Origin of the sequence: Gordonia aquimaris (assembly GCF_026262595.1) — a bacterium.
Taxonomy (GTDB): Bacteria; Actinomycetota; Actinomycetes; order Mycobacteriales; family Mycobacteriaceae; genus Gordonia; species Gordonia tangerina.
Genome location: NZ_JAPKFM010000002.1, coordinates 230,687 through 342,691, shown reverse-complemented (window position 1 = coordinate 342,691; position 112,005 = coordinate 230,687). Strand labels below are relative to the sequence as shown.

Genomic DNA, 112,005 nt, shown 5'->3' with positions numbered 1-112,005 from the left:
CACCATCGAGTTGGGGGTGTCGATCACCGACGCCGCTATCGACGCCGAGGACCGCACGCACCTGTTTTGCGAACTGCTGGCGCCTGGCAACGTCTGCCCGGCCTGCGGGCAGTCGGGCCGGCTGCGTGATCACGTCGACCGTGAGGTCGCTGATCTGCCGATTGTCGGTCATCCCACCCGCTTGCACCTGCGGGTACCGCGGTATGTGTGCAGCAACCTCGCGTGCGCGACCTCGATCTTCCGTGCGAATATCACCAGCATCGTCGCACCGCGTACCCAAGTCACTCGACGCACCACCACCTGGATCATGCGCCGGATGATTCTGGACAAGATGAGCGTCACGGCCGTGGCTGCCTCGGTCGGCCTGGGCTGGAACACCGTCAACACCCTGGCCCTGGACGCAGCCCGCAAGCTGGCGGCCGCACCCGACCGGCTGGCCGGTGTTCGGGTCTTGGGTGTGGATGAGCACAAATGGAAACACGTTCGCGGTGAGGGTGATTCGAGTTTCGTGACCGTGCTGGTCGATCTCCCCCGATCGTCGATGGCACCGGGCCGGCACGGTTGCTCGATGTGGTCGCCGGCCGCTCGAAAGCCGCACTCAAGGACTGGCTCGATGCTCGCGACCAGTCGTTTCGCGATCGTATTCGGGTGGTCACCATGGACGGGTTCGTCGGCTACCACACCGCCACCGCTGAAGCCCTCGACAAGGCCCGCACCGTGATGGACCCGTTCCATGTGGTGCACTTGGCGGCGCAGAAGCTAACGTTGTGTCGTCAACGCGTGCACCAAGATACCTGCGGGCACCGCGGCCGCAGCGGGGATCCGTTGTTCGGTATCCGCCGTACTCTGCTGACGCGGATCGGGTTGCTCAGTGACAAACAAGCAACCAAGCTGCAGACCGGGCTGGATGCCCGGGATGAGCATGTGGCCGTTTCGGTCACCCACGCGGTGTATCAAGACCTCATCGGCGCCTACGAGCACCCGGACAAGCGTGCGGGCAAGATCGCGATGTACAAGCTGCTCAAACGCATCCGCACCGGCCTGCCCGCCGGACTGTGCGAGCTCGCCCAACTCGGCCGATCGTTGTGGGCGCGGCACCGCGAGATCCTGGCCTACTTCGACACCGGCGCCTCCAATGGACCGGTTGAAGCGATCAACGGCCGACTCGAGCATCTACGCGGCATCACCCTCGGATTCCGCAACCTCGGCCACTACATCTTGCGGTCCCTGATCCATTCCGGACAGCTCGCCGAACGCCTGGATGCACTCTGAATCAGGAAGAGCCGGTTTGAGAAGTAGGGTTCCTGAGCGTGAAAACACCGTCCTCGGCATCGGGTACGACGAAAAGGCGCTTGACTAGAGAATCAGCGTGCTCGTGACCGCAAGGACAATTGACCACCTGGAGCGGGCCCGGGTTCAGCCAGCCGGCCCCTGGCCGTGGGATGCGATCTGACATGTTGAGCGTTCCGCGGATCGATCACGGAGGGGTTGCGAAGCTCCGCATTGGCCGCAGGAGCGAATCGATAATCATCAACTATCGGGCCGACCCCTTCTCCCGATCGGGACCGGACGAAAGCCTCCCGGGCGCCCCGCCGGACCGACCCCGACTGGTCCGGCGGGCTCTCTCTTGAGCTCGCGTGGGTCGGCTCGGATAGCGTGGCGCGGCTACGTTGCTACCGGCCTCTCCGTGATCAGGTCAGGAGTGGTCAGGCTCTGCGGGCGAAGGCGTCGCCAGCAGAAGATCCTGGCGCCGTTCGATCTTCGACACCGCGGCCTGCTCGGCGATCACCGGGTTGACCGTCTCGCGTAGTGGCGCATGACCGAGGCGGCACCTGCCGAATCCCGACTCGGCGAAGGCGGCACCATCCGGCAATTCAGTTCCAGCTCGCCAGGCGGCCCGACTGGGCCCTGTACATCTTGGCGAGTTCGTCCACAACGTCGCTCGGCAGTTCTTGTCCTCCGAAGCCTTGAGCTGACACCGCGACGACGACGCCCCGTGTGTAGCCGCCAAGACCACACAAGATGTTCTTTCCGTGCGACTTCTTGCAGAAGCCTGAGGCGCGTGGGGGCGCATTTTCCAGTTCACGAACAAGTTGCTGATATGAGGGTTCGATGCTCACACAGTTGACATAGTAGGCATTCAGATCCATCCTCTTGCGAACTGACCCGATCTGTATTCTATATTGATAGTCAGGGTTGTCGCTATCCACTTTCACGCCAGCTTCGTAAGTTAACCTCAGGTCGCATTCGGAATTCGAGGGTTCCTCAGCCTGCGTTACCTGTTCGAACGTGTACTCGCCCGCGGGCAGCGGCGGAAGCGCAGAATGCGCGACAACCATATCGTCTGCTATGTAGTCGAGATCTGGCAACTCGTCGTGGTCCACAGGTCGGCCCTCTCCAACCACCGCGACCGGGCCCGCGCCGCTGCAGCCCAGGATCAGCATCGCGGCTATTACCGGTAGCACTAAGGCGAAGTTCTTCACGCCGATAACTCAATTGTGATTCGAGTCCATGCATTGCCCTCGTTGTGGAGTGAGCAACGCTTTTTCGGATATGACCCAAATAAGGATGCAACTCCAGACATCCCCAGCACGTGACCTTGCCTGATTTGCCGTATGCAACTCGACGTGCCCGGCCCGCGCCTCACGACGATCCGAAACCCCCGAACAATGATCCAAGACCGGATAGACCAAAGGTACCCGCCGCAGGGGCATTCTCGGTGAGGTGAGGTGTACCCGAGGACGCGCCGAGCACTGTGACAACCTGCTTGCCATTGGCGAAACTGCTACATGCCCACCACGTCGAGTAGTTGCCGGCCGGAACCCCGGCCACCGTGAAGATCTCGGTCGTCTTCGGCGGAATCCTCTTGCGAGGCGTCGTGTATTTGACGCGGCCGCTCAGGAAGGCCTCGCAACTTCGCACACTGTCCGTCAGATTCGTGATGCGATAGACGATTGTGTTGTTGACCGAAGAACTGATGGTCCCAGACGAGTACGGTGCGGCAGCCGCCGGAGATGCCGCCACGGCCACAGCCGCGCTGACTGAGCACATACCGATTCCGAAGCGAGTCAATGTTCGCATTGCATACCACCTTAAGCGATTTGTGTTGCAGCCCAAGTATTTCAAATACATCATCTCGAGTCCATGTTGCCGTCCGAAGTTCGTCCTAATCGATGACAGCGGCGCGCGGCGCCGTCTGCTCACGCCGGATGAAACCCGTAACTGGATTGGTTATGGTAACGCGAATCCTCTGCGTGGCAACACTACTGACTCGGTTCCGGGTTGTTGCCACACACTGTGCTCCGTCCTTTTCCGTTCCAGGGCCTTGTGTCGTACGCCCCCCGATAACAACTGCACCCCAACGCTTTTATCCGCACAGAGATGTTCGGGGCGAACCCACGCCTACGGGGTCCCCTGCTTGGCCAGACGGCGTGGCTGCCAGTCGATAGCTACCCCCCATACTTGGTCGACGCATCGGGGCCGGCAGTGGCGCTCACCAGCTTGGCGAAACAGTGATCAGGATCGAAACCCTCTGTTCGGCAACAATTGTTGGCGGCGTCCGGGCCCGGGAGGGTGACCGCAACAACAGTCACCCACCACCGGCGGTAGCTGAACACATTCCACTCGACGCTGTACAGAAGCCGCACTTCTTCGAGGTCCGGGTTGCCGGACAGTCGGCGGTCGCGTTGTTGGGACGAACGAGTTGGTGCCGGTTACCGCCGAGCCAGATGTAGGTGTAGTTGTTCGCGGCCAGTGATGTCATCGGCGCAATCAGTTGTGCCTTGACGTACTGGTTCTCGGTTAGGAACGAACCGCTGTGCTAGATGATGCTCCGCGACCGGGACGTGGCTTGGGACAACGTCTGCATCTGCGTGCGGTTGGAGATCAGTTGCGCCTTGCGGGTATCCCCGGAATATGGCGTCCACGGTGTGCTAATCGGGTTCTCGTTGGCACGGTTGAAGTCGTCGGTGTACAGCGCGCCGGTCCACGAGTTGTCCAAGATCAAATTGGTGCCCCGATACAGTTTACCGATCTCCTGGGTACCGTGAAACTTCCTGCCGACCTGCTGTGTGCCCAGTGCCATCTGTCATCCGTCCCAGGATTCTAAGAGATTGGCCTGCCTGTTGTAGAGGGTCACGACATCTTCAGCCGCGCGAGCACGACACACAATGACAACCATCACACGAGCGATCATTTCACTTCTCCTTCGTCAACTCGAACGACCCGGCCCCGTTGCAATCACACTCCACGGTGCCCTTCAGAAGTCCAGCGTCCATGTACATCTCGAATGTCGCGGTTGGGACATCATCACCGCTTTGACAAGCAAATCGCATGGTGACACGCACCGAATCGTCGTAAGTGAGGATTGCTCCGGGTATCGAACGGGATATGCAATCGTTGTCGCCCCAGTCGAACTGGGCCACCATGCTCACAGAATCGTCGTCCCGCACCACGAAGTCGGTCATGGTCAGTCTGACATTCAGGTCCGAAGAATCTGAATCATCATGCTTCAGCACGCCCCTCCACGTACCGTCCTCGATCTTTGACGAGGGCGACGGCTCGTCCAGGTCATCAAACAGGTCGTCAACCGCGTTCTTCGCTGGGTAATACACGACCAGCCACCACACGAAGCTGATGGTGAGCACGGCAGCGATGACGGCACCGACAGTCGCAAGAACAACCAGGACGATCTTGTTGGAGTCAGGCGGTGGCTTCGCTGGTTTCCTGTTCCAGTTCGAGAAGTCAACCCGATCCGTATGTTCAGGCGGAAGGGCAGACTGGTTCGGGTCTTCGGGCAGATTCGGGTCCTGTTCCACGATTGATCACCTCATAGATAGATGTTGTACTCGGTGGCGGTGTCTTTGGTCCCGATGGCGTCGCACTGCGCTCGCGTCCCGTACCACTGCACGGTGCTCACCGGGGTGCGGTCGCATTCGGTGGATTCACACTGCCCACACCAGCGCCGCCTGTTGGCATCGACATACGCTTTCACCGATAGCTGAGTCGGGATCAGAGACGCGGAATTCGGATACTGATGGCACCTCACGGTTTATCTACGCCATGACAATCCGTGGGCGGGCTCACCACGACGTGCTCCCCCCTTCTTGGCCAGACGGCGTGGCTGTCCTCGATAGTTACCCCCAATACTTGGTCGACGCATCGGGGCTGGCCGTGGTGCTCACCAGCTTGGCGAAACAGTGATCAGGATCGAAACCCTCTGTTCTGCACCAATTGTTGGCGGCGTCCGGGCCCGGGAAGGTGACCGCAGCGACGGTCACCCACCACCCGCGGTAGCTGAACACATTCCACTCGTCGCTGTACAGAAGCCGCGCATCCTTGAACCTCAGACGTAGCGCCAGGAACTCCTCGAGAATGGCCCGGCTGTCCCATGTGCGTCCGTCGGCGAACAGTCCTGGTCGTTTGGAACTGAGTTGAGCAACCCAGCGGTTGTTCAGATTCGCGAGGATGAAGGCGCGATCGGAATCGGCTTGCAGACGCAACGCGTCGATACTCGTCGCCGACGGGTCTGCACCGTCCGGCAACGACGGACCGGTGGCAGCCACCGGTGGCGCGTCCCCTCCCACATCCCGCACCGACAAGCGAGGCGCGACACCGGATGTCACACCTGGGTCGCATTCGACGAGGAAGCGGGTTGCACTGGCACTACCGTTCGGCGGCAGCGTGTCCGGGAGGCGAAAGAACGTACCCGCCGGATAGGTCAGCACGATCGTCGTCGCCGACCCAGCTCCCTGGGGTGGCGGCACCACCACCGGAACCGGCGCGAGGTCGAACGTTCCGGAGGCAACGAGGTGCCCACCATCGGTGATGCTGATCCGGGTGTGCGGCCCGTAGAGGACATCGCCGCCCGGGCATTGCGCGGTGACAGTCATCTCGACGTCCAGTCCGTTCGGCGAAGTCCGAAACGATTGTGGCGTGAAGATCGGCGGTGTTCCGCACGGGGTTACGTACTGATCGCCGCCGACGGCCCCGCCCGAGCCTGCCGATTCCGACCGCGCCGTACCCGGCACGACCGCCGTTCCTCCTGTTGCCGCGAATCCGGTGATGGTGGTTGTGGTTACCGTCACCAGGTGATCGCCGGCGGCAAAGGTGAGCACCGGCCCATGCTCGCTGTCACCGACGCTCGATGCGTTACCGATCGCGGCCGGCGAGCGCACCCACACCGGCGCGCCGGTGGCCAGATCCACGGCGGCCAGCCCGCCATCTGGTGTTGTTGCAATGATGCGTTCGCCATCGGTGACCGCAAAGCCCGACGACCGGTAGCTGTCCGAGATCGGTGATCGCCAGAGTTCTGCACCGCTGGCGGCAGACAAGGCGACGAGGTCGCCGGCCTGCAGATCGACGACGATCAGTTCCCTGTTATCGCCGAGCACCGCTGCGCCGAACCGCTCGCCGGAGGCACTGTCGGTTGTCCACAGTGACCGCCCATCGGTCAGATCGACATAGTCCGTGTCGACCAGGACACGGTTCTGCTGCTCGGGCACGGCCACATGTGGGACCACCACGGAGCCACCGGGCGTGTCATGGACCGTTCCGTCCGGGCGAACCACCGTCACCGTGCGGTTGGTCACCACCTCGTTCGACACCTGACCGGTCACCAGACCGAGTGCGCCATCGAGCAGCCGAGCGACGGTCCAGGATGCGGGCCTGTTGAGTAGTACTCGCCCGTCGTCGGCGGAGATAACGACCCCGTACACCGACGCGCTCGCGACGAGGTCGGCGGTCGCGGTGAACGTGGAGGCGTCGCCGCTGCCCGGAAATTGCTCAGGCAACACCACCGATCGCTGCCACTCCAAGCCCTCGGGGGTCACCTTGTAGAACGTGGTGCTGCGGTCTGTGGACGAGTAGGAGTGCAGGAAGGCCGCCGAACCGTTGTAGGCGATCTCATAGGAGGACTGCGAGATCGGCAGCGAGACAGTTGCTGTCAGAGTCCCGGTGCGGGTGTCGATAAAGTAGACGTCCGAATCACCGCGGCACGCGATGCTGTGCTCGACGATCGTGTCCGAACAGCCGCGCACGGTGCGATCGAGTCGCCACGTCGTGCCGGTCGAGGCGTCGACTCCGAGGACCCGGTGCGAGGGACCGAGCGTGGTGAAGGGACCGCCCACAATGGTTACGATCGTCTGGCCGTCGGTGACCGCTCCGAGGGCGCCGTACTGGCCCTCGGTCGCCAGGCCCGACACGAACCGGTCGCCGCCCATTTGCTCCGCGGTGACCGTCCACGACGGGTTCGGCGCCGTCGGGAACGAACGGGTTAGCTGTCCGGCCAGCAACGAATCGTCTGCGGGCGACGAACGGTGTGTGAACCACACCAGGCTGAGCGCACCGAGGGCGATCACCAGCAGGAACACCAGACCGCCGACCAGCCAGGTTAGGCGCGACGCGCGTCGTCGGGGCGGTGGGGGCGGCGGGCCGAGCGACCACGTCATCGGCGGCATGCCAGGCGGTGGTAGCCCGCCCGTGGGGATGTGTGATCCCGGCATCATCTGCTGGGACGGCGGGTAGCCGAACCCGGGCGCCGCCAGGGGTTGCGGCGCCGTCGGAAATGCACTCGTCGCCGCCTCGGGCGGCTGTTCGTCGTCCGGGCGCCCGCGTGGGCCATCCGATCCCGGCGGAGGCCCAGGAAACGACTCCGCCACTACTCCAGTAAAGACCTCGGCGGTCACTTCGCGCGTCGTGCATCTGGTCGAATATTTCGGACTGCTCTCCGCTCTGCGATCGATCGAGATGTGAACACCTGTGTTCGCTTGCCGCCCAATGTGATAGTTGATGAGGCAAACAAAGAAGCGGACAACGAGATCTCGCGCCCCTTTGGCACCGGAGTATGAGTAGGGATCGCGGGAACTCGGGTCCGCCACGATCAGCCGGACTCAAACGAGCATCAGGCAGGTTCTTCTCGGTCGAAGCGCTGGCCATCTACGCAACGCCTTTCGCGAACCGACGCCGGGTATCTGCGGATTTCGTAGCGACTCACCAGGTCACGGATCGGCGCGACCTGAGGCCGAGTCAGTCCGCTGCACCGCATCGCGGACGTCCTCAAGTCTCAGCTTGCGGCGCGTTGGCATAGAAAGCCCGCCAATCCGACACCAACCCGGCAGTGGCATGACGTTCCGCGGAACGTTGTGCGCTCAACAACGCTTGGGACGTACTCATCGAGGACTCTTGCCGGGGACACTTCTGGCCACTTCGCGTGCCGGCGAACTCGACGGCGAATGTCTTGGTCGGATGGGGCCACAGCGGCCCCACGGTCGAGGTCGGGGTGCCGGTCACCCGACGGTGCTGCAGATCCGTGAACCCCAACCTCGACCGGAGTATGCAGGTGAATTTTCCGGCAAAGGTCGGCACACGGCCAAGCGACTGGTCGGCACCGACCTCGCCCAAGCCGTCCCCCTGGTCATCGCGGCCGCCGCCGGCCACCTCCTGTTCGGCGACGTCGACTGGAGCGTGGTGCTACCTCTGCTGGTCGGCAGCATCCCCGGCGCCTACTTCGGGGCCCGCCTGTCCTCGCGGGCATCGGCCGGACTCGTGCGCCGCGCCCTGGCGCTGGTGCTGCTGCTGGTGACCGCGGGACTGAAGATGCTGGGTGTCAGCAACCTGTTCACGCTCGTCGGGTTTGGCGGTCGCGCTGGTTGGTGGGACCGTCGGGTGGATGCTGGTACGCACCCGCTACGGGCTCAAGGCGACAAATTGGCAGGATCGGCGGGTCACGGTTCGCAGCCAGGGTTCGTCTGACTGAGCTCGCGTTTTCTCGCTGGTCACAGCATTGTTGGTCCCGAGTCTCGGCGTCTGCCGCATGGGCGAATCGAAAATCAACTATCGTTGAGGTTCAGGCTTTCGCAGCCGGCCCCTTCTCTCCCGATCGGGACCGGACGAAAGCCTCCTGGGCGCCCCGCCGGACCGACCCCCGACTGGTCCGGTGGGGCTCTCTTATTTCTCGCGCTTTTCAGCCCGGATCGGGTGCCGCCGCGTCACTGCCGGCGTTCATCTTCCATGATTTCGAGTGTTCGCCGGTTGGCGACGGCGTGGTCACCGCGGAATATGCCGATCGGGGCCGCGAGGATGTGGTCCGCACCGGATTCGGTCACCCCGAGGAGTTCGACCAGCGTCGAGCGTGCCCCGCGTTCGCTGTCCGCGCCGGCGATGGCGGCCATGACCCGGTCAGGCTGAGAGTGTGCGGCGATCAGCGCCCGCAGGGCCTCAATGCGCTCGGTCTCGTCGTCTTCGTCGCTGCGACGGGTCCCTCGGGTCGGACGCTCATCGAGAACCGGCCCGTCCCATTCGAACAGCGAGTCGGGCAGCGTCTCGGGCACGCTCAGTCCGTCGACGGTGAGGGCCACCCTTCCGTCGGGTGTCGCCAACCGGATCAGCACGCCCGTGGCGTCGTCGAAGGTCATCTCGATCGGATCGCGCTCCGGGGCGCGTAGCCGGATCGACCAGGCGGCACGTCCGCCGATGGTGCGCTGTTCGGCATCACCCTCCACGGCCATCGACGTGCTCATCTTGTGGATCAAAGATTCGCGGCCGAGGAGATCGAGCGGGCTGAACCGGGCACCGAGCATCGGCAGGCGGATGTCACCGTCGAGTCGGCGCATGTGGCCCTCGACCCGCACCACCGCGGTGGCGCCGGACGCGATGTACACGGGTTGGCCCTCGTGTTCCACGCACCACTTGCCGCCGGGAGCGTGCTGGAAGTCGACACGTGAGGCCTCGTTCTTCTCGGTGGCGGTCAGTGTTCCGCTGAGGCATATCGCTTCTGCGGCAGCGTTGCGGCCGGCCAACTCGATCCACGACGGCGTCCCCATGGGTCAGGCTAGATCGGTAGTGTAAGTTCCCAAGTCAACCGGCCTCGATGAATATTCGATTCCCCGATCGCAACTCCAGCCCTACGGTGACGGGATGTCGTCAACAGGAACCGTCGAGACCTGGCATCAGGAGCTGGGTTGGGGTGTCATCGTTTCGGCGGATACGGCGGGCGGGACGTCGGCGGATTCGTGGTCGTTGCTGGTGGAGGCCGTCGCCGACCCGTCTGCCCCCGGGCTGATGGGCTTGCGCCCCGGCACCGCCGTGGAGTTCGAGTGGTCGGCCACCGCCCCGCCGGACAACGGCTGCGACTATGTCGCGGGTGCGGTGTGGCCGGCCGGAACGACGCCAAAGCGTCGACCGTCAGGACCGTTCATGACGTGGCTGTGGCGCAGCGTCGGCGATCCCGGACCGGACGGCCTGACGACGATGCGCGAGTCCGTCGTCGATGACTTTGACGTACCCCGAACCGAGCCGCCGGCCCTGCCGACAGCCAACGGCACCGTGCACACCTGGCGGGGTGGACGGATACCACTTTCGGGCGATCAACGTACGTACCGCGCCAAGTGAAGATGGGTCAGTAGCGAAGGAGCGACGATGACCGTATACGCATATCGTGAACGATCCCCAGCCGACTGGCTGTTCGGTCCGGAGCAGGACTGGGCGCACCTGGCCGTCCTCGCTCCGGTTGGCTACGAGCGGTATGCGCGTCTGCGCTTCATCCCCGACCCCGAGTTCCTCGGCCAACGCGAAAGTGACGCCAACATTCCCGACCGCGGCGGTCCTGATCCGTCGGAGATCTGGCAGATGGGTGTCGCGGTAACGCATCTCGCGCGTCACACGACCACTCCTGACGACTGCTTCTACCTGATCTGGGAGGGCTGGCCCAAGGTCGCCGCGCTGAGCACCGGACTGGGCGCCGCCACGATCGACCTCGCCGACGACCGCGGCTCGGTTGTCCGTTCCTACTACCTGTACCGCGGCGACACCGATCTGATCGGATGGGATGACGACGAGGGCGAGGGACTCGGATCACGGCTTCCCGTGCCGGCGTTCGTGTGGCCGGCCGACCGGGCCTGGTGCATGGTCCGCGACGTCGATCCGCACTTCGCCAGCATCGGGGCACCGTCGACGGGAATCGCTGATCTGCTTGGTGATTCGCGCATCGATGTCGTGGAGGACGAGTTCCCTCGTGAGCCGCCGTGGTATTCGTGAGCGTTGCCGCAGACGCGTGACGCGTTGACAGCACTGCTACCGTGATGTGGTGACTCGACCGAAAGGCGCATGAGCGCCGCGTGTTTTGGGCGGACGACGTTTCGCCCCTTCGAAGTGTTCTTCAGTGCCGGCTATGTTTGGGTGCTTGATGCCATCCAGCCTGTCGCCGCGCTATTCGACCCCGCTACCCAGGAGTTCGTCCGGCTGGTGTCGTGGCCGGAGATGGCGTCGGATCTGCGGCCACGCTCTCGTCGTCAGATCGAAGTAGACGAGCAGGGGTTCTGGATTCAGTACGCACCCGACGAACCATTGGGACGCATCGGCCCAGACGGGCTCGTGTTCGCGACCTACACCCACGGCGCAGAACTCATCTGCTGCGGTGTCGACGGCGCCTGGCTGCGAACCCGGAACCCAAGCCCACGCGACATTTCCAGAATGCCGGACCGCCCACCACAGCAAGAACCGAAATCGACGCTGCTGCACGTTGACCGGAACGGCACGATGACGACTATCCCCGTCGACGGCATCGTTTGGCACACCCAGGCCGAAGAAGGCACATTGTTCGTGTCCGTACACCACGAGCCATGGGCACGCGTGCTCGTCGACTACGGCGACACACCACCGCCTTCCGGTGGTGATCGCTATCGGGTGGTGTGGGCGAATTCGGGGTTGTCGGTGCGACTGGACACCCGCACCCCGATGCCCTGATGCGTCCCGACCACATCGCGACTACTTGGGCCAAGGACACGAGCTACAGCCAGGACTATGCCGACCCGACCTACAACGAGGCGCACCTGCGCAAGCGGGCCGTCGGGCATGGCGTGCGGTGGCACTGGGGCCGCCGAGCCCGCGGCGAGAAGCACACGATCGTACGCGCATACGCAGACACGGGAACTGGCCCCGAGCTGCTGTGGGCGAATGATATTGGCGATCGGCGGGTCATGCTCGGCGCCGCAGAGCACCACCGCGCTTGGTTGTTGACCCGAGGGTCCACTCGTTCAGGTGGGCGAACCCGGCTCGAGGTGTGGGATGCGGATGCGCAGTCGGTCTCAACGGTGTCAGCGATCGACGACATCGACATCTCTGCACACCGTTGGCCGCTCCGACCGCGGCCCGTCGACCACGACTCGTATGCGCAGTGGTGCGTGACCTTCTTCGACGGAACACGGTTCGCCGACCAGGTGTCTGATGTACATGCGGAGTTCGTCGGAGACTGGCCCGATGGGGTCGTCGAACTCACCTACCGGCACATCGCCTATCCGGGACTTTTCATCCGCTCCCGGGTCGGTATCTACGACGCGCTCGGGCGCAAACGACAAGAGCCGTTCGACTGGATACTCACCGCGCTACTCGAACAGGCCGGCACCCATGCCTATCCGTCCGCGTCACTTGCCGTCGACGGGGTGTTGTACGGATAAACGCCATACCTTGTAACAATCGTCTGATGATGCGCTGGACGCTCGACCACGGGACCCGGTTGCCACCGGGGTGGAGTTACCTGCCGCGGACCGAAGAGGATCGGGCGTGGGAGTTGTTCATCGATCGATTCACGACATTCCGTCCGAGCGTCGACCCGAAGGGCTGGCCGGCCGTAATTGATCCGACTCCGTCGGTGACCTTCGATCTGTCTGTCCCGGAGAACTCGCCCGGTGTGTGGAGCGCACAGTTCGACGCGATCAACGCCGAAGCACAGCGTTGTTTCGTGAGCGTGTTCGACGATCACGAGTGGATCGTGCTCGACTGGCAGCACCGTGGGTATCGGCTCGATGACAAGGTGCATGCCGACACGTTCGACACCGAGTGGCCGGTGACGGTGTACCCGAACGGCGACTACTACATCTTCGCCCGTCCGGATTTCAGCACCGGAACGTTCGGGCACCCGTGGGAGAAGACGCTGTGCGTGTTCGGCAACGAGTTGGTCCACACGCTGGGACGGACGTTGGCGACCTGGCTGCCGCGGAAGCGGTTGAACGGCAACGCGGTTTGGGAGGAGAAACATGATGACGCACTGTGACGCTCCGATGATCGCGCGATCCACGGCCGGTGAGTCATGAACGTGCTACTCGCCGAGGCTGGACTATCCGAATGCGGCAGAGACGCGGCGTGTAGCGCGGATTTGAACCGACTGTTCTACACCGCCATTGCGATGCTCGTCCTGTTCTCCGTCTGGTTCACCCTGTCGATGTTTGCCACCGTCGACGTCATCAGCCGACACATCGGCTGGCGGCGCAGCGTGATGTGGCTTGGCGTCGTGTGGATCATTCCGATCGTGGGTGCTGCCGCATGGCGATTCGGACCGTCCCGCCGCCGGCATCGCGGGTGACAACACGCCCGCCCGCCAAGCTGACTTACGCGGCGGGGCGTGCGGCGGGATGCACCCATGGGTCGACTCTGGCGGCTGGAGTGCTGTATGCGGCCGGCAACCACACACGCGTTGCTCAGCTGGGTGCGAACCCACCGACATCCATCCCGATCCACAGCAGCGCGATGATCGGGAAAATCACGGTGAAACCGGCCCACAGGAATCCCACGATCCACCGACCGGCCTTCCAGCGCCAGAACATGATGCCGCCGATGCCGTAGATCAGTGTGGGAGGAAGCGCCCAGATCAGCCAGTACATGATGGGCGGCCCGGGCAGCTCCCCTGCGCGGTCGCGCGCAGGCACCGCATAGGCAGCGGGTAGGTCGGGCGTCGTGCGCAGCGCCCACACGGCCGAGTAGAACGCGAGGACACAGCCACCGACGAACACCATCGCCTGCAAGACGACGACCACGACATGACGCACTATCCACCAGCGGTGGAGGCGCGCGAAATCCGCCTGGTCGCTGTCGGCCATGACGCAACACTACTGGCCGCGCGGCAACAAATGCGCTCAACCACGCAGACCGCAGCCGTGCCGCCACGACGGCGCGTCGAAAAGTGCTGGCACGAAGACTGCCGCGACTGGGACGATCACATCCATGACGAGTCCAGATCTCCCCCGGCGGTGGCTGTCATGACTGACTATCCGTTCGACGTCACCGACCGATGGACCCGTACCTGGCGAACACGACACTGGGACGGAGCTACCGAAATCCCTTCACGATGGGCGAGCGCGGTTGCTGCCGTCGAGAATGATTTGAGCTGTTGGACCCGTAAGAAGCCATTGCCGGACTTCACCGATCATGAGTGGGACGTCTTGGTCATCGACTCCGACAACGTGTTGTTTCAGCTACGGCAACGCGATTCGACCGGCTGGGGCGGATACCTGATGCCGGAGAACCCGCTGGAGACAGACCGACCGGCCGCAAGCTGCATAGTATTCCTCGCCGACGAAGTACAAGGCAATCTGACGGGCCACCGCTGGATCGACTGGCCGTCGGCCGGGTGGGACGTTCTCGACCCAAGGGTCGTCGATGGGACCGCGATGTGGTGTCGAACGCGTGATGCCACACCGATCGCACGCGTGGGTGCACTGTGCACTGACTGCACGACGGGTTGGTGAGTACGTCTATGGACGCAATCGCCACCCGCCAGCGCAACCAGCCGGCGCCGCCGTCGGTCGTCTTCGACGATCTCGTGACGCCGAATCGGCAACCGGGCCGACCGTGGCTTCATCTGCTCGACGATGAAATCGCACCAGTCGTTGTCGAATCCGCCCGTCCCGCGCGGGTGATCTGGTCATCGCTGTGGATCAAGCGGCCGGACGCCCAGATCATGTTCGACCTGAGCCCTGGCCGCGGGGGTACCGATCTGCGGTGGACGCTACTCGTCGAGCCGCCCGGCCCCGATGACCGCCAGTTCCGCCATCTATGCCAACGCATCGGCACCTTGATCAACGCCAACCTGCGAGACACATATGGTCAATAGGGAAAGCGGCTACGGTTTTCGCATGGATCACTATGTCCGCCAGGAACCGATTCCTGAACCAGAACCGGTGCCGCCCCCACGTGGTTGGCGGCAACGACTGCGGGACTGGCGACACCGAATGTTCGGCTCGGAGCCGAGCGGGTATTCGTCGATCTCCCCGCGCAAGCCCGACGGCACTCGCGGCCCGATCTTTCCGTTCAACTCCAGTGGTGGCGGGGGCGGAAGCGCGTAGGCGGGGCTGACGTAGTTCACTGTCCCTTGTGGCGGTCGTCGGGTTCGGTCGGCGTCCGGGTGAAGCTGCCGCGACCGTTGTCCGTCGAGGCCACCACGCGCAGGGACCGCGCACACGGAGTAGCTCACGTATGTCCGTGATCAGCAGAAGATCTGCACTCTACGCTGAGCCCATGTCCGCGATGAATCCGAGCGCCAGGCATTACCGCAACCAAGTGGTTCGAATCGCCGAGATCGCGGTCGTCAGCGATCTGATTGAAAACGTCACCTTTAAGAACTGCGTTCTGATTGGGCCCGCCGTGCTGGCTCTGGTCGAGGGGGTCACAATGTCTGGTTGCGAGATAGAAGGAACGGAAGAAGGTGTCTTCTGGGTTGTCCCCGCGGAACGCGAGTACGTGGTGGGGGCAGTGGGGCTCCGCGATTGCCGCCTGTACAGTTGCCACCTCCAGCGAATCGGATTAGCGATTCCAGAGCGTGTGCTGCCTGAGATGCGTCGTGGCTTCGGATTCTCTGAAGCTTAGCTACCCGGCGTCGGTGGACGCGCCCCCGGAGAAACTGCCCGATTTCCACTGACCTTGTTCGAACCCTCGCTGTCCTGCGACAACCGAACACCGATCTGACGCGCGCCTTCGGGAGGCGGCCCCTCGGCGGGATGTGGGCTGAGGGCACGGAAGCGAGCGAGCGTCTCCTCCGTGCTCAACGACTCGTCGTCGACCCAATCCGTAGGCATGCGTCCATGGTGCCACAGTTCTTCCCGCACTCACGGACGCTGTTCACAGCCAACGTGCGGTGCGAATCGTCCAGGTGTCAGCATTGTCATCCCAGTCAGGAATTGGTGTCAGTGCGCAGATGATCGCCCGCCCCGTGTGGTCGGTCCCGACCGCAACCAACCGACGCCCATGTTCGGGGTGATTTTCCCACGCAACCTGAGGCCGAGCCGGCCACTGCACTGCATCGCGGACATCCTCGAGTGTCAGCCCGCGGTGCTTCTCCCTGAGCTTTCGGACAACTCTGTTGCTAGCCACCACCTGACCGATGTGGATTCGCACAAACGTCCTTCCGTCCAGTCTCTGGCGGCCCGCGGAAAGTGTTTGTCGATTGCGCCCTCGGTTTGTTCGGCCGGCAACCACTTTACGTTGCCCCCGAGACTGCATAGTGGGACCAGCCCGTGCATCGAACTCGCCGACCCTCCACATTCACACCGTCAACGTTCCGCGGAACGCTCAACTTGTCAGAGTCCGTCGATACATTGAGCAGTAACCGGTTCACGTCTGTCAGGGGGTCATGATGTCGGTTACCGCAATGCCGTCGTCCACGAACGAGCCATCACCAACGAGTAAGTCGCCCAGCATCTTCGACCATGTGGACATTGACGAGCTAACTACCAAAGAAATCGGAACTCGCCTTGTTGGGTACGCCAGCCAGATGGCGGCGCTGACGGCGCGGTTCCTCGAATTGCTCGCTGAGTTCGACCGCCGCGGCGGCTGGAGCGGCGAGGGCATCATGTCGTGCGCGCACTGGCTGACCTGGCGCACCGGCCTGTCCATCCGTACTGCGCAGGAACATCTGCGCATCGCCCATGCGCTGCCGGAACTTCCGCTCCTGCGCCAGGCCTTCACCGAAGGACGACTGTCGTACTCGAAGGTGCGGGCCCTGACCCGGGTCGCCACACCGGAGCGCGAAGAAGAGCTCCTCAACGTTGCTCTGTCGGCCACCGCCTCCCAGGTGGAGCGTCTGGTCCAGTCCATCCGCAAAGTCGATCGCCACAAAGACGAATCCGAGCGCAGCACCATCGATTCCAGCAGCTCGTGGAGTTGGAACTTCGACGGGTCGTTGTCGGTGAAGCTACGGCTCTCACCGCTCGACGGCGCCCGATTCCTGGCCGGCGTCGTCCGCGCCGAGTATGAACGCACCCGCGCCGCCGGCGACCCCGACCTACCCACCGAGCCCGCCCCCGACGAGGACGCTCCCGACGTCACCAAGAAGTCGCCTGGCCATCCGGGATCGGCAGACCTGTGGCGCAACGTGCCCTCCGACATCGCACCGGCGGTCGTGGCGATGGGCGACACCATGCAGAGCACGATCTCGGTGCCGGAGTTCGTGCCCGGTGCCGAACTCGTGGTCCACACCCACGACGACGCCGACCCTCACCTCGACGACGGACCGGCGCTCGAGGACGCCGACGTCGACGAAGCCGCCTGCGGCGGAGCTGTTCGGAAGGTCAAGCACGGCAAGAAACGCAAGGGCGCACGCGGAATTGTGCTCAACTACGGCCGCAAACGTCGCATGCCGACGCGAAAGGTGATGCGCGTGCTGTTCGAAAGAGACCGCTGCTGCCAACATCCCGGCTGCGGCCGCACCCGTCACCTGCACGCGCATCACGTGCAGTTCTGGTCGCAGGACGGCCCCACCAACCCCGACAATCTGATCCTGCTGTGTTCGGCCCATCATCGCGCCCTGCACCGCGGCGAGTTCGCGATCAAAGCCCACGGCAGGCAACAGTTCAGCTTCCATAGACCCGACGGATCGACCATCGAGCGTGCACCCGCAGTCCACAAGCCCGAAGGTTGGCAACCGGATACGGCCATCGACGACGCCGCAGTCCTACCGATCAGTCCCGGACGTCACCTCGACGCCGGCTACGCGACCGAAGTCCTGTACGCCGCGTGGGCATGGAAAGCACGCCAATCCGATGCCGATCTCGCAGCCGCATGACGTTCCGCGGAACGCTCCCGGCCGAGTCACGGACATTGGGCAGCCCGCCGAACACCCCCTAGCTGGGGGATGGTCACGCACCCGTTCCTGCGATGCACTTGATGCAGACGACGAATCCGGGTTCAGAGCAGGATCTGGCGGAGGTGACGACCATGACTGACGCACTGGTGATCGGCAGCGGCCCCTCGGGGCTGGCAACGGGTGCCGAGTTGGTGAAGCGAGGCATCGACGTGACCGTGCTCGAGCGCGGCGAGCGGACGGCCTCAGCCTGGGCTGGCAGATACGACGGATTGCGGTTCAACACGAGCCGATGGTGGTCGGCGTTGCCCGGCGCACCCTTTCCGCGCGCATACGGGTGGTTTCCTACCCGCGACCAGTACGTCCGCTATCTCGACGACTACGCCGCCGCACGACACGTGCCGGTTCGCCACAGCGTCGCGGTCGAGCGAATCGATTCCGCGCCCGAAGGTGGATGGAAAGTCACCGCCACTGGCAAGACCTTCCACACACGCCACGTTGTGGTGGCCACCGGCGTGTTCAATGTCCCCTGGCTGCCGGACTGGGCGCGCGGTGATCGCACACCACCGAAAGTTCTGCACGCGAGTGACTACCACAATGCGGCGCCGTACCGAGGCCTTCGCGTCCTCGTGGTCGGCGCGGGCTCGACCGGCATGGAGATCGCGCGCGAACTCGCTGACGTCGCGGCCCAGGTGTCGCTGTCGGTCCGGACCGCCCCAAACATCCTGCTGCGCAGTAGCGGCGGGCTCCCCGGGGATCTCGCCGTACCGCTGATCCTGCGTCTGCCAACCGATCTGGCCGACTCCTTCCTGGCCACAGTCCAACACGCAACCATCGGCGATCTCTCGCCGTACGGGCTCAGCTCTCCACCTGCCGGGGTGATCGCGCAGCTGCGTGAACGTGGCGCCGGAACTGCCGTCGTGGACAAGGAGGTCATTGACGCCATCCGGGACGGAGGCATCCGCATCGTCGCTGCGGTGGACGGACTCGACGAACAAGGCGCCCAGTTGGTCGACGGGTCGCATGTGGGAGCCGATGTCGTCATCGCTGCAACGGGATACACCACCGGTCTGCGCGAGATGGCCGGGCACCTCGACGTTCTCGACGCACGTGGTCTGCCCCGAGTTGTTGATGGCGGTGAGGTGATGACCGGCCTGCGATTCGTCGGCTATGTTCTGCGTCCGGGGCTGACCGGCTACACCGGGAAGCTCGCTCGAGTGGCCGCTCGGGGCATCGCCGCCTCCCGCGATGACACGGCTGCGGTGGCGAGCTGAGGCAGCGTCAGCCCGACGGGGCGACATGCACCCGCGGCTGATGCTGCAGCCGAGCCAGGAGCTCGGGACGACTCCTCACTCCGAGCTTGGTGAAGATCGATTTGATGTGACCACGCAATGTTTCTGGTGTAATCCAGAGTTCCTGTGCGACGTCGGCGGTGTCCATGCCCGTGAGTAGCAATTGCGTGACCTCCTGCTCCCGCGCCGTCAACTCGTGCAGGTGGAGCAGCAAGGGAGCGATGTCGGCCCTGCGGGCCGGTTCGAGCACGACGGCCGTACTCGTAGCGTCCAGCCGCATTCCGCGGACCAGCAGCCACTCGCCGGACGCTCCCTGCGTTCGGGCAAATGCCGGCGGTCCAGCGCGCTCACCGTCGGCCAGCGCACGGGCCTGGGCCGCGACCTCGTGCACGACAACCGAGGCGTCCAACCGCGTGCAGCCGATCGAACCGAGCCAGCGCTGCGCTCGGTCCGTCGCGGTCATGACGCGTCCCGCGTCGTCCAGAACGACCATCGCGAGCTCCTGATCGGCCGAGAACTCGCTATGGTGCAGCAGGAGCCCTGCCCTGAGACCGTGCGCGACGTGCGGGGACAGGCGCGCGACGATGTCGACCTCACGGCCGGTGAACCACGGGTCGTCGGCCAACCGCGTCATACACACGTGACCCCACGTAATCTGACCCGCACGGAATACCGCACGCAACTCGTCGCCGTATCCTCTCGGACGGTAAACCTGAGCCCACCGTGCACTGCGATCGAGATGGCCGTCGGTCGCGGCGCTCAGCGACGACGCGGACTGCGACCCTCGGGCCAGGTCGACGAACTTGTTGACATCGTCGACGGTCAACTCCAGTTCGATCAGCGCCAGATGCGCCTCGCGGGGAACGTCCTGTTCGTACACCCCGGTGATGAGCAATGTGTCCGGGTCGACGAGCAACCATCCGGCCACCGCATACGGGACGTGCCGCCGAACGGCACGCGCCACGTGCTCGAGCAGTCGGAGCGGTTCATCGGTGCGCGCACAGATCCCCGCGACCTGCTCCACCAGCCGGTCGTCTGCTCGGGTGTGGCTGACCATGGTGTATCCATGATGAACCCCCGCGGCGTCTGTCGCACGAGATTTCTTGCCGGCAGATGACCTCCGCTACGTCGACAGTCGCGATGCCTGCCCACGCCCGATCCGGCTGCGAGCATATGCCTGTTTTCGAAGGCTCGCCAACCACGACGGGGCGAGTTCGACGTTCCGCGGAACGTTGCTCACAGGGTCGAGATCGAAGGCTGGGTCGGCCGGCACGTCGAGGTGCAGACGCAGCACCGGCACGAAGCGATCACCGCCGCGAGCGACCTCTACGGTGACGATGATCGGCCGGCCCGCATACACCGCTTTGCGCAGAGCATCTATCGACAACCCCGACAGATCGCCGGGTTCGACGATGTGTGCCCGCACCCAGTACAGCGAGCCGTCATGCCGGAAGGGCGTCAGGCTCGACACGGTCGCACCCAGCCAGTGCGAGGTCACCAGTGGCAGCGGGACACGGCCACCGAGCGGTGCCGGACCGGCGAGCAGCAGATCCCACACTCGGCGGTCTCGGTCTGCGGCGTCGGCGGTGACGGGTAGCCGCATGGCGATCCCCACGATGTCGGGCAATGCACCGGGCGTGCCGACCCCTTTCGACACCCGGGCGGTGACCGGCCCTGCGCACAGGGGCAGCTGGGTGTCGCCGACGACCTGCGCCTGACCTTGGCACACGAGCCCGTCGGGATGGAAGATGCGGGCGGAGCGGGCATGCGACAGCCACTCGAACGGCTTGGCCAGCAGGCTGGTGATCACTCTTACGGAATGACCATCGACGCCGGCCACCAAACCTGGGACCGCCAGGTTTGATACCGCGACTGTCGGGCAATGTCCGCTGCATGAGTTCCTTGTGGTTCCAGACTCCCGATGCGGCGTCGGATGATCGCACAGTTGCATCATCACCCGACCTAGCCGACAGCCGCTACGACCACGTCGTGGTGGGAGGCGGCATCACCGGCCTCACCACGGCGTTGTTACTGGCCAGGGCCGGACGGACGGTGGCAGTCCTCGAAGCCCGACACCTGGGCGCCGCCGCCACCGGGAACACCACCGGGAAACTGTCGCTGCTGCAGGGCACCCGCCTGTCGTCGATCTCCCGCAAGCACGGACAGACGGCCGTCGACAACTACGTGGAGGCCAACCGGGAGGGTCAAGCGTGGCTCACCCAGTACTGCCGGGCCCGCGGCATCGCGTTCGAGGAACGCACCGCGGTGACGTTCGCGACCACCGACTCTGGCGCAGCCAAGGTCCTCGAGGAGGACGCGGCCTGCCGTGCCGCGGGACTACCGGTCGAGGCCGCCGACTGCGCCGAACTGCCGTTCCCGGTGCAGGCGGGTGTCCGGCTCGACGCACAAGCCCAGATCGACCCGATGGTGGTGGCGCGCGCGTTGGCCGACGACGTGCGTGAGCACGGTGGTCAGATCTACGAGGGTGTACGCGTGCGCGGGGTGGGTCATCGTCTCTCACCGCAAGTGGTCGACACCGACGCCGGGAAGGTGCACGCGGACTCCGTCGTGATCGCCACCGGAACCCCGTTTCTCGACCGTGGCGGATTCTTCGCCCGCGTCCACGCGCAACGGTCGTATGCGGCTGCGTTCACCGTGGACGGGCCCATCCCTCAGGACATGTATCTCGGTGCCGACGACCCGTCGGTGTCGCTGCGCACCGCTCCCCGACCCGGACACGACGGCGAACAGTTGCTGCTGGTGGGCGGATTCGGCCACGAGGTCGGCAGGGTGGAATCCGAGCAGGCCCACGTCAACGACATGCTGCGCTGGGCCGAAAGCACCTTCCCCACTGCCCGGCTGGTGGCTCGATGGTCGGCGCAGGACTACACCTCGATCGACGAACTGCCCTATGTGGGAGCGATCTTGCCCGGGATCGACGGCGTCCAGATCGCGACAGGCTTCGCGAAGTGGGGGCTCACCAACGGTGTGGCCGCCGCGTTGGCCATCACCGGCCGGCTCCTCGGTTCCGCCCAAGGATGGTCGACGAGCCTGCAGCCCTGGCGCACTTCGGAACTGACGTCGGCACCGACTGCGGTGTCGACGAACCTGCAGGTGGCCAAGTACATGCTGAGCGGCTACCTCACGCTGGCCCGCTCGGCCGATCCCGCGCCCGCAGAAGGTACCGGCAAGGTAGGACACGACGGCATGGTTCCCCGCGGCGTCTGCACCGTGGACGGCACCACGACCTCGGTGGCGCCCTTGTGCACCCACTTGTACGGCGTGCTGCGGTGGAACGATGCCGAAAACAGTTGGGACTGCCCGCTACACGGCTCACGATTCGATCGTCGCGGGAATGTGCTGGAAGGGCCGGCGACGCGGCCGCTGCCGGGGTCGCCGGCGGCGTCGGACTGAGGTCGCAGACCAGCCAGAGCCCGTCAGTCCGACAGTCCGTCAACTGAACAACAACTGCCCGATCTCGAATCCCGCCCGATGCATCTCCGGAAGCTCGGACTTGTTGCCCGCAGCCACAAGCACGCCTCCCCCGGTGGTGTCGAAGAAGATGCCCGTGGTGTTCGCGGTGATGAACATGAACACAGCGATGCCCAGGAACACCAGGCCGAGCAAAAGTCCCAGCCCACTACTCACACCGAGCGAGGCGGCCGTCGCGAAGAACGTGAGTGCCAACACGATCGACACCGCGCCGTAGAACATTCGCCTGCCCGACGCCTTGGTCCCCAACGACAGCCGGCTCACGTGACGCAGCGGCGCCTCGTGCTGGATGAAGCCGTGGCGGAAGATCCCGAACAACAGGTGCGGATCATGCACGATGACCCGGCGGTCGGTGACGGTCACCGTCGTCTTGGCGTGGGTCACGAATGTGCGCGGCGTGAACTGTCCGTGATATCGGACCACTTCACCGGCGAGCAGCGCGGGCGGCATAGCTATGGTCATCGGGCACCTTTCCTGGCGGGTGTATGGAGCGCGGATGTGGGTGGGGTGGTCAGGGCAGATACACCGTCGTACCTGCCGGGCCGGACGTCGTGGAGATGAGCTTGCCCAGGCAGTGGTCGCGGTCGAAACCCTGCTGCGCACACCACGACACAGCCGCCTGCCCGGAGGGGAAAGTCTGCGAGGTGATGCTCACCCACCAACCCGACGAGGTGAACACCGGCCACTCGTCACTCCACAACAGACGCGCTCCGGAGAAGCGTTGATAGAACGACGCGAACTCGTCGAGGATGTCCTGGTTGGTCCAGACCTTGCCGTCGGCGACCAGACCGGGCTGTTTGGAACTGAGCTGCGCGACCCACCGGTCGGAGCCCGAGGTGAGGATCTCGGTGCGGTCGGCGTCGGCCTGCGCACTCAACGCCTGCGCGATGGCCTGTTCGGTATCAACCCCGGGCGGGACGTAGATCTGCGCCGGTGACACCGACACCGGCACGGCCAAGGAAGCCAGTTCCTGCGTGGTCGTCGAGCCGACCGGATTCAGACTGACCGTGAGACCTGCGGTGGCCGAACCGGGCAGACCGTAATAGCTGCCGGTCGGGAAGGTCATGGTGATTTCGCGTCCCGCCGACTCCGATCCGGGCAGGGCGATCGGAGTCGAGGAGAAGTCGAACGATCCCGACGCCACCAGACCCGCCGACGACGACACTGCCACCTGCATCGCCGAATTGGACAGCACATCACCGTCGGCACAGGAACTGGCGGCGGTCACCGTGACGGCCAAGCCATCCGGAGTCAGGGAGGCGCTGCGCGGAGTCATGGTGGGCGGGGTCGCGCATGCGGTGACCGTTGCCGACTGTGAGCCGCCACTGGCAGCCTCGTCGACGACCCACCAGTCTTTTGCCGGGCCGACGGTGAGCGCCCACGTGGCCGCTGCGAGCACCAGCACGATGACGGCGACAACCGACCAGACGATCCTCGAGAACCGGTCGGGAGCTTGTCGCGGTGGCGGCGACCAGCCTGTGGCCGTGGGAGCGTTCCGCAGAACGTCGGTGGCCGAGTCAGATTCGGCTATCTCCACGGGTTTGGGTGTGAAGATGCGGTAGACGGGAGGCTGGGCGAACGACGTGGTTGTCGCCGCCTGCGGGTCATCGACCTCCACGGGTGGTTCGACGTCGGCGCGGTGCGCGTCGCCGGGATGCCACTGCATCCAGTCGAGTTGCAGAGTCTGGTTTGTCGGCGGTGTGCCCTCGGCGTCAGACATGCAGGCACCACAAGCGCACGACGCATACCCGTGGACCGTCCACCATGAATCGACGGTAGCGGCACGTGAGTGCGCGGTCTATCGACCATTTGTGTCAAAGATGAAGGTGTCGAGCGCCGCGTTACGCGTTCTGCCACCAGATTCCGCGGTTAGCACAAACGGATTAACGGCACATTCAACCAAAGGACTGAATCAACCCAACAACCGTTGAGCCGTATTGCGCAACCTCACTTTCGGTGCTTCGATCAGCCCAGACGTCGCCGCGGCAATCAATCATGGGCGTGAGATCAGAAGGTTCTCGGGGGTATCTCTGTCCGCCACGGCATCCCGCTGTACCGCTGTTCTGTCATGTCCCACTGTGCGCTGCAGAAAGTCGAGCGATGACATTCCCCGACAACCCGGGCCCCTATCCCACATTCCCGCCATCATCTGGTTCGCCGGACAACCAGCGCAAGAAGACCCTGATTTTGGGGTCCATTGTCGCCGTGCTGGCATTGGTCGTCACCAGCATCGTCGTGCTGTCGGTGAAGTCTGAGGACGGCAATCCGTTGACGCCGGCGCTGCGATTGTTCGGCGTCGGTGAGACGCAACCGGATCCGTTCACACCGTCGGTCGCACTCACCAACCGGGAGCTGCCCACCGACGTGCAACTCGCATCCACCCGGGGTGCGCAGGACCGCGGCGTTCGCGTGGTCAACGGCACCGAACAGGGGTTGTACGGGGCCGGTGGCACCGCCAGCTGCGACGTCGCGGCGCTGGGCAATTCGCTGGCCAACGATCCGTCGGCGGCACGTGCGTGGGCGAGTGTCTTCGGCATCAACCCCAGCGACATCCCCTACTACCTCAACACCCTGACGCCGGTGGTGCTGACCGCCGACACCTGGGTCACTAACCACTCCTACCGCAGCGGTAGCGCTTATGCGTTCCAGTCGGTCCTGCAGGCCGGCACGCCGGTGCTCGTCGACGGTTCCGGTGTGCCCCGCGCGATCTGCTCCTGCGGCAACCCGCTAGCACCGCCCGCAGCGGCACCGGTCGGCGGTTATCGGGTGGTCGGCGCCCCATGGCGCAGCTATCACACGCACAATGTGGTGCGGGTGGCCTATCACACCGAGAACGTGACGGTCGTGAACAATACGACAGTCGTTGCACCTGCAGCCGATCCCACCGCGACGTTGGCGGCCGCCGCGCTATCGCTGATCAACGTCGACAACGCGCAACTGTTCACGCGCACCGTCGGCAACGTACTCAACCTCACCGGCGTACCGCCGCAGACCGGTCCCCTGCCCACGCCCGCCGACCTGAACGTGCCGTTCACCGCCACCAGCGACGAGGAAGCCGAGCAGAACGGTCTGGCCGAGGCCGGCAGCCCGCAGCCCGCGGAGGCCGTGGTGGAGCGTGCCGCCGAAGACGGCAACTCCCCCGAGATGGAGCTCAGCGCAGGCCAATCCGCACCGGCCATCGCCGGCGGCGAGTCCGCGCCCGCGGGCGGGGAATCTGCCGCAGCTCAGTCGGCGTCGGCAGCGGCATCGTCGCCCGACTCGTCCGAGCGTCCGCGCCCCACCACGTTCACCGGCTCCGGCGAGCAGATCGGCTCGTTGACCTTCGACGACGATGACACCTCGGTCAGTTGCACGGTGCCGGCCGAACCGACCACCGCCACCCGACTCACGTTGGACTGCAGCGACTCCGTGGCCCGCGAGGTCTACGCGTCGTCGCTACTGAGTACCTCGGTCGACTCGGCCACCAATGCCGAGGGAGTGTGGTCGGTCTCGCTGACCCCGCCGAACGCGTCGGCCGTCGACGTCGACGTGGCCACCGCGGTCTGGCGGGCACTCCCGGAGGTCACCACGCCGACGACCACCGATCCCACCACGCAGGCGCCTGCGCCGGCTCCCGAGATCACTCAGGAACCGACGGTGGAGACCACGACACCGGAGATAGTGACGCCGACCGAGGAACCGACGGTGGAAACGACCACACCCGAGATAACGACGACCACGACCACCACGCCGGTCGCCTGACGGTTCTATTTCTGCACGCACGTTTTCGTCGTTTTGGCCTAAAGATGTGGCCACGCCCGCTGCGTACGCTGATCCCATCGACACGCAATCGCAGCAGCCCGCGCGGCAAGAATGCGGAACATGTGGGCGACCGCTGGTGCCCTGCCCGGCCTGTGATGGGCTGGCCGGCAGCTACGGCATCGCCGGTCGCCTCACGTGCCTTTCGTGCGACAGCACGGGGCGGCAATGCCCGACGCATGGGAAATCCTGGCGTCACTGATTGTGAATTGCGCGTGCGATGACCCGATAGGGCATGATTGCGCACGTGCCTGCTGGTTTACGAATCCTCATCGCATCTCCACTCGGACACATTGTTGCCGGTCCTCTGGAGTCGGAATTCGATGACGTCACCGTTGTGGTCGCCCGCGATGACGTCGAATTCCGCAATGCAATCGCCGCCCGTGTGCGGTTCGATGTGGTCAGCGCCGACCTGATCTTCAATCGGCCCGATCTGGAATGGACCTTCGACGGTCTCGACGTCATCGAAGGATTGCACACGGTGAATCGATCGGCGCCGGTTCTGCTCGCAACTCAGGGCCATTCGATGGAAGAAGACCACCTCGCCGAGGCGCGATTGCGTGACGACGTGTCCGGCGTGATCGCGAAGTCGGACGGTCTGCGCGCACTCATATCGGCGTTGCGCACCGTAGCGCTCGGGCAACGCCTACCCACCACGGTGCCCCGCACTTCGCGTCCCGCGCTGTTCGAACTCTTCGACAGCCGTCGCGGCACCACAGCAGCGCGACTGGCCGGGGCGATCGCCTCCGGAAGTGCCTCGGACAACGCCGGATTGGCATCGGTCGCGAAGGTCTCGCAGAACACGGCGAACAAAGTGGCGAGCAGCTACATCGGACCGATGATGCTCGCGCGCAACGAGCACGACGAACGTCTGCCGCTCACACAGGCTTCCGTGTACCGGTGGTGTGGGTTGCACGCGCGCTATATCGTCAGTTGGTGCCGTCGACACGGCCACAGCGATGTTCTCGGGTCCGCGGTGTAGCTGACCGCCCTTGATCAGCTAAACAACCGCCGCAGTTGCCGATTCACCGCCGCGAGGTCAAACGCAGTCGGATCGAACGATTGTCCCGGCGCCAAGCCGGCCCACTCGCGTCGTTCGGCGTGGTCGGGGTGGCGCGGGTCGCTGACCGCAGCAACGAAGTCTTCCCACCCGGGCGGACCGCCGACGTCCTCGAGCGGTGCCATCCCCTCTCCATCGAGGACCTCTGGATGTCGCTCGTCGGGAGCCGGCTTGATGTCGGACACGGTGATCAGGTGCGACCACCCGTCGCCGAAGTCGTACTCGTAGATCATCTGCGCGCCGGGCGCACGGAGGATGTCGCCGACCATGACGTCGTATTCGCTGTGCAGATCACCGCGACCCTCGCCGGTCAGCGCGCGCTCGTCCATCCACCGTCGGCCACCGGCGATGAATTGATGCAGATGACTGTTCTCCCAGTCGAACACCGTCTGCAGGATGTCGTGGAATTCGGTCAGCGTGGTGAGTGAGTTGACGACGAGCAGCCGCCACACCGGCGGGCTCACCCCGTCGAGCTCGATCCGCACATGCAGGTCACCATCGATGGGGGCGTCGGTGAACAGGGCGTCGTCGTTGGCCGCCTGCATCTGGCCCAGTTGCGGTATCGCGGGCAGCACAGCCGGCCGGAGCGCCTCGGGCACCACGTAGGTGTCGGCTTCGAGCGTCAGCCATCCCTCCTCGATGCACGAGGCCAGCCGGCCGTGCAGCGCACGCACGAGCACTTCGCTGTATCCCAGCTTCTCCACCCAGCCGTCGATGTCGGCGCGCGTGTTCGCGAAGTTCGTGCAGCCGGCCATGATGATGGCAGCCAGACTCTCGTAGAACTGTGCGGAGAACTCGGTGTCGACGTCTTCGGGGAACATGCTGTCGATCCAGTTGGTCAATGCGTTGCGAGGAGCCTGCACCGGCGCGGCTTCCCACTCCGCCGCACTCACCACCGGCGTCGCCCGCACCGTATTCACCTTGATCAACCCCATCGCCTGCGCATAGAGCCACAGGTGGCGGAGAGGTGCGAAATTGCTCATGGAGGTGCGGCCGGCCGGCATCTCGAGGCCGAGCGCTTGGGCGAGTTCACGGGCGGCTGCCGGTTTGAGCCACCGATTCGGCGTGGTGGGGCGGCCGTCGCCCAGCCAGCCCAGCAGCACCGTGATCCGTGCCAACGGTTCGGTGGCCATCAGTGCCGCTCGTTCGGCGTCCTCGTCAACGGGTCCGATCTCGGTGGTGCCCATCATCAGCCCGACCGCAGCGGGGAGTCGCTCCTGGGCGAATGCGGGCGCATCGGGGTCACCGGCCCACCGGCCGTGCTCCGTCAAGAACCTCGCCAACGTCATGCCCGCGTAGGCGATCACCCGCGCCTGGTCGACCGGGATCGATTCTTTCTCGATCATGAACTCCAGGAAGCCACCCATGGCCTCGACGTCGTCCATCGTCCACGCGGTGGCGTCGAACTCCGGATGCACACCGGCCACCGCCTGCAACAGGATCTCGAGTTGTTCGGTGAACCCGTCGGCGGGCACCTCATCGTCGGAGAAGAGCTCGGTCGACACCCACTCCTGAAATCCGGCCGGGATCAGCGAGGATGGCGTCGTCATGGACTGCGGGAACAGCGGGACGACGTTGGATTCGCCGCGCGATGCCCGCTTGGCCTTGCGGCGATCGCGGTTCTGCTGCTTGCTCGACCTGTTCTTCGACATCACATCGCAGGGTAGTCGGACGGGCATCGCGCCTCAGCTATGCCGCCGTGGTGTGCGCCACCTGTGGACGGAACTCATCGACACAGGTGGCACACCGGCATAGCACGAACGTGCTCCACGTAACGGTTGCGCCGACTGGCTACGCGAAGAACATGCCGAAGGTCAGCAACGCACTCGCACCGAAAGATGCGCCTATGACGACGGCGGCCCGTGCGTGATCGATCACCGAATCGATTGTCTGCGACTCACGCGCGACGGCCGTTTCCTGTGCTGCTGACATCGTGGCTTCTCCCCTCGCGGTCCCGAACTCGTTCTCAACGCTAAGGAGGTGCGAGGCCGTCATCCACCGCGTCCACGACATCGTGCCATCTTCGCGACCATGGTAACGTTCCGATAACGGCCGCACCTCGCCTAGCCCGTCGGATCCGGGTCGACAGCGTCCTTGATCTTGCCCATCACACCCTTTTCGGTACCAAAAGCGGGCTTGCTCGGCTCACCCAACGCGCCGTCGTAGGTGGCGTACAACTTGGGGTCCGGCGGCGGACCGGACTGCTTGTCCCCCAGGGGCTGCGGATCGGCCAGGAAACCCATCTCGTGCTTGCCGTCGGGCGCGGTGCCGTGGGCCCATCTGCCCTTGTCCGCGTCGGGGCCGTCGGACAGGTGCCACAGGCTCGTCGCGTGTTCGGTGTGTTCCTCGTCGAGCAGATCGTCGGGCGCGATGGTGTCTTCGAGGCCGTCGGCTTTGAGTTCCTCGATGGCGGCCAGCCACAGATTCTGGTGATAGGTGTCGCGAGCCAGGTTGAACCGCAACATGTCCTTGACGCCCGGGTCGTCGGTCATGTGGAACAGCCGGGCAGTTTGCAGCCGGCCCTGCGACTCCCCTGCAGCATTGGAACGGAAGTCCGCCAGCAGGTTTCCGCTCGCGACGATATAGCTTCCATTCCACGGCACACCGTTGCTGTTGGCCAGCATCGCTCCGCCGCCGGACACGATCGCCTGCTGCGGATCCATTCCACCCAGCACAGCTGCAACCACCGGGTCTCCGGCCGCGTTCTTCGTCGAGTCGGTGGCGGGTGCACCTTCCAGCAACCGTGCGATCATGGTGGCGATCATCTCCACGTGGCCCATCTCCTCGGTGGCGATGTCCATGATCAGATCTTTGTACTTGCCCTTCATGCGGCAGTTCCAGCCCTGCATCAGGTACTGCATCGTCACCGTCATCTCGCCGTAGGCGCCGCCGATGAGCTCCTGCAATTTGTGCGCGTAGACGGGATCGGGCTTTTCTGGCTTGACGTCGAACTGCAGGTAGTCGGTGTGGCGAAACATGTTCTCTCCTCAGATGTGCAGTCATGCTCAATGCCGACGCGTTGCTGCGAGGAGCGCATTGCTGGTTCGCACCTGGAGACTGCGTTCGGCGAGGCCGCCACGGCGGAGGGTTGAACCGCAACGTGACGTCGGAATGCCCCCGTAGGCACAACCCCAAACGTCGGTCCGAGATACCGCTGCGCGGTTTGAGTTTCCATCCTCGGGGTATTCGAGGACGCCTCGTGCGAGGGCGACAGAGTTCGCACAGCGGAAAGCACGAACGACAGAGAGGTTGCGACGTGAGCGCGTCAGACGTGGTGTACACAGTGGTGGCCGAGCGGTCCACGACAACGACAGCGGTGGGCTGGATCGGCTACATCATCATCGGTGGGATCGCCGGATGGCTGGCCAGCAAGATCATGGGCACCGACGCCCAGATGGGCATTCTGCTGAATGTGGTCGTCGGCATCATCGGCGCGTTCCTGGGCGGATTCTTGCTCAGCTTCGCCTTCGACACCGCCAGCGGCGGATGGTGGTTCACCTTCTTCACCGCCCTGCTCGGGTCGGTGATCTTGCTGTTCCTGGTGAAATTGGTGACCGGTAGACGCTGACCAGATACGAACGTGCGGCACAGTGACTGGGTTTGAGGTGCCACCAGCCCGGTAACCCTGCTGCCGCGCACAGCGATGTGGAGTGGTTGCCCGAACAGGCGCTGCCCCACGTCAACCATCGACATCACGGAGGATCCGATGAGCGACAATGTGTACCGCGTGACCGAGATCGTCGGTTCGTCGACGACCAGCATCGACGACGCGATCAAGGGCGCCATCTCCCGGGCCGGCGCGACTCTGGAGCACGTGGAGTGGTTTGAGGTGGTTGAGACCCGTGGCCACATCGAGAATGGTCAGGTCGCCCACTTTCAGGTGACGTTGAAGGTCGGGTTCCGTCTCAACGAGGCCTGACCTCAGCCGACGCTCGTCGCCGACGGCGGTGCGGAACCACCCTCGCTTGCCTGGGTGCTCATCAACCGGATGACCGCACGCCGATCGGCGTCGGACGGCAACCCCATCCCGGGCTCGTACCCGTAGACCGCGTCCAGCGGCGTGGAAACGGTGCGGCCGGTGAGGATGTCGACGGAATCGCAACCGATCAGGCCGGGATGCTCGACGCCGCACGCCTGCGCTACCTTGAGCAGGTCGCGACGCAGCGTGCGGATGTAGTTCGCTGCCCGTTCGGCTTTTACCCCGGGAACCAGACCGCGCGCCAGCCAATCATTTTGCGTCGCCACCCCAGTGGGGCAGGTGTCGGTATGGCACTTCTGTGCCTGGATGCATCCGATCGCGAGCATCGCCTCGCGGGCGACGTTGACCATGTCGATACCCAAAGCGAACGCGACGATGGCATTGTCCGGCAGGCCGAGTTTGCCACCGCCGATGAAGGTGACTTTTTCGCTCAGTCCGCGTGCGGCGAAGATCCGATACACCTGCGCGAAGCCGATCTGAAACGGCAGTGACACACTGTCGGTGAAGATCAGCGGCGCTGCACCCGTACCGCCCTCACCGCCATCGACGGTCACGAAATCCGGTCCACGGCCGGTGGATTCCATCAGCTCGGTCAGTTCGTACCAGAAGTCGAGGTCGCCGATCGCCGCCTTGATGCCGACGGGCAGCCCCGTCTCTTCGGCGAGCAATTCGATCCACTCGAGCAGACTGTCGGTGTCGGAGAATTCGGCGTGACGCGACGGGCTGACGCAGTCGCGGTCGCGCGGGATGCCTCTGGTTCGGGCTATCTCGTCGGTGACCTTGGCCGCCGGTAGCAGCCCACCGAGACTCGGTTTGGCGCCCTGACTCAGCTTGATCTCCAATGCCCGCACCGGCGCCGACGCGACGACGTCGCGCAGGAGCGTGAGATCGAAGCGGCCGTCGTCGTCGCGACATCCGAAGTAGGCGGTGCCGATCTGAAAGATCAGCTCGCCACCGTGCCGGTGATATCGGGAGATCCCGCCCTCACCGGCGTTCTGCAGACAACCGGCCAGTGCCGCACCCCGATTGAGTGCCTCGATCGCGTTTCCCGACAAGGAACCGAAACTCATCGCCGAAATGTTGACCACCGACTCCGGCCGAAACGCGTGTCGACGATCGTGCGCCTGCCCGATCACCTTGGCACAGGGCACGATGGCCGAGTGGCCGGCCTGCGGCGTCGATTGCGGCACCGACCGGGCGAACGTCCGATGCTTGATCACCGCGTAGCCCGACGTGAACTCGAGGTCGTTGTCGGTGCCGAAACCGAAGTAGTTGTTCTCCTTCTTCGCCGACGCGTACACCCATCGGCGCTGATCACGGGTGAACGGGCGTTCTTCGTCGTTGGCTGCCACGATGTACTGCCGCAGTTCGGGGCCGATCGACTCCAGCCAGTAGCGGGCATGACCAAGCAATGGATAGTTGCGCAGCAGCGCGTGTTTACGCTGGAAGAGGTCGCGGGCGGCGACCGCAGCGACTGCGGACGCGGCCCCGGCGACGATGGCCGACACCGTCCTGCTCATGACTGCAGGATTCCCATAGGTCGGCTACCGAAACCCTGGTGTCGCGGGCAAGCGAGCACCTCAGTTGCGCCACCAGCTGTCGTACGGATCCACCGGCAGCGCCCGCTTGTGGCGCGTACGCAGGTAGGTGGATTCGATGACGTCGGCGGCCGCGGCCTCGACATCTTCGCCCTGCAGGTAGCGGTCGATGTCGGCATAGTTGACGCCGAGGGCTTCTTCGTCGGGTAACGCCGGGCGGTCGTCTTCGAGGTCGGCGGTGGGCACCTTGGTCCAGGTGCTCTCCGGCGCTCCGAGGTGGCGGAGAAGTTGCGCACCCTGACTTTTCGTCAGCCCGGCCAGCGGGTTGACGTCGCTGCCGCCGTCCCCATATTTGGTGAAGAATCCGGTGACCGCCTCGGCCGCGTGATCGGTGCCCACCACCAACAGGTTGCGCTCCCCCGCGATCGTGTACTGCGCAACCATTCGTTGGCGCGCCTTGATATTGCCTCGGACGAAGTCGCTGATCTGTTCGACCCCAAGGCCCTGCGCGGCGGCTGACGACGCCGCGTCCACCATGGACTTGATGTCGACGTTGCAGGTGAGGGTAGGTGCGATGAACTCCAGCGCGATGTCAACGTCGGCTTGATCGGACTGCTGTCCGTACGGCAGCTGTACCGCGACGAACTCCGCGTCACCGGAGATGCGTTCGACGGCAAGGCGGCTGAGCCGTCCAGCCAGGGTGCTGTCCTGCCCGCCGCTGATGCCGAGGACGTATCCGCGTGCCGGAGTAGTGCGCAGGTAATCGGCCAGGAATGTGACGCGCCGTTCGACCTCGTCTGCGGGATCGATGGTCGCGGCCGGGTGCAGTTCGCGTCGGATCTCGTCGCGGAGGCCGGTCATGTCAGCGTGTCCCTTCCGATCGTGTGTCGCTGGTTCGGGAGTTGTCGGCGAGCTCCAGCAGCAGGTCCAGGCTGCGTCCGATGGTCTGCGCCAAGACGCTCTCGGGTTCACCGTCGAAGACGTGGTGTTCGGTCCAGACCTCGCCGCGACGGTACATGCCGAACCACACCGTGCCGGGCGGCACATCTTCCTGGCACTGCGGTCCCGCTTCCCCAGTCACCGCCAGCGCCACATGAGCGTCCATGAGTTCGGCGACACTTTTTGCCATCGCTCGGGCGGCGTCCTCACTCACCACTGGGCCGGGCGGTGCGTGCAGCACGGCATGCTTGACCTCCTTGCGATAAGCGACGACGCCTCCGCAGTACCAGTCACCCGACGCCGTGGCGCGGCCCAGATGGGACGCGAGATTGCCCGCGGTGAGTGACTCGGCGGTGGCCACCGTGAGCTCATGACGTCCGACGAGTTCTGCGAGCTGCTCACATCGTTCGTGCACCTGTTCGTCGGTCGGTACACGATCTTCGGGTTCGGTCACCACATCCGCCTCCTCATCGATCACGGGTTCTAGCGGATACCCGCTGCGCGTCGGCAGCGAAACCTGCCGGGTGTGTCGTGCTCCCGGGATGTCCGCAACGTCACGCTGGAGCACGTGGAACGGTTCGAGGCGGTCGAGACCCGTGGCCACGTCGAAAACGGTCAGGTCGCACACTTCCAGGTGACCTTGAAGGTCAGGTTCCGTCTCAACGAGGCCTGACCTCCTGGTGCACCGGTTCCCGGTCTTTCATGATCGGTTTCATCGGGATTCTTCGCCGTCGCGGTCTCCGTCGTGATGCAATGTGGCGCGAAGCGTGTTCACGCCGGCGGCGACTGCACTCAATCGATCGTCGGTGACCTCGACGGGGTCCGGAGAGTCTCCGCGTCCGAGCTGGAGAATGACCGCGGCCACCACACCGGCACCTGCTGGATTCGGTGGTGCGTCTGCGTTCACGCGATCGTCGGCATAGGCGGATACCGCATCGGCAAGCCTGCTGGTCGCCGCGATCGCCGGAATCCACGCTCGTGCGACGGTCTCTGCGGGCGGAGGCTCGGACAACGCGCGCTGCATTCGGATGTCGAGATCTGACAGCGTGCGATAGGCGGTCCGCCGGGCAGAAACCAACGCGGTGTGACGTTCGGCTGCCGTGCGGCCATCCTCCGGGATCGGGGTGGCTGCGGTGGTGAGGAACGCAGCGATCCTCTCGGTCGCGGTGGCGAAGGTCGCCGCGACCCACGCCTGTCGGCTGTGCGGCCAGATCAGGTATCCGAACACGAGCACGATGGCCCCACCCAGCACGGTGGCCGCGATACGCTGCCAGGCGTCGTTCACCGACTCCGTACCAGGGCTGATGAGATCGATCAGCAGGATCACCACAGGTGTGATCGCCACGGCCTGCAGTGCGTAAGACCGCAACATCAGATACGGAACAGCGGCGGCAAGCAGGCCGATCGCGATCCCGATGCCGAGACCTTTAGGGACGACCACGATGATGATGCTGGCGACCGCCGCGCCCGCGATGGTGCCCAGGACACGCAGGATTGCCCTCGAGAACACCGATCCGAAGTCCGGCTTCATCACCAAGCACACCGTCAGCGGCACCCAAAACCAATGGGTCGACGGAAAATACAACTTGGCGGCCACCGCGATGCCGAAACAGAGCGCGAGCCGGCCGGCGGCCGCCACCACCTCGCCGCCAATGGCCGGAACAGTCACGGGGTGCCGTACCATCCGACCGTCGTGACCGTGGCGCACAGCCTCCGCCAGTTCGGTCATACTCTGCTCCAGCGGAGAGGGGCGCGGTGATGGGCCCCCGCGAATGCTCGTCGCGCTTTCGGTCGCCGTCGTCGACGTCGCCTCCTTCTCTGCGCTGACGACCGTGGTCAGCGCGTCCAGCTGTCGAGCAACGGCGTCGACAGCGCTCACACTCCGCTCTCCGATCAACAGCGCCTCGACACGCTCGGCGTCGAAGATGACTGCACTGGTCAGATGCCAGGTACGCAACGAATCGGTGCCGGGGACGGTCAACTCCGCGATGCGCGTCACCGCGGTTCGGCGCGCGGACTGGCACGCCCCCATGGCCGCCCCGCACCGGTCGCCGCCGTCGCGGAGGTCAGCGCTGCGGGCGTGGGCCAGGCCCGCCAGGTTGTGCAGCATCTCCTGGAGGGCCAACCGCTGGGGCCGTCGTGGTGCGATCACCATTTCGACGGCCAGCAGTGCCGCGTAGATGATTCCGCCGACGAAGTACAGTGCCAGCGGTATCCACCAATTGGAGATGCTCGAGGCACCGATCGCGATCGACGCGATCACCAGAAACTGCATCCCGGCGACCGAGAATGCGGGCCCCAGACCGGCGATCAATCCGCATCCGAGCGCAAGAGCGACCATCACCAGGATCATCGCTGCCCACGGAATGTGCTGCAGGAAACCGAGAACGTATCCGGTGGCTGCGATCGGGGTGGAGATCAGAACGATCGCAAAGTTCAAGCGGTAGGTGCCCGCACGCTCGCCCGCCGCCAAGAGCAGACCCGCCAAAGCGATCCACATCCCGGTGAGGACGTCGTCGATCAGCACGCCCACGACGAACGGCCCGCCGACGACGATGCCGCTTCGAATCATGTGCCCCACCGGCATTGTGGCCGGCTTGAGACGAACCATCTCGCGAATCCACGCGGCCGGGTGAGCTCGCGAGTCGTCGCTGGTGACGGGAGTTCGCGAACGCACGGTCACCTCCTCAAAGTGGCGAGCAGCCGATCACCGGAGAATACGAGCGACGAACGGCGTTGAGTCCGGCATGGACGCCAGGACCGCGCTCGAGTGATCGTCGTCGGGGTACACGCGGAGTTCGACCGGCTGGTTGTTGGCTTTCATCTGCGCATACAGGGAGAGCGCCGAGGGTGCCGGCACATCTGTGTCGCGCAGGCCCTGCCCGAGGAAGATCGGTCGGTCGTAGCCCTTGTAGGGCGTCGACATGTAGCGGTGGAGAGCCGGTACCAGGCCGGGAAGCGATGCCAAGGGGGCAGCGAACCAGGACGCGACGTGGTCCCCCGCCAGAGCATCCTTCAGAACGGGGTAGCACGTCTCACGGCCTTCCGCGAGCCGCGCAACGCCTTTCGCGGTCATGACCGAACTCACCCGCAGGTCGGGACGCGCCTCGTCGAGGCCCGCGAGAATGTAGGCCGTATAGGCGTTCAGACCACCCGGCAGAGCAAAAGGCGGAACGACGGGCCCCAGATTCTGGTACAGGTACTCCAAGTTCGCCGGAATTCCGGTGGCGACCACACCCCGATAGTCCAGCTTCGAGCCGCGGCTGAACTCGGTGGCATAGCGTGCACCGTTCAATGCTGCAGCGGCGCCCTGTGATTGGCCGATGATCGCCCACCGTGGGGACAGCGGAAGATCCATCTGATGGGAGGCTATGACGGCATCGACGATTGCGTGGGCCGCTGTGACCCCGTTCAGATAGCTCATCAATCCGGGCGTGCCGAGTCCCACATAGTCTGCGGCGACCACGGCGTAACCCTGATCGAGCCAATGACCGAGGTAGGTGACGTCGCGGGCGCTCCGTGGAAACGCAGAAGGGGTGCACGCGTCGGCCATCCCGACCGTTCCGTGCGCCCACGAGATCACCGGCCATCCGCCGGCAGGTGCGTGCCCCTTGGGAACGAACACCGCACCGGTACTGGTTGCCATCGCACCATGCTGATTCGGGGTCGAGAACTGGATGCGGTAGGCCTCGGCCGCCGCCGGCAGAGTCAGCGATTCGGCCAACGGGACCTGCGCGATCAGTGTCCCCGACCGCCCGGGTATGGGGCCTGAGTAGTCGGTGACGTCGAGCCCCGACCAGTTCGGCGTACCCACCGACACGTCGTCGTCGCCCCGGGCATCACCTGATGTGCCTGCACTGGCGGCCACTGCCAACAGCACTGCCAGCACAACGATCCAGAATCGTGACCTCGCGTTCACTCTCACGGGTCGGGACAGTAGCCGGTTGCGTCTCGAGCGGTGGCCACTGATGTGACTTCCGCGGAGATCTGTCAGCAATCTGCAGGCAACTGGCACGTTTTTTGCGTCGCGAGTTCCCATCTGTGCGTGCTCCAACGCAATCACGTCGCATGAGGTGTGGCACGGGATCGGTGTAACCATTGCCGCACAAGCAACGATGTGAAGGTCGGTGCTGTCCGGGACGTGAAGGAGGAGCGCGCCGATGCCGTATCTCGGCTTGATCTACCTGGTGATCCTCGTGATCGCGCTGATCGACATCATCAACACCGACGACGCGCGCGTCCGCGGCCTACCGAAACTGGCGTGGGTGGCACTCGTGGTGATCATCCCCCTTGTCGGCGCCTTGCTGTGGTTGGCGTTCGGCCGCCCGACCGCCGATGAGTTCCCCCGCCGTGCTCGTGCCGGAGGCGCCAGCGAGTTCCCCGAATACGACACTCCTGGTCGCTACATTCCGGCCGACCCAGAAGCCGACCGCGCGTTCCTCCAGCAACTGCGCGACCGCGCCGAACAGCAACGACAGTCCGCGCGAGAACAAGAGCGCCAGAAGCGGGAGCGCAATGACCCACCTGACGACTGACGTCGTCGGCGACCGGAACGTGACGGGTGCGATGACGACCGATCCCGCCGCGCGCCCGACGGTGTGCCGCCCATGACCTTGACTGCGAACGGCCTCAGCCGGACGTTCGGGCGCCACGTCGCGGTGGCGGGCGCCGACATCTCGGTGTCAACAGGGTCGATCACCGGCCTCGTCGGCCCGAACGGCGCCGGAAAGACCACCCTGCTGCTGATGCTCGCCGGACTGCTGCAACCCGATTCCGGCACGATCACCACCGACGGCGCCGAGATCGACGCGCCGCGGCTGCGATCGATGGTCGGTTGGATGCCCGATGTGTTCGGCACCTGGGACAGCCTGACCGCGGGCGAGATCCTGACCACCTTCGGTCGACTGCACGGGCTCCCCCGCACCGACGCGCGACGTCGGGCCGTCGAACTTCTGGAGTTGGTGCACCTGGCCGAGTTCGCCGACCGGCCCGCCCACGAGCTCTCGCGCGGGCAGAAGCAGCGCTTGGGTTTTGCGCGCACCCTGGTGCATCGTCCGCGCGTACTGCTGCTGGATGAGCCGGCCTCCGGGATGGATCCGCGGTCGCGGGTGGAGCTGCGGGATCAACTGCGCACGTTGGCCGATTCCGGTTGCGCCGTGGTGATCTCGTCGCACATCCTCACCGAGCTGTCGGAGATGGTCGACGACGTGATCATCATGACCGAGGGCCGCACCCGCCCCTCCGAGCTGTCGGCGGGACATCGCTGGCGCATCCGCGAGGCCAATCAGCCGGCGGCGTCGGCGATCACGATGCGCTTCGCAGACGAGCGGGCCGCCGCTCGACATCTCGCCGAAATGATCACCGCGGGCCGACAGGTCGTCGAATTCGCCCGCGTCGACACCGAACTCGAGGACGCCTATCTGGCTCTCGACGCCGACAGGACGTGACGATGACTGCCACCAGTGAGACGATGCCGACTGCCGGGCCGCCGACGCCGCGCCTCCGACGGTTTCGGCAGTGGTGCTCGGTGGTCGGGGTCCTCATCGGCCTCGAACTGCGCCAGCGGGTACGCACCACCCGCTGGAAGATCACGCTGACGGTGGCGTTCCTCGTGATTTCCGCAGTCGTGTTCGGTTCGATGTTCGTCGCGCTGAGCCCGGCGGGCGCAGCCTACCGCGACTGGGCGCAGAACCTGTACACGATCGTGCTGGGCAGTCTGCTGTTCCTGGGAATCGTGCTGGCGCCCACGTTGACCGCGACCGCGATCAACGGTGACCGCAAGGACGCCACGCTCGCCGTGGTGCAGGCGACCCCGATCAGCAATTGGCAACTTGCCGTGGGCAAATTGATCGGCAACTGGGTGAGCTGTCTGGCGTTGCTGATGGTCGCGCTGCCGTATCTGGTGTGGGCGATCGTGACGGCACCCTATGGCATCGGCCCGGGTGTCCTGGGTGTCGTCGTCTGCGCCCTGTTGTTCGCCTGCTATTGCGGTATCGGACTGGGGTTCTCGGCGGTGACGCCACGCCCGGCCGGGTCGGCGGTGTTGACCCAGGCGACGGTGTTCTTTCTGCTGCTGGGACTTCCGGCGCTGTTCGGGCTGCTCTACGCCACGACCGCACAGGAGCACCAGGTGGTGCGCGCACAGTATGACTGGCCGGAAGAATTTTCCGAACCGGTCCGGACGCCCCCGCCCTGCGCGGATGTCGAGGTGACGCAGACCTTCCATCACACCGAACGCATCTGGTGGCTGCTCGCGCCGAATCCGGTCCTGATCGTGCCCGACATCGTTGCTCCGCACGACAATCCTCCGGTCAATAGCTGGGCGTCGGACACCTCCCCGGCCGGCCCGACTCTCGCCGCGCCGATCGCGGAGATGCTGTCGTCCACGCGCATGGGCCCCTACGTCGATGCGCCGAAGTGTGCCGAGCAGACCGTCTACTTCAGCAGCTCCGGCGACGATGGACCGAGCGCGTTCTATCGCGATCAGCGTGCGCACCAACACGCCCGCGTCGGCGACAGCTGGTATCTCGGGCTGCTCATCAACGTCGTGTTCGGCGGGATCGGGTTGATCATCGCGGCGCGACGCCTACGGGTGCCGGCCGGAAGATTGCCCAAGGGTGTACGCATTGCCTGACGCGCGTATGACCGATGGATATGTGACCTCCTGGATCGAAATGATCGCGTGACGCCCCATACCTAGAGCTGCTACCCTAGCTGCTCTAGGTATAGGAGCCGGATGTTCATCGACAAGGATCTCGTGGCCGCCTCGGCAACCCCGCTGGTGTTGGGGATTCTCGCCGACGGCGAATCTTATGGTTACGCGATTCTGAAACGGGTCAACGAACTCTCCGGCGGCCAGTTGCAGTGGACCGACGGGATGTTGTATCCGTTGCTGCATCGCCTGGAGAGGCTGGGACTGGTGTCGTCGTCGTGGGGTGTCTCGGAGACGGGGCGTCGGCGCAAGCACTATGCGATCAGCCCCGCCGGCCTCGAGATGTTGGCGCAACGTCGTGCCCAGTGGGATGTCGTCGCCGATGCGCTGGATCAGGTGTGGCGCAGTATTGCGCTGCCACCGCCCGCTGAAGGGAGGGCCTGATGGACGCCGGCGCAGAATTGGAATCGCAGATCGGACAGTGGCGCGGGTTCGTCGAACGCCACCAGGCCATATCCGCGGCCGACGTCGATGAGATGGAAGACCATCTGCGCAATCAGATCTCAGACTTGTCGGCAAGCGGCCTGATGGATGACGAGGCGTTCCTGGTGGCGGTCAAACGGATGGGCGACGTCGACTCGATCTCGCGAGAGTTCGCCCGAGAGCATTCCGATCGGCTCTGGAAGCAACTCGTGCTCATGCCCGAGACCGACCGTCCCGGCGATCACCCGGCCCGTCGTGACCTGGTCGCGACGATCGGATTCGCCATCGTCGCCGGAGTTGCCGTCAAGATCGGGTCGACGATCCTGCCCGAGAACGACTTCGCCCGTAACGTCGGCCTTTTCGTGCTGCCGTTCCTCACCGGGTACTTCGCGTGGAAGCGACAGATGAGAGCGCGCACCGCGGCGGCGCTCCTGTTGCCGTTCGCCGTGGCGGCAGTCGTCCTGAACGTGTACCCCTTTGCCGAGGGCAACGCCACGGAGATCATCGCGGCACTGCATGCCCCGGTCGTTCTGTGGTTCGTCGTCGGCGTCGCGTATGTCGGCGGTGAATGGCGATCCGACCGCCGGCGGATGGATTTCATCCGCTTCACCGGCGAATGGTTGGTCTATCTGGCCTTGCTCGGCCTCGGCGGCGGGGTGCTGATCGCCCTCACGATCCAGGCGTTCGACGCCCTCGGCATGGATGTCGAATGGGTGGTCGAAGGCTGGATACTGCCGTTCGGCTCGGCCGGCGCGATGATCATTGCGGCCTGGCTGGTAGAGGCGAAACAAGCTGTCGTCGAGAACATCGCGCCCGTCCTGACGCGTGTCTTCACCCCGCTGACGACGGTCATGCTGTTGGTGCTGCTGGTCGCGCTCGCGGTGCGAGGCAGCGTGGTCGACGCCGACCGTGATCTGCTGATTTTGATGGACGCCATCCTGGTGCTCGTCTTCGGCTTACTGCTGTACGCCATCTCGGCCCGCGATCCCCTGCTGCCGCCGGACGTGTTCGATCGAATGCAGCTGATCCTCGTGGTCAGTGCGCTCGCGGTCGATGCGCTCATGCTGGCAGTGATGCTGACCAGGATCACCCAGTCAGGCGTCACCCCGAACAAGGTGGTCGGCTTGGGCATGAATGCGGTGCTGCTGGTCAACCTGTTCTGGTCTGCGTGGCTGCTCGTCGGATTTCTCCGAGGACGTGCGGTTTTCGGCGCTATGGAACGCTGGCAGACGAGGTATCTGCCGGTCTTCGGGATCTGGGCGGCGCTGGTGGTGGTGGCCCTACCCCCGATCTTCGGTTTCAACTGACCGGTCGGAGCATGCGCCACCTCGACGCACCACACGGTTCAGGGCACGATGATCGGCGCCGATCCGTCACCGAGCCGGAGTACCCCGAAGTGCCGATGGTCAAGTGTTGCAATCGTTCTGGTCTGATACACGTCGGCCAGCACGATGTTGGATGCATCGGCGATTCCGATCGGGACGTCGGAGTACCGCTCGACAACGGCAGTCGCCGCCGCCAGTCGATCGCGTGGCATCGCGGCGAGTTCCCACGCCCCCGAGGCCAGCTCAGCGAGCACCAGTCGTTCAGCGCGCGAGCCGTGCCGTGTCGACTGTGTTCTGGTGTTTGCTATCACTTACCGAACCCATCGAGAAGCTCACCCACTCGGTCAGCGGCGGGTTCACTCCCGGTGAAGAGCGCACCACGCGGACGAACGGTGTTGCGACTGAGAGCATCGCGGAGCGTTTGGCGCACGACTTCGGCCTCAGGAATCGCCCGGCGACGTGCCTCGAGCTCAATCGCTCGTTTCAAGTCGTCCGGAAGATACAGGGACATCCTCGCCATGCCACTTATGATATAGCCGGTGGCGCCTCGTAGCGGGATCACATAAGTACGTTTGCCTCGGTCGCTACTACAGGGTGTGATCGCCAGACGTCGATCGCACTTCGGCATCTACGGCGACGCCATGACCGAATGTCTCACAACGCCAACTCGATGGGCGCCACAGCACACAAAGCGTGACGACGTTGAGCACCAGCATCCCGACGTAGGGCACAGCGAAGACGAGCAGTTCGGGCACGGTGAGTGTCGCCGCCCAGCTCACGTCGTCGTACGGTTGCGGGTCGAACGTAGGCCGCCCGACGCCGGCGATCGCGAACGACCACACTGCGGACATCCACAGCAGCCCGGCTGTCGCGACCACCCGACCGAGGCGGGGTAGCTCGGTCACCGCCAAGACTCCCAACACTGTGACCGGAATCGCCGGCAGGTAGAACATCGTTCCGAAGATCATCACCAACATCCAGTTGGCCGCCACGTCCAGCGCGGATGACGGATTGGCGTGCTCGTTGAGCACTGCCATGATCGCGAACACGACGATGCAAAGCAGGAGGGGCGCGAGAACCGAACACCACGCCCACCGCCTGATCGAGTGCATGACTCCGATGCTGCCACGACGGAACCGCCACTCGAAGGCAACATCCTTTCTGAGGGCGCAGGCTTGTCGACGTAGTGTCCGATTCACTCATCGGCGCGTGCACCACCTGTCGCAGGTGGGATCGACTCGGTGATCATCGCTGACACATCTATGGGTGTGGGTTGCGCCGACGAGTGACGATGAGCTCGAAAGAGCCGCTTGCGGTCGCAGATCCAGACATTCGGACCATCCGCAGCGACCGACCGGGGCTTGTCGACGGACCAGCTGACGTGTGGCGTCAGGGTGGCGGCGTCGAGGATGGTCAACCGCGGCTCTCTGGGCAGCGTCGTGTTCAGGTCGTCCGGCGGCGGCAGCGGCCACCATTGCGTGGCCAGATCATCGGAGTCTCGTCGTGCACGAAACGTCTCGATCCACACGTCGTCATCGACCCCGCCGCCCGTGATGGGCTCTTTGGGTAGGCGATCGGCCGGGCCGAGCGTCAGGTCGTCGTTGACGATCGCCGCCTGCCCGCGGCCGTAGAGGATGCGTAGCGGTGTACCGGCCAAGGCCGGCCACGCATGCCGACCCAACTGCTCGAGGACCGGTCCGACGCTCACCTCCCCGGAGGTGCTGACCCGCACCAGCCGCAACTGTGTGGAGCCTGCCCGGGACAGCAGCACGAAGTCGCCGGTGTGGCGGTCAACGCCCGGGAAGCCGATGGTCTCCGAGTCGGGAAGGTCGACGGGCAGCGGTGGTCGGTCCGGTTCGTAGAGCGTCCACCCCCGGGTCGCGTGGTGAGCGAGGAGCGTCTCGCCGCTGACCGCTGCAATGGCGGCACCGACGTCGGCGACTCGGTACGCTCCCTCCCCGGCGGTGATGCGGTACACCGCTCGTGGCTCCGTCGCCCAACAGCCTGTGGGAGTGGCATATACGCGGCGAAAGTCGGCGGGCAGTCCCGGAAGCACGTATTCGACAGCGTCGTTGGCCCGGGTGTCGATGCGGGCGACCACCGGCAGCTCGGTGTCGGAGACCCACACCGTCGAATCGCCGGCAACGGAGACGTGACCGGGCACGACACGTGGGCGAACGGGCGGCGGTGCAACGTCATCGAGGTCGAGGTCGATCAAGATCGCGGTGTCCCGGTAGCCCATGCCGTCGGCGGTCACGGTGACATCGTCTCCGTGAAAGTGCGGGGCGCGCTGGACGTCTCGGTAGTGGGCCGGTGCCCCGCCGATGACCTCCCACGAGTCGTCGACGGGTCGATAGGCCTCGGAGATGATGCGCACGCGGGTGATGCGGCCGCGCACGCGTCCCGGGTTGTCGACGTTCAATGCCGACGTGAAGTAGCCGGTCAGCTCGACGGGTCCGGTCAGCGGTCGCGTGCCATGCCAAGTGGCGGTCCAGCCGTCGCCGCGCAGTAGACCTTGCCACATCCAATAGGACACACCGGCGTCATGATCGTGGTGCTCGAACGGCCCTCGGTCCTCGAGTTCGAGCACGCCGCGCACCGTCATGACCTCGGCATCTCGCACGCGACGGCTGGCGAACGCCGACCCGGCTTCGACGAAGCCGACCGGAAAATCGGTGACCGCTCCAACCCGGGGAGGTGCGAGCGCTCCGTCGCCCACGGACATCTCAACGACGCGCACCAACAAACGACGGGGGCGCCTCATGCGCCTTTCTGCAGACTCAGCATAGGGAGACGGTAGCACCGAGTCGGTCGGCGCGGGTGTGCGGTCGTGTGGGCGCGGGCGCTTGGTCGCATCGACACGAAACGCCCAATCGACCGAAACCAGCGCACAGTCAACGGAAAACGGCGCCCAGTCAACGAAATCTAGCGCCCAGTCAACGAGAAACGGCACCCGGTCAACGGGCGAGGGAGCCCGGCTACGGCAACCGGTTGAGCAGGTGAATCTCCACCACCACGGACCCGACGGCAACGAGCGCGGCCAGCACCACCGCCGTCGCCGACGCCCCGACGAAGATGAGCAAGAAGGTGACGACGAACCCGAAGGTCGCGAGCAATGCCGAGCACAATGCCTCCGTCGGCCCCCATCCACCGTCGGAACCACCACCGGGCGCCGGCGCGTGCGACGGCCCGAGCGCGACACTCATCGTGCGGCCTCCGCCGACCTGACGGTGGCACCCGCGTGGTCCACGTCCCGCGCAGGGTCGGCAGCTGCCATCACCGAAGTCCACCATTGTTCCCGCGGCGACGGATCCGGCCATCGGACCGGCGGCAGTATGAGATCGGATTCACGCGCAGTCATGGTGTCCTCCTTGTCATTCCGGCGGTGAAGCGCTGGCGCGAAACGAACAAGAATTTTTTAGCACTCTTTGCTTCCGAGTGCTAGCGCAATCGGCGATCCAGTGCTATTTATGGAGTCGTACAGCGAATGAGCTGCTCGTCAACGGGTGGCGGGCAGCCTTGGTTCAGGAGGTGAGTGGCTGTGCTTCGTTTTGATCCGTTCAGCGATGTTGATGCGCTTACTCGGGGGCTGATGACCGGTTCGATGACCGGCACCCAGCGGACCCCGCGGTTCATGCCGCTGGATCTGTACAAGGTCGACGATCACTACATGTTGGTGGCCGACCTGCCCGGCGCCGATCCCGGCTCCATCGACATCAGTGTCGACAACGGCACGCTGACCCTGTCCGCGCAGCGCAGCGCGCCGTCGGACGAGGGGGTGCAGTGGCTGAGCAGCGAACGCTTCGCGGGTACGTATCGGCGGCAGCTGTCGTTGGGCGAGGGCATCGACACCTCGCGTATCACCGCCGACTACGACAATGGCGTTCTGACACTGACGATCCCGCTGGCCGAGCGGGCCAAACCGCGAAAGATCGAAGTGGAGGCGAAGGGCAGACCCGAGCAGATCGAGGCCCACGCCCAGTGATGACGCGATGACTCGGTAACCGGTTGTGCGACAAGGTTTCGCACTCTGGCGTGGGCGGCACGGTCCGCGCACGCCAGAGTGCGAAGCCAAGCTCTCGGTAAGAGCTACTCCGGTGTTTCGTGGGTGACGGCCTTGTAGCCCTGGGCGCCCGCGCGGTCGATCGCCGCCTTCACCACTCCGTAGATCAATCCCTGCAGCGCAGCCGCCGCCAGGACCTCCCTGGTGCTGCGCTGCAGGTCTTTCGGGTTCGGCGCGTCGGGTTCGTCGGAGAAGTGCGCCCACACCTTGTTGAACACCGCACCGGCGGCCATACCGCCGAGGATGCTGATGCCGAGCGCGAGTGGTTTGTACAGAGTCTTGGAGACGTTGCTCATGTGACCATTCCTATCGAATCCTGCGGCGGATCACCACAACCGCGCCGACCGCGAGGACCGCTGCGGCGACACCGATCAGGAGCTGTCGGTTGTCGCGGGCGGTCGCGGACGCCGCTTGCACCGTGTGCTCGGCGGCGTCGTGGGCGCGCGCACGCACATCCAGTTTGTCGGTGAGCGCGTCGACGGTCTGGGCGAGCTCTTCGCGCTGCTGCTCGACGGGCGGGTCGTCGGGGGTGGTCATCGTAGATGCTCCTTCACAGTGTCGACGTCGCGCTGAACGCTGGCGGCGGTGTGTTGCGGTGCCGGCGGTACGGCAGCCTTGGCGCGTTGGGCCCCGATCCCCGCGACCACGGCTCCGATCACCAGCAGCACGGCACCGACGATCACCGCCGACAGCCACGGGTCGACGGCATTGGCCAACCCGATGACGGCCGCCGCCACCATCGTGGCGAGGCCGAAGAACAGCAGCAGCGCACCGGCGCCGGACACTCCGACGCCGACGCCGAATCGGCTGCTCTTGGTCTTCACCTCGTCGAGGGCGTCGCGGATCTCGGTTTTGACCAGCGTCGTGGTCTGATGCTGCAGTCGCTCGACGAGTTGGACGGTCGAGAGTTCTTCGGGCGGTTGGTCGGTCACGGTGTCGCCTCCTCAGTGCTCAGTGGCCACAATCAGTCGTCACGTGCGTCGTCGACCAGCTGCTGCTCGTGCTCGGCGCGCTGCGCGAGCGCGTCGTCGTCGAGGTGCTTGGGCTCCTTGGCGTGCTCGCGATGATCGGGAGTGACGTCCTCGGTGGGAGTCATCACGTCGTCGAGGTCCGGTGCATCGTTCTGATCGGTCATGGCTGTCGGGTTACCACGGGACACGAGCGTGAAACCTGAGGCGCCGGGGCAGAGGGGCGGCCAGGAGCCTCTCAGCTAAGCGGACTACAGTACTGTTTTAGGTTTGCACCGCTAACGATCAAGGAGCTTTGCCATGTCTGCTGACAAGTCACGCACGAAGGCACTCGACCTGGGACTTCTGACGCTGCGCACCGCCGTGGGCGCCACGCTGTTCGCGCACGGCACGCAGAAGCTGGCGGGCTGGTTCAACGGCCCGGGCATCGACGGCACCGCAGCCGGGATGGACGCGATGGGATTCAAGCCGGCCAAATTGTCGGCGGTCACCGCCGGCGTGAGTGAGGCCGCGGGCGGACTGGTCGCACTGGGTGCGGGTACACGGGTTGCGTCGGCAGCGGGCGCGGCGGCGATGCTGGCCGCCGCCGACGTGCACCGGCCCAATGGATTCTTCTCGCAGAACGGCGGCCTCGAGTTCCCCGCGGTGCTGGGTGTCGCGTCCGCGGCACTCGCGTTGACCGGTCCCGGCCGGTACTCGGTGGACGGGCTGCTCGGGCATCGACTCGAAGGTGAACGTGTGGGCGTGCTCGCGCTGGCCGGCGCCGCTGTGGGTGCGGCGGGTGTGCTGTATCGGCGCAAGCAGGCGGTGGCGGCTGCTGCTGCCGCCTAGGCTGCATTCCCGCCGACCCGATTGTGTCGGAGTGCGTTCGTAGCCTGATCACATGAACGCACGATCGTGGCAGCAACTGGTCGAGCAGAGCGTCGCCACTGCCGGGTCATCGAAACCGTGCCCGATCGCGATCAGGTCGCTGCGCTCATGCGGCTGCTGGGAGCCACGCTCACCGGTGCCCTGCTGGTGTTGGAGTACGGGATCGACCGGTTGAGCCCTGAATGGGTCGCTCAGTTGCGAGTTGCGCTGGCGCGCGAGCGGATGCGGGAGTGAGCGTGCCGCGGGTCGGCTTGGGTCGCGCGGGTCGTCGACGGGCCGCGTTCTCCAACAGCACCTGCGGGATCGGAAGCGGCCCGCGGCAAGCCAACGCAGCTGACCGTCACCCGTCGAGCGGTGACCGATAAGGCTGCCGATCACGACGCGTCGCGGCAACGCGATGCGTGACGCTGGGGTGTACCACATCGTCGGCTCGCGGCCGCCGCGTCCGCCAGCCACCCGCGAAGCGCCACGGACTCGCGTTGGGGACGATCTCACCCAACGCCAGGTCGCCGTCGAGGGGCTGACCGAATTTCACACCGAGTATCCGCCGGTACGCTTTCTCGTCGACGCGTATACCCGCAGCGTGCGCTTCGTCGATCATCCACGCCAGGGCGATGTCGGGTAGGCGGCTGTCGTCGCGGCACTGGCCGCCGACGTCGCCGTGCACGCCCGCGAACCACACCTCCTGCACATCTCGATCGGCGGTGGCATCTGCGGCGAATCGGTATTCGGCGAAGGGGCGTCGCCGTTCGTCGATGGCCAGGGCGTGCCGTGCGGTCTGCACGTTGTCGATGTTGGCGGTGAACGGCCAGCGCGCCACCTCGAAGCGGGCGCGAAGATTCAGCCAGCCAACTGATTTGACCGTGTCCCAGACGCCAAGAAAGCGGACCTGCTTGGTGTTGCGGAACGGGCCGGGAAAGTCGGGGTTGCCGAACTTGGCCCGGAAGTCGTTGCGCAACTTCCAGAATTCCCTCTCCGCCGTACGATCCGCAGGTCCGTCGGTTGAGTCGGTGTTCGGCCCCGACCGCGTGTACAGCTTCAGCGCGTAGGGCACCAAATTGACGGCGTCGGCGTGTAACAGCCCGACGGTGCGCAGCATCCCGGTCAATGCGCGCGCCGTGTAGGCGCCGCGGGAGAAACCGAACACGTAGATCTCGTCGCCAGGCCGATACCGCTGACACAGCCAGGTGTAGGCCTCTTCGATGTTGTCGCGGATGCCGAATCCGGCCACCATGCCCGCGAACCGCGTCAGCGCACGACCGGTCTGGGTGACCGCGGCGCGCGACCCCATCGTGCCGACGCCCGGGTCGTAGTAGACCAGCTGGCCGGAGTCCTTGACGCAGGCGTCGAACATCCGTGCCACGTTGGTGAAGCCGGTCTCGGGTTCGTTGGTGGTGCCGTCCAGGCAGATCACCAGCTTGCGCGGTGCGGTCTCATCGGTCATCAGGGCTCCTCCAGATCCCATGCGCTGGGCGGCGGAATGTTGTCGTCGCGGAACTGATGCAGTATCTCCGATGCGGGTCCACGAGGCGGCGGCCGGGTCGAGTCGCCGTCGCTCGGGTCGGCTCGGGTCGCGCGGGTCGTCGACGGGCCGCGTTCCCCGACCTCACCTGCGGGATCCGAATCGGCCCGCGGGAACGGCGTCGACCACGGCCCGTCACGGCGACCACGTCACCCCCACCACCGGAGGCAGTTGCGACTTGCCGTAGCTCTGACCACCCGGACCGCCTCGGGCTTGAACAGGCAGCAGCGATCCTCAGCGGTCTTCCCCGTAGGTATCTTCGGGAATCTCACCCGGCCGATAATTCGGCAGGCGGCCGGCGGGCACGATTGCGGTTGCGCTCAAGGCGGCGAGGAGCAACAGCCCGTACTTCAATGTCGTGAGTCGAGTGTCTTCGTTCACCCGGACCGCTTCATCGATCTGCTCGGGGGTGGCTGTGGTGGCGTCGAGCACCTCACGCAACTCGTCATTGCTGACGAAGTTCACGTTGTCCAGGTTCACCTGCGACACCAGCGAATCGGGCAGGCGCGGGTTGTCGACGACTGCTTGTCCGACACCGATGCTCAGCAGAGTGACCAACAGCGCGCCCATGACCGCGGTGCCGACGGCAGACGCGAGATTCTGCGTGGTACCGCGGATCGAGCCCACGTCACCGGCCAGCTTTTTGGGCGCCGACGTGACCAGCACGTTGAACACCAGCGTCACGAGCGCACCTTGACCGACACCGAAGACGATGAGACCGAAAATGGTCGGCAGCGTCTCCCAATTATTCGACACAACGTACGCCAGCCAGATCAGCGCAGCAGTCGTGAGAACGAACGAGAACACTCCGATCGCCCGCGGCGTGTATCGCTTGTACACGCGCACAACAAGCGTGGCGGTGATGAACACCGTGAGATTGAAGGGCATCATCGCGAGCGCGGTGTCGAAGGGTGTACGTCCCTGCACGATCTGCACGTAGAGCGGCACCGTGAAATTCAGTGCTGCTTCCATCGCCACGACGATGAACATGGCGTAGACCGCCGAGCGCTCGCGCGAACTGCGCAGCACCGACAGGTCGACCAGCGGAACCTTGCCGGCCGCCATCCGCCGTCGCGTCCACATGAAGAACGCCTGCACCAAGACCACGCCCGCGACGATCAGCATGGGCGCCGGGGAGACCCCGGCGATGTCGAAAGGTGCTGCGGGATCGGCGTAGAACGCCCCCCAGTTGTTGAGGTTGTTGAAACCCAGCGTGAGCGACATGATGCCGATGCCGATCAGGATTGCGGCGAAGACGTCGATCGTGATGTCCGGGTCACCGGGCACCGAGGTGAGCGTGAAGCTGAAGATCAGGATGAGAACCGCAAGTGCCAGCACGATTCCGAAGACGGGGCGCCATCCGACCAGCGTGCCCAGCGCACCACCGAGGAAGAAGGCGCTCACCCCCGACACCGCACGAGCCGACCCGAGAGAGCCGATCGCCGTCGCCTGCTGGTCCCCGTGATAGTTCGCGGCGATCAAGGCGACCAACGATGGCACGATGATGGCGGCTGCCGCACCGGCCAACGCCTGACCCGCGATGGCCCAGCCAACGGCGGGCGAAACGATCATCAGGATCGCCGAGCAGGCGAACACACCGACGACGATCCGGAAGATCAGCAGCCAACCGATACGTTGACCGAGTTTGGCCCCCAACATCACCAGGGCTGCGACGACGAGACCATAGACGACGATGGTGGTACTCGCGACGGTCGGCGCGACGTCGAAGTCCTCGACCATGCCGCCCAAGGACACCGGCAGGGCCGCGACGTTGAAGGACATCATGACCTGGGCGAGGAACAACCCGATCATCGGCAACCAAGAGGAGCGGCCGGTCGCGGCAGGCTCCGCGGTCGAGGTGGTCATGTGCAGGCTCCTTGTCTCGGCCAAGTCCTTGGTGTCCGCGCACCCCGCTACCGGCGGCTGACGTGAATACCACCGCGCTCCGAAGGCTACAGACGCGGGAAAGCCGTCGCGTGTCGGCGTGCAGGTTCTCGGCTGCGATGCACGACGTTCTCGCCTCAGCAACTGCGGCGGCGGCATCCCCTCCACGGCGCTGCCGGCACCGACCCGCCAAGATGGACTCATGACCACCGCACCGACCGATCGCACGCTGACGCGTGGCTGGTCGCGCCGCGAGGTCTTGCGCACGCTGTTGCTCGCCGGGTCGGCGACGTTGCCGTTGGCGGCATGCTCGTCGCCGGCGACTGACGGTGAACCCGTCCCCGACCGTCGCTGGGGTGCCTACATCCCGAGCGTCCTACCGGCGAGTGCGTCGTCGCCGTCGCCTATCGATCAGCTCGCCGCGCTGGCCGGCGCGGCCCCCGGGTATCTGCACCGGTTCGCCGCGATCGGCGACAACGCACCGATCGCCGACCTCGACGCGATCGTCGAAGCCGGGGCCGGACCTTTGCTCAGTCTCGAGCCGTGGCAACCCGACGGCGGGATCGAGCAACCGCGGTATGCGTTGTCACGCATCGCATCCGGCGACTTCGACGATGACTTCCGACGCTGGGCGACGCAGCTCGTGGATTGGGGCAAGCCGATCCTGCTGCGGTTCGCACAGGAGATGAACGGAACCTGGTATCCGTGGGCGATCGGCATCGGCGGAAACACAGCCGCTGGGTATCGGGCGGCGTGGAACCGCATGTGGCGCATCTTCGACGACGTCGGTGCCGACAACGTGCGCTTCGTCTGGGCACCCAACGCGCTGACGGCCGCGACCACGGATTTCGCCGATGCGTATCCGGGTCATGGCGTTGTCGACTATCTGGCCGTGGACGGCTACAACTGGGGCGAAGCACCCGGCCACCATTGGCAGTCGGCGCGAGACCTGTTCCCGCCCAGCCTCAGTCGGCTGCGGGAGGTCGGCGGCAACCAGCCGCTGCTGATCACGGAGGTCGGATGCGCCGACGGCCCGTCACCCGAGGCGAAGGCGGACTGGATTGCTGACTTCTTCACGATCGTCGACGCCGAGCCTCGCCTCGAGGCGCTCCTGTGGTTTCAGACCGACAAGGAACGCGACTGGCGATTCAACACGACCCCGGCGAGCACGGCAGCGTTCCGGCAGGGATTGGCGACCATCGTCGATCGCTGAACCCTGCCGGCGCAGAAGCCTATTGCGTGTGCACCACCATCACCGGACACTGCGCGACGTGCAAGACCGACTGGCATGTCGAACCCAGCAGCAGTCCGCGGAAGCCACCTCGTCCACGATTGCCGAGCACCACGAGCGGGGCGTCCTTCGCATGATCGAGGATGCTCTGCGCCGGCTTGTCCACGCTCAGCACGGTTTTCACGTCGACGTCGGGGTACTGCTCGCGTACGTCACGGAGCTGGGTTGCCACCAGTTCCACCGCCTCGTCGTGGAGTTGTTCCCGCGGCGGCAGGTGCCGACCGCCGATGACCTCACCCGACAACGCGCTGTAGGTGTGCACGGCAACCACCGAGGTGTTCAGGGCCTGCGCCTGCCGAAACGCCTCCACCGCCGCCTCATGCGCGACCTGCGAACCGTCCAGGCCCACAACGACGGGGCCCGTCGCCGGCTCCGACGCTTCCACGGACGGCACCACCACGACCGGGCAATCGCCGTGTGCCACCACATAGGTGCTCACCGATCCGAGCAACAATCCCGCGACTCCCCCGCGTCCGCGACTACCCACCACCAGGCACTTCGCCCGCGACGACAACTCCTGCAACAACAGAGCCGGGCGCCCTTCGACGACAGATGCCGTCACCTGCAGCCCAGGCGCCACCTTCTCGGCGAGCGCGGCCGCCTCGTCGACACCCTGGTGAGCCTCGGCGCGCAGCCCGTCGAGAAACGCCTGCGTCGGCACGATCGGCGGGATCTCGAAGGCAGTGACCACGTCCAAAGGGAGCTTCTCGCGTTCGGCCGCGGCTGCCGCCCACCGCGTGGCGACCAGGCCATTGTCCGAGCCATCAACCGCCACGACCATCGAGCCGTCGCCCACAGTCATCAGTCATCTCCTTCTCCCGGGGTGTCCGTTTCGTTCTAGCACTTCTAGTTCACACCGCTGCGACGTTCCAGGTCAGGGCATTTCGTCCCCGGTCTTGTGTGATTCTGATCAAGAGGTTGCGAACATCGAAGATCGGGGTTACTCTCGAATGTACGTTCGAAAGGTCGGTCGGGGGATTCGCAGTGTCGGGTGTCATCTCGCAGGACATCGGTGTCACTTCCGCATCAAGACACTGGTGACAGTGTGAGGGGTCTTGGTGGTGACACTTCTTCATTTGGTTTCCGCCACGCACCGCTATGTGCCTTGCGTTGCGTGGCGCGGTTGCCGATGAGGGGGGCTGACGCAGGTGCTCAACTGACCGCGCCTGCGACGGTTCAGCAGCACCCCGTGGTGGCGCTGAGAACGCTGCGCAGCGCTTCCAACGACTCTGGCCGGGCACGGTAGTAGACGTTCATCCCTCGTCGGTCAGGTGCGACCATGCCGGCCTTGCGGAGCTGCCCCAGGTGGTGGCTCGTGGTGGCCTCGGTGAGGCTGACCGCGGTCGCGAGGTCGCAGGTGCAGATCCCCTCACCGGTGTCAGTGAGCAGAATCGAGACGAGTTTGATCCGGACCGGATCGGCCAGCGCCTTGAGCCGCAGAGCGATTTCTAGGGCGGTGTCGTCATCGAGAGGGGCCGCCGACACGGGCGCACAGCAGATCGGGGCACTGATGTCGACCATCGGCAGGTCCACTCCAGCGAGACCGTGCATGGCGAGATTGCCCGCCTCGCAGGCGAAGGGCTGTTCACTGAGGAGCAGATCAACACCACCTGCTGCTTCGCTACCCAGGACAAGGTGTGGGTCGGTGCCCCCGACGGCGAACGCTGGGAGGTCTACACAGTCCTGGCCGACTCCAATACGTTCGGCGAGGCCCCTGCCCTCGCCTCGGAGGGCTCTGACCTCGGCCTGACGCAGGATTCGCAAGGCTCGTCGGCGTGCTGCACACCGGCCTCCTCGTGCTGTTGACGCCGGGTTAACCCGTCCCGGGGAGGGCGCCGCCCAACTGGGCGGCGCCCTTCGTGTTGCGGACCATATAGATATACGTCAATATTGATGTATGTCTAAGCCGCTGGGGATTGAGACCTCGCCAGTACGGTGCTCGCCGCTAGTGCGTGAGCCGTTGACACCTGAACAGTCGGTACAGGCGACCGTGGTGTTCAAGGCACTCGCCGATCCGGTACGATTGCAGCTATTCAGTCTGATCGCCAGTCACGACGGCGGCCAGGCGTGCGTGTGCGACATCTCGCCAGCGGTCGATGTCTCGCAGCCGACGGTCTCGCATCACTTGAAAGTCCTGCGAACCGCCGGGCTCCTCGAGTCCGAGCGGCGCGGATCGTGGATGCACTACCGGGTCGTTCCGGACGCCCTCGACGCCGTCGCCGCAATCGTGGCGCCTCTGACTGCGCAGGCCACGGCGTGAGCGTCCAGACGTCCAGCCGCAGCGTTGCCGGAAAGTTGTCGACGCTCGATCGGTTCCTTCCGGTGTGGATCGGGTTGTCGATGGTCGCCGGGCTGCTACTCGGCCGCCTAATACCCGGCCTGAACACCGCTATCGACAAGATCCAGGTCGACGGGATCTCACTGCCGATCGCACTCGGGTTGCTGATCATGATGTACCCGGTGCTGGCGAAGGTCCGCTACGACCGCCTCGACACCGTCACCGGCGATCGACGCCTGCTGATCGGATCGCTGGTATTGAACTGGGTCGTCGGCCCGGCACTGATGTTCGCTCTCGCCTGGCTACTTCTGCCCGACCTCCCCGAATACCGCACCGGTCTGATCATTGTCGGCCTCGCCCGCTGCATCGCGATGGTGATCATCTGGAACGACCTCGCCTGCGGTGATCGCGAGGCCGCCGCCGTGCTGGTGGCAATCAACTCGGTGTTCCAGGTCGTGATGTTCGCTGTGCTCGGCTGGTTCTACCTATCCGTGATGCCCGGCTGGCTGGGTTTGGAGCAGACCACTATCGATGCCTCGCCGTGGCAGATCGCGAAATCGGTGTTGATATTCCTGGGCATCCCCCTACTCGCCGGATACCTGAGCCGCAGAATCGGGGAACGCAGCCGCGGCCATGACTGGTACGAGGAGACCTTCCTACCTCGGATCGGGCCGTGGGCCCTCTACGGGCTGCTGTTCACGATCGTGCTGCTGTTCAGCCTGCAAGGCGACCAGATCACCTCCCGCCCCGGCGACGTCGCCCGCATTGCATTGCCACTGCTGGCGTACTTCGCGATCATGTGGGGCGGCGGTTACCTCCTCGGCACCTTCCTTTGCCTGGGCTATGAGCGCACTACTACCCTCGCATTCACCGCCGCAGGCAACAACTTCGAGCTGGCGATCGCCGTCGCGATCGGCACCTACGGCGCCACCTCCGGCCAAGCCTTGGCCGGCGTCGTCGGACCACTCATCGAAGTCCCGGTCCTGGTCGCCCTGGTCTACGTCTCCCTCGCACTCCGACACCGTTTCACCCCCAGCGCTCGGCCCACCGACAGGGACTTGCCATGACGCCGTCCGTGTTGTTCGTCTGCGTCAAGAACGGCGGCAAGTCCGTGATGGCTGAAGGCCTCCTACGACAAGCCGCAGGCAACGCGATCGAGGTTCACTCAGCCGGCACTCGCCCCGGCACTGCGGTCAACACACTCTCCGCTCAAGCGCTTTCCGAAGTCGGCGTCGACATCACAGGCCATACCCCGGCCGGAATCGACCCAGCCTTACTCGCCCGCGTCGACAAGGTCATCACCCTGGGACGCGAAGCGGTCGTCGACGTCCCCGGCGTCACCGTCATCAACTGGGACACCGACGAGCCCTCCGAACGCGGCATCGACGGCATCGACCGAATGCGCCTCGTCCGCGACGACATCACCGCCCGCGCACACAAGCTCACCACTGAACTACTTCATAAACGATCGTCTGAATAGACGACCGAAGAGTCGCCAACGCGCGGCCCGATCTGGCAGCTATACGCACGAAGTCAATACGCAGGGTATTCAGTAAGCCCCTGCATATTGCATCAGATGCAACACGTGGCCTGAGATCCGTCATTTGGATGTCAGTTGGCGACCTGGGGATTCGTCACTCGTGTCAGTAGCGCTCGTCACCGGAGTCATCTACCCGTGCGTATCTCGAGCGCGCACCGCCACCCTGACTCTCGATCTGTAGATCAGCGGATGCCTTCGGCCGCCAGGCCCTCGCGCTGCTGGGTGGCGTCGATGCTGAATGCGCCGCCGTGGATCAGCTCACCGAGGCCACTACCGAGGCATTCCAGCAGTACCCCGACTACGCGGTGATCACCAGTTTTCCTGGCCTGGCTGACCTCTCCGGCGCTCGGGTGCTCGGCGAGATCGGCGACGACCGCGAGCGGTTCACCGACGCCCGTTCGCTGAAGGACCTACGCCGGTTCTGTGCTGATCACGCGGGCCTCCGGGCGCAGCATCTCGATTACCCGCCGCGTGGTGAAGAACAACCGACTCAACGCTGCAGGATTCCTTTGGGCGTTCGCCGCGATGGCGAAAGCCGGCGCACCCCAAGACCATTAACGCCGAGGACGCGACCGCGGCGATCGGCACGCCGCTGCGCTTCGGCACCTCTTCGACCGCTTGCTCGGGCAGCTCCACTACTGCTTGCAAACCGGTCAGCACTACGACCCGATCAAGGCGTTCGGGCCCGCTCAGGACGCGTCCTTCGAGATCGCGGCTTGACCTCTTGGTGTGATCGGAGGTCTTCTTCGGCGCGTTCAAGACCGATATCGACGCCGAACTCGCCCAGCTCGGCCCGACCGGGTACCGGCCCTTGTGGGTGCGCGACACCCTGTTCTGAGTCAGCAGCACGGCGCCTCGCCGGCCGGGTCGATGAGCGCCTCGGCCAGTGGGCGTGCGAGCTGGGTGTAGGCGTCGGCGACCGGTAGCACGGTCATCCCAGGATGCTCGGATCGCCACTGCTCGGCGGCGTCGGGAGTGGCCAGGAACATCTGCGGATTGCAGCAGGTGGCGCGGACCTGCCCGCCCCGGATCCCGGCGGGGTCGACGAAGGCCACCATCGCGGCGGCCGGTTGCAGGTCGGTGACTCCCGTGACTGGATCGACGGTCAATCGCACGGCGCTGACGGTAACCGGGCACTCGGATTCGACGTGTGCGCTCGCCCCGATCACGGCGGGGAAGACGAGCGTGTCGGGCGCACACCAGGTGTAGAGCTGATGGCCTGCGACGGTGAATCGGTGCGGGGTCGGATTCAGGGTCAATCCCCACCCGAGGACCCGGCCCTGCTCGTCGTATTCGATGTCGGCGCCGATCGGTGTCTCTTCGAGATCTCCGGCGTCGACACCGGCTGCGGCCGCCAACTCCGTGACGGTGACCGGCGCTCCGTGGGCCAGCAGCCGCAGCGCGGCCCGCAGCAGCGCCCGGTCACGGTCGGCTGGTGCGATCGTGGCGAAAACGTCGGCGGGAATGGAGTCGGTGCTCATGAGAGTCAGCCTTTCCGAGAATGCGTCGGGTGCGATGTCGATGACGGTAGGGTCTGCCCCCGGGGGCAGAGTCAAGCCCGCGTCGGGCATCGGCACGGACCTCGGTCCAGCACACATCGTCGGCGGCCCACCGCGCACGGTGGATGCTGGTGAAGTCGTCGATGCGGTCGAGGATCTGCTGGGCGTCGCTGATCCGGCGGTGCAGCCGCTGTCGCGACCGCTCCAGTAGCTCGGCCAGACGCGCGCCGACCGCTCCGTCTCCACTATCGACGGCGTCATCGGTGAGCTGGCAGATCTCGGCGATGGTGAGCCCAAGCCCGCGCAGCTCGCCGATGAACCGCACACACCACAGTGCGTCATCGGTGTACAGGCGGTAGCCGGCCGCGCTGCGCCCCAGGGTGTGGATGAGCCCGAGGTCGGTGTATTCACGCAACGCCTTCACCCTCACCCCGGTCCGCGCCGACAACACGCCGATCGTCATGTGCCCGTTCATCTCGGCCTTTCCTGGAGGAGATCGTCAGCCTGCGCAGCAGGACAGTTTCGTCACGTCGGTGGTGAAGGTCTGGGCGGTCAGTTTCAACGCTTCGGCCATGGTCAGATACGGCGCCCAGCTGTGGGCGAGCCGGTCGACGGTCATACCCGCGGTCATCGCGTATCCGGCGGCGGTGATCAGGTCTCCGGCACCCTCGGCCAGCGCGTGCACGCCCAAGATCCGGCCGGTATCGGCGTCGGCGACGATCTTGGCCAGGCCACGGGTATCGCGATTGACCAGCGCCCGCGCCACACTCGACAACGCCAGCGTCCGGCACCGGCACCGGTATCCGGCCGTCACCGCCTCGGCCTCGGTGAGCCCCACGGCGGCGATGGCGGGGCTGGTGAACGTCAGCCGCGGCACTGTGGCGTAGTCCAGGACCCGATCCGCGTCGGCGAACGCGTTGTCGGCCACCAGCGTTCCCTGCGCGGCGGCCACATACACGAACTGCGGGCCCCCGGCCACGTCCCCGGCCGCCCAGATCCGGGCATTGTCGGTGCGCTGACGGTCATCGACGATCACCGCGCCGCGCCCGTCGACACCGACCCCGACCGCCTCCAGGCCCAGCCCCGCGGTGTTCGGGCGGCGACCGGTCGCGACCAACACGTGTTCGGCCCGCAGCTCGCTGACCCCGGCCCGAGTGCGCACGCTCACCAGCTTGTGGCCGCCACCGGCCAGGACCTTCTCGACGGTGGCCGCGGTCAACACGGCGATATGCTCATCGGCGAAGACAGCCTCGATCGCGGCCGAGATTTCCGGTTCCTCGCCCGGCGCCAGCCGCCCCAGGGCCTCGATCACCGTCACCCGGGTGCCGAGGCGGGCGAACAACTGGGCTTGTTCGAGCCCGACAGTGTTGCCGCCGATCACGATCAGCGACTCCGGGAGCCGCTTCAGGTCCATGGCGGTGGTCGAGGTCAGATACCCGGCCTCGACCAGACCGTCGATCGGCGGGATCCACGGCGTCGCACCGGTCGCGATCAGGTAATGGCCAGCCTCGATCACCCGGGTCCCGCCGTCGTTCGCTCCGACCCGCAACCCCGGCGCCGCACTCGTGCCGTCGAACACTGCCGTGCCGGAGACGATCTCCCACCCGTACTCGCCCGCCAGCTCGATGTACTTGTTTGCCCGCAGCTGCGCGACCAGCGCGTCCTTACCGGCGATCAGGCCCGGAAAATCCAGCGGCACCGCAGCGGCACCCAGGCCGGGAAACCGGTCGGCGGCGGCTGCGGCGTGGCGGGCCTCCGCGGCGGCCAGCAACGTCTTCGACGGCACACACCCGACGTTCACGCAGGTGCCACCGACGGTGTCGCGCTCGATCATCACCACGGACCTGCCGTGGCCGACCGCGGCGATAGCGGCGGCGAACGCCGCCGAACCGGACCCGACGATCGCCAGATCCGGACGGGATTGTGTCGTGGCCACGCCTGCCTCCTGAGGGGTTGAGCAACCGCGTCGCCAGCCAACGGCTGCTATTCGCATTGACGAATACCTACAGGGCTCATACTATGCGCTTAAGCGAATAGTTCAAGTGGTGTGGAGGTGCCCCATGTCCCGGTCCACGACCGCCGTGCCCGGCGACGAGCTGGCGTGCACACATCTGGATACGACGGCGAAGTTCTTTCGCGCCCTGTCGGATCCGACCCGGTTGAAGCTGCTGGAATACATCCTCGCCGGCGAACGCACCTCGGCCGACTGCGTCGCCCACGCCGGCATCTCCCAGCCGCGGGTGTCGGTGCACCTGTCGTGTCTGGCCGATTGCGGATACATCGTCGCGCGCCGCGACGGCAAGAAGCTGCGGTACACGGTCGGAGACCCGCGCGTGGCCGAACTGGTGCTGCTCGCCCGGTTGCTCGCGGCCGACAACGCCGCCGCCCTGACGTGCTGCACCCGCATCGACCAGGTACCGGACGGTGACCGGACATGAACGCCCTCGACAGCCCTCACGTCTCGGCAGCCGCTCACCGTCGGCGGGTTCACCGCGGCTGGGACTGGGTGTCAAGCTCGCCGAGGTCGATGCCGAGCTCGCCGAACTCACCGCGGTCCGGCGACACCCTGGCCGCCGCGCTGGCGGCCGGACGCGAAGACCTGCTCGAGCGCAGCGAATCCCCCTGCTGCCCTGTCCCATCGACACCGAACCCAGCGCCAGGCAGCGGTGGCTCGGCGAGCTGCGGGGGAGGCCGTTGTGGCTGCTGCGACCTAGACACGCCGCTGGCGGGCTTGCATCGGGACCGCGGCACTGCTGCCTGGGCTGTTGCGCGGTGGTGCCCCGCTGCTGATCGCGGCCGTAGCACTGAGCAGCGGCACGCTGCTGGTGAGCCTGTCATGGCTCCAACCGCTCGGATTCGCCCATCGGACTCGGGCTCCTCGGACTGATCTGGTCCCGCCAATGACTCGCGCCCGCGGCTGCGATGAGGGCTGCGCAGCCACACCTTCCGGCGACGCGGGCACTCCGGCCCGCACCACCGCCGCGACCTGGCTCAGGCCGTCACCGAGTTTGGCGCCTGCGAGGCCACCACGGTGATCAGCACCGTAGCCATCAACGGCGCCATCGCCGGTGCTCACCGCGCGCCGAGACCCGCTGCCCGGTCCCGGCGCGCGGTACACCTGGGGTGAGCCACGCCAGCGTCAGTGGGATGACGATCAACACGAGGAACGCTTCCAGGAACGGTCCGGCCTCCACGAACTCGGCCAGATCCGACGTAGAGCCGCAGCTGGTGGCAGGGACACCGCTCCGCCGCGCCAGCTGGGTAATACGCATCATCACCACCCCGCGACCCTGAACCTTCGACTCGACTCGAAGGTCAGACCGGCCGTGACGGTTGCCCCCGAGGGCGGTGTGGCCCCGGCGGCCGGTCCCGTGTCCGCGACGAATCAACCTGGTCTGATCGCCGCGCTACTCAGCGGCGGCCCGTGGTGCGCGAGTGTTGGGTGGGCGAAACCTGAGGGCGGGCAGCCACCAGTTCCAGCCGCCGAGCAGGCGCATGAGGGCGGGGACGAGGACGAGGCGGATGAGGACGGCGTCGATGGCGACGGCGACGGCAAGGGCGAGTCCGAGTTGTTTGAGTTCGAGGATGTCGGCGGTGAGGAAGCTTGCGAAGATGGCGATCATGATCGCGGCGGCCGCGGTGATGGGGCGTGCGGTGTGGGTGAGCCCGGCCGCGACGGCGCGCTGGTTGTCGCCGCTGGCGTCCCAGTATTCGCGGATGCGACGAATCAGGAACACCTCGTAGTCCATCGAGAGCCCGAACAGTAGCGCGAACACCACGGTGGGTAGGTAGACCTGCACGAATCCGGGGCTGGTGAAGTCGAGGACGTTCTCGCCCAGACCCCACTGGAACACCGCGACGGTGATACCGAGGGCGGCGCCGGTGGCGAGCAGGTTCATCGCGATGGCCTTGAGGGGTAAGGCGATACTGCGGAAAGCGGCGATGAGGAAGACCAGCGAGGCGGTCAGCACCAGGGCTACGACCAGCGGAAGTTTGGTGGTCATTTCGTCGGAGAGATCGACGAATTCGGCGGTGCTGCCGCCGATGCGGATCTCGGCTCCGGCTGCGCCGGCGGCTGTGTTGCGCAGGTCGCGGACGAGGTCGGTGGCGGCCATCGAGTCGAAGGTGACCGAGGGGATCGCCATCGCGAGCATTCGACCGTCATTGAGCTGGGCGGGCAGGACGGTGTCGATGCGGGCGTCGCCGTCGATCTCGGTCAGGAATCGGTTGACCCGTGCTTCGGCGTCTGCGGTGAGTGGGGTGTCGCTGGGGCCGGTGGCGATGATCTCGACCGGGGAGAGTGCTCCGGGCGGGAAGTTGGTGTTCAATGCGGTGCTGGCGCGTCCGGTCGGGGTGTCGTCGAGGGCGGTGGTGCCCATGTCGAGGCCGTAGCGGATCCCGAATACCGGCAGCGCGGCGAGGACCAGCACCGCTGCGGCCGCGGTGCCGAAGAGGACGGGTCGGCGCATGACGAGATACGCCCAGCGCGCCCAGCGGCCACCGAGAACGCCGGGAGCGTCGGTGGCGCTGTCGGCAGGGCGCCAGCGGGCCGGGAGACTACCGCGGTTGACAGCCGGGCCCAAGGCGGCGAGCAGGGCGGGTAGCAGGGTGACGGCGACGGTGAGCATACTGGTGACGGCGGTGGCGACGCCGATGGCGATGCCACGGAAGATCGGTGCCTGGATGATGATCAACGCGCACAGCGAGATCATCACCACCAAGCCCGAGACCAGAATCGTTTTGCCTGCTGTGGCGAGGGAGCGACCGACGGCGCCGCTGATCGCGGCATGGTCTGGCCCGGTGTGGTGGGTGAGTTCTTCGCGGAAGCGGCTGACGATGAACATCGCGTAGTCGATACCGACGCCGAGGCCCACCATGGTGGCCATGGCCACGGTCAGCGAATCGAACGCGGTCACAGCAGTGAGGGTGAACAACACTCCGACCGCGGTCAGCATCCCGGCGATGGCCACTGCGATCGGGACCGCCGCTGCGGCCAGGGCGCCGAGGGCGAGGACGAGCAGGACCAGCGCGACCGGGATGCCGATTGCCTCGGCGCGGGCCAGGTCGGCGTTCTGCAGTTCGGTGGCCGCGTTCTGTACCGCCGAGTACCCGGTGACCCCTACGTCGATGGAATCGTCGCCGGTGGTGGCGATGGCGTCTTGCAGGTCGCGCGCGACTTTCGCGCGTTCGGCCATGTCGCCGTCCATGCCGGCGAGCGCGATCGCGACGTGACCGTCGGCCGAGATCTGGGATCCGGGCAGCCCGTCGTAGGGGCCGACGACGTCGACCACGCCCTCGACCGCGGTGGCGGCGGTGATCGTGCGAGCCACCGCTGCACGGAACTCGGCGTCGGTGGCGGTGACCGCGCCAGACTGCAGCACGATGACCGCCTGTTCCGTACCGAACTGCGGGAAGTGCCGGGCAACCAGGCGATCCACCTCGGTGGACTCCGAGCCCTCGACACCGAAATCCATCGCACCGAGCCGGTTCTCGAGCAGCGGGTAGGCCACCGCGCACACCACCAGCAGCAGTCCCCAGACCGCCAGGACCGCACGTCTGCGCCGGGCCATCAGAACGCCCCACCGATATAGCACTCCGGGCGAGCCCGGCGGCGATGGTTGCTGAGGCGAGTTCTCGACGACGGCGGACTTCTGCTGGTTCACGCGTTCTCCCTCCGTAGCGACCACGAATTGATCGCCATATCACGATGTAATCGTTGAAACGAGATTAATCACACTCTCACTCGATATCAATAGCTTTCGCCGCTATCATCGCTTTATGGCGATTAATGATGGCGGGGGTTGCCTCGTCGAGACGCAGGGGTTGGATCCGGCGGTGGCCCTGTTCCACAGCCTCTCCGATGCGACACGGTTGGCGATCGTGCACCGGCTGGCGTGCGGGGAAGCGCGGGTCTTGGACCTGATGGCCGGGCTCGGACTGGCTCAGTCAACGGTATCGGCGCACGTAGCGTGCCTGCGCGACTGCGGGCTGGTCGTGGGCCGCCCGCAAGGGCGGCAGGTGTTCTACAGCCTGGCCCGCCCGGAGTTGATGGACCTACTCGCCTCGGCAGAGACCTTGCTCGCGGCGACAGGCAATGCGGTGGCGTTGTGCCCGAACTACGGCACCGACTCCACCACCGAGACGGAGAGCGCGGAGGTACGAGCATGAGCGACGCATGCGGCTGCGGCCACGACGAACCCGCCGGTGACGGCGAGGCCGAGGAACGCGAACCCGAAAAGCTCTGGGAAGTCAGTGAACTGCGCGCCGCCGCGGTCGCCGGAGTGCTGCTGGTCGCGGCACTGATCGTCGGCTGGACCGGCGGCCCACGCGCCGTCGAGTTGGGGTTGGAGATCGCCGCACTGCTCGTCGGTGCATACACCTTCGTCCCCTCCACGCTCAAACGGCTGGCCAAGGGCAAGATCGGTGTCGGCACGCTGATGACGATCGCCGCGATCGGCGCGGTGATCCTCGGCGAGGTCGGCGAAGCCGCCATGCTGGCGTTCCTGTTCTCCATCAGCGAGGGCCTCGAGGAGTACGCGGTCGCGCGCACCCGCCGCGGGCTGCGCGCCCTGTTGAACCTGGTACCGGACCGGGCCACCGTGCTACGCGACGGCACCGAAACCGTCATCGCCCCTGCCGAGCTGCGCGTCGGGGATCGGATGCTGGTGCGCCCCGGTGAGCGGGTCGCGACCGACGGGGTGATCGTCGACGGGCGTAGCGCGCTGGATGTTTCGGCGATCACCGGCGAATCGGTACCGGTAGAAGCCGGGCCGGGCGCGGAGGTGTTCGCCGGGGCGATCAACGGCACCGGTGTGCTGACCGTCGAGGTCACCACGACCGCCGAGGACAACTCCCTGGCACGGATCGTGCGGATCGTGGAGGCCGAGCAGGCCCGCAAGGGCGACGCTCAACGCTTGGCCGACAAGATCGCCAAACCGCTGGTGCCCGGCATCATGATCGCCGCCACAGCCATCGCGGTGATTGGCGCGCTCTTCGGGGATCCGGTCACCTGGATCGAACGTGCGCTGGTGGTGCTGGTCGCCGCCTCACCGTGCGCGCTGGCGATCTCGGTGCCGGTGACCGTGGTCGCCGCGATCGGTGCGGCGAGCAAGCTGGGTGTGCTGGTCAAGGGCGGTGCCGCACTCGAGGCGATGGGCCGGGTGCGCGAGGTCGCGCTGGACAAGACCGGCACGCTGACGGCGAACAAGCCTGCCGTCGTCGAGATCGCCGCCACCGGCGGTGTGCACGGGGACCGGGTGCTGGCGGTCGCGGCCGCGCTGGAATCGCGCAGTGAACATCCCCTCGCCCGCGCCATCCTCGCCGCCGTCGACACCGTCACTCCCGCCACCGACGTCGAGGCGGTCACCGGTGCCGGGTTGACCGGCCGCGTCGACGGACGCCGGGCGCGGCTGGGCCGTCCGGGCTGGATCGAACCGGGTGTTCTGGCCGCCGATGTGGAACGGATGCAGCACGCGGGGGCGACCGCGGTGCTGATCGAGCTCGACGGCCAGGTGATCGGTGCGATCGCTGTGCGCGACGAACTGCGGCCCGAGGCACACGAGGTCATCGACCGATTGCACGCGCTGGGAATCCGGGTCTCGATGCTCACCGGTGACAACGCCCGCACCGCCGCCGCTCTGGCCGCTGAGGCGGGGATCGAGGACGTGCACGCGGATCTGCGCCCGGAGGACAAGGCCCACATCGTGGGCGAACTGCGCAGCGACCGGTTCACCGCGATGGTCGGCGACGGCGTCAACGACGCCCCCGCACTGGCAACCGCCGACCTCGGTGTGGCGATGGGCGCGATGGGCACCGATGTCGCTATCGAAACCGCGGATGTGGCGTTGATGGGTGAGGACCTGCGGCACCTGCCGCGGGCTCTCGAGCACGCTCGTCGGGCTCGCCGGATCATGTTGCAAAACGTCGGTTTGTCGTTGGGGTTGATCACGATCTTGATCCCGCTCGCGCTGTTCGGGATTCTCGGGTTGGCGGCGGTGGTGCTGGTGCACGAACTCGCCGAGATCGTCGTCATCGCCAACGGTGTCCGCGCCGGACGCACCAAACCCCTGGCCTCGCTGACCGATTCGGCGGCAAAGCCCGCACCGGTACTGGCCGGAGCGCCCGCGTGACCGCCACCGCGTCGTCTGCTCCCACCGTGTCGCGGTGGGGGCGGCGACTGCGGTGGGTCGCTGCCGCGGCCGCGCTGGCCGGTATCGACCTCACGCTCAAAGCGTGGGCGCAGACCACGCTGGCCGGGGCCCCGATCGAGGCAGGTCCGGTGGACCTTAAGTTGGCGTTCAACCCGGGAGCGGCGTTCTCGATCGCCGCCGACGCACCGAGCTGGGTGATGCTCACGCTCACCACGGTGATCACCACCGCGGTCGCGGTCGGCGGATGGGTGGTCGCGCCGCGCGCGAACCTGCTCACCCGCGTCGCGCTCGCCGCGATCCTGGGCGGTGCCGCCGCCAACGTCATCGACCGGGCCCCCGACGGTGTGGTCACCGACTACCTGCACACCGGCTGGTGGCCCACCTTCAACCTCGCCGACACCTTCATCGTGCTCGGCGCGACCGCCCTCATCATCGCCACTCTGATCGGAAACTCCGATGAGCGAGAACCACTCTCACCCGAACACCACGCCGACGACCGGGACTGAGCCGGGCCCGTCACGTCGGTGGGCAGGGCTGGCGGCGCTGGTCGTCGCCCTGCTCACCGTCGGGCTGGACCTGATGGTTCTCAACGTCGCCCTGCCCACCCTGGCCCAAGACCTCGGCGCGAGCACCACCCAGTTGCAGTGGATCGTCAACGCCTACACCCTGGTCTTCGCCGCGCTCATGCTGCCCGCCGGCGGCTTCGGTGACCGCTACGGTCGCAAACGGCTGCTGCTGATAGGTTTGGTCGCCTTCGTCGCCGCCTCGGCCTGGGCCGCTTTCAGCGGGTCCACCGGCTCGCTGATCGCCGCCCGCGCGGTCATGGGCATCGGGGCCGCGATCATCGTGCCGCTGTCGCTGGGGATCCTGCCGACCCTGTTCGGCCCCGACCAGCGTCGCCGCGCGATCGCGGTGTGGGTCGGTGCACTGGGTGTCGGGTTGCCGCTGGGGCCGATCGTCGGTGGCTGGCTGCTGCAGCATTTCTGGTGGGGCTCGGTGTTTCTGATCAACGTCCCGGTCGGTGTCGCCGCCCTGGTTGCCTGTGTGGTGCTGTTGCCCGAATCGGTCGACCCGCATGCACCGGCGTTGGACTGGCTCGGGATCCTCACCGCCGTGCCCGGTACGGCGGCGCTGGTATTCGGCATCATCCAGGCTCCCGCGTACGGGTGGACCGATCCCGTCGTGCTCGCGGCTCTGGCGGCCGGTGTGTGGCTGATCGCGGGATTTCTGGTGTGGGAAAGCCGTGCCCGCGACCCATTGGTCGATCTGGCACTGTTCACCAATCCGGCCTTCACCTGGCCCACCCTGGCCGCAACCGCGGGCACCTTCACCCTGGTCGGCGTGCTGTTCGTGCTGCCGCAATACCTGCAGATACTGCGCTACCACGACGCCTTCGGCACCGGCCTGCGCTTGGTGCCTCTGGTGCTGGCGATCATCGTCGCCGCAGCCGCTGTGGACAAGATCGTGACCCGACTCGGCGCCAAAATCCCGATCGCCACCGGCATGGTGATCGCCGCGGCCGGATTCGTGCTCGCATCCCGCATCACCGTCGACTCCGGCTACGGCTTCGTCGCGGTGTGCCTGGCGACCGTGGGCCTGGGAGCCGGGCTGGCGTTGGCGCCGGCTGTCGACGCGGTCATGGCGAGCCTGCCCGAGCATCGCAGCGCCGCAGGAGCTGGGTTGCTGATGGCCATTCGACAGGTCGGTGCCGCGTTCAGCGTCGCGATCCTGGGCACCCTGCTCACCGTCGTTTACACCCGCGACCTCGACCCCCACCTGAGCGGCCTGCCCGAACCAGTGGTCAGCGCGGCGCGTGACAACATCGCCGGAGCGCAACTTGCCGCGACCCAGATTCCCGGCCCAGCGGGCGCCGATCTGGCCGCGTCCAGCGCCCACGCCTACAGCCACGCCATGTCCGCAGTGTTCCTTGCCAGCGCCGCCATCAGCGCACTACTGGCCGCGGCCATCGCCGCCAAACTCCCCAACCACACTCCTGCGCCCGCGCCGACATCACCGGCGCGTGATCGAAACTGAAATAGCCACTCCCATGACAGCGGCTACGGCACGCGACACAACTGCGTGTCAGCCGAGCAGCAGTGCACTCCCAGAGAAAGGGCATCCGCCGGAATGGTTACCTCGATCCTGCAGGCCATCGGACTCTTCCTGGTGACCAACATCGACGACATCATCGTGCTTTCGCTGTTCTTCGCCCGCGGCGCGGGAACCCGCGGAACAACGGCCGCCATCGCGACCGGACAATATCTCGGTTTCGGAGCGATCCTCGCCGCGTCGGTCCTCGTAGCGCTGGGAGTCACGGCGCTGCTGCCCGAAGAAGCCATCGCCTACTTCGGGCTCATTCCTCTGCTGCTCGGTCTGCTCGCCGCCTGGAGAGCATGGCGCAACAACGGCGACGACGATGAACGGTTCGAGGGCAAGAAGGTCGCGGTCTGGACGGTGGCGGCGGTGACCTTCGCCAACGGCGGCGACAACATCGGCGTCTACGTCCCGGTCTTCGCGACCGTGGGTACAGCGGCGATCGTCGCCTACTCGGTCGTGTTCCTGCTCTTGGTCGCCGTGCTGGTGTTCACCGCGAAGTTCCTCACCACCCGCAAGGCCATCGCCGAGATCTTGGAACGGTGGGAACACATCCTGTTCCCGCTCGTGCTGATCGTTCTCGGAATCGTCATCCTCGTCAGCGGCGGCGCATTCGGCCTCTGACCGTCGTCCCGGTCTGCACGGCCCAGATCACGGAGGACAGCGGCGATCGGCTCCAAAGAATGAAGTGCTATTCGAGGCCGTAACCGGTAGACAGCCGTCCTTCGGTTGGTCCATGGTTGTGCTCAGGGGCGCTGCACCGTTGTGGCACTACTACCACTGTGGCACTACTACCATCGACGTAGTTCAAGGCCTCCGGCAACGTGGGGCTTCTACCGCGCCTAGCGGGGTCGCTCGTGCAAACGCTTTAGTCGGGCGCTGTCATCGTTGCGAACTGTTTCCGCCCCAGGTCCGTGAGTCACGGGTCCACCATGGTCGACGGCGTGGACTACGAGGTCGTCGAGATCGGCCGGCGGCCGAACGATGATCGTCGTCGGCCGTCGGCCGAGATTGTCGGCTGGTTGTTGCGGTGCGATTGCGCCAGCCGGTCCAGTTCCGCGGTGTCGACCTGGACCGATCCGGTGCAGTGGGCGCGGGTGCCCTCAGCGTCCCTCGAGGACCTCGCCCGGCATCGCGTGTTCGCCCCCGACAGCGACGTCGATGCCGACGATCGGCCTGAGGTCGCGGAGGCCGCACGCGCGGTGTGGCAGCGTGACCATCTCGACCCTCTCGATGTCGAGGCCGAGATCCGCGCCGCCGCGGATGCCCGCAGGGAGGCTGACGCGCGACTCGACGTCGCGGTGGCTAGGGCTCGCCGTTTGGGCCGGTCATGGGCTGACATCGGGGCAGCGGCCGGGATGACACGGCAGTCGGCGAACGAGCGCTGGAGGGACAGGGTGTGACAAGCCTTCACGGCGTCGGGCGTGGGTGGCGTGTAGCCACGTAGTGAGGCTACAATCGGAGCCGTAGCCAGCCCATTGCGGTGGGTTTGGAAGTGAGCCACAGGATTACTCGCCGGACGACGAGGCCTGTGGCTCGCGGTCTTTTAGGGGCCGATGGTGTATTTCGACTCCGGCGCCGAGTATGTCGAGGTAGTCCCCGCGGCCGCAGCGATGTTGCACGACGGCGCCGCACACGATATCGGCAACCCACAGGGCCGGTTCGTTACGACCGACAGCATGATCGATCCGCAGTGTCGAGGCCACGGCGCGTTGCGCGCGGAGCTTTTGCAGCATGTCCATATCGCTGGCGTCCTGTTGACCGCGTGATTCGAGAGTGATCGTGGAGCACGGCATATCAGCGAGATGTGGGAGTAGGAACTCCATACACTTTCGTCGGTGTCGCCGATCCGAGGAGTCCTTGTCAACGTGCACAACAACGAACCCGGTCAGAGGGAGCTGCGCGACCGCAGTGACGAGCTCAGTTCGGCGTTGTTCGCTGCTGCCGTGCCAGTGCACTTTAGGCTCGGCTAGGCGTAGAGCTTCCATCCTGTGACGGAGGGCGTCTACGTCTTCTTCATCGCACAGGGCGGCCGACATCAAGTACGCGCCGGGGTCCATGTCCGGCCGCGACCCGCTTTCGTCGGCCCAGGCTGTCAGCATGGGGAACAACCTTATGCGAGGGGTCCGACGCGGCCTGAAAACGTCGAGACGGCTACCGGACGTGACGACGCCACTTCTGCGGCAACCGACCGTCGAGGGAGGGCGGCAGAGCGCACCGGAGACGGGTTTACGACTTACGCGAGCCGGTCGACCCGTCCTCCGGTCTGGTCGGCGTGCGCCTGGGCCTGGGCCTGGGCCTCGTCGAGCTCATCAGCGGTGTAGTACGGAGCTCCCGGCGGGTTGGCCGGGTGGCCGCCCGCACGATGAGGGCCAGGTCGCCAGCTCGACGCGGCCGCGTTGCCGAGGTTCCCACCGCAACACGATCCCGCCGCCTCTACATCAGCTACGGATCGGCGACCGGCTCCTCGCACTGATAGCGAGTCGCGAAGCGCACCGCCGGACGCCTACATGCCCAATCCGCCGGGTTACCAACGCCGGATCGACAGAAATCTGAGATCACCTCAATGGTCTTGTCGCGAAACAAGCGACTACGCGTATCTGCAAAATCGAGGTGTGGCATCTCGCATCAGCGTCGCATAAGTGTCGCACTTAGCATCGCACTAAGTATCGCATTCCCTCCCTATGAGATGGAACGGCACCGCAATCGGCAGGCTTCCGATCCGGATTCGATAGGTTCCCGTTTCGTGGCAAGCTGACGCTCATGGACAAGCAAAATCCGGCGTCTGGATCTGGCACGGTCCCCTCGCCTCCCCCACCCGCACCGAGCCCAGGTGCGACGCGGGAGAAGTTGCTCTCTTGGTCGCCGCGCAGGTACTCAGTCAACCGGTTTGTCCTCGTCCAACAGCCTGATGAGACGAAGCCGCGGCCGAGCACGGTGGGCGTGCTGACGAAGGGTCGGCATCACCGCGCGCTGGTCCTCTATCTGCTGCTGCTGACGTGGTGGCCGTGGCTCTCCTTGCGACACACTCCGCTGGCGGCCGAGGTGTGGGTTCGCGCACTGACCGCGGAGGGGCCGGGGACAGCGAACGCGCTCACCTGGTCGCCGTCTACGTTGTCGCGAACGTGGGGCGAGCTCGAGGAACTGGGACTGGTCGAACGTAAAAGGGAAGGGCGACTGACCCGCATCGTCCCGCGTCGCGAGGACGGGAAGGACGACTACGTTGCACCGGCTGGTCAGAAGAAGGATTGGTACAACGCCTACTTCACCCTCCCTCATGAGTTCTGGACAGAGCAGCACTTCGCGACGCTGAGTCCTGCCGCCCTCGCGGTGCTGCTGATCGTCTTGAAGGAGACAACGAAGAAGCCTGACGTCGAGCTCCTCCGGGAGAAGATGCAGGACTGGTACGGGATCTCAGGCAAGACGGTGACAAAGGGTATCCAGGAGCTGATGGCCGCTGGCCTGATAGAGGAGCGACTGCGGTGGGAGGAAGACCTGTCCGCGAAGCTCGGGTACGTCAAGCATCACCACTATGGGTTGACGGGTGTTTTCAGCACCGAGGAGAGGGCGGCGCGACGACGCGTAGCGCGGCGCAAGCGCAGGTTGAACGAACGCAAGAAGTCCAAAAAGGCTGCCCAGGAGGCGAAATCATGACTGCGAGCACACCGCCACCGTGGCCGCCGCACACGTGGTCGAAGTACGCATGGAAAACGATCGGCCAGGCGATGCGGTCGACGGCCACAACCGTCCGTTTCGTGGCGATCTTGGCAGCGATCTTCGTGCTGCCCAGCGTTGCCGCTGCGATCTCGTTCGTGATCGTCCGTTCCGTGTACTTCTAGGACTGGAACCGATGACGCTGATCCGGGGTGCTGATCGAGTGAGCTGGAGAGCTTCGAATGAGTAGTTATGAGGAGCGGTTCGAGGCCGGGCTCGCGCATCTGCATCGCTACGTCGCCGCGCACGGTTCGAGCTCGCCGCCGCACGGTTCGACGATCGACGGATTTCTGATCGGGAGTTGGGTCGGCAGCCGGCGCACCGAGTACCGCAGGGGCCGGTTATCGGCCGAGCGGATCCGCCGTATCGAGACCGAGTTCCCGGACTGGCGGTGGAACGTACGGGAGGCGATGTTCGACGTCGGCCTGGCGCATCTGCGCCGCTACGTCGCCACCCATGGGACGAGCCGCGTGGGTTACGACGAGGTGGTCGACGGATTCCCGTTGGGGCAGTGGACGAGGGATCGTCGCGCCGACTTCCGCACAGGCCGACTGTCTGCGGAGCGGATCGAGGTGTTTGAGCGCGAATTCCCTGACTGGCAATGGACCCCTCAGACCGCAGTATTCGCGGCCGCGTTCGAGACCGGGATCGGGCACCTGCATCGGTATGTCGCCGCGCACGGCACCCCCAACGCCCCCCGGCGTGATGTGATCGACGGATTCCCGATCGGCACCTGGATCCAGAGCCGCCGCGCCGACTACCGCAAAGGCCGGTTGTCGGCCGAGCGGATCCGCCGTATCGAGACCGAGTTCCCGGACTGGCAGTGGACCATCCGAACCAGCTCGACTCAGGGCACGATCGGTGGCCTGTAATGGGTGGTCCTGATGACCGACGGTTCGAGGTCGGGCTCGCGCATCTGCATCGCTACGTCGCCGCACAGGGTTCGAGCTCTCCCCCGCGCGGCGCAAGGATCGACGGGTTCCCGATCGACGTGTGGGTGGCCAGCAGACGCACCGACTACCGCAAGGGCCGACTGTCGGCCGAGCGGATCGAACGGCTCGCGACCGAGTTCCCGGACTGGCAGTGGAGTGTGCGCGACGCGCAGTTCGACGTCGGCCTGGCGCATCTGCGCCGCTACGTCGCCGCACATGGGACGAGCACCGTGAGTCAGCATGAGGTGTTCGACGGATTCGCCCTCGGACAGTGGGTGACGAATCGTCGCGCCGACTACCGCAAAGGCCGACTGTCGGCGGAGCGGATCGAGGTGTTTGAGCGCGAGTTTCCTGACTGGCAGTGGTCGCCTCAGGCCACGGCGGCGGCCGCCGCATTCGAGGTCGGGATCGCGCACCTGCATCGGTATGTCGCCGCGCACGGCACCAGCAACGCCCGAAATCGGGCGGTGATCGAAGGATTCGCGATCGGACAGTGGGTCGCCAACCGCCGCGCCGACTACCGTAGAGGTCAGCTCGCCACCGAGCGGATCCGCCGCATCGAGGCCGAGTTCCCGGACTGGCAGTGGACCGCACAACGCCGCTCCTGATCCGACATACGGCGCGCGGTGAGGCAACGGATTCAAAACCCGTCCAGTGTCAGTTCGAGTCTGACCGGGGGCACCAGGGCCCTCGCAGGCAAGCGCACATCGCTCGCACCAAATTCTCCTGGGAAACCTATTGATCTCCGGCATGTGACGTGCTAAGTTTCACATCCCTCTTTCTATGAGGGCTTCCCTCCAACTCTGAGGGTCTGATTGTGGTCACAGGTCCAGGCGGAGCTATATCCGCACCCAGGGCCCACGTGGTTCAGCCACTCAGACCTTCGGAAGGGGGTGAAAATGGAAGCGATGGTCATCCTCGGGATCATCCAGATCCTCATCGCAACAGCCCATCTCGTTGTAGACATCCTCAGCTAGCCCCAGCGAGGGGGCCGGGCACTCGCCCGGCCCCTCGCCTCGCCTGGCGGCATCCTTCGTGGAAAGGCTTGCGTACCGACAAAACCCCGGGCTGCGAATCGCCCACCTGCACAACGCAACCACGATGGCCCTGTGGCAACCGACCCGCCGGGGAGGGCGGCAGCGCAGCGCCAGCGGAGTCAGCTCGTGGCTTCCCCGAGTCGTTCGACCTGTCCGCCAACCTCGTCGGCGTACGCCTGAGCCTCGGTCGCCTCATTGTCGGTGTAGACCCGGACGTCTGCCGGCCTACCGGCCGGCCGCACGATCAACGTCAGCTCCCCTATCGCGACGCGACCGCGTTTAGGTGCGACGCGATTGGTGGGCCCGGCCCCGGCATCGTTGTTCTCGGTCATCGCTCGGCGGCGTCCTGTCTCGGTTGCAGCGCCTCGGGCGGCACCCACATGGTGATCGTGGCCGAGGAGACGCGGTTGGCGCTCTCGACTGGCATCTGACATATCCCGCGCCAGAGGCCGTTTGAAGTTTGGAGCCACGCTAAGAGAAGCGCGTTCATGGTGGGTTCGATCCGGGCACCGGATGCGCGGACTCGCAGTGACACTCCCCCACCGGCGGCATACGAGCGTCCGCAGGACGGGTCAGCGATCGCCATGTCGATCAGCACGGGCCTCGGTGGGTCGACCACGCGTAGTGTTCGGGTGTCGGGCCAGTGGTCGAACATGCCATCAGTGTCATCTCGCAAGACATCGGTGACAGTTCTGCATCAGGCCATAGGTGACAGAGTGAGGGGTCTTGGTGGTGACACTTCTTCATTTGGTTTCCGCCACGCACCGCTATGTGCCTTGCGTTGCGTGGCGCGGTTGCCGATGAGGGGGGGCTGACGCAGGTGCTCAACTGACCGCGCCTGCGACGGTTCAGCAGCACCCCGTGGTGGCGCTGAGAACGCTGCGCAGCGCTTCCAACGACTCTGGCCGGGCACGGTAGTAGACGTTCATCCCTCGTCGGTCAGGTGCGACCATGCCGGCCTTGCGGAGCTGCCCCAGGTGGTGGCTCGTGGTGGCCTCGGTGAGGCTGACCGCGGTCGCGAGGTCGCAGGTGCAGATCCCCTCACCGGTGTCAGTGAGCAGAATCGAGACGAGTTTGATCCGGACCGGATCGGCCAGCGCCTTGAGCCGCAGAGCGATTTCTAGGGCGGTGTCGTCATCGAGAGGGGCCGCCGACACGGGCGCACAGCAGATCGGGGCACTGATGTCGACCATCGGCAGGGCCTTCGGCATGACCCGACCATACCCTGGTACTTGACATATGTCGAAAAGGTGGCACCCTGCAGGTGTCAGTAGTTCGATATATGTCTCACAGGTGAAGGTGATGGTCATGTCCCGTATGCAGCTCGCGCTCAATGTCGATGATCTCGATACCGCGATCGAGTTCTACTCCAAGCTGTTCAACACCACCCCGGCCAAGCGCAAGCCGGGATACGCCAACTTCGCGATCGTCGAGCCGCCACTGAAGCTGGTGCTGCTGGAGAATCCCGGCCAGGGCGGCACGATCAACCATCTCGGCGTCGAGGTCGAGTCGAGCGAGAAGGTGCACGCCGAGATCGCCCGGTTGTCCGGGGAGGGTCTGTTCACCCAGGAGGAGATCAACTCCACCTGTTGTTTCGCGACGCAGGACAAGGTGTGGGTGACCGGGCCGGCGAAGGAGAAGTGGGAGGTCTACACCGTGCTGGCTGACTCCGAGACGTTCGGGACCAGCCCGAAACTGTTGGAACAGAACGCCACCGAGGACGCCGAGCAGGGTTCGGTGTGCTGCGGCGGCAACGCCGCAGACCAGGCCGAGGCGCGCACAGCCTGCTGCTGACAGCCTCGGTTCGCGTTCTCGCCTACCGCGCGATGCGGTCGGCGAGGGCGCGGATCCGGTTGGTGATGTCGTCGCGGATCAGCCGCATTCGTTCGATACCGTCGATGCCCCGTCCCGAGGGTTCGTCGGTGTCCCACACTTCGAGGGCGACGCCGTCGGGTGGGGTGACCTCGGCGGTGCCGACCACCACGACCAGGTCCACGGCTTGCATCAGTTCATCGGTGAGTTGCCGCGGCTGATGTCCGACGACGTCGGCGCCGACTTCGGCGAGTACCTGGGCGGACAGTTCGTTGACCTGGCCGCCGATTTTCGCGTTGGTGCCGGCTGAGGATGGGGTGATCCGGTCGGTGACTGTCGGTGTGAGGTGTTCGGCCATCACCGATTTGCCGCGGTTGGACACGCACACGAACAACACCTGCGGTGGTGTGCTCATTGGCCGACCTGTTGGTCGGCGGGTACCAGTTCGTCGAGGAGGTTCGCGACGAGTCCGCGGATCTGATCGCGGATGGGGCGGACCGCGTCGATGCCTTGGCCGGCTGGGTCGTCGAGAGCCCAGTCCCGGTAGCTGACGCCGGGGAACACCGGGCACGCATCGCCACAGCCCATGGTGATCACGACGTCGGAGGATTCGACGGTGTCGGGGGTGAGGATCTTCGGTGACTGTGCGGAGATGTCGATACCGACTTCAGCCATCGCCTCGACCGCGGCCGGGTTGATGGAGTCGGCGGGAGCAGATCCGGCGGAGCGGACCTCGACGCTGCCCTGGCTCAAGGCGGTGAGGAAACCGGCGGCCATCTGCGAGCGGCCAGCGTTGTGGACACACACAAATAGCACCCTAGGTCGAGATGTAGACATGAGACACAAGCCCTTTCAGCTGTGAAGGAACATCAGATACGTCACACACGTTCGGTGGTGAGTTCGGTGAGAAGACCACGAACTCGGGCGTCAAGATCGTCGCGGATCGCGCGAACCTCGTCGAGGGGACGGCCCTGGGGGTCCGCGACCGTCCAGTCCAGATAGCGTTTGCCGGGATAGATCGGACACGCGTCGCCGCAACCCATGGCTACGACCACGTCGGCGGCGGCGACTACATCGTCGGTGAGCGGTTTGGGGTACTGCGTGCCCATGTCGACGCCGATCTCGGTCATTGCTTCGACGACGGTCGGGTTGATCGAGTGCGCGGGGGCTGACCCGGCGGAGCGCACGTGTACCCGCCCGGCGGCGTGGTGGGTCAACAATCCGGCGGCCATCTGTGAGCGGCCGGCGTTCTGGACGCAGACGAACAGAACTTCGGGCACATCCTTGGGCACCGATCCATCGGACTGGGCCAGGGCGCGTAACCGATCAGCCGCGAACCTGCCCGCCAAGGTCGTCAGGTGCGCATGCACCCGGGAGGTGCGCCGTAAGGCGGTGTAGGACTCGAACACACAGCGTTCCACCGTCTGGCGAGACACCACCCCCTCATACTTGGCGGCCAGGTCAGCGGCGGTACGGGCGAGCACGGCATGGGGCATCAACAGTTCGGGCTGCGCGCGGTGTTCACTGCGACTTAGCTGCTCGTCCAACAGATCCTCAGGCATCGCGAGCCGGCTCCTTCGACACATCCGGGCTGGAGGCAGTGGTTGGGGTGGTGAAGCGTTTCCGCAGTGCCAGGGACACGTACACGAGGGCGACGAGGACGGGGACCTCGATGAGTGGTCCGATGACTCCGGCCAGGGCCTGGCCGGATGTTGCACCGTAGGTGGCGATCGCGACGGCGATGGCGAGCTCGAAGTTGTTGCCCGCGGCGGTGAACGCCAGCGTGGTGGTTCGCGCATACCCCAGCCCCATCGCGGCCCCGAGCACGAACCCACCGCCCCACATCACCGCGAAGTAGATCAGCAGCGGCAGAGCGATCCGCACGACGTCCCACGGCTGCGACGTGATCTGCTCACCTTGCAACGCGAACAGGATGACGATGGTGAACAGCAACCCGTAAAGGGCCCACGGCCCGAGACGCGGCAGGAACGAGGACTCGTACCAGTCGCGGCCTTTGGTTCGCTCGCCGATGCGGCGGGTGAGGAAGCCTGCGACCAGGGGTATACCGAGGAAGATCAGCACCGACTTCGCGATCTGCCACGGCGAGGTGTCGATGGTGGTCTGCTCCAGGCCCAGCCATCCGGGCAACACCGAGAGGTAGAACCAACCCAGCACGGCGAACATGACCACCTGGAACACCGAGTTCAGTGCGACGAGAACAGCAGCGGCTTCGCGGTCGCCGCACGCCAGGTCGTTCCAGATGATGACCATCGCGATGCATCGGGCCAGGCCGACGATGATCAGTCCGGTCCGGTACTCCGGCAGATCCGGGAGCAGGAGCCAGGCCAGCGCGAACATCAACGCCGGTCCGATGATCCAGTTCAACGCCAACGACCCGAGTAGCAGGCGACGATCACCGGTGACCGAGTCGAGTCGGTCGTAGCGCACCTTGGCCAGCACCGGATACATCATGATCAGCAATCCGAGGGCGATCGGCAGCGAGATGCCGTCGAGCTCGACCGCCGCCAAAGTGTCACCCAGGCCGGGGACGACTCGACCGAGCAGCAGTCCGGCGACCATCGCGGCGCCGATCCACACCGGCAGAAACCGGTCCAGCGTCGACAACTTGCCCGCGACCGCGGTGTCGGTGGCGGTCACTGGTCGGCCTCACACGACCGCGTTTCCCCCACGACCGTGGCGAGATCGCCCAGCAGGCCCGACAGTTGTTGCAGCGCTTCGGTGTTCACCCGGTAGTACACCCAGGTCGCGCGGCGCTCGCTGGTCACCAGACCCGCCTGGCGCAGCACCTTCAGATGGTGCGAGATCGTCGGCTGCGACAGCTCGAACGGCCCGGAGATGTCGCACACGCACGCCTCGCCGCCCGGATGCGCAGCGACCTCCGACAGCAACCGCAGTCGAACCGGATCAGCGAGTGCCTTCAACAGTGGGGCGACAGCCCCGGTCTCGTCGCTACTGAGGCCGCGGCCGGGTGGCAGCAGGAGATTCTTATTCGACACGCGTCAATATTGACACACGTCGATGCAGGCGACAAGGTGGCCGACCTGGAAGCAGGCTTGCGCTTTCGCGTTGGTGTCCACGACAAGCAACCGGTTGGGCTCCGATCGAACCGCCATCCTCGGGTCAGCTCACGTGCCGCATTCAACGCTCAGACGGTGGCTGTTAATGAACCTATCGACCCTGTCGTCCGGCTAGCTATCTCGCAGTGGCCTGATGGTGCACCCCGCGGAGCGGTCTCAACATTCTGCGTCGAACACGGAATTTCTCGAAAGTCGTTCTACGAGCTGCGTAAACGCGCCAAAGTCGAGGGGCCCGCGGCAGCCCTCGAACCGCGGACCCGCCGCCCAAAGTCGAGCCCGTCAGCGCTCAGTGACGAGGTCAAGTCACAAGCGGTGGCGGTGCGCGCCGCCTTGGAAAGGTCGGGTCTGGACCACGGACCGATCAGCGTGCACGACAAGATGCGGTCGATGGGCATGGCACAGGTCCCCTCGACAGCATCGCTGGCCCGCATCTTCCGCGATGCCGGAGTAGCCCGGCGTGAACCGAAAAAGAAGCCCCGCTCGGCGTGGCGGCGGTTCGTCTATCCCGCACCGAATGCGTGCTGGCAACTCGACGGCACCGAATACGTTCTGACCGGCGGACGTACGTGCGTCATCCTGCAACTGATCGACGATCACTCTCGCTACGCCGTGGGCTCCCACGTGGCCGCCGGTGAGACCTCCGACGCCGCGATCGCGGTGTTCGACAAGGCGGTGACCGCTCACGGCGTGCCCCAGCGACTCCTCACCGACAACGGGCCCGCTTTCAACCCCTCACGCCGCGGCCGCATCGGTCAACTCGTCGAACACGCCCACGCGCTCGGAGTCGAAACAATCACCGGCAAGCCCTACAAGCCCACCACGCAGGGCAAGAACGAACGCTTCCACCAGACACTGTTCCGCTACCTGGACAAACAGCCACTTGCCGACACCCTGGCCGAGTTGCAGGCCCAGGTCGACGCGTTCGACCACATCTACAACACCGAGCGGCCTCACCAAGGACTGCCCGGGCGGGTCACACCGTTGACCGCCTGGCAGGCAACACCGAAAGCCGACGCGCCACACCCCAAATTCGGTCGGCCGTTGCTCGATCCGCCGACACCACGCCCTCGGCCCGCACAGCGGCAACCCACCGACCTACCCGACGGCGTCCTGGCCAGAACTGTCAGCACCTCCGGCACCATCAGCGTGGACGCAGTCACCTACATGGTCGATGTGGACCACGCCTTCGACCAGGTCCTCGTTGTCACCGACGACAACACAATCGTCATCGCCAACACCGAAGGCGAAGTCCTCGTCGAACACCCCCGACCCGCCCCAGGAATCACCTACGTCGGAAATCGACAACCCCGCGGCCCACGCCCCACCAAGAAGACCGCACCGTCACCGAAGTCCTGACACACCAAGTGTCACCAATGTCCAGATGCAGAAACGTCACCGATGTCCCGATACATCACAATTCGCAGTGTCGGGCACAGATCAGCTCAGTGAGGTGCAGCAGCTGTATGCGCAGTTGCATGACCTGTTGGATCGTATCGATGCCGTCGATACCACCCCCGCCATGGATGACGCGGTGTTGGATGTGGCCGAACAACACGAACGTGCCCATCGTCGGATGAGTCTGATCGGGCATCGCCGGATGATGGACTGCAACGACCGCGGCGTGCCCGGCCAACTCGGCTACCGCCACATCGGCGAGATGATGGCCCACCATCTGCGTATCCCCGATCACCGCCGCCGCATGCGACACATGCGGGCCCTAACCGAATTCCGTTCCCTACAAGGTGAACTCACCCCACCACGCTATGCGGGACTGGCCGCGGTGGTCGCCGACGGCGCGGCCACCCCCGCCCACGTCGATGCCGTGTTGAAAGTGGTGAAGAAGATTCCCCGCTCGGTGCCACTCGACGTCGCCGAGAAGGCCGAGGCGATGTTGGCCGAGTTCGCCCGCACCCTCACACCGAAACAGATCCTGAAGGCCGGCGCCGAACTGTTGAGCCGCATCGACCCCGACGGCACCCTGGCCGATGAACGCGACCGCGCCCGGCGTCGTTCGGTACTCATCGGTGATCAAGACGACCAATCGATGAGCGAGTTCGACGGTGCCCTCACACCCACCACCCGCGCCATGCTCGACGTGATCCTGGCGAAAATGGCCGCCCCCGGGATGAACAATCCCGACGACAAGGACTCCCCACGCGGCGCGACTCTCGACGCCGACATCGAGAAACTGAAAGAGGCAGCCGGGCGCGACAATCGATCGACCGGCCAACGCAACCACGACGCCCTCGAAGCCCTGTTCAAGCTGGTCCTCGACGGCGGTGTGCTCGGCAAGAGCCACCGCGGTCTGCCGCCACACATCATCGTCAAGGTCAACGAAACCGACCTGCGGGATCGTGCCGGGTTCGGGCACACCGCGACCGGCACCCAGCTCCCCATCGCCGACATCATCGAGATGGCCGCCCGCGCCCAATTCCACCTCGCCGTGTTCAAAGATCACACCGCCCAACCGCTGTATCTGGGCACCGCCAAACGCTTCGCCAACCAGGCGCAACGGTTGATGCACTTCGCCCAAGACGGCGGCAGCGGATGCTCCAAACCAGGCTGCTCCAATCCGAGCGCGATCGTCGAAATCCATCACGCAGACAAAGACTGGGCCGACGGCGGAACCACCGACATCGACACCACCGCACCAGCCTGCCCACCACACAACCGGATGGTCGGCCCCAACCCCGGACAATGGACCACCCGCATCATCCGCCACGGCCGCGACGCCGGCCGAGCCGGATGGACACTGAACCCACTCGACGGCAGCCCACCAGGACCACCCCAGGTCAACCGGATCCACGAGGTCGGCGAACTGTTCGAACACTACCTCCGCAGCGGCACGATCAGCGAGGACCCACAACCCGCCGAAACCAAACCACCGGCTGCGGACGCGGCGGTTCGGCGCAAGCCGATCTCCCCGGCACGACTCGCCGCACGTACTCGACGACGAAAGCGCAAGCTGCGTCAAACAAGTCACCAGGCCCGACGACGATTGCTGGCCCGGGTGCGGTAGGTCGCGTGGTCCTCGCGCGCCCGCCGATCACCCGCGCGTGAAACTGCACGCGCGAGTGATCGCTGGGCGCGCGAAAACTTTGGCCGATCGTCAGGTTGGGCAACCGGGTATTGCGCGAGAGACGATCCCGTGCCACTCTTGATTGCTATGACTACCGGAAAGGCGGACACCGCCACCATCGCGTGAGCGCCGTGATCACCCCGCCGACTCGTCACCGAATCATTCAGCGTCATTCATCCACAGATCTGGCAGCAGAGATCACCGAGGCGCGTGCGACGTGGCTCGAACACGGTCTGTGCACCCTGCCGGCCGACCGAGACACCGCCGAAGCCGCTGTCGCACAACTATATCGATGGTGCGGCTACCCGGAACCTGAGTTCGTCTGGACCACTTCACCACCGGCCGCGGTGAAGCTCATAACGGCCGAGGGACTGACAGCCTCCGTGTCGCTGTCACGCGACAGCGCCTCGCGCCGTATCGCCGACCGGATCAGCCGAGCTCGCGAGCGTGTGACCGGGGAGCGACCTGGGCAGCGGGTTCCGGTCCTCGACCTTCGGGCGGCACGGGAGCTCCGGGTGGCGCCGTACGCGGCTGCCGAGATGACCATCCAAGAATCGCTCGACATCGGGATCGATCCGCGGGCGATCATTCACACAGCCGTGCAGAACTCGTTGCGCACCAGCCTGTTCGCCGGTATCGCCGCGACGATCCGGACCAAGATGAGGCCACTGCACGGTGTGGTCGCCTGGTATGGGCAACACGAGGCACACCGGGTCGCGATCTGCGACGCACTGTGGCGCTGCGGCGTTGCCCGAGCGTCCGCGTCCGACCACGCGACAGTTGACATACAGGCGGCTCTCGCCACATCCACCGGCTGGTGGTGGCCGTTCGACGACGTGTGCGTCCTCGCCGAACGACCGATCGCGATCCACACCGAACCGACGCCGGCCGGTCTACACGGCGAGCGGCGCCTGCATCACCCGGACCGCCGCGCAGTGGAATTCGTCGACGGTACGGGGGTACACGTCGTGCACGGGACCGTGGTTCCGGACTGGGTCATCGACGATCCTTCACCGGAAAAGATTGCGCGGGAACGCAATGTCGAGGTCCGTCGAACGGCGATCGAGCGGATCGGTTGGGACAACTACATTGATGCTGCCGGCCTGAGATTGGTGGATCAGTCCCCCGATCCCGGCAACCCTGGAGGCGCTCTGCAGCTCTACTCGACACCGCCGGAATGGCGCACGAACGAGAAGATCCTGCTCGCCGTCAACGGTTCTCGCGAACGAGACGGTCACCGTCGCCGCTACGGTCTGCAGATACCCGGCTGGATATCCTCTGCGGTCGACGCGGCCGGATGGACTTACGGCCTCCGCGGGGCACACTACGCGAGCCTCCTCCGACGTACCTGATCCGAGTCCCCCGATTCCCACCCACAACAACCTCCACGGTGATCACATGAACATGACCCTGTCCGACCTCACCCACCGCAGCGGCCTGAGCGTCTTCGACTATCTCGACCAATCGATCTCGATCCCGGTGATCGACGGCATGCAGGCGCAAGGCGACCTGCTGGTGATCCCCTATCACCTCGTCGCCGGCGACGTACGATCGGTGAACCACACCCAGCGGGTGGACGTACCACTGTCCGGGGTGGAACTCCTGCGCAGCGCCGCGGGCGGTAATCCGCACACGCTGGTGGCCGACGGGGGCAGGTGCAGGTGGTCGTCGCCGGTCCGCGACGAAGCCCTACTCGCCCTGGGCATCCTGGAGAACGACGTCGTCGCCTACCTCATCCACCCCGAACATGGCGCCACCGGAATCGCACCGGGCCGCTATGTGATTCGTCGCCAACGCGAACGCGGCACCGGTGGTCTGTTCGGTCAGGTGCAATTCATCGCCGATTGACGCACGGGCGGATCGTCGGCCGTCGTCACCAGAGTCCTCGCGCGTGCGTTGATCACTCGCGCGTGAAACTGCGCGCGCGGTTGATCGCTGGGCGCGCGTGAAACTCCACCGGCTGTTCAGCGGCCGCCGTAGTCGAACCTCGCGGCGTCGAGCTGGCGTACCAGCGCCGGCTCGAGCACCTCGGCGGCGGTCGCGGTCAGGTGCGAGTCGTCACGGTAGAAGAGGATCTTGTTGCGTGCCGGGAAGCACAGGTTGCCGTCGCACAGCAGGTCATTGACGCCGATGGTGAGGATATCGGTGCTCTGCCCGCGCGCCTGCTCGTCGAGGATCGGTTCGATGCGAGTGAAGCCGTCGAGCTCGAAATCGCACTTGTGCCAGTTGTCCATCGCCCCGGACATGCAGTCGGCGATCTGGAAACCCGGGTACGGGGTGTCGGCGATGTAGACGATCTTCGCGCCGGTCGCGCGCAGGGCCGTCAGCGTGTCGTCCCAGGCCTGCTCCACGTCGTCGCGGTCGGGCACGTAGGTCGACAACGATGACACGAAGATGATGCGGGGCGCCACCGCCTGGATGTCGGCGAGCGCTCCGTCGCGCCATCGGAGGCACTCCGGCTGGTTGTAGGGGTCGCCGACTCCGCGACGCGGCGCCAGATTCTGTGCAGGACAGGCCGCTTTGGTGAACTGATGAATCCGCCAGCCATGGCTGGCGCCGATGCTGCGGATCGCTTCGGACCACTGGTCGGCGTGACTGTCGCCGAACACCACGACCGGGGTGCCATGGTCGGGACCGAAAGTGCAGTCGTGGCCGGCGGTGCTCTCGCCGACCGGGATCAGACAGTCGTGCGGCTCGGGTCGGTCGTCGTAGGCCTGGAATGGGTTGGGCACCACTGGCCCCGCCATCTCACCACGCTCGTTCCCGAACACCGACTGGTAGCTGAGCGCGGCATTGGCGACGGTGTCGCGGCTGGCGATCTGCACGGTGAGGATGCCGGCGATCATCGTGACGGTGAGCCCGACGACAACCCCGGTGACGCCGACCGAGATCGATGCCGAGGCGTTGCGTCGCAGCTCGCGGTTGTTGATGATCGGTTCTTCGAAGAACAGCGTCGACAGGGTCGCGATACCCAGCGCGACCAGCGAGACCAGCAGCAGAACTGGCCACGACGATGCGCCGGTGACGGTTTCGAAGAGAACGATCGCCGGCCAGTGCCACAGGTACCAGGCGTAGGAGACTCGGCCGAGGAATGTCAGGGGTGGGGTGGCGAGGAGGCGGGCGACGGTGAGGGTTGGGCGGTGGGACTGGTCTCGATACGCCTCCTCGCCTAGCGGCTCGGAAGCTACTCGACCAACGGAAGGGCGCAGCGGCTCGGAAGCCACTCGACCAGCGGAAGGGCGCAGCGGCGCGAAAGGGGCTCGGGCGGAGGCTGGGAACAGCTGGCCGGAGACGATGACCAGGGCAGCACCCATGGTGGGCAACAGGGCGGCCGTGCCGGGGTAGGGGGTGTGGGCGTCGATCATCGTCGCGGCCACGATGATGCCGGCGAAGCCGAGCCATCCCACCAGGATCGCGACGGCCGCAGTGATTCGGGGCGACTTCCACCGCAACGCGAACAACGGTGCCACCACCGCGATCAGCCCGCCCACACCGAACTGCCACGCGCGGGTGTAGGTGGCCATGTAGGCGGTGGCTGGATCGGTCGGGGTGATCCGGATGGCGGCGATCAGCGAGGCGAGCGTCACCGCGCCCACCACCACTCCCACGGCGACCCGCATCGACACGTGGCGGCGCAGGGCGGTACGTGAGGCGATGGCGGCGGCGCCGAACACCGCCAGTGGCCACACGAAGTACAGCTGCTCCTCGATCGACAACGACCAGAAATGAGTTGCCAGACTGCCGTCGATGGCGCCGGCCAGGTAGTCGGCGTTCTGCGAGAGGAAATGCCAATTGGCAACTTGCGCTGCGGCAGCGAGCAGATCGATGGCCTGTTTGAAGACCTTCAGCAGCGGCATGGTCAGCGCGGCACCGATGGTCGACACCACGATCACCAACGCCGCCGCCGGAATGATCCGCCGCGCCCGCCGCGCGTAGAATCCCTTGAACGACAACGACCCGGTGCGTTCGTATTCGCGGATCAGCAGCCGCGTGATGAGGAACCCGGAGATGACGAAGAAGATGTCGACGCCGACGAATCCGCCGGTCACGAACGGGACATGCGCGTGGAACAGCACCACCAGCAGTACGGCGATGCCACGCAGGCCGGCGATGTCGTCGAAGAATGTCTTCGCGGCCGGGGACCGGGTGTCGCTCACCGAGCGGATCGGTTCAGTGGGCGCCTCGTCGTCGACTGTCGTCACGCGCCCGCCCACGGCAGCATGATGTCGAACCAGCCCAACGCCAGCGCACCGATGAACACGATCGCGCTGGTGTAGCCGATCACCTCCCACGCGGTGATGCGGTTCCAGTTGGTGGAGCGGGGGCGGTGGTCGGTGCGGGTCGGGAGCGGTTGGACCGCTGTTCGTGAGCCGTCGGCAGGCTCCGAAACAGGCGCCTCCGCCAACGGGGCACCCCGTTGCTCGGAGGCCGGCGTCAGGCGGGGAAAGAGAACTCGGAGGAACTCGAGGAGCAGGGGGCCGGCCAAGTAGGTGTAGGCGAGAACGAAGCCGAACATCATCCAGAAGTCGACGAGCCCATAGACCACGATGTCGCGCAGGATGAACCCCCAGAACGCGAGCAGCGAACCGCCGAGTGAGACAGTTCCCAGCCAGGAGATCGACCGCGCCAGCGCGTTACTCTTGCCGATCGCCCCGGTCGGCACCCAGTCGATCTCGCGCCCGATCAGTTTGTGCCAGATGGCGATGGTGTGGGCGAAGCTGTAGGCGATCTGCACGCGTAGCACCTCCAGCCGCCACCGCGAGCGCGACACCAGCGGGAACAGCACCACATACACCCACAGACCCAGCAGGAACGGGACGAGCTGTTCGGGTCGCACATCGTCGGGATACACCGCGGCCATGACGATGCCGGGCAGGAACAACAAAAAGACGTTCATCGCGGTGGTGAGGTAGTAGAAGATGCCCGCCCAGTGGGCGAACCACTGCCGTATCCGCATCCGTCGCGGCGCCTCGATGTGGTCGTTGCGCAGCCGCGACAGCGACCCCTGACACCAGCGGTACTGCTGGTTGAGGAAGCCGGCCAGATCCGACGGACACAGCCCGCGCGACAGCACCACCGGCACGTAGCGGATCTGGTAACCCGCCTGCTGCAGATGCCGCCCGGTGTGCAGATCCTCGGAGTGTTCGATGGCGGCGAACCCGCCGACCTCGTCGAGCGCGCTGCGGCGGTAGACCGCCGACGTCCCGACGCAATTGGCCGCGTCGATCCGATCGCGCGACGGCAACACCCAGCGGTAGAAGAACTCCTGGGTCGCCCCGGCGGTGCGCTGAATCCAGTTCATCGCCTCGGTGGTGGCGAAGGCCTGCGGACTCTGCGCGATGGCCACCTGCGGGTCGTCGAGGTAGGGCACCAGGTGCTGCAGAAAGTCGGGCCGCGGGCAGAAGTCGGCGTCGAAGATGACGATCAACTCGCCGGCGCTGACCGAGTACGCGTGCCGCAGGTTGCCGGCCTTGCGCAGATGCCCACGGTCGGGTCGGACGATGTAGCGGAAGCCGTGGTCGGCGGCAAGCGCACGCACCTCGTCGCGGTCGGCGTCGTCGAGCACGTAGACGGTCAACGGGCTCGCCCATTGCAACGCCCGGACGTGCCGGTAGGTGGTGCGCAGGATGTCGAGGCTCTCACCGCACGTCGGCAGGAAGACGTCGACCGACGGATGCCAGCCGTCGTGGGTCTGCCATTCGGTGATCGTGCGCTGATGCGATTGCCACGTCACCCGGCGCCGGTATGTACCGGTCAATGTCGACAATGTGGTTCCGATCACATTTGCGGCCAGAACAATCAATACCGGCCACAAATAGGGGCGACCGGTGGCGAAAAGAATCATCGACCACCCGACCAGCACGAAAGCCGCGATCAGGAACAACTGGATCCAGCGCATCTGCGGGCCCAGATAGTCGTAGACCTCGTCGTCGTCGGGCGGCGCCACCGCCTGCGGATCATATTCCGGCGCAGGCGCTTCGGACTTGCGGCGACTCAACGGCCGTTGAGCGACGGAGATCGGCTCGGTATCGGCGTCGGCGATTGCGTCGATCGCCGAGTCGCGCCCCCCGATCGTCAACTCCACCCGATCAGAATCGGTGACCCCGCCCGTCTACGCAAACCGCGGAAATACCCTCGGGCGTGCATTGCCGGTGGTCGAGGTTGCCCATTGCGGCGGAGCGGCTACCTTTCTCGTGTGCAAAAGCGGTGGAAGTCAGCGGTGATGGCCTGCATGGTGGCCGCATTGCCGATGACCGCTGCCTGCGCGTCCACCGACACCACCGAGGTACCGGCGAGCACATCGTCGGGGGTCGCGATCAGCGCCGATGCCCGCACCGGACGCGGTGAGGTGATGCGCACCGACCCCGGCCTGGACACGTGGGCCGCCACCCTGCCCGACGGCACCGACATCACCCGGATCGTCTACCGCTCGACGTCGGGTGTGGACGGAGCGGCCACCGCGGTCAGCGGCGCCGTTTTCATACCTTCGGATGAACGGCGACCGGACGACGGGTGGCCACTGATCGCCTATGCGCACGGCACCACCGGTATCAGCCGCGACTGCGCGCCGTCGGATCGCCCGGACATGTTCGGCGACCTCGGTGCCGTCGACGACTTCCTGCGTCGCGGTTATGCCGTGGTGACCACCGACTATCAGGGGCTCGGTATCCGCACCGGTGAGAGCGCCGCACACCCGTATCTGGAACCACACACGGCCGCCTACAACGTGATCGACGCGGTCCGCGCGGCGCGTTCCGTGGAGCCGTCGATCGGGTCGCAGTGGTTCGCGGTGGGACGATCCCAGGGCGGCTCGGCGGCGTGGGCGACGGCCGAACAGTACGCGGACTACGGCGACGACACCGGCGAACTGCTCGGGGTGGTCGCGGTGGCACCGTTGCTGGATGCGACCTACCTGGTGCGCAACGCTCAGGACGAGACGCTGACGGTGGCGCAACGCTACCTCTATCCCCTGCTGGTCCAGGGAGTGGCGCAGGGGGCCGAGCAGGTGACGCCGGCAGACCATCTCGGAGCGGGTGTCACACCGGCACTGTCGTGCTCGTCGACGGGCACCGCCCTGGCCACCCAACCCGCCCCACCGGATGCCGAGGCCTTCACCGCCGTCACGTCGGCGGCCGCCGACGAGTTGATGGATACGGTGCAGTCCTACGCGCTGCCACGCGAGCACACCGAGGTGCCGATCGTCGCGTTCTACGGCAGCCGCGACGACATCATCCCGCCCGATGTAATGCAACTCACACTTACGCGTGCCTGCGACGTCGACGACCGGGTGCTGCGCGTACGCCGTGAAGGACAGGGACATTCGCTGGATCCAGGCTCGATGATGGCGAAATGGATGAGCGACCGCCTCGCCGGGCAGGTCGTGCCGAGCGACTGCTGAGCTCACCGGCGCCGACTCACCGAGAACATCGGGCCGATTGCCCGCTACAGTGACACGGTCGGGGGCGGCGCTGAAGCAAACCGGCGCTGCAGACCGGCGAATTGTGGGTTTGTGGTCGATTCCGGAGTCTGGAGTGTGCGGGGATGCCGAAAGTTGTGAAGCGGATCTGGGATTCGGCGCCCCTGTGGGCGTGGATCGTCATGGGCGTGTGCGTCATCATCCTGGTCGTCGGACTGATCGTGTCGTCGAATCGCACCGCGCCGACGTCGCCGGCCGCGCAGTCGCTGCCCACCACGAGCACCGCCATGCAGACCCCGGCCACCGTGGCGTTCGTCGACGATGCGCGAGCCAACCCGGAGACCCCGAAAACGCTCGTGCTGCTGGGTGACTCGACGGGCGCCGACAAGAACGGTTGGGCTCCGGCACTCGGCGAGTCCATCAGCCAGACACTCGAACGCCCGGTGGCCACCAAGTACTGGAACACCGCCACCAACAGCTACGGCGAGATGGTGGGTCTCGGCGACGGCCCGAACGGCCCGGTCGGTTACTGGAATGCCAGCGCATCCGGCAAGGACGCCGACTACACGCTCGAGAATCTGGACACCATGATCGCCCCGGACGTGACGCCGGACCTGATCATGCTCAACTTCGGGCACACTCAAGACACCACGCAGCCGCTGGCGCCCCAGCTGCAGCCGCTGATCGACGAACTGCGCACGCAATACCCCGACGCCGACCTGGTGGCCATCAAACAGAGTCCCGCCCAGGGCGCGAACGCAGACGCGCAACTCGAGGGTTTCGCCGCCGCAATGGACGCCGAGGGCATCCAGGTGATCGACGTGAACTCAGCGTTCCCCACCGACAACACTCAGTTGTCGGCGCTGCTGCGCGACGGTGTGAACCCGAACGCTGACGGCCAGCAGTTGTGGACCAAGACGGTGCTGGCGGCGTACGGGCTGCCCGAAGCGCAGTAGCCCGCTCCGGGGTCTCGGGCCGATGAGCGCGTCCGCGTCGTTCCACGCGCTGGTCATCCTGAACCTGCTGTTCGTGACCGGCGCGTGGTGTCTGGCGCGGCCATCGGTGCAGGCGGCGATCGCCCTGGTCGTGGTGTCGGGCATGTGGGTGGTGGGCAACGGCCCCATCGAAGGGCGCGTGCTGTGGAGCTACAGCCGCGCCCATGGCGTCACCGAATCGGACCTGCTGTCGGTGATCGGCGTGATCATCGCGGCGATCACGCTCTGGCGAGCGCGTTCCGGGGGACGACACCGCCGACGTTGAGCACACTGCCACCAACACACAGATCGGCTCCGACGATCGCGGTCGGTGCGATGCGTCGGAGCCGATCCGGACGGTGAGAGTCGCCTTCTACGCGGCCCGCGCCGGGAGAATGGACTCGATGGCTCCCCAGATGAGCTGGGCCAGCGGTGTGGCCACCACCGCCGGCAGGCCCTGCGCCTGCAGGAACGCCGAGATCAACGGCACGGTGACGATCGCCCAGTTGAAGTTGTCGAGGAAGTCGTCAAGCAGCGGAGCGAGGTCGGCCGAACCCGACGAGGAGCCGCTCGACGATCCCGCCGAACCGGTCCCGGTGTCGGCGGACTCGTCCGTCGTAGCACTGTTGTCTACGGCGCTGTCGCTCTCGGTCTCGGTCTCCTCGGCGACCGGCGACGACTGCAGCGCCGCGAGCACCGAATCCTTGATGGCCTGCTTCTCGGCGGCGGTCGGTGCCAGCCCGATGAACGTCGGTGTGGAGCCGGCCGTCACCGACGCGGTCGGTGCCGCGTACGCGGGCGCCGTAGCCAGCCCGGCCGCACCCGCTGTTCCCACCAGCGTGAGTACGGCGATGCCTGACACAACTGTCTTCTTCATTCAATCTCCCCGAAGATTTCGTGAACGCTGTTGCGCTGGAAAGCCTTTGCTATCCGCATCGAAACCTATCAGCTACCGAACGCCTATGCCGTTCGGGTGGTGGGACTCACAAGCCATGCCGCTGCCGCGTCAGCAATGTCCGGCATAGCCGCTTCGCGGAGTTTCACCTCACCACACACGGGTACCCGACTCGTGAACGATCTCTCACCCGATGCTTTAAGGAGAGAACAGTGGGACAGCTCGACGGCAAAGTCGCCTTCATCACCGGCGCCGCACGCGGCCAGGGACGAGCACACGCCGCAACCCTCGCGGGGCACGGTGCCGACATCGTCGCCGTGGACACCACGGGTTCGCACGACAGCATGAACTACGACCTCGCCACCAGCGAAGACCTCGAGGGCACCGTCAAGGAGGTCGAGTCAACGGGCCGGCGGTGCCTCGCCATCACCGCAGACGTACGCGACACCGACGCCATCGGCGCCGCAGTTCGCCAGGCGCTCGACGAGTTCGGTCGCATCGACATCCTGGTGGCCAACGCGGGCATTCACAGCATGGCGCCACTGCACGAGATGGGCGACGATCAATGGAACGACGTGATCGACACCAACCTCACGGGTGTATTCAAGACACTGCGCGCGGTGGCGCCGACGATGATCGAACAGAAATCGGGCGCGGTGGTGCTGACCTCGTCGATCAACGGCCTCGAAGGCGGCGCCAACTACATCCATTACTGCGCCGCCAAGCACGGCGTGCTCGGCGTGATGCGTTCGGCAGCACTCGAACTCGGACCGCACCGCATTCGGGTCAACGCGGTGTGCCCGGGCGTCATCGACACTCCGATGACGAACTACCAGGACGTCTACGACATGATGAACGGCGGTCCCGGCGGCGATAGGTCGAGCCTCGAGGAAGGCGCCACAGGCTACGGGATTCTCGACGGCCAGGGCGCGCTGCCTGCCCAGGTGATCAGCGATGCGGTGCTGTGGTTGGTCTCCGACCAGGCATATGCGGTGACCGGGCAGGCGATTCCGGTGGACTCGGGGCATCTGGTTCAGCCGGGCTTCAGCTGACCATCTCCGCGTACCGCACCATCGACTGACAGAGGAGCAACAATGGCCAACACGTGGTTCGAATCGGTCGCCGAGGCCCACCGTCGCGCGAAACGACGCCTCCCCAAGTCCGTGTACGGCGCTCTCGTCGCCGGCTCCGAGCAGGGCATGACGTTGCGCGACAACATCGACGCCTACAACGAGATCGGCTTCGCCCCGCACATCGGCGATCTGCCCGACGAGCGAGATCTCGCGACCACAGTGATGGGGCAAGACGTCTCGATGCCGGTACTGATCTCGCCAACAGGGGTTCAGGCGGTGCATCCGGACGGCGAACTGGCGGTCGCGCGCGCCTCGGCGGCGCGGGGTGTCGCCATGGGGCTGAGCTCGTTTGGGAGTCGCCCGATCGAGGACGTGGTGGCGGCGAACCCGCAGACCTTCTTCCAGACGTATTGGGTGGGCGACCGCGACGCCATCGCCGGACGCATGGCACGCGCGAAACAGGCCGGCGCCAAAGGCATGATCGTGACTCTCGACTGGACCTTCTCCGAGGGCCGGGACTGGGGTAGCCCAACGATCCCGGAAAGACTGGATCTCAAGACGATGGCCCAGTTCGCGCCGCAAGGTATCACCCACCCGCGGTGGCTGCTGCGCTATCTGCGAGCGGGACATCTGCCAAATCTGAAGACGCCCAACGTCGACGCCGACCCCGACCCGGCCGCTGCGCCGACCTTCTTCGGCGCCTACGGCGAATGGATGCAGACCAAGCAGCCTCGCTGGGCGGACATCGCCTGGATGCGCGAACAGTGGGACGGGCCGTTCATGGTGAAAGGTGTGATGCGTATCGATGACGCCAAGCGGGCCGTCGACGCCGGCGCCACCACCATCTCTGTCTCCAACCACGGTGGCAACAACATGGACGGCACCCCGGCCACCCTGCGCGCCCTACCCGGCATCGCCGAGGCGGTTGGGGACGACGTGGAGGTGGTGCTCGATGGTGGCGTCCGACGCGGCAGTGACGTGGTCAAGGCGCTGTGTTTGGGTGCGCGCGCAGTGATGATCGGCCGTGCCTACCTGTGGGGACTGGCCGCGGAAGGACAGGCCGGCGTCGAGAACGTCCTCGACATCCTGCGCAATGACATCGATTCCAATCTGCTCGGACTGCGCCGAGCCTCGGTGCGCGATCTGACGCGCGACGACATCATCGTGCCGCCGAGCTTCGGTGAGAAGCTGTCCTCGCGAACCACCGGTCCGGCCGAGTCTGTCCGGGCCTGAGCCGCGACGTCACCGTGGGTCGGGGTGGTCCTTGTCGACGAGTTGTGCGGCCACCTCGGCCACCGGGGTATTGCTGTCCTGCGACAACCGCCGCAACAGGTCGAAGGCCTGCAAGGCGTCCACATCGAAGCGCTCCATGATGATCCCCTTGGCCTGACCGATGATGTCGCGGGAGGCCAGCGCGCTGCGGAACTGGGTGCCACGCCGGGCGCCGGACAGGGCGATCGCGGCGTGTGTGGCGAGGTTGATGCCGAGATCGACCTCAGCGGGATCGAACGGATCTGCGCTTTCCGAATAGAGGTTGAGCGCTCCGAGCTCGACGTCGGTCACGAACAGCTGGATCGACAGGCTGGCCCGTACCGGAGTCCTATCGAGCACCGCGGCGACGAACCGTGGCCACCTCGTCTCGGTGCCCATGTCGGAGATGCTCATCGTGTCCTGTTGCCACACGGCGTCCAGACACGGCCCTTCGCCGGTCTCGTGCTGTAGCCGATCGACGAGCTCGGGAATTGCTCCGGTCGCCGCAGTGGACTGCAGTTCGGCGGGCCGGGTTCCGCTTCCGGCCCTGCGCACGAGCGTCACGCCGGCGTGATCGACGTCGGGAAGAACGTCCACGGCCGCGCGGGTGATCTCGGCGAGAACGGTGGAGGGTTCTTGCACACCGGATCCGCCGGCGGCGCCATGGAGACGACGGGCCAGCCTCGCGATCTGTCCGTGTACTCCGCGCTCTTCCTGCCGGGCGCCACTCACGACTCACTCCTTTCCGTATCGGACGACCTCCGGAGCACACAGGTCTGAACTCCCGAGGCCTGACCGTCTTCGACCCCCGGGGACCGAAGACGGCTCTGTGTCGCTTACCCGCGAGCCCCGGCCACGACACCTACCTCGCGGACCGACGCCGATGCGGGGTGCCGTCATTGTCATGGAAAGATCCACAGAATGGCTACCCCGAAGGAGTGGATCCAAGGCGCCCGACCCCGCACCCTGCCCAACGCGATCGCACCGGTCATCGTGGGCGTGGGTGCCGTCGGCGACCTCGGCGAGGTGGTGTGGTGGAAGGCAGCGCTCGCGCTGATCGTCGCGGTGGCGTTCATCGTCGGCGTGAACTTCGCCAACGACTACTCCGACGGGGTGCGCGGCACCGACGATGACCGGGTCGGCCCGATGCGCCTGGTCGGTTCGCGGGCGGCCGCCCCCGGCGCGGTCAAACGGGCCGCATTCGCCTGCTTCGCCGTCGGCGCACTGTGCGGGCTCGTGCTGGCCGTCACCACGGCGTGGTGGCTGGTGGCGATCGGCGCGATCTGCATCGCCGGCGCCTGGTTCTACACCGGCGGCCGCAAACCTTATGGCTACATCGGCCTCGGTGAGGTCGCCGTGTTCGTGTTCTTCGGGCTCGTCGCCGTCCTCGGCACCCAGTTCGTGGTGAGCGGCTCGATCGACTGGGTCGGCGTGCTGTGTGCGATCGCGGTCGGTTCGATCTCGTCGGCGGTGCTGGTGGTCAACAATCTGCGTGACATCCCCAGCGACACCGAGTCGGGCAAGGTCACTCTCGCGGTTCGGCTCGGCGACAAGCGGACTCGCGTGCTGTTCGCGGTCTTGCTGGCGGTACCGCCGGTGGTGAGCGTGGCGTTGATCGGGGCCACCCCGTGGGCGCTGCTCGGCTTGCTCGCCGCGCCCCTGATCTGGGCGGCGTATCTGCCGGTGCGTCGCGGCGCCACGGGTCCGCGGCTCATCCCGTCGCTGGGTATCACCGGGCAGGCGATGCTGGCGTGGGCAGTGCTGACGGCTGTGGGATTGGTCATCGGTTAGTCATCTCGGTTCGGCGTGTCGACCGGGGCGCCAATATCCTTGGCCCATGCGCGCTACCACTGTCCTGGTGCGCGGACCGAATCGGCGCAGACGGCGCCGGCAGGCGTTGTTGGCCGCGGCCGTGTGCATGGTGCTCGTCGCCACGCTGGTCGTCGGGGTGCTGGGGTATCAGCTGTTCACCCGCGACCACTCCGACCCGCTGCGTCCGGCCGATGCCATCGTGGTGCTCGGCGGCGAGCACGACGGCCGCGAGGACTATGGGCTCGAGCTGGCGGCACAGGGCTACGCCGACACCGTACTGATCTCCGATCCCTACCGGCCGTACCAACCGTCCGAACGCGAACTTATGAACCGGGTCTGCGATGCGAGCACCGACACGATCGAGGTGATCTGCTTTGCGCCGCAACCGTCCACCACGCGCGGCGAGGCGATGTTCACCCAGCAGATGGCCACCGCCCGCGGATGGCGCTCGGTGATCGTGGTGAGCTGGCGCTATCACCTGGTACGGGCACGCTACATCTTCGGCCAGTGCTCCGACCGCCAGGTCATCATGCGCGGTGTACCGCGCAGCTACGCGCGGTCACCGGAGAGCTGGGCGTACACATACGCCTATCAATACGGCGGGTTGATGAAGGCCACGCTGCTGGGCTGCAACGCATAGTCGTTTCCGGCCGCGCCGAGTGGCCCCATACTCAGAGGTTTGTTAGCATGGTGAACGTTCTTGTCGGGGCTTTATCCGCAATTCACTCGGGTGTGGATTCCCCCCCTTTCACAACCGGTGAGCCGGATGATGAGAACACCGAGCACCGCGTGCGCCGGCTTGAACTCCCTGCCGCACGCGGTGCTCATCTCGTTGGATTCCGTCATGTGCGCCAGTCCTCGATCATCTCCGCCAACAGCCGTCGGCGTTCGCGGACGAGGTCGAGTCCCGACGCCGACAGCAGCCGGGCGTGGATGGGTTTGGTCAGCTGATGCAGCACCCCCATGCCGAACAGCCAGACCGCGACCGGCGCCAGGTCCGTCAGCGGGTTGGCCAGCCCATCAATAGCCGCGACGATGACCAGTCCGAGCAGCGCGAGCGTGGCGACGATAACGGCCTCACCGGCCATCCAATACCAGGGCGTCCAGCCCCACACGCTGATCAGCGCGAGGACCGTCGCCGACACCACCACCGTCACGATCGTCGCCAGCATCAGCCGGTCGGAGTGACCGTTTTGCGCCACACCCCACTGCAGGAATGACTGGACCCATCCTCCCTGTGGGAGTGCGTCGACGACCTCGAGGGGTTGGGCACAGCGTTCGAGTGCGCGGGTGCTCGTGCACGGATACCAGGCGAGCAGCGTCGCCGCCATCGCGGCGATCACGTACAGGACGCCGGTGGCCACGATCGCCGCGATCCGTCCCGCGGACGGGCGGGCCGGCCGTCCGGCGGTCACCGACCGGCGATACAACCACCAGGCCAACAGACCACACGCAGCCACCACCAGCACCATCAGTTCCGAGCCGACAGCCAGCCACCACGGCGGCCGCAGGAACATCCAGGCCCCGCCGACCACGAACACCAGACCCACCACCATGTTCGCCCAGTAGCGTCGGGCCGCGCGTCGTCGGGAGTCGGCGATCACCTGCGGCCACACACCGAAACGCTTCTCGCGGATTGCCGAGTCGAGGCGCTGGGGCCGAGCGGCGTCGAAATGCTGTGCGACGACCCGCCATCGGCGCCGCACACCACGCCCGAGCACCATCGACAACCCACCGATCACGATGATCACTGCCAGAAAAACCCGCTGCCCCGCCATGCCGGTCACCGCCGCACCCAACAGTGCCGCCGCGGCGCAGGTGACGGCCAGGGCACCGATGAGGCGCAGCGGGTCGGCGAACAGACAAGCGATCACCACCAACGGGCGCACCAGGATCAACGCCACCAGGCGCAGCGCCCGACTCACCAATCCACCCGACCGCGACGACGGCTGCAGGCCGCGGACCACCAGCGGCAGGATCCGCGACACCAGCGCGAACCGGTACAGCGCGGGTAGATCCGGCAACGTCTCCCCGCCCACCGTGGCCAGTCGACGCTTTAACGACTCGGCCCCAGGATCGGTTCCGGTGCGGCATGTTTCGTCGCCTTCGGCCAGGATGAGCCGCCGCGGATCGTCTTTCGGCTGTGGCGCGGGCACGCCCAGGTCGCCGAGCAGCTTCACGATGCCGGTGGCGGCATCCAACCGACCCCAGTACCAATCGTTCTCGCGCCACCGCTTCGACAGGAAACCGCCGAAGCGATTCAGCTCGGTTCCGGCGAGTTTCATGTCGGCGCGCGACAGTGTCCTGGTCTGCGTCACCAGGTCGTCGATGATCGTCGCATTGATCTCTGCCGGATCGACCTTCTTGCGCACCCACTGCTGAACCTGCTTGCGCGCGGCGGCCTTCCGCAGCGGCATGAGGTCGATCCCATGCACCTCGGTTCCCGCTGTGTCACCAGTGATCGTGGAGAACGTCACCCCCGACGCCGTCGTCGTCGGAATCCCGGCGGGCAGACACAGGCGCACGAGGTGAAACGCGCTGGGATCGGCGATGTCGGCGAGTACCCCGTAGATACCGAGCCCGGCTCGGTCTGGCAGGCTGCTCGTCGCGGCGCGGATACATCGCAGTTCTGAGTCGAGGACCGTGCGGATCGTCGGCAACAGTGTTGTCCCGCCGTCGGTTCGGCGCGCACCCATCTGCGCCAGCAGTCCGTAGAACTCGCCGTCACTTGCCGTTTCGCCGGACGGGGCCGTCGTGATCGCCGCCGCGAGTTCGTCGTCGATCCGCCAACGACTCTGACTTTCCAGGGCAGCCTCGAGCCGACATGCCAAGAGCATCGTGGCGTCGTCGCGCAGCAGTATGCTGCGGTAGGTGGTCTCGTGCCGCACATACAGCAGCATGGCCAGGCACCGATAGAGAATGTTCTTGCTGCGCAACAGGTCTACCGATGCGTGGTGACCGAGTTCCTGAATCCAGGTGATCAGCAGCACCGCGGTGTCGGCAAGGCCGTCGACGTCACCGGAGATGAAAGTGTCGCGGGCGACGCTGCCGGTGTCGCTGCGGAATCCGTCGTAGACCTCGGTGACCGCCGCCGGTACCGCGTCCGGATCCGGCAGCGCGTCGGGGAGGTCGGCGCCGCCGAACGGCGGCACGCAGAAGTGTTCTCGAGGATTGCGCAGCAGTTCGGCGATGGCCGGGATGTCCCGGCCGATCCGGGCGTCGAGGTAGGCGGGGAGCCAGGAGTCGGGGTCGGTCGGGACCGCCGGATCGAGCACCTCGGCCAGCGACGTCAGCCGACGCGCCACCGACGCGCAGCGCTCGTTGTACTGCTGTACCGCCATGATCTCGTCGTCGGCGGTCTCGGTGCGGGTGCGCAACGCCATCGATGCCCGGATGACCTGTACCCAGTCGACGCCGACCGGATCGAAGCGGACGTCGTCGGGCAACATGGTCGGATATGTCGCCGCCGGGGGCTGCGGGTCCAGATAGATCAGGTGCCGACGTGATTCCTCGGTGGCGGTGGCGCGCTGAATGGCTCGCAACGCCCGGTCGATCGGGATGTTGTCGAACACCCCGCCGTCGACGACGTCGAAGCGGTCGCGGTCGCGCCCGAGTCGTCGGCGCACATCGTCGGCGAGCGTGGCCGACCGCGCGTACGGGAAGACCGGCGCCATGTTCCACACGTGATCGCCGGGCATGCCGTCGTCGTTGTGGGGGTCCTCGGTGATCGAATGCACCGACGCCGGTTCGAACGCGCCGGGGAACGACGACGTGGCGCGCGCGGCCAACGCCATCCGGCCTAGAACGGATGCACGCCGCTCGTCCGACAGTAGGCCGTCGGATAGGCCCGGGATGGTGGAGAAGCGGGTCGTCAGGCCCCCAGGTCGCCGCATGAAGGTGAACCCGGCCTGGTTGCTGAGGTTCGGTTCCTGCGGATCAGGCAACACGGTGGCCGCGAGCTCCACGGTCAGTCGGTCCACCGCGGTCTGCGCCGTGCCATCAGCGCCGCCGGCGGTGGCGATCTCGGCAAGGGTGTCGGCAGCGATGGTGAGGAACTGATCGTCGCCACGCAGGATCGACGGCACCCGACCCACTCCCGGACGTCGCAACAGATCCCACAGTCCGCCGCGGTCCTTCCACATGCGCAGCACGATGTCGTCAGTGGCCACGCCGTAGGACTGGGCCAGCGCGAACAGGATCGCATTCAGGCCGCCCGCGCTCGCGCCGGCGAGGATGTCGAACTCGACATGGTCGTGGCCGGCCGCATGCACCATCTGTCGGTAGATCTGGGCGCGGTGAGCGCGAGCGATCCGGCGTGGGCAGGCGGCTCGCGCGTCGGCCGGGCAGGCGTCGTCTGGACACACCGGATCGGTGTCGGGTTCGAGCAGGGCGCGCCGCAGCACATCGAGTTCAGCGACCGCACCCCCGATCCACACCGCCATGCTCACCCCGCCGCGCATGGCGAGTGCGATGCGCAGCGTCGGGCGCCGCGCGGGGTCACCGTCGGCGAGCGCGTCGGTGTCGGCACGAGACATCGTCATCGGGCCCTCGTTCGGGGGTTCGGGATCGGTGTCTCATGGTGACAAGAACGACGCCCGCAATCGCCCACCGCCCGGATCTCGGCGCGGTTCTGTTATCGAAATGTGCGAACCGTGACACCGCGGTTCGTTCGGCCGGATGACACCGGCCCCGGATCAGCCGGCGAGGCGACCTGGCCGCACGGCGGCGTCACAGCGTGTGACCGTCGGCGCGTTGGCCCGACCGACGCTTGCCGCGATCTCGTTGATCGAGGTGTAGCCGTCCTCGATCGCGCGCACGAGCAATGCGATCTTGGTGGTGGCCGGACGCCCGGCGGCGCGGTACTTGCCGCGGATACGGACCAGATGGGTACGCACGGTGGCGTCGGTGATGAACAGTTCCCGGGCGATCTCACGCATGGGCCGGTCGGCGACCCACCGGACCAGCACATCGACCTCACGGTCGCTCAGCACCGGGGATGAACGGTGTTCCCGGACAATTGCGTTCGTCATCATTACATTCCTCACACGCGCAGAGCTCCTGCAGATCAAACTAGGCGCCCGTCACATACAGGAACAGACACATGTTTTCGTGCCCCCAGGCCAGGGGTCAGCTGAACGAACGAATGCCGCCGGTCTTGTCGATCTCGGAGCGCACACTGCTGCCGTCGCGTCGACGATGCAGCACCGAAGCCGCGATGGAACCGTGCGGGGGCGCCACCCGCACGAACACCTGCCCTTCTCGCGCCTCGGCGAGCACCGTGCCGGCCAGATCGCTGACCGCTGAGGCGACCCGCGAGTCGATCGGATCGGAATCCTGGCCGTCGACGCGTGCGTCCGAATCGTCGATGAACACCACTTCCACCCCTTTCGCGCGGGCCTCGTAGGCCGGCTCGTCGAGGTCGAGCGCCGACATCAGCGGAGCCCGCAGCCGGTCCCGCAGGTGCGCCTCGAGCAACGCGCACTCGATGCGCTCGTCGGCGGTCAGTACCGCACCGGAAGCGATGCGTTCGAGCATCGGCCGCGCCAGATTGTCGAGCACGGCGACCTGAGCGGACCGTTCCTCGTCGGCGGCAGCGTCGGCCGACAGCCGTGCCACCTGCGTGATGGTCTGGGCGCGCAGGGCGAACACCGCACGCGCGGTCGGCCGCAGGGTGCGGGAGAACAGCGTGCCCATGACGAGCGGCGCGAAATTGACCGCGACCATCGTCAACGCACCCACCGGCGACCGTCCGAGACTTTCGGCCCAGACCGCGTAGACGGCAGAGGCCGCGATGAGACCGATCCACGGCGCGAGCAACCGCCCCCGGACACACATGAAGCAGTAGACCGCGGTGATCCCGCTGTGCGCCCACATCACCATCAGCGAGGACGTCCACCCGGCGTCGAGGCCCGAAGAACCCCACAGCGCGAGCGCACAGGCGGTGGGCCCGGCCGCGGCCAGCGCGATGGTCGTCGGCAGCGGCAGCGGATCGCCGGGGACCTGCAGGATCGCAATGACCGCCGCGGTCAGGATGACACCTGCCAGGACCGGCGACCACTCCCCCGGCTGCCGGACGACGATGTAGCCGATGGTGGACCAGGTGGACAACAGGAACGCGCCGGCCACCAGCCACGCGCCGGGTTGTCGCATGCCGATGAGGTCGCGCACGTCGTGGGTGATCATGCCGACCACTCCACGACGACCCGGGTGCCGCCGCCGGGGCGTGACATGACGGCGGCGTCACCACCCTCGATCCGCCGGATCCGGCCGCGGATGCTGACCGCGATCCCGAGCCGGGAGGCCGAGATGTGTGTCGGGTCGAAGCCCCGCCCGTCGTCGCGGATCTCTGCGCGCAGCGACGACGCTGATGCCGTCACTGTCACCGTCGTGGTCGCGCCCGCACCGGCATGCCGACGACTGTTGCGCACGGCCTCGGCGGTGGCCGACGCGATCGCCGACACCGCCTCGCCGGGGTAGCTTGGCAGCGCATCGTCGGCGTCTACGGCCACGGTCAGCGTGGGATCCACCAGCCCCACCGCCGCCCGCACCTGGCTGATCGCGTCATTTCCGCCCACAGCGTCTGCGCTGTCGCCGACCGCGGCACGCTCCACGGCGGCCAGTGCCGCCCGCGCGTCCTGGGCGAGTTCGGGCGATCCGCCGCGACGCGACGCCGTCAGCAGCGTTGACATCACATTGTCGTGGGTCAGCGCATCGAACCGGCTGCGCTCGGTCGACCGCGCATCCGCGGCAGCTGCGGCCGCGGTGGCGCGGTATGCCTCCGACCGCGTGCGGTCGAGAATGCCCGCTGTGCGGATGGCCATCACCGCAGCGGACACGAAGATCAGTGAATAGGAACATCCCCAGGCGATGTCGACGAACAACGGTCCGTTCAGATCAGCCGGCCGCAGGACGTGACTGACGACGATGACCGCCGCGTTGACGACGACCAGGTAGCCGAAGGCGATCATCGGTCGGAACGCGAGGGCGGCGGCGATCGCCGCGAGCCCCGGGAACTGCGACATCCAGATCCCACCGACCACGTTGAGTTCGGCTCCCGACCACGCGAACCACCACAGGGCCAGCGACAGCGCGTACCCGCACGCCGCCACCGCGGCGACGAGTCGGATGCCACGGACATCGGCCCAGCGGCCCGCCGGCCCCAATGCCAACCCCGTGCCGAAGGTGAGGATCACCGCGAGCACGGTCCACCAGGGTTGCATCACCGCGGTCGAGTCGATCACCAACGACGAGGTCATCAACGCGTAGGCGAGGTAGCCGACGGCGACGAAGCCCGACATCAGCCGCAGGATGCGGCGGCCGGCCTGCTCGTCGCGTTCGTCGCGCGCGTCGGTCACCGACGGAAGCGCCGGGGTATCGGCAGCCATCCGTCCTCGATCGCGCGCTTGTAGAGATCTGTCTTGGTGGGCGCGGGCCGGCCGGCGGTGTTGTAGCGCCCGCGGATGCGGTTGACGTAGTCGGTGACGGTCTCGGTGGAGATGTTCAATTCTCTGGCCACCCGCGCCGACGATTCCCCGGCCGCGTACAACTCGAGAACTCGACGCAATTGCGGCGACAGATCCACGAATCCGGGATCGGAATCGATGGCCGCCGCCCAATCGATACTGGGGACGGTGTCACCGGACAACGCGCGCCGCATGGCATCGAGCAATTCCGCTTCGCGGGCATTCTTGCGGACCACGCCCATCACTCCGGCGCTCGCGGCCTGGCGCACCATGAACATCTCGTCACCCGAGGTGTAGACGAGGACGGGGATACCCGCCGCACGCAACGCCTCGATGTTGGCGATCGGCGACGTCCCGTCGCCGAGACGGAGGTCCAGCAGCACCAGGTCGAGCTCGGTGGCCATGGCGAGCAACGTATTCACGGTTCCCGCGCCGGCAACGAGCTCCATATCCGACTGTTCGTCGAGGGTGGCCCGCAAACCGCGGACAATCTGCTCATGGTCGTCCACGACTCCGATTCGCCATACCCTGGGCGGCGGTTCGGTCATGTCCACCATCATCGCTTATGGCTCCGACACAAGCGCAGAGAAGTCCCCGTTTTGTTTCATTCCTTCGCACGACATGCGCATTCGACGACCGTTTTCACAAATTACGGGGAATGCGATTTGTTTGCATTCGAAAACAAAATCGTGACCACTCACGACGCGGGCCGGCGTCCGGGGTCGGCCGGCCGCAGCGCCCAGCCCGGTACCCAGTGCGTCACCTTCTCCTGACGATCGCGTGCGGTGATGGTGTAAGTGACCTTGCCGTACCACTCACCCCACTCCGAGCGTGCCCAGGCGGTGAGCACGCCGAGGTGGACCGACCGGATCTGCAGACCGTCGGGGAAGTACTCACCGGTGTGGTGTGGCGTCTGTGGATACAGCGCGTTGAGGTCGATGAGCACCGCCTTGTGACCGACGGGGAAGAACACCGGCCGTCGTGGCTGGCCGCTGTCGCCGCCGATCCACTGCATACCCACACTCGAACATTAGTTCGAGTGTGGGTATGGGCTCAACCGCGCAGCGTAGTGAGGCCAACGTGCCGTTGGGCGACACGTTGGCCTCACTCGCAGGGCGCGGTGGCACTCCGGTCAGATCTCCACCTCGACGTCAGGCAGACTCGCCCAGACGGCCGCCTTCAGGCCTTCGGGTGTGGTGGCCGACTCGATCACCGCGCGCGACGCGTCGTCGGCGGTGTCGATGATCGCCAGCAGCAGGTACTCCGGGCGCAGCCGACGATCGCCACGCTCGCGGGCGATCTCCAGCGCGCGCGCCAGCGCCGAGCGCGTGGGACCGGCAAAGCGCGGACGGCTGCCCCGGCCCCGGGGCCCGCGCCGTCCACGACCGGGCTCCCACGGTCCGTCGTCGGCGAAGGGGCCGCCGGCGCCGAATGGGCCGCGGGGGCCACCGGGGCCGAAGCCGCCCGGACCCCAGCCCTCGGGTCCGCGCATCTCGGGACCCCAGTCGTCGGGACGTCCGCCGTCGGGGCCGCACCCGCGGTGAGGTCCGTGGCCATGCCGGTGACCGGGCCCACGTCCACGCCCGCGACCGCGCCGACCGCCGGGGCCACGATCGGGGCGTCGAGCCCAGCCGTCGGACAGATCCTCGCCGAACCGGCCTCGGACCGCCTCGCGAACCTTGTCGAGGTCGATGCCGATGCTGCGCAGGGCCTCGCGATCTTCGTCGTAGCGCTGTTGCGTCGATTCCTCCTCGGAGTCCGACGCTGCCGCCTCGGACTCGTCGTCGTGCTCGGCGTGATACCTCCGCGCCGCGTCACGTGCCGTCGGCAGGGTTAGCCCCTGCTCGGCGAGCAGCGTGAACAGCGGGCTGCGGGCATTGCAGAGCATGCCCAGGATGAGGTGGTCGTTACCGAGGTGCCGATGACCGAGGTCGCCGGCTTCTTGCATGGCGAAGGCCATGAGCATTCTGTCGTCGCGTGTGAATCGCTCAAACATTGTTCGTGTCTCCTTTCGGCCCACTGTCGCGGACCTCGCGGTGTGCATGTTTCTGATGCACGGCCTGGCGGCTGATCTGCAGAACCTCTGCGATCGACTGCCAGCTCCAGCCGTGGGCGCGGGCGTTGGCCACCTGTACGTCCTCGAGTCGGTCGGCCAGGGTGCGCAACGCGCGTACGGCGGCCAGTCCCCGCGCCGGGTCGTCGCTCGCGGCAGCACCGGCGAGTCCGGAGGTGTCGCGATCGGCCGTATCGGCCGGGTTCTGTTCGTCGTGCATGGTGTCAGGTTAAGTTGACAAACCTCGGTTGTCAAGAATTATTGACACGGGCTGCTCGCGCAGGTCCGATCGACTCGCGCAGGTCGGTTCGGCTCGCGCGACTCGTCGACGGGCCGCGTCCTCCCGGTCGGCCCGCGGTCGCCGACCCGACCCGCGTGAGACCTGTCGAACGACGACGGATACGAGTGGCGGCCGCCGCTTCACCAGGGCAGGCGCAGCCCGATATCGGGTTGTCGCTCGATGTAGCCGGTGGGACGCTCCCCGACGACGACCCGCACGATGTTGCGGAAGGCGTCGGAGTCCGGGTCACGCCAGTAGTCGCCGTGTCCGTCGACACCCGCGACCGGTGAGCGCGAGCCGTCGGCGCCGGGTGCGTGAAAGCCGGTGTCCATCCGGAACACCCCGGGCGCGGAGTCCGGGTCGTCGCCGTGCGGATTTCCCGACAGTGCCTGCACCCACTGGATCGGATCGCCCGGCGCGGTCAGCGAGTAGCGCTCGACGGCGGGGTTCGCGTTGCGCCACGGGCCGTCGAACACGCCGGTGCCCGCCGACGACGCATACACCACCCGGTCGGCGCGCAGCCCGAGCTGCTCGGCCGAACCGACCACCGATCCGCCGTAGGAATGCCCGATCACGGTCACCGCCGCCCCGGGCGCGCGTTCGGCGATCTCGGCGTCGAGCTCCGCGGCGAACCCGACGAGGCCGGGCGCCATCTCACGCGCGAACCGCGGATCGGCCGCCGAGCCGTCGAGGGATTCCGCCACCGCGGCGGCGGCACCCAGCGCGTGCCCCAGCGGACCGGCCAGCGATCCCGCCAGCGCGCCCGCACCGAGCGCATCGTCGAGACCCTCGTAGCCCATCGTCTGCGGCAGATCACCGTCGAGATAGACGAATACGGGACCACCGGTGGCGTGCGCGAGTTCTGTTGCCGCGACGACGCTCTGATCGATGGTATCGAGACCCGAGCCGGTGCCGGGCACCAGCACCGCCGCATTGCGGGTGTCCGCACACACCTCCCCGACCATCTCGATGACGTGGCCCCGGGCGTTGTCGAAGGCGATGAACCGGCGTCGACGGCCGTCGGCGAGCGGTCGGAGCAGATCCTCGAGTCGGCGTGCCCGCACGCCGTCGGCCCGACCCGCGAGCCGTTCGGTCTCCAGCGCGGCACGGATGCCGAGATCGTTTGCAGCAGAGCGCAACTCGAAATCGATGCCATCGAGGTTGCCGACCACACCCGGATCGGCTGCGGCGATCCGGAGCCGATCCTCCTCGGCCAGCCGGGACAGGAACTCGCGGCGCGTCGACGGCGTCATCCGAGTCAGCGCGGTCACCACGCGGTCGGCGTCGGCAGTGCTGCCGTCGGGCAGCGTGACCTCGGCGGCACCGCCCGCCGGGATCGCCGCGCCCGGAATGGCCGCCACCAGTTCGTCGATCCGCGCGCCACAGTGCTCGTCGACGGCATCAATGACGTTCATTCCATTGCGGATTCGCACTTCGGCCGTTCTCGAGCGTTCGTCGGGTCCGTCCCGACCGGTGACGTGGCCGTCATCGGTCACGGCATAGCCGTCGGCGATCACGCCGTCGACCTCACCGAGCACCACCGCACGCGCCCGGGCGAGATCGGCGCCGGCTCGGGCGGCCTCCTCGGCGATCTCGACCAACATGCGACGTATCTGTCGGGCCCGCACGTCGGTGTCGTCGACGAATCGCTCTGCGGCGACGGCGGTCACACCCGACCAGGTGGTTGCATCGACTGCTCGAACGATCCTGCGCGTCGCGGCGTCGACGAGGTCGGACGCAGCCTGGGCTGCGGCGCCGGCTGCGGAAATCGCCGCGGGTCGCCACTGACGGAGCTCTGGGATCGTCGGCCGCATCAACGCTCGATCCGCAGACGGCTGGCCGACGTATCGTCAGTGTCGGTCACCGCGGCCGCCAACCCGGCGAGCACGACGCTCATCTCCTGGAGTCGCCCGCAAAGCGACTCGGCCGTGCTCCGGAGGGCATCGTCGGCGTCGAGCAGCGCCCGCATGGTCCGCCCCTGCGCAACGGGTGGCACCGCATCATCCTGTCGGGCAATCAGTTCGAGCGTCGAGATACGCCTCGCCTCGGTCCGCCAGGTGCCGACGCCCGCGGCGATCTCGGCGGGCATCACGCGGAGTACATCGGGGGACGGGAGTGGCATCGGGGGCTCCTTACCAAGCCGGCGAGAACATGAGCGACGAAACGTGTCGTCGGTCATTTGGACGCACCAGCGGGGGCAACGGTTCCTCCGGTTTCGGCGCCGGCATGGTTGTCGGGCCGCGGCGACCGTGGGCCGGTAGGCTCCGCGAGATGGGATTGCGAGCATTGACGCTGGTACACAATGTGCTGCCGGAGTACCGGCGGGCCATCGTCGGGTCGCTGTTGCCGGCGATGGAGCGTCGCGGCATCGCCGTGGACATCGTGGCCGCCGACGAGGACGAGCCGTTGCCCGCGCCGGGCGAGGTGGATCTGGTGGTGGTGACGGGCTCCACCGATTCGGTGCACGACGAATCGCTGTCGTGGATCGGCCGAGAGCGCGAGTACCTGCGTACGGCCATCGGCGCTGGCGTACCGATCTACGGCATCTGTTTCGGCGGGCAGATCCTGGCCAGCGCGTTGGGTGGCACGGTCGCCGTGAGCAGCCGACCCGAACACGGTTTCGTTCCCGTGACCTCGACGCGGCCCGAGTTGGTGGCCGAAGGGCCGTGGATGCAATACCACTACGACACGATCACCGTGCCCGACGACGTGGAGGTCATCGCCCGCAACGAGGCGGGCGTGCAGGCCTTCGTGAGCGGACCGCATCTGGGCGTGCAGTTCCACCCCGAGATCGACCCGGAGTGCTTTGTCGCTTGGCGCGACGGTTTCTCCGGGACGCGATCGGATATGTCGGAGGACGGGGTGGATCTCGAGGCGCTGGCAGCGTCGATCGCGGCGCGAACCGACGCCGCTGCCGACGATTGCGACGTGCTGTTCGAGCGTTTCCTGGCGCATGCCGGACTGGATGTGGTGCGGGGCTGAGTGGTTGGGCGGGAGTGGTCTCGATACGGCCCTCGCCTAGCGGCTCGGACCTACTCGACCACCGACAAAACGGCACCAACACCGGGGCGACTCGGACCTGTCCGACCACCGACAAAACGCCGCCACCTCGAGGCGGGCGGGGCTATTCGTCGAGGATGGATTCGCTGATGTTCATCCGGGAGGCCCGCATTGCCGGGACCAGTGCGCCCACGATGCACAGGCCACAGGCGACCGCGACGAAGATCAACGTCGACGGGCGCGGCGAGTACGCGATGTCGATCGAGGTGGTGGCCGACAGGAGCTTGTCGGACAAGAAGTGCAGCGCCCCACCGAGTATGACGCCGGTCAGCGATCCGATGAGCGCGACCCCGGCGGCCTCGGCAACCACCATCCGGGACACGAACTTCCGGGAGGCACCCATCGCGCGCAGCACGCCGAGTTCACGGCGACGTTCGATCACCGACAGCAGCAGGGTGTTCAGCAGCGCCACGGCGGCGGCGAGCGCGACGATCCATTGGATGGCGACGGTGAAGGCGCCGGCCTGCTCGGCCTCGGCCTGCGCGGATTCGAGCGCCTCGGTCCCGGAATGCACATCGGCGATCCGGTTGCCCGGCAACGGGTACTCGGCGGCGACCGCCTCGAGGTCGGCGCGAATCCGGTCCTGGTCGACCGCCGGGTCGGTGGACACCTGGAGGTAGGTGTCGCCCGGACGGTCGAACCACTCCGACAGCTGTTCGTTGCTCATCGCGGCCGTACCCGAACCCATGGAGATGTAGTTGACCAGATCACGCACCACCACATCGCGATAGCCGGTCGGGGTGGCCATCCGCAGCGTGTCGCCCTCGGCCACGTCGAGGGTGCGGGCCAGTACGGTGGACATCAGCATGCCGTTCCCGGCGAGTACCTGCTGCAGGGCTTCGGGATCGGCCTTCTTCACGAAGGGCGCCAACGAGTTCGGTTCCAGTCCCTGCACGTAGATCTTGGCCTCGTCGACGTTGATCGACGCCCACTGCGCGCCGACCACCTGCGTCACCCCGGGGACTTGCGCCACCGCCGGGGCGATCTCGGCCGGCAATGCGGGACCCACCGGCAGGCCACCACTGTCGGCCGAGGACACGTAGAAGTCCGGGTCGGCCAAGCCGTCGAGCGAGCCGGAGATCGAGCTGACCAGGTTGTCGAGTGCACCCGAGGTGCCCATCCCGACCGCCACGGCGACCGCCACCGTCATCAGCGTCGCCCAGGCCCGACGCGGCGCACGTTCGGTGTTGACGGCGGCAAGCTGACCGGGACCACCGAAGCGGCGCGACAGTCCCACCACCAGCGCCACCAACGGCACGGTGAGCGCGTAGCACAGCAAGAGCCCGCCGACGGCGAACACCGCACCGGCCAGGATGGCCGGGCGACCGGGAACGCCGACGGCCACGAACCACGACGCCACCAGCAGCACCACACCGGCGATCCCGGAGATCCACACGCCGCGACCGTTCTTGCCGGTGCCGTCGGCGACCTCGCCGGCGACCATCGCTTCCACCGGGGACACCGCGAACACCGATCGGGCCGCCAGCGTCGTCGCTGCGACACAGGCGAATATGCACGCGAGGATGGCGATCACCGGCGCGTACCACGGCAGGTGATAGCTCACCGCCGTCGCCATCTGATCGGTGTTGGCCTCCGGGATCCGACCGATTGCCCAACGTCCGGCGAGAACGCCAACCGGCACGCCCAGCGCACCACCGACCAGACCGAACAACGCCGACTCACCCAGCAGGTCACCGACGAGGTGACCGCGGCGCGCACCCAGCGCACGCATCATCGCCAACGACTGCCGACGCGAGGCGACCGCCATGTTCATCGTGTTGAACACCAGGAAGCCGGCGATCACCAACGAGATCAGCGAGACCAGCAGCGTCGCATCACGTGTCACCGAACTCGCCGTCTCGGCCTGCGCGGCGCGGAAGTCGGGGTCCACCACCACGGCCCGACCGTCCACGACGTCGGCCACCGACGACTTCACGGTGGCGATGTCGGCGCCCGGTTGCGCCACGATCAGGATGGAGTCGACCTTGCCCTCCTGGGCCGCCAGCCGCTGCGCGAGCCCGAGGTAGGCGAAGATGAAGTTGCCGCGGTTGAGGACGTCGGCCTGATCGCCGCCGATCACCGAGATGACCTGTACATCAACACCATTGATGGACAGGCGCTGGCCTTCGGTGAGTCCGGTGGCCGACCCGGCGACGATCCCGTTGTCGAGATCGCCCTCGTCGATGCCCTGCGATTGTTGTTGAGAGACGGCTTGTTGCAGATCACCGGACAGCGCGGTGACGCGGAAATCCGACCCGAGCAAGGCGATGTTGCGGTCGTCGATCACCACCGAGTCGCGGATCAGCGGTACCACCGATTTCGCGTCCGGGACGTCGCGGCGGATCTCGGCAGGGAGTTCGTCGTCGATGCCGGAGTCGGCGATGGCCGCGACCTCCACCTGAGCGGAACCGCTGATGGCCGCGTTGACCTGGCGCACCGATTCGGTCAGCGAGCCGTACAGCCCGAGTACCGAGATCAGCAGCGCCGACGCGACGACCACCACGAGCAGGGAGGTCACCATCCGCAGCCGATGCGTGCGGATCTCGCGCAAGTTGAGCACCCGGATCCGCGACAGCCCGGACGCCACCGACCGCACCGGACGCAGCGTACGGGGCGACGATCGACTCACGCGATCTTCCCGTCCCGCACCGTGATGGTGGTGTCGGCGACGTCGGCGGCGTGCGCGTCGTGGGTCACCATCACCACCAGCCGGTTCGGGGTGTCGTGGGCCACCTCGGAGAGCAGTTCGAGCACCGAGTCACCGGTCTTGGAGTCCAGGTTGCCGGTCGGTTCGTCGGCCAGCAGGATGGTCGGGTCCATGATCAACGATCGGGCAATGGCGACGCGCTGCATCTGCCCGCCGGACAGTTCCGACGGACGGTGATTGACGCGCGCCCCCAAGCCGACGCGTTCGAGCAACTCGACGGCACGCGGTTTGGCCTTGCGTAGCGACTGACTGTCGAGCAGGCGCGGCAACGCAACGTTCTCCCACGCCGACATCGTCGGCACCAGGTTGAAGAACTGGAACACGAAGCCGACGCGGTGGCGGCGAAACGCCGACGCTGCGTCGTCGTCGAGCGAGCCGAGGTCGGTGCCGTCGACCGTGATGGTGCCCGAGGTCGGGGTGTCGAGTGCGCCGAGCACATGCAACAGCGTGCTCTTCCCGGCACCCGACGGGCCGACGATCGACGCGAACTGCCCGCCGTCGAGGGTCAGGTCGAGCCCATCGAGGGCCCGTACCCGCTGATCGCCCATCTGGTACTCGCGCACCAGATCGACGGCCTTGACCAGGGGTTCATCCGCGAGAGAGCTCACGCGGGTCATGGTATCGGACGACGGTGAGGGTGCCCTTAGTCGGATCGAGTGCCCACTCAACGGAAAACGGCACCCAGTGAACGGGAAACGGCACCCACTCGACGAAGCTGCCGTTGAGTGGGCGCTGTTTTCCGTTGAGTGTGCGCTGTTCTCCGTGTGCACCCGCCGGTCAGGC

Annotated in this window: 114 protein-coding genes, 1 tRNA gene and 4 pseudogenes (2 of these 119 only partly in view); 57 read left to right on the top strand and 62 right to left on the bottom strand. The window is 66.1% G+C overall.

Annotated features, from left to right (window positions below; all coding sequences use genetic code 11):
- Positions 1-1,272 (top strand): annotated as a pseudogene (locus OSB52_RS03575) (ISL3 family transposase) (it extends 38 nt beyond the left edge of the window).
- Between the two features lie 602 nt (positions 1,273-1,874).
- Here the strand turns inward: OSB52_RS03575 and OSB52_RS03570 are convergent.
- From OSB52_RS03570 to OSB52_RS03555, 6 genes and pseudogenes are all read right to left on the bottom strand, one after another.
- On the bottom strand, positions 1,875-2,483 hold the full coding sequence (locus OSB52_RS03570) for a hypothetical protein (protein ID WP_235725991.1): 609 nt from the start codon (positions 2,481-2,483) through the stop codon (positions 1,875-1,877).
- A gap of 966 nt (positions 2,484-3,449) precedes the next feature.
- Positions 3,450-3,650: pseudogene (locus OSB52_RS25125) on the bottom strand (hypothetical protein); the annotation flags it as partial.
- A 170-nt stretch (positions 3,651-3,820) separates the two neighbouring features.
- Positions 3,821-4,084: a hypothetical protein gene (locus OSB52_RS03565; protein WP_235725990.1), complete on the bottom strand. Its 264-nt coding sequence runs from the start codon at positions 4,082-4,084 to the stop codon at positions 3,821-3,823.
- Between the two features lie 112 nt (positions 4,085-4,196).
- Positions 4,197-4,817: a hypothetical protein gene (locus tag OSB52_RS03560; protein ID WP_235725989.1), complete on the bottom strand. Its 621-nt coding sequence runs from the start codon at positions 4,815-4,817 to the stop codon at positions 4,197-4,199.
- 11 nt (positions 4,818-4,828) lie between these two features.
- Entirely contained in the window at positions 4,829-4,918 is a 90-nt protein-coding gene (locus tag OSB52_RS25230) for a phage upper tail fiber protein (RefSeq protein ID WP_435948563.1), read from the bottom strand.
- A gap of 217 nt (positions 4,919-5,135) precedes the next feature.
- Positions 5,136-7,448, bottom strand: a complete 2,313-nt coding sequence (locus tag OSB52_RS03555; protein WP_235725988.1) for an outer membrane protein assembly factor BamB family protein — start codon at positions 7,446-7,448, stop codon at positions 5,136-5,138.
- A gap of 847 nt (positions 7,449-8,295) precedes the next feature.
- Between OSB52_RS03555 and OSB52_RS03550 the strand changes: the two genes are divergently transcribed.
- Positions 8,296-8,751 (top strand): sulfite exporter TauE/SafE family protein, encoded by a 456-nt coding sequence (locus OSB52_RS03550; protein WP_235725987.1) that lies wholly within the window; start codon positions 8,296-8,298, stop codon positions 8,749-8,751.
- A 236-nt stretch (positions 8,752-8,987) separates the two neighbouring features.
- Here the strand turns inward: OSB52_RS03550 and OSB52_RS03545 are convergent, their stop codons facing one another.
- Entirely contained in the window at positions 8,988-9,821 is an 834-nt protein-coding gene (locus OSB52_RS03545; RefSeq protein ID WP_235725986.1) for a hypothetical protein, read from the bottom strand.
- 94 nt (positions 9,822-9,915) lie between these two features.
- Between OSB52_RS03545 and OSB52_RS03540 the strand changes: the two genes are divergently transcribed.
- The 6 genes from OSB52_RS03540 to OSB52_RS03515 all read left to right on the top strand — a co-directional run bounded on the left by OSB52_RS03540 (position 9,916) and on the right by OSB52_RS03515 (position 13,357).
- Positions 9,916-10,389: a hypothetical protein gene (locus OSB52_RS03540; RefSeq protein ID WP_266060187.1), complete on the top strand. Its 474-nt coding sequence runs from the start codon at positions 9,916-9,918 to the stop codon at positions 10,387-10,389.
- A gap of 27 nt (positions 10,390-10,416) precedes the next feature.
- Positions 10,417-11,034: a hypothetical protein gene (locus OSB52_RS03535; protein WP_266060185.1), complete on the top strand. Its 618-nt coding sequence runs from the start codon at positions 10,417-10,419 to the stop codon at positions 11,032-11,034.
- A gap of 69 nt (positions 11,035-11,103) precedes the next feature.
- Positions 11,104-11,742, top strand: a complete 639-nt coding sequence (locus tag OSB52_RS03530) for a hypothetical protein (protein ID WP_266060183.1) — start codon at positions 11,104-11,106, stop codon at positions 11,740-11,742.
- Entirely contained in the window at positions 11,742-12,452 is a 711-nt protein-coding gene (locus OSB52_RS03525; RefSeq protein ID WP_266060182.1) for a hypothetical protein, read from the top strand. The genes OSB52_RS03530 and OSB52_RS03525 overlap by 1 nt, the downstream gene beginning before the upstream one ends.
- Positions 12,453-12,478: 26 nt before the next feature.
- A complete protein-coding gene (locus OSB52_RS03520) occupies positions 12,479-13,048 on the top strand; it encodes a DUF2716 domain-containing protein (protein ID WP_235725982.1) in 570 nt (189 codons plus the stop codon).
- 36 nt (positions 13,049-13,084) lie between these two features.
- A complete protein-coding gene (locus OSB52_RS03515; RefSeq protein ID WP_266060180.1) occupies positions 13,085-13,357 on the top strand; it encodes a hypothetical protein in 273 nt (90 codons plus the stop codon).
- Positions 13,358-13,472: 115 nt separating this feature from the next.
- Here the strand turns inward: OSB52_RS03515 and OSB52_RS03510 are convergent, their stop codons facing one another.
- A complete protein-coding gene (locus OSB52_RS03510) occupies positions 13,473-13,871 on the bottom strand; it encodes a hypothetical protein (protein ID WP_266060178.1) in 399 nt (132 codons plus the stop codon).
- Here OSB52_RS03510 and OSB52_RS03505 point away from each other — a divergent pair.
- From OSB52_RS03505 to OSB52_RS03485, 5 genes are all read left to right on the top strand, one after another.
- Complete coding sequence (locus OSB52_RS03505; protein WP_266060177.1) at positions 13,833-14,519, top strand: hypothetical protein; 687 nt, start codon at positions 13,833-13,835, stop codon at positions 14,517-14,519. The two genes, OSB52_RS03510 and OSB52_RS03505, sit on opposite strands and share 39 nt — an antisense overlap.
- Positions 14,520-14,527: 8 nt before the next feature.
- Complete coding sequence (locus tag OSB52_RS03500) at positions 14,528-14,884, top strand: hypothetical protein (RefSeq protein WP_266060176.1); 357 nt, start codon at positions 14,528-14,530, stop codon at positions 14,882-14,884.
- Positions 14,885-15,288: 404 nt separating this feature from the next.
- The gene (locus OSB52_RS03495) at positions 15,289-15,636 is read left to right on the top strand and encodes a hypothetical protein (protein WP_266060175.1); all 348 of its coding nucleotides are present in this window, start codon (positions 15,289-15,291) and stop codon (positions 15,634-15,636) included.
- Between the two features lie 781 nt (positions 15,637-16,417).
- Complete coding sequence (locus OSB52_RS03490; protein ID WP_372512311.1) at positions 16,418-17,830, top strand: HNH endonuclease; 1,413 nt, start codon at positions 16,418-16,420, stop codon at positions 17,828-17,830.
- A gap of 152 nt (positions 17,831-17,982) precedes the next feature.
- Positions 17,983-19,122 carry a flavin-containing monooxygenase gene (locus OSB52_RS03485; protein ID WP_266060173.1) on the top strand — a complete coding sequence of 380 codons (1,140 nt, stop codon included), beginning with the start codon at positions 17,983-17,985 and terminating at the stop codon, positions 19,120-19,122.
- A gap of 7 nt (positions 19,123-19,129) precedes the next feature.
- Here OSB52_RS03485 and OSB52_RS03480 read toward each other — a convergent pair whose 3' ends face one another.
- Together OSB52_RS03480 and OSB52_RS03475 are read right to left on the bottom strand one after the other, a co-directional pair.
- Complete coding sequence (locus OSB52_RS03480) at positions 19,130-20,197, bottom strand: helix-turn-helix transcriptional regulator (RefSeq protein WP_266060172.1); 1,068 nt, start codon at positions 20,195-20,197, stop codon at positions 19,130-19,132.
- Between the two features lie 66 nt (positions 20,198-20,263).
- On the bottom strand, positions 20,264-20,950 hold the full coding sequence (locus tag OSB52_RS03475) for a hypothetical protein (protein WP_266060170.1): 687 nt from the start codon (positions 20,948-20,950) through the stop codon (positions 20,264-20,266).
- Between the two features lie 83 nt (positions 20,951-21,033).
- Here OSB52_RS03475 and OSB52_RS03470 point away from each other — a divergent pair, with 83 nt between their 5' ends.
- Complete coding sequence (locus OSB52_RS03470; RefSeq protein WP_266060169.1) at positions 21,034-22,554, top strand: FAD-dependent oxidoreductase; 1,521 nt, start codon at positions 21,034-21,036, stop codon at positions 22,552-22,554.
- Positions 22,555-22,593: 39 nt separating this feature from the next.
- Here the strand turns inward: OSB52_RS03470 and OSB52_RS03465 are convergent, their stop codons facing one another.
- Together OSB52_RS03465 and OSB52_RS03460 are read right to left on the bottom strand one after the other, a co-directional pair.
- A complete protein-coding gene (locus OSB52_RS03465) occupies positions 22,594-23,094 on the bottom strand; it encodes a hypothetical protein (protein WP_266060168.1) in 501 nt (166 codons plus the stop codon).
- Between the two features lie 49 nt (positions 23,095-23,143).
- The gene (locus OSB52_RS03460) at positions 23,144-24,352 is read right to left on the bottom strand and encodes a hypothetical protein (RefSeq protein WP_266060166.1); all 1,209 of its coding nucleotides are present in this window, start codon (positions 24,350-24,352) and stop codon (positions 23,144-23,146) included.
- A 380-nt stretch (positions 24,353-24,732) separates the two neighbouring features.
- Between OSB52_RS03460 and OSB52_RS03455 the strand changes: the two genes are divergently transcribed.
- Positions 24,733-26,373 (top strand): DUF6777 domain-containing protein, encoded by a 1,641-nt coding sequence (locus tag OSB52_RS03455; RefSeq protein WP_235725963.1) that lies wholly within the window; start codon positions 24,733-24,735, stop codon positions 26,371-26,373.
- 292 nt (positions 26,374-26,665) lie between these two features.
- Complete coding sequence (locus OSB52_RS03450; protein WP_268900573.1) at positions 26,666-27,412, top strand: MSMEG_1198 family transcriptional regulator; 747 nt, start codon at positions 26,666-26,668, stop codon at positions 27,410-27,412.
- A 14-nt stretch (positions 27,413-27,426) separates the two neighbouring features.
- Here the strand turns inward: OSB52_RS03450 and OSB52_RS03445 are convergent, their stop codons facing one another.
- From OSB52_RS03445 to OSB52_RS03435, 3 genes are all read right to left on the bottom strand, one after another.
- On the bottom strand, positions 27,427-29,142 hold the full coding sequence (locus OSB52_RS03445; protein WP_235725961.1) for a plasmid pRiA4b ORF-3 family protein: 1,716 nt from the start codon (positions 29,140-29,142) through the stop codon (positions 27,427-27,429).
- Between the two features lie 139 nt (positions 29,143-29,281).
- Positions 29,282-29,422 carry a hypothetical protein gene (locus OSB52_RS03440; protein ID WP_235725960.1) on the bottom strand — a complete coding sequence of 47 codons (141 nt, stop codon included), beginning with the start codon at positions 29,420-29,422 and terminating at the stop codon, positions 29,282-29,284.
- A gap of 131 nt (positions 29,423-29,553) precedes the next feature.
- Positions 29,554-30,468 carry a manganese catalase gene (locus tag OSB52_RS03435; protein WP_266060165.1) on the bottom strand — a complete coding sequence of 305 codons (915 nt, stop codon included), beginning with the start codon at positions 30,466-30,468 and terminating at the stop codon, positions 29,554-29,556.
- A gap of 278 nt (positions 30,469-30,746) precedes the next feature.
- On the opposite strand from OSB52_RS03435, the gene OSB52_RS03430 reads away from it, so the two are divergent.
- Together OSB52_RS03430 and OSB52_RS03425 are read left to right on the top strand one after the other, a co-directional pair.
- Positions 30,747-31,058: a GlsB/YeaQ/YmgE family stress response membrane protein gene (locus OSB52_RS03430; protein WP_235725958.1), complete on the top strand. Its 312-nt coding sequence runs from the start codon at positions 30,747-30,749 to the stop codon at positions 31,056-31,058.
- Between the two features lie 138 nt (positions 31,059-31,196).
- Positions 31,197-31,409, top strand: a complete 213-nt coding sequence (locus tag OSB52_RS03425; protein ID WP_266060164.1) for a dodecin — start codon at positions 31,197-31,199, stop codon at positions 31,407-31,409.
- A gap of 2 nt (positions 31,410-31,411) precedes the next feature.
- Here the strand turns inward: OSB52_RS03425 and OSB52_RS03420 are convergent, their stop codons facing one another.
- Genes OSB52_RS03420 through OSB52_RS03410 form a run of 3 tightly spaced genes read right to left on the bottom strand, consistent with a single transcriptional unit; the run spans position 31,412 to position 34,403 of the window.
- Positions 31,412-32,989 (bottom strand): FMN-binding glutamate synthase family protein, encoded by a 1,578-nt coding sequence (locus tag OSB52_RS03420; RefSeq protein WP_266060163.1) that lies wholly within the window; start codon positions 32,987-32,989, stop codon positions 31,412-31,414.
- Positions 32,990-33,049: 60 nt separating this feature from the next.
- Entirely contained in the window at positions 33,050-33,868 is an 819-nt protein-coding gene (gene nadE, locus OSB52_RS03415; protein ID WP_235725955.1) for an NAD(+) synthase, read from the bottom strand.
- A 1-nt stretch (position 33,869) separates the two neighbouring features.
- Positions 33,870-34,403 carry a CinA family protein gene (locus OSB52_RS03410; protein ID WP_372512317.1) on the bottom strand — a complete coding sequence of 178 codons (534 nt, stop codon included), beginning with the start codon at positions 34,401-34,403 and terminating at the stop codon, positions 33,870-33,872.
- A gap of 114 nt (positions 34,404-34,517) precedes the next feature.
- Between OSB52_RS03410 and OSB52_RS03405 the strand changes: the two are divergent.
- Positions 34,518-34,619 (top strand): annotated as a pseudogene (locus OSB52_RS03405) (dodecin domain-containing protein); the annotation flags it as partial.
- Between the two features lie 39 nt (positions 34,620-34,658).
- Here OSB52_RS03405 and OSB52_RS03400 read toward each other — a convergent pair.
- Both OSB52_RS03400 and OSB52_RS03395 read right to left on the bottom strand, forming a co-directional pair.
- Positions 34,659-36,623: an FUSC family protein gene (locus OSB52_RS03400; RefSeq protein WP_266060162.1), complete on the bottom strand. Its 1,965-nt coding sequence runs from the start codon at positions 36,621-36,623 to the stop codon at positions 34,659-34,661.
- Positions 36,624-36,653: 30 nt separating this feature from the next.
- A complete protein-coding gene (locus OSB52_RS03395; RefSeq protein ID WP_372512316.1) occupies positions 36,654-37,841 on the bottom strand; it encodes an alpha/beta hydrolase family protein in 1,188 nt (395 codons plus the stop codon).
- 265 nt (positions 37,842-38,106) lie between these two features.
- Between OSB52_RS03395 and OSB52_RS03390 the strand changes: the two genes are divergently transcribed.
- The 5 genes from OSB52_RS03390 (at position 38,107) to OSB52_RS03370 (ending at position 42,388) form a co-directional block, all read left to right on the top strand.
- Positions 38,107-38,481, top strand: coding sequence for a PLD nuclease N-terminal domain-containing protein (locus OSB52_RS03390; protein WP_266060161.1), 375 nt, complete (start codon positions 38,107-38,109; stop codon positions 38,479-38,481).
- Between the two features lie 72 nt (positions 38,482-38,553).
- Positions 38,554-39,393 (top strand): ABC transporter ATP-binding protein, encoded by an 840-nt coding sequence (locus OSB52_RS03385; RefSeq protein WP_266060159.1) that lies wholly within the window; start codon positions 38,554-38,556, stop codon positions 39,391-39,393.
- Between the two features lie 2 nt (positions 39,394-39,395).
- The gene (locus OSB52_RS03380; RefSeq protein WP_266060157.1) at positions 39,396-40,580 is read left to right on the top strand and encodes an ABC transporter permease; all 1,185 of its coding nucleotides are present in this window, start codon (positions 39,396-39,398) and stop codon (positions 40,578-40,580) included.
- A gap of 102 nt (positions 40,581-40,682) precedes the next feature.
- On the top strand, positions 40,683-41,042 hold the full coding sequence (locus OSB52_RS03375) for a PadR family transcriptional regulator (RefSeq protein ID WP_235725950.1): 360 nt from the start codon (positions 40,683-40,685) through the stop codon (positions 41,040-41,042).
- Entirely contained in the window at positions 41,042-42,388 is a 1,347-nt protein-coding gene (locus OSB52_RS03370) for a permease prefix domain 1-containing protein (RefSeq protein ID WP_266060156.1), read from the top strand. The genes OSB52_RS03375 and OSB52_RS03370 overlap by 1 nt, the downstream gene beginning before the upstream one ends.
- A gap of 38 nt (positions 42,389-42,426) precedes the next feature.
- On the opposite strand, the gene OSB52_RS03365 is transcribed toward OSB52_RS03370, so the two are convergent.
- The 4 genes from OSB52_RS03365 to OSB52_RS03350 all read right to left on the bottom strand — a co-directional run bounded on the left by OSB52_RS03365 (position 42,427) and on the right by OSB52_RS03350 (position 45,612).
- The gene (locus OSB52_RS03365) at positions 42,427-42,660 is read right to left on the bottom strand and encodes a PIN domain-containing protein (RefSeq protein WP_266060155.1); all 234 of its coding nucleotides are present in this window, start codon (positions 42,658-42,660) and stop codon (positions 42,427-42,429) included.
- Positions 42,661-42,993: 333 nt separating this feature from the next.
- Entirely contained in the window at positions 42,994-43,518 is a 525-nt protein-coding gene (locus OSB52_RS03360; protein WP_235724039.1) for a hypothetical protein, read from the bottom strand.
- An 83-nt stretch (positions 43,519-43,601) separates the two neighbouring features.
- The gene (locus OSB52_RS03355) at positions 43,602-45,131 is read right to left on the bottom strand and encodes a hypothetical protein (RefSeq protein WP_266060154.1); all 1,530 of its coding nucleotides are present in this window, start codon (positions 45,129-45,131) and stop codon (positions 43,602-43,604) included.
- 253 nt (positions 45,132-45,384) lie between these two features.
- Entirely contained in the window at positions 45,385-45,612 is a 228-nt protein-coding gene (locus OSB52_RS03350; RefSeq protein ID WP_266060153.1) for a hypothetical protein, read from the bottom strand.
- A gap of 335 nt (positions 45,613-45,947) precedes the next feature.
- Between OSB52_RS03350 and OSB52_RS03345 the strand changes: the two genes are divergently transcribed.
- Complete coding sequence (locus OSB52_RS03345; protein WP_235724158.1) at positions 45,948-46,391, top strand: Hsp20/alpha crystallin family protein; 444 nt, start codon at positions 45,948-45,950, stop codon at positions 46,389-46,391.
- Positions 46,392-46,495: 104 nt separating this feature from the next.
- Here the strand turns inward: OSB52_RS03345 and OSB52_RS03340 are convergent, their stop codons facing one another.
- The 4 genes from OSB52_RS03340 to OSB52_RS03325 are packed head-to-tail and all read right to left on the bottom strand — an operon-like array spanning position 46,496 to position 47,604.
- Positions 46,496-46,765, bottom strand: a complete 270-nt coding sequence (locus OSB52_RS03340) for a DUF4235 domain-containing protein (protein WP_266060152.1) — start codon at positions 46,763-46,765, stop codon at positions 46,496-46,498.
- A 10-nt stretch (positions 46,766-46,775) separates the two neighbouring features.
- Positions 46,776-47,006 carry a DUF3618 domain-containing protein gene (locus OSB52_RS03335; RefSeq protein WP_266060151.1) on the bottom strand — a complete coding sequence of 77 codons (231 nt, stop codon included), beginning with the start codon at positions 47,004-47,006 and terminating at the stop codon, positions 46,776-46,778.
- Positions 47,003-47,401, bottom strand: coding sequence for a phage holin family protein (locus OSB52_RS03330; protein WP_235724048.1), 399 nt, complete (start codon positions 47,399-47,401; stop codon positions 47,003-47,005). The genes OSB52_RS03335 and OSB52_RS03330 overlap by 4 nt, the downstream gene beginning before the upstream one ends.
- 32 nt (positions 47,402-47,433) lie before the next feature.
- Positions 47,434-47,604: a hypothetical protein gene (locus OSB52_RS03325; RefSeq protein ID WP_235724049.1), complete on the bottom strand. Its 171-nt coding sequence runs from the start codon at positions 47,602-47,604 to the stop codon at positions 47,434-47,436.
- Between the two features lie 133 nt (positions 47,605-47,737).
- On the opposite strand from OSB52_RS03325, the gene OSB52_RS03320 reads away from it, so the two are divergent.
- Both OSB52_RS03320 and OSB52_RS03315 read left to right on the top strand, forming a co-directional pair.
- Entirely contained in the window at positions 47,738-48,268 is a 531-nt protein-coding gene (locus OSB52_RS03320) for a DoxX family protein (RefSeq protein ID WP_266060150.1), read from the top strand.
- Positions 48,269-48,334: 66 nt separating this feature from the next.
- Positions 48,335-48,541, top strand: a complete 207-nt coding sequence (locus OSB52_RS03315; protein ID WP_266060149.1) for a hypothetical protein — start codon at positions 48,335-48,337, stop codon at positions 48,539-48,541.
- 106 nt (positions 48,542-48,647) lie between these two features.
- Here the strand turns inward: OSB52_RS03315 and OSB52_RS03310 are convergent, their stop codons facing one another.
- Positions 48,648-49,751: a T6SS phospholipase effector Tle1-like catalytic domain-containing protein gene (locus OSB52_RS03310; protein WP_266060148.1), complete on the bottom strand. Its 1,104-nt coding sequence runs from the start codon at positions 49,749-49,751 to the stop codon at positions 48,648-48,650.
- Positions 49,752-50,063: 312 nt separating this feature from the next.
- A complete protein-coding gene (locus tag OSB52_RS03305) occupies positions 50,064-51,695 on the bottom strand; it encodes an MFS transporter (RefSeq protein ID WP_266060147.1) in 1,632 nt (543 codons plus the stop codon).
- 220 nt (positions 51,696-51,915) lie between these two features.
- On the opposite strand from OSB52_RS03305, the gene OSB52_RS03300 reads away from it, so the two are divergent.
- A complete protein-coding gene (locus tag OSB52_RS03300; protein ID WP_266060146.1) occupies positions 51,916-52,926 on the top strand; it encodes a glycoside hydrolase family 26 protein in 1,011 nt (336 codons plus the stop codon).
- 19 nt (positions 52,927-52,945) lie between these two features.
- On the opposite strand, the gene OSB52_RS03295 is transcribed toward OSB52_RS03300, so the two are convergent.
- Both OSB52_RS03295 and OSB52_RS03290 read right to left on the bottom strand, forming a co-directional pair.
- Complete coding sequence (locus tag OSB52_RS03295) at positions 52,946-53,806, bottom strand: universal stress protein (protein WP_266060145.1); 861 nt, start codon at positions 53,804-53,806, stop codon at positions 52,946-52,948.
- A 374-nt stretch (positions 53,807-54,180) separates the two neighbouring features.
- On the bottom strand, positions 54,181-54,555 hold the full coding sequence (locus OSB52_RS03290; protein ID WP_266060144.1) for an Rv2640c family ArsR-like transcriptional regulator: 375 nt from the start codon (positions 54,553-54,555) through the stop codon (positions 54,181-54,183).
- Between OSB52_RS03290 and OSB52_RS03285 the strand changes: the two are divergent.
- The 4 genes and pseudogenes from OSB52_RS03285 to OSB52_RS03270 all read left to right on the top strand — a co-directional run.
- A pseudogene (locus OSB52_RS03285) lies at positions 54,529-54,810 on the top strand (glyoxalase/bleomycin resistance/dioxygenase family protein); the annotation flags it as partial. The gene OSB52_RS03290 and the pseudogene OSB52_RS03285 sit on opposite strands and share 27 nt — an antisense overlap.
- Before the next feature lie 91 nt (positions 54,811-54,901).
- Positions 54,902-55,264, top strand: coding sequence for an ArsR/SmtB family transcription factor (locus OSB52_RS03280; protein WP_235726237.1), 363 nt, complete (start codon positions 54,902-54,904; stop codon positions 55,262-55,264).
- Complete coding sequence (gene arsB, locus OSB52_RS03275; RefSeq protein WP_266060143.1) at positions 55,261-56,349, top strand: ACR3 family arsenite efflux transporter; 1,089 nt, start codon at positions 55,261-55,263, stop codon at positions 56,347-56,349. The genes OSB52_RS03280 and arsB (OSB52_RS03275) overlap by 4 nt, the downstream gene beginning before the upstream one ends.
- Entirely contained in the window at positions 56,346-56,762 is a 417-nt protein-coding gene (locus OSB52_RS03270) for an arsenate-mycothiol transferase ArsC (protein WP_235726236.1), read from the top strand. The genes arsB (OSB52_RS03275) and OSB52_RS03270 overlap by 4 nt, the downstream gene beginning before the upstream one ends.
- A gap of 899 nt (positions 56,763-57,661) precedes the next feature.
- On the opposite strand, the gene merB is transcribed toward OSB52_RS03270, so the two are convergent.
- Genes merB through merA form a run of 3 tightly spaced genes read right to left on the bottom strand, consistent with a single transcriptional unit; the run spans position 57,662 to position 60,257 of the window.
- Positions 57,662-58,303, bottom strand: a complete 642-nt coding sequence (gene merB, locus OSB52_RS03260) for an organomercurial lyase MerB (RefSeq protein ID WP_005179592.1) — start codon at positions 58,301-58,303, stop codon at positions 57,662-57,664.
- Positions 58,245-58,796, bottom strand: a complete 552-nt coding sequence (locus OSB52_RS03255; protein WP_005179589.1) for a MerR family transcriptional regulator — start codon at positions 58,794-58,796, stop codon at positions 58,245-58,247. Before OSB52_RS03255 ends, merB begins: the two co-directional genes overlap by 59 nt.
- A gap of 24 nt (positions 58,797-58,820) precedes the next feature.
- Complete coding sequence (gene merA / locus OSB52_RS03250; protein ID WP_007240196.1) at positions 58,821-60,257, bottom strand: mercury(II) reductase; 1,437 nt, start codon at positions 60,255-60,257, stop codon at positions 58,821-58,823.
- Between the two features lie 124 nt (positions 60,258-60,381).
- Here merA and OSB52_RS03245 point away from each other — a divergent pair, with 124 nt between their 5' ends.
- Positions 60,382-60,759 (top strand): ArsR/SmtB family transcription factor, encoded by a 378-nt coding sequence (locus OSB52_RS03245; RefSeq protein WP_005179587.1) that lies wholly within the window; start codon positions 60,382-60,384, stop codon positions 60,757-60,759.
- Positions 60,760-61,371: 612 nt separating this feature from the next.
- On the opposite strand, the gene OSB52_RS03240 is transcribed toward OSB52_RS03245, so the two are convergent.
- Entirely contained in the window at positions 61,372-61,593 is a 222-nt protein-coding gene (locus OSB52_RS03240; RefSeq protein ID WP_005179582.1) for a hypothetical protein, read from the bottom strand.
- A 135-nt stretch (positions 61,594-61,728) separates the two neighbouring features.
- Positions 61,729-63,891 (bottom strand): MMPL family transporter, encoded by a 2,163-nt coding sequence (locus tag OSB52_RS03235; RefSeq protein ID WP_007240197.1) that lies wholly within the window; start codon positions 63,889-63,891, stop codon positions 61,729-61,731.
- A gap of 208 nt (positions 63,892-64,099) precedes the next feature.
- Here OSB52_RS03235 and OSB52_RS03230 point away from each other — a divergent pair, with 208 nt between their 5' ends.
- From OSB52_RS03230 to OSB52_RS03205, 6 genes are all read left to right on the top strand, one after another.
- A complete protein-coding gene (locus OSB52_RS03230) occupies positions 64,100-64,489 on the top strand; it encodes an ArsR/SmtB family transcription factor (protein ID WP_005179570.1) in 390 nt (129 codons plus the stop codon).
- A complete protein-coding gene (locus tag OSB52_RS03225) occupies positions 64,486-66,450 on the top strand; it encodes a heavy metal translocating P-type ATPase (RefSeq protein WP_006902503.1) in 1,965 nt (654 codons plus the stop codon). The genes OSB52_RS03230 and OSB52_RS03225 overlap by 4 nt, the downstream gene beginning before the upstream one ends.
- Positions 66,447-66,977, top strand: a complete 531-nt coding sequence (gene lspA, locus OSB52_RS03220) for a signal peptidase II (RefSeq protein ID WP_005179567.1) — start codon at positions 66,447-66,449, stop codon at positions 66,975-66,977. The genes OSB52_RS03225 and lspA overlap by 4 nt, the downstream gene beginning before the upstream one ends.
- Positions 66,928-68,505, top strand: coding sequence for a DHA2 family efflux MFS transporter permease subunit (locus OSB52_RS03215; protein WP_005179563.1), 1,578 nt, complete (start codon positions 66,928-66,930; stop codon positions 68,503-68,505). The genes lspA and OSB52_RS03215 overlap by 50 nt, the downstream gene beginning before the upstream one ends.
- Positions 68,506-68,598: 93 nt before the next feature.
- Positions 68,599-69,189, top strand: a complete 591-nt coding sequence (locus tag OSB52_RS03210) for a cadmium resistance transporter (RefSeq protein ID WP_005179560.1) — start codon at positions 68,599-68,601, stop codon at positions 69,187-69,189.
- Positions 69,190-69,497: 308 nt separating this feature from the next.
- Positions 69,498-69,968, top strand: a complete 471-nt coding sequence (locus tag OSB52_RS03205; protein ID WP_235726235.1) for a hypothetical protein — start codon at positions 69,498-69,500, stop codon at positions 69,966-69,968.
- A gap of 105 nt (positions 69,969-70,073) precedes the next feature.
- Here the strand turns inward: OSB52_RS03205 and OSB52_RS03200 are convergent, their stop codons facing one another.
- Complete coding sequence (locus tag OSB52_RS03200) at positions 70,074-70,667, bottom strand: hypothetical protein (RefSeq protein ID WP_266060138.1); 594 nt, start codon at positions 70,665-70,667, stop codon at positions 70,074-70,076.
- Between the two features lie 841 nt (positions 70,668-71,508).
- On the opposite strand from OSB52_RS03200, the gene OSB52_RS03195 reads away from it, so the two are divergent.
- From OSB52_RS03195 to OSB52_RS03175, 5 genes are all read left to right on the top strand, one after another.
- Positions 71,509-72,219 (top strand): helix-turn-helix transcriptional regulator, encoded by a 711-nt coding sequence (locus OSB52_RS03195; protein ID WP_229742889.1) that lies wholly within the window; start codon positions 71,509-71,511, stop codon positions 72,217-72,219.
- Positions 72,216-72,404: a hypothetical protein gene (locus OSB52_RS03190; RefSeq protein ID WP_005179548.1), complete on the top strand. Its 189-nt coding sequence runs from the start codon at positions 72,216-72,218 to the stop codon at positions 72,402-72,404. Before OSB52_RS03195 ends, OSB52_RS03190 begins: the two co-directional genes overlap by 4 nt.
- Before the next feature lie 57 nt (positions 72,405-72,461).
- Positions 72,462-73,151, top strand: coding sequence for a helicase associated domain-containing protein (locus OSB52_RS03185; protein WP_005179533.1), 690 nt, complete (start codon positions 72,462-72,464; stop codon positions 73,149-73,151).
- Positions 73,151-73,819, top strand: a complete 669-nt coding sequence (locus OSB52_RS03180) for a helicase associated domain-containing protein (protein WP_005179528.1) — start codon at positions 73,151-73,153, stop codon at positions 73,817-73,819. The genes OSB52_RS03185 and OSB52_RS03180 overlap by 1 nt, the downstream gene beginning before the upstream one ends.
- Positions 73,774-73,895: transfer RNA gene (locus OSB52_RS03175), tRNA-Leu, on the top strand. Before OSB52_RS03180 ends, OSB52_RS03175 begins: the two co-directional genes overlap by 46 nt.
- A gap of 472 nt (positions 73,896-74,367) precedes the next feature.
- Here OSB52_RS03175 and OSB52_RS03170 read toward each other — a convergent pair.
- On the bottom strand, positions 74,368-74,580 hold the full coding sequence (locus tag OSB52_RS03170) for a hypothetical protein (RefSeq protein WP_005179525.1): 213 nt from the start codon (positions 74,578-74,580) through the stop codon (positions 74,368-74,370).
- Between the two features lie 516 nt (positions 74,581-75,096).
- The gene (locus OSB52_RS03165; RefSeq protein ID WP_266060133.1) at positions 75,097-75,459 is read right to left on the bottom strand and encodes an Rv2640c family ArsR-like transcriptional regulator; all 363 of its coding nucleotides are present in this window, start codon (positions 75,457-75,459) and stop codon (positions 75,097-75,099) included.
- Positions 75,460-75,556: 97 nt separating this feature from the next.
- Here OSB52_RS03165 and OSB52_RS03160 point away from each other — a divergent pair, with 97 nt between their 5' ends.
- A complete protein-coding gene (locus OSB52_RS03160; protein WP_005179519.1) occupies positions 75,557-76,042 on the top strand; it encodes an ArsI/CadI family heavy metal resistance metalloenzyme in 486 nt (161 codons plus the stop codon).
- Between the two features lie 22 nt (positions 76,043-76,064).
- Here OSB52_RS03160 and OSB52_RS03155 read toward each other — a convergent pair whose 3' ends face one another.
- Genes OSB52_RS03155 through OSB52_RS03135 form a run of 5 tightly spaced genes read right to left on the bottom strand, consistent with a single transcriptional unit; the run spans position 76,065 to position 79,077 of the window.
- Positions 76,065-76,475 (bottom strand): arsenate-mycothiol transferase ArsC, encoded by a 411-nt coding sequence (locus OSB52_RS03155; RefSeq protein WP_005179518.1) that lies wholly within the window; start codon positions 76,473-76,475, stop codon positions 76,065-76,067.
- On the bottom strand, positions 76,472-76,897 hold the full coding sequence (locus tag OSB52_RS03150; protein ID WP_012834432.1) for an arsenate reductase ArsC: 426 nt from the start codon (positions 76,895-76,897) through the stop codon (positions 76,472-76,474). The genes OSB52_RS03155 and OSB52_RS03150 overlap by 4 nt, the downstream gene beginning before the upstream one ends.
- Before the next feature lie 41 nt (positions 76,898-76,938).
- A complete protein-coding gene (locus OSB52_RS03145; RefSeq protein ID WP_005179509.1) occupies positions 76,939-77,622 on the bottom strand; it encodes an arsenate reductase ArsC in 684 nt (227 codons plus the stop codon).
- Positions 77,615-78,718 (bottom strand): ACR3 family arsenite efflux transporter, encoded by a 1,104-nt coding sequence (gene arsB / locus OSB52_RS03140; RefSeq protein WP_005179505.1) that lies wholly within the window; start codon positions 78,716-78,718, stop codon positions 77,615-77,617. The genes OSB52_RS03145 and arsB (OSB52_RS03140) overlap by 8 nt, the downstream gene beginning before the upstream one ends.
- The gene (locus OSB52_RS03135; protein ID WP_266060129.1) at positions 78,715-79,077 is read right to left on the bottom strand and encodes an ArsR/SmtB family transcription factor; all 363 of its coding nucleotides are present in this window, start codon (positions 79,075-79,077) and stop codon (positions 78,715-78,717) included. Before OSB52_RS03135 ends, arsB (OSB52_RS03140) begins: the two co-directional genes overlap by 4 nt.
- A 156-nt stretch (positions 79,078-79,233) precedes the next feature.
- On the opposite strand from OSB52_RS03135, the gene OSB52_RS03130 reads away from it, so the two are divergent.
- From OSB52_RS03130 to OSB52_RS03115, 4 genes are all read left to right on the top strand, one after another.
- The gene (locus OSB52_RS03130) at positions 79,234-80,514 is read left to right on the top strand and encodes an integrase core domain-containing protein (RefSeq protein ID WP_443673197.1); all 1,281 of its coding nucleotides are present in this window, start codon (positions 79,234-79,236) and stop codon (positions 80,512-80,514) included.
- A gap of 67 nt (positions 80,515-80,581) precedes the next feature.
- On the top strand, positions 80,582-82,177 hold the full coding sequence (locus tag OSB52_RS03125) for an HNH endonuclease signature motif containing protein (protein ID WP_266060127.1): 1,596 nt from the start codon (positions 80,582-80,584) through the stop codon (positions 82,175-82,177).
- Positions 82,178-82,584: 407 nt separating this feature from the next.
- Entirely contained in the window at positions 82,585-83,589 is a 1,005-nt protein-coding gene (locus OSB52_RS03120) for a DUF6745 domain-containing protein (protein WP_266060126.1), read from the top strand.
- Between the two features lie 46 nt (positions 83,590-83,635).
- Positions 83,636-84,085: a DUF8820 family protein gene (locus OSB52_RS03115; RefSeq protein WP_235724059.1), complete on the top strand. Its 450-nt coding sequence runs from the start codon at positions 83,636-83,638 to the stop codon at positions 84,083-84,085.
- Between the two features lie 116 nt (positions 84,086-84,201).
- Here the strand turns inward: OSB52_RS03115 and OSB52_RS03110 are convergent, their stop codons facing one another.
- Positions 84,202-86,394, bottom strand: coding sequence for an acyltransferase family protein (locus tag OSB52_RS03110; protein WP_266060213.1), 2,193 nt, complete (start codon positions 86,392-86,394; stop codon positions 84,202-84,204).
- Positions 86,395-86,435: 41 nt separating this feature from the next.
- Positions 86,436-88,322, bottom strand: a complete 1,887-nt coding sequence (locus OSB52_RS03105) for a glycosyltransferase family 2 protein (protein WP_372475048.1) — start codon at positions 88,320-88,322, stop codon at positions 86,436-86,438.
- A 111-nt stretch (positions 88,323-88,433) separates the two neighbouring features.
- On the opposite strand from OSB52_RS03105, the gene OSB52_RS03100 reads away from it, so the two are divergent.
- From OSB52_RS03100 to OSB52_RS03090, 3 genes are all read left to right on the top strand, one after another.
- Entirely contained in the window at positions 88,434-89,636 is a 1,203-nt protein-coding gene (locus OSB52_RS03100; RefSeq protein ID WP_266060125.1) for a lipase family protein, read from the top strand.
- Positions 89,637-89,779: 143 nt separating this feature from the next.
- The gene (locus tag OSB52_RS03095) at positions 89,780-90,610 is read left to right on the top strand and encodes an SGNH/GDSL hydrolase family protein (RefSeq protein ID WP_235724061.1); all 831 of its coding nucleotides are present in this window, start codon (positions 89,780-89,782) and stop codon (positions 90,608-90,610) included.
- 22 nt (positions 90,611-90,632) lie between these two features.
- Positions 90,633-90,914 (top strand): hypothetical protein, encoded by a 282-nt coding sequence (locus OSB52_RS03090; protein WP_235724062.1) that lies wholly within the window; start codon positions 90,633-90,635, stop codon positions 90,912-90,914.
- A gap of 87 nt (positions 90,915-91,001) precedes the next feature.
- Here OSB52_RS03090 and OSB52_RS03085 read toward each other — a convergent pair whose 3' ends face one another.
- Positions 91,002-91,505: a hypothetical protein gene (locus OSB52_RS03085; protein WP_266060122.1), complete on the bottom strand. Its 504-nt coding sequence runs from the start codon at positions 91,503-91,505 to the stop codon at positions 91,002-91,004.
- A 230-nt stretch (positions 91,506-91,735) separates the two neighbouring features.
- On the opposite strand from OSB52_RS03085, the gene OSB52_RS03080 reads away from it, so the two are divergent.
- Both OSB52_RS03080 and mftD read left to right on the top strand, forming a co-directional pair.
- The gene (locus tag OSB52_RS03080) at positions 91,736-92,575 is read left to right on the top strand and encodes a mycofactocin-coupled SDR family oxidoreductase (RefSeq protein WP_266060121.1); all 840 of its coding nucleotides are present in this window, start codon (positions 91,736-91,738) and stop codon (positions 92,573-92,575) included.
- Between the two features lie 42 nt (positions 92,576-92,617).
- Positions 92,618-93,829, top strand: a complete 1,212-nt coding sequence (mftD, locus tag OSB52_RS03075; protein WP_266060119.1) for a pre-mycofactocin synthase MftD — start codon at positions 92,618-92,620, stop codon at positions 93,827-93,829.
- Between the two features lie 9 nt (positions 93,830-93,838).
- Here mftD and OSB52_RS03070 read toward each other — a convergent pair whose 3' ends face one another.
- The gene (locus OSB52_RS03070) at positions 93,839-94,579 is read right to left on the bottom strand and encodes a GAF and ANTAR domain-containing protein (protein WP_266060118.1); all 741 of its coding nucleotides are present in this window, start codon (positions 94,577-94,579) and stop codon (positions 93,839-93,841) included.
- A 189-nt stretch (positions 94,580-94,768) separates the two neighbouring features.
- On the opposite strand from OSB52_RS03070, the gene OSB52_RS03065 reads away from it, so the two are divergent.
- Entirely contained in the window at positions 94,769-95,638 is an 870-nt protein-coding gene (locus OSB52_RS03065; protein WP_266060117.1) for a 1,4-dihydroxy-2-naphthoate polyprenyltransferase, read from the top strand.
- Between the two features lie 46 nt (positions 95,639-95,684).
- Positions 95,685-96,299, top strand: a complete 615-nt coding sequence (locus tag OSB52_RS03060) for a YdcF family protein (RefSeq protein WP_266060115.1) — start codon at positions 95,685-95,687, stop codon at positions 96,297-96,299.
- Between the two features lie 202 nt (positions 96,300-96,501).
- Here the strand turns inward: OSB52_RS03060 and OSB52_RS03055 are convergent, their stop codons facing one another.
- The 10 genes from OSB52_RS03055 to OSB52_RS03010 all read right to left on the bottom strand — a co-directional run bounded on the left by OSB52_RS03055 (position 96,502) and on the right by OSB52_RS03010 (position 107,577).
- Entirely contained in the window at positions 96,502-100,200 is a 3,699-nt protein-coding gene (locus OSB52_RS03055) for a DUF3376 domain-containing protein (RefSeq protein WP_266060113.1), read from the bottom strand.
- Positions 100,201-100,353: 153 nt separating this feature from the next.
- Complete coding sequence (locus OSB52_RS03050) at positions 100,354-100,689, bottom strand: response regulator transcription factor (RefSeq protein ID WP_266060112.1); 336 nt, start codon at positions 100,687-100,689, stop codon at positions 100,354-100,356.
- Between the two features lie 97 nt (positions 100,690-100,786).
- Complete coding sequence (locus OSB52_RS03045; RefSeq protein ID WP_266060111.1) at positions 100,787-101,842, bottom strand: DUF8320 family protein; 1,056 nt, start codon at positions 101,840-101,842, stop codon at positions 100,787-100,789.
- Positions 101,839-103,044, bottom strand: coding sequence for an ATP-binding protein (locus tag OSB52_RS03040; protein WP_266060110.1), 1,206 nt, complete (start codon positions 103,042-103,044; stop codon positions 101,839-101,841). The genes OSB52_RS03045 and OSB52_RS03040 overlap by 4 nt, the downstream gene beginning before the upstream one ends.
- The gene (locus OSB52_RS03035) at positions 103,011-103,670 is read right to left on the bottom strand and encodes a response regulator transcription factor (RefSeq protein ID WP_235724070.1); all 660 of its coding nucleotides are present in this window, start codon (positions 103,668-103,670) and stop codon (positions 103,011-103,013) included. Before OSB52_RS03035 ends, OSB52_RS03040 begins: the two co-directional genes overlap by 34 nt.
- A gap of 149 nt (positions 103,671-103,819) precedes the next feature.
- Positions 103,820-104,137 carry a hypothetical protein gene (locus tag OSB52_RS03030; RefSeq protein WP_235724161.1) on the bottom strand — a complete coding sequence of 106 codons (318 nt, stop codon included), beginning with the start codon at positions 104,135-104,137 and terminating at the stop codon, positions 103,820-103,822.
- A gap of 117 nt (positions 104,138-104,254) precedes the next feature.
- Positions 104,255-105,118: a Clp protease N-terminal domain-containing protein gene (locus OSB52_RS03025; RefSeq protein ID WP_266060108.1), complete on the bottom strand. Its 864-nt coding sequence runs from the start codon at positions 105,116-105,118 to the stop codon at positions 104,255-104,257.
- Complete coding sequence (locus OSB52_RS03020; RefSeq protein ID WP_235724072.1) at positions 105,111-105,395, bottom strand: helix-turn-helix domain-containing protein; 285 nt, start codon at positions 105,393-105,395, stop codon at positions 105,111-105,113. The genes OSB52_RS03025 and OSB52_RS03020 overlap by 8 nt, the downstream gene beginning before the upstream one ends.
- Positions 105,396-105,595: 200 nt before the next feature.
- Positions 105,596-107,269 (bottom strand): alpha/beta hydrolase, encoded by a 1,674-nt coding sequence (locus OSB52_RS03015; protein ID WP_266060107.1) that lies wholly within the window; start codon positions 107,267-107,269, stop codon positions 105,596-105,598.
- Entirely contained in the window at positions 107,269-107,577 is a 309-nt protein-coding gene (locus OSB52_RS03010; protein ID WP_266060106.1) for a hypothetical protein, read from the bottom strand. The genes OSB52_RS03015 and OSB52_RS03010 overlap by 1 nt, the downstream gene beginning before the upstream one ends.
- 149 nt (positions 107,578-107,726) lie before the next feature.
- Between OSB52_RS03010 and OSB52_RS03005 the strand changes: the two genes are divergently transcribed.
- Positions 107,727-108,437 (top strand): type 1 glutamine amidotransferase, encoded by a 711-nt coding sequence (locus OSB52_RS03005; RefSeq protein ID WP_235724075.1) that lies wholly within the window; start codon positions 107,727-107,729, stop codon positions 108,435-108,437.
- 142 nt (positions 108,438-108,579) lie between these two features.
- On the opposite strand, the gene OSB52_RS03000 is transcribed toward OSB52_RS03005, so the two are convergent.
- The 3 genes from OSB52_RS03000 to cds1 form a co-directional block, all read right to left on the bottom strand.
- Complete coding sequence (locus tag OSB52_RS03000; RefSeq protein WP_266060105.1) at positions 108,580-111,144, bottom strand: FtsX-like permease family protein; 2,565 nt, start codon at positions 111,142-111,144, stop codon at positions 108,580-108,582.
- Positions 111,141-111,770 carry an ABC transporter ATP-binding protein gene (locus OSB52_RS02995; RefSeq protein WP_372512315.1) on the bottom strand — a complete coding sequence of 210 codons (630 nt, stop codon included), beginning with the start codon at positions 111,768-111,770 and terminating at the stop codon, positions 111,141-111,143. Before OSB52_RS02995 ends, OSB52_RS03000 begins: the two co-directional genes overlap by 4 nt.
- A 229-nt stretch (positions 111,771-111,999) precedes the next feature.
- A protein-coding gene (gene cds1, locus OSB52_RS02990) for an L-cysteine desulfhydrase Cds1 (RefSeq protein ID WP_266060102.1) crosses the window boundary here: on the bottom strand, positions 112,000-112,005 show its 3' portion. 1,128 nt of this gene lie beyond the right edge of the window; 6 of the gene's 1,134 nt are visible here — the last part of the coding sequence; its start codon lies beyond the right edge, outside the window; the stop codon is at positions 112,000-112,002.

Excerpts from the sequence above, each read along its gene's own strand:
- OSB52_RS03565 (WP_235725990.1), bottom strand. The coding sequence starts at position 4,084 with ATGGCACTGGGCACACAGCAGGTCGGCAGGAAGTTTCACGGTACCCAG.
- OSB52_RS03555 (WP_235725988.1), bottom strand. The coding sequence starts at position 7,448 with ATGACGTGGTCGCTCGGCCCGCCGCCCCCACCGCCCCGACGACGCGCG.
- OSB52_RS03545 (WP_235725986.1), bottom strand. The coding sequence starts at position 9,821 with ATGGGGACGCCGTCGTGGATCGAGTTGGCCGGCCGCAACGCTGCCGCA.
- OSB52_RS03540 (WP_266060187.1), top strand. The coding sequence starts at position 9,916 with ATGTCGTCAACAGGAACCGTCGAGACCTGGCATCAGGAGCTGGGTTGG.
- OSB52_RS03535 (WP_266060185.1), top strand. The coding sequence starts at position 10,417 with ATGACCGTATACGCATATCGTGAACGATCCCCAGCCGACTGGCTGTTC.
- OSB52_RS03530 (WP_266060183.1), top strand. The coding sequence starts at position 11,104 with ATGAGCGCCGCGTGTTTTGGGCGGACGACGTTTCGCCCCTTCGAAGTG.
- OSB52_RS03525 (WP_266060182.1), top strand. The coding sequence starts at position 11,742 with ATGCGTCCCGACCACATCGCGACTACTTGGGCCAAGGACACGAGCTAC.
- OSB52_RS03520 (WP_235725982.1), top strand. The coding sequence starts at position 12,479 with ATGATGCGCTGGACGCTCGACCACGGGACCCGGTTGCCACCGGGGTGG.
- OSB52_RS03515 (WP_266060180.1), top strand. The coding sequence starts at position 13,085 with ATGAACGTGCTACTCGCCGAGGCTGGACTATCCGAATGCGGCAGAGAC.
- OSB52_RS03510 (WP_266060178.1), bottom strand. The coding sequence starts at position 13,871 with ATGGCCGACAGCGACCAGGCGGATTTCGCGCGCCTCCACCGCTGGTGG.
- OSB52_RS03500 (WP_266060176.1), top strand. The coding sequence starts at position 14,528 with ATGGACGCAATCGCCACCCGCCAGCGCAACCAGCCGGCGCCGCCGTCG.
- OSB52_RS03495 (WP_266060175.1), top strand. The coding sequence starts at position 15,289 with ATGTCCGCGATGAATCCGAGCGCCAGGCATTACCGCAACCAAGTGGTT.
- OSB52_RS03490 (WP_372512311.1), top strand. The coding sequence starts at position 16,418 with ATGCCGTCGTCCACGAACGAGCCATCACCAACGAGTAAGTCGCCCAGC.
- OSB52_RS03485 (WP_266060173.1), top strand. The coding sequence starts at position 17,983 with ATGACTGACGCACTGGTGATCGGCAGCGGCCCCTCGGGGCTGGCAACG.
- OSB52_RS03480 (WP_266060172.1), bottom strand. The coding sequence starts at position 20,197 with ATGGTCAGCCACACCCGAGCAGACGACCGGCTGGTGGAGCAGGTCGCG.
- OSB52_RS03470 (WP_266060169.1), top strand. The coding sequence starts at position 21,034 with ATGAGTTCCTTGTGGTTCCAGACTCCCGATGCGGCGTCGGATGATCGC.
- OSB52_RS03465 (WP_266060168.1), bottom strand. The coding sequence starts at position 23,094 with ATGACCATAGCTATGCCGCCCGCGCTGCTCGCCGGTGAAGTGGTCCGA.
- OSB52_RS03460 (WP_266060166.1), bottom strand. The coding sequence starts at position 24,352 with ATGTCTGACGCCGAGGGCACACCGCCGACAAACCAGACTCTGCAACTC.
- OSB52_RS03455 (WP_235725963.1), top strand. The coding sequence starts at position 24,733 with ATGACATTCCCCGACAACCCGGGCCCCTATCCCACATTCCCGCCATCA.
- OSB52_RS03450 (WP_268900573.1), top strand. The coding sequence starts at position 26,666 with ATGATTGCGCACGTGCCTGCTGGTTTACGAATCCTCATCGCATCTCCA.
- OSB52_RS03445 (WP_235725961.1), bottom strand. The coding sequence starts at position 29,142 with ATGTCGAAGAACAGGTCGAGCAAGCAGCAGAACCGCGATCGCCGCAAG.
- OSB52_RS03440 (WP_235725960.1), bottom strand. The coding sequence starts at position 29,422 with ATGTCAGCAGCACAGGAAACGGCCGTCGCGCGTGAGTCGCAGACAATC.
- OSB52_RS03435 (WP_266060165.1), bottom strand. The coding sequence starts at position 30,468 with ATGTTTCGCCACACCGACTACCTGCAGTTCGACGTCAAGCCAGAAAAG.
- OSB52_RS03425 (WP_266060164.1), top strand. The coding sequence starts at position 31,197 with ATGAGCGACAATGTGTACCGCGTGACCGAGATCGTCGGTTCGTCGACG.
- OSB52_RS03420 (WP_266060163.1), bottom strand. The coding sequence starts at position 32,989 with ATGAGCAGGACGGTGTCGGCCATCGTCGCCGGGGCCGCGTCCGCAGTC.
- nadE (WP_235725955.1), bottom strand. The coding sequence starts at position 33,868 with ATGACCGGCCTCCGCGACGAGATCCGACGCGAACTGCACCCGGCCGCG.
- OSB52_RS03390 (WP_266060161.1), top strand. The coding sequence starts at position 38,107 with ATGCCGTATCTCGGCTTGATCTACCTGGTGATCCTCGTGATCGCGCTG.
- OSB52_RS03385 (WP_266060159.1), top strand. The coding sequence starts at position 38,554 with ATGACCTTGACTGCGAACGGCCTCAGCCGGACGTTCGGGCGCCACGTC.
- OSB52_RS03380 (WP_266060157.1), top strand. The coding sequence starts at position 39,396 with ATGACTGCCACCAGTGAGACGATGCCGACTGCCGGGCCGCCGACGCCG.
- OSB52_RS03375 (WP_235725950.1), top strand. The coding sequence starts at position 40,683 with ATGTTCATCGACAAGGATCTCGTGGCCGCCTCGGCAACCCCGCTGGTG.
- OSB52_RS03370 (WP_266060156.1), top strand. The coding sequence starts at position 41,042 with ATGGACGCCGGCGCAGAATTGGAATCGCAGATCGGACAGTGGCGCGGG.
- OSB52_RS03360 (WP_235724039.1), bottom strand. The coding sequence starts at position 43,518 with ATGCACTCGATCAGGCGGTGGGCGTGGTGTTCGGTTCTCGCGCCCCTC.
- OSB52_RS03355 (WP_266060154.1), bottom strand. The coding sequence starts at position 45,131 with ATGTCCGTGGGCGACGGAGCGCTCGCACCTCCCCGGGTTGGAGCGGTC.
- OSB52_RS03350 (WP_266060153.1), bottom strand. The coding sequence starts at position 45,612 with ATGAGTGTCGCGCTCGGGCCGTCGCACGCGCCGGCGCCCGGTGGTGGT.
- OSB52_RS03340 (WP_266060152.1), bottom strand. The coding sequence starts at position 46,765 with ATGAGCAACGTCTCCAAGACTCTGTACAAACCACTCGCGCTCGGCATC.
- OSB52_RS03335 (WP_266060151.1), bottom strand. The coding sequence starts at position 47,006 with ATGACCACCCCCGACGACCCGCCCGTCGAGCAGCAGCGCGAAGAGCTC.
- OSB52_RS03325 (WP_235724049.1), bottom strand. The coding sequence starts at position 47,604 with ATGACCGATCAGAACGATGCACCGGACCTCGACGACGTGATGACTCCC.
- OSB52_RS03320 (WP_266060150.1), top strand. The coding sequence starts at position 47,738 with ATGTCTGCTGACAAGTCACGCACGAAGGCACTCGACCTGGGACTTCTG.
- OSB52_RS03310 (WP_266060148.1), bottom strand. The coding sequence starts at position 49,751 with ATGACCGATGAGACCGCACCGCGCAAGCTGGTGATCTGCCTGGACGGC.
- OSB52_RS03305 (WP_266060147.1), bottom strand. The coding sequence starts at position 51,695 with ATGACCACCTCGACCGCGGAGCCTGCCGCGACCGGCCGCTCCTCTTGG.
- OSB52_RS03300 (WP_266060146.1), top strand. The coding sequence starts at position 51,916 with ATGACCACCGCACCGACCGATCGCACGCTGACGCGTGGCTGGTCGCGC.
- OSB52_RS03295 (WP_266060145.1), bottom strand. The coding sequence starts at position 53,806 with ATGACTGTGGGCGACGGCTCGATGGTCGTGGCGGTTGATGGCTCGGAC.
- OSB52_RS03290 (WP_266060144.1), bottom strand. The coding sequence starts at position 54,555 with ATGCACGGTCTCGCTGGAGTGGACCTGCCGATGGTCGACATCAGTGCC.
- OSB52_RS03280 (WP_235726237.1), top strand. The coding sequence starts at position 54,902 with ATGTCTAAGCCGCTGGGGATTGAGACCTCGCCAGTACGGTGCTCGCCG.
- OSB52_RS03270 (WP_235726236.1), top strand. The coding sequence starts at position 56,346 with ATGACGCCGTCCGTGTTGTTCGTCTGCGTCAAGAACGGCGGCAAGTCC.
- merB (WP_005179592.1), bottom strand. The coding sequence starts at position 58,303 with ATGAGCACCGACTCCATTCCCGCCGACGTTTTCGCCACGATCGCACCA.
- OSB52_RS03255 (WP_005179589.1), bottom strand. The coding sequence starts at position 58,796 with ATGAACGGGCACATGACGATCGGCGTGTTGTCGGCGCGGACCGGGGTG.
- OSB52_RS03245 (WP_005179587.1), top strand. The coding sequence starts at position 60,382 with ATGTCCCGGTCCACGACCGCCGTGCCCGGCGACGAGCTGGCGTGCACA.
- OSB52_RS03240 (WP_005179582.1), bottom strand. The coding sequence starts at position 61,593 with ATGCGTATTACCCAGCTGGCGCGGCGGAGCGGTGTCCCTGCCACCAGC.
- OSB52_RS03235 (WP_007240197.1), bottom strand. The coding sequence starts at position 63,891 with ATGGCCCGGCGCAGACGTGCGGTCCTGGCGGTCTGGGGACTGCTGCTG.
- OSB52_RS03230 (WP_005179570.1), top strand. The coding sequence starts at position 64,100 with ATGGCGATTAATGATGGCGGGGGTTGCCTCGTCGAGACGCAGGGGTTG.
- OSB52_RS03225 (WP_006902503.1), top strand. The coding sequence starts at position 64,486 with ATGAGCGACGCATGCGGCTGCGGCCACGACGAACCCGCCGGTGACGGC.
- OSB52_RS03215 (WP_005179563.1), top strand. The coding sequence starts at position 66,928 with ATGAGCGAGAACCACTCTCACCCGAACACCACGCCGACGACCGGGACT.
- OSB52_RS03210 (WP_005179560.1), top strand. The coding sequence starts at position 68,599 with ATGGTTACCTCGATCCTGCAGGCCATCGGACTCTTCCTGGTGACCAAC.
- OSB52_RS03205 (WP_235726235.1), top strand. The coding sequence starts at position 69,498 with ATGGTCGACGGCGTGGACTACGAGGTCGTCGAGATCGGCCGGCGGCCG.
- OSB52_RS03200 (WP_266060138.1), bottom strand. The coding sequence starts at position 70,667 with ATGCTGACAGCCTGGGCCGACGAAAGCGGGTCGCGGCCGGACATGGAC.
- OSB52_RS03190 (WP_005179548.1), top strand. The coding sequence starts at position 72,216 with ATGACTGCGAGCACACCGCCACCGTGGCCGCCGCACACGTGGTCGAAG.
- OSB52_RS03185 (WP_005179533.1), top strand. The coding sequence starts at position 72,462 with ATGAGTAGTTATGAGGAGCGGTTCGAGGCCGGGCTCGCGCATCTGCAT.
- OSB52_RS03180 (WP_005179528.1), top strand. The coding sequence starts at position 73,151 with ATGGGTGGTCCTGATGACCGACGGTTCGAGGTCGGGCTCGCGCATCTG.
- OSB52_RS03170 (WP_005179525.1), bottom strand. The coding sequence starts at position 74,580 with ATGACCGAGAACAACGATGCCGGGGCCGGGCCCACCAATCGCGTCGCA.
- OSB52_RS03165 (WP_266060133.1), bottom strand. The coding sequence starts at position 75,459 with ATGCCGAAGGCCCTGCCGATGGTCGACATCAGTGCCCCGATCTGCTGT.
- OSB52_RS03160 (WP_005179519.1), top strand. The coding sequence starts at position 75,557 with ATGTCCCGTATGCAGCTCGCGCTCAATGTCGATGATCTCGATACCGCG.
- OSB52_RS03155 (WP_005179518.1), bottom strand. The coding sequence starts at position 76,475 with ATGAGCACACCACCGCAGGTGTTGTTCGTGTGCGTGTCCAACCGCGGC.
- OSB52_RS03150 (WP_012834432.1), bottom strand. The coding sequence starts at position 76,897 with ATGTCTACATCTCGACCTAGGGTGCTATTTGTGTGTGTCCACAACGCT.
- OSB52_RS03145 (WP_005179509.1), bottom strand. The coding sequence starts at position 77,622 with ATGCCTGAGGATCTGTTGGACGAGCAGCTAAGTCGCAGTGAACACCGC.
- OSB52_RS03115 (WP_235724059.1), top strand. The coding sequence starts at position 83,636 with ATGAACATGACCCTGTCCGACCTCACCCACCGCAGCGGCCTGAGCGTC.
- OSB52_RS03095 (WP_235724061.1), top strand. The coding sequence starts at position 89,780 with ATGCCGAAAGTTGTGAAGCGGATCTGGGATTCGGCGCCCCTGTGGGCG.
- OSB52_RS03090 (WP_235724062.1), top strand. The coding sequence starts at position 90,633 with ATGAGCGCGTCCGCGTCGTTCCACGCGCTGGTCATCCTGAACCTGCTG.
- OSB52_RS03085 (WP_266060122.1), bottom strand. The coding sequence starts at position 91,505 with ATGAAGAAGACAGTTGTGTCAGGCATCGCCGTACTCACGCTGGTGGGA.
- mftD (WP_266060119.1), top strand. The coding sequence starts at position 92,618 with ATGGCCAACACGTGGTTCGAATCGGTCGCCGAGGCCCACCGTCGCGCG.
- OSB52_RS03065 (WP_266060117.1), top strand. The coding sequence starts at position 94,769 with ATGGCTACCCCGAAGGAGTGGATCCAAGGCGCCCGACCCCGCACCCTG.
- OSB52_RS03060 (WP_266060115.1), top strand. The coding sequence starts at position 95,685 with ATGCGCGCTACCACTGTCCTGGTGCGCGGACCGAATCGGCGCAGACGG.
- OSB52_RS03055 (WP_266060113.1), bottom strand. The coding sequence starts at position 100,200 with ATGACGATGTCTCGTGCCGACACCGACGCGCTCGCCGACGGTGACCCC.
- OSB52_RS03050 (WP_266060112.1), bottom strand. The coding sequence starts at position 100,689 with ATGACGAACGCAATTGTCCGGGAACACCGTTCATCCCCGGTGCTGAGC.
- OSB52_RS03045 (WP_266060111.1), bottom strand. The coding sequence starts at position 101,842 with ATGATCACCCACGACGTGCGCGACCTCATCGGCATGCGACAACCCGGC.
- OSB52_RS03040 (WP_266060110.1), bottom strand. The coding sequence starts at position 103,044 with ATGGCTGCCGATACCCCGGCGCTTCCGTCGGTGACCGACGCGCGCGAC.
- OSB52_RS03035 (WP_235724070.1), bottom strand. The coding sequence starts at position 103,670 with ATGACCGAACCGCCGCCCAGGGTATGGCGAATCGGAGTCGTGGACGAC.
- OSB52_RS03030 (WP_235724161.1), bottom strand. The coding sequence starts at position 104,137 with ATGCAGTGGATCGGCGGCGACAGCGGCCAGCCACGACGGCCGGTGTTC.
- OSB52_RS03025 (WP_266060108.1), bottom strand. The coding sequence starts at position 105,118 with ATGTTTGAGCGATTCACACGCGACGACAGAATGCTCATGGCCTTCGCC.
- OSB52_RS03020 (WP_235724072.1), bottom strand. The coding sequence starts at position 105,395 with ATGCACGACGAACAGAACCCGGCCGATACGGCCGATCGCGACACCTCC.
- OSB52_RS03015 (WP_266060107.1), bottom strand. The coding sequence starts at position 107,269 with ATGCGGCCGACGATCCCAGAGCTCCGTCAGTGGCGACCCGCGGCGATT.
- OSB52_RS03010 (WP_266060106.1), bottom strand. The coding sequence starts at position 107,577 with ATGCCACTCCCGTCCCCCGATGTACTCCGCGTGATGCCCGCCGAGATC.
- OSB52_RS03005 (WP_235724075.1), top strand. The coding sequence starts at position 107,727 with ATGGGATTGCGAGCATTGACGCTGGTACACAATGTGCTGCCGGAGTAC.
- OSB52_RS02995 (WP_372512315.1), bottom strand. The coding sequence starts at position 111,770 with ATGGGCGATCAGCGGGTACGGGCCCTCGATGGGCTCGACCTGACCCTC.